97 protein-coding genes are annotated in these 107,638 nt (G+C 54.2%); 48 read left to right on the forward strand and 49 right to left on the reverse strand.

Annotated elements, in window-relative coordinates; genetic code table 11:
- Window positions 1-182: hypothetical protein (locus tag INT33_RS21145; protein WP_226940114.1), on the forward strand; the 182-nt coding region annotated here is incomplete at its 5' end.
- Window positions 183-482: 300 nt separating this feature from the next.
- Here INT33_RS21145 and rluB read toward each other — a convergent pair.
- From rluB to INT33_RS07785, 4 genes are all read right to left on the reverse strand, one after another.
- Window positions 483-1,349, reverse strand: coding sequence for a 23S rRNA pseudouridine(2605) synthase RluB (gene rluB, locus INT33_RS07770; RefSeq protein ID WP_192538538.1), 867 nt, complete (start codon window positions 1,347-1,349; stop codon window positions 483-485).
- Window positions 1,336-2,148 carry an SMC-Scp complex subunit ScpB gene (gene scpB / locus INT33_RS07775; protein ID WP_193091556.1) on the reverse strand — a complete coding sequence of 271 codons (813 nt, stop codon included), beginning with the start codon at window positions 2,146-2,148 and terminating at the stop codon, window positions 1,336-1,338. Before scpB ends, rluB begins: the two co-directional genes overlap by 14 nt.
- Window positions 2,145-3,083: a segregation and condensation protein A gene (locus INT33_RS07780; RefSeq protein ID WP_318782765.1), complete on the reverse strand. Its 939-nt coding sequence runs from the start codon at window positions 3,081-3,083 to the stop codon at window positions 2,145-2,147. The genes scpB and INT33_RS07780 overlap by 4 nt, the downstream gene beginning before the upstream one ends.
- A 104-nt stretch (window positions 3,084-3,187) precedes the next feature.
- Window positions 3,188-4,948, reverse strand: a complete 1,761-nt coding sequence (locus INT33_RS07785; protein WP_192538535.1) for a DEAD/DEAH box helicase — start codon at window positions 4,946-4,948, stop codon at window positions 3,188-3,190.
- Window positions 4,949-5,085: 137 nt separating this feature from the next.
- Between INT33_RS07785 and INT33_RS07790 the strand changes: the two genes are divergently transcribed.
- Window positions 5,086-5,307, forward strand: coding sequence for a hypothetical protein (locus INT33_RS07790; RefSeq protein ID WP_193091557.1), 222 nt, complete (start codon window positions 5,086-5,088; stop codon window positions 5,305-5,307).
- A gap of 132 nt (window positions 5,308-5,439) precedes the next feature.
- Here the strand turns inward: INT33_RS07790 and purL are convergent, their stop codons facing one another.
- A complete protein-coding gene (gene purL, locus INT33_RS07795; RefSeq protein WP_193091558.1) occupies window positions 5,440-9,375 on the reverse strand; it encodes a phosphoribosylformylglycinamidine synthase in 3,936 nt (1,311 codons plus the stop codon).
- Window positions 9,376-9,558: 183 nt separating this feature from the next.
- On the opposite strand from purL, the gene mltF reads away from it, so the two are divergent.
- The 7 genes from mltF (at window position 9,559) to crtB (ending at window position 18,275) form a co-directional block, all read left to right on the forward strand.
- Window positions 9,559-11,025, forward strand: coding sequence for a membrane-bound lytic murein transglycosylase MltF (mltF, locus tag INT33_RS07800; protein WP_193091559.1), 1,467 nt, complete (start codon window positions 9,559-9,561; stop codon window positions 11,023-11,025).
- A 333-nt stretch (window positions 11,026-11,358) separates the two neighbouring features.
- Window positions 11,359-12,264: a polyprenyl synthetase family protein gene (locus INT33_RS07805; protein ID WP_193091560.1), complete on the forward strand. Its 906-nt coding sequence runs from the start codon at window positions 11,359-11,361 to the stop codon at window positions 12,262-12,264.
- 118 nt (window positions 12,265-12,382) lie between these two features.
- Window positions 12,383-13,426 (forward strand): type 2 isopentenyl-diphosphate Delta-isomerase, encoded by a 1,044-nt coding sequence (gene fni, locus INT33_RS07810; RefSeq protein WP_193091561.1) that lies wholly within the window; start codon window positions 12,383-12,385, stop codon window positions 13,424-13,426.
- Complete coding sequence (locus tag INT33_RS07815) at window positions 13,423-14,703, forward strand: glycosyltransferase (RefSeq protein ID WP_193091562.1); 1,281 nt, start codon at window positions 13,423-13,425, stop codon at window positions 14,701-14,703. Before fni ends, INT33_RS07815 begins: the two co-directional genes overlap by 4 nt.
- On the forward strand, window positions 14,667-15,878 hold the full coding sequence (gene crtY / locus INT33_RS07820; RefSeq protein WP_226940115.1) for a lycopene beta-cyclase CrtY: 1,212 nt from the start codon (window positions 14,667-14,669) through the stop codon (window positions 15,876-15,878). The genes INT33_RS07815 and crtY overlap by 37 nt, the downstream gene beginning before the upstream one ends.
- Window positions 15,871-17,352: a phytoene desaturase gene (locus INT33_RS07825; RefSeq protein ID WP_193091563.1), complete on the forward strand. Its 1,482-nt coding sequence runs from the start codon at window positions 15,871-15,873 to the stop codon at window positions 17,350-17,352. The genes crtY and INT33_RS07825 overlap by 8 nt, the downstream gene beginning before the upstream one ends.
- A complete protein-coding gene (gene crtB, locus INT33_RS07830; protein ID WP_193091564.1) occupies window positions 17,349-18,275 on the forward strand; it encodes a 15-cis-phytoene synthase CrtB in 927 nt (308 codons plus the stop codon). The genes INT33_RS07825 and crtB overlap by 4 nt, the downstream gene beginning before the upstream one ends.
- Here crtB and INT33_RS07835 read toward each other — a convergent pair.
- Both INT33_RS07835 and tadA read right to left on the reverse strand, forming a co-directional pair.
- A complete protein-coding gene (locus INT33_RS07835; RefSeq protein WP_192538527.1) occupies window positions 18,214-18,741 on the reverse strand; it encodes a sterol desaturase family protein in 528 nt (175 codons plus the stop codon). The two genes, crtB and INT33_RS07835, sit on opposite strands and share 62 nt — an antisense overlap.
- Window positions 18,742-18,860: 119 nt before the next feature.
- Entirely contained in the window at window positions 18,861-19,313 is a 453-nt protein-coding gene (gene tadA, locus INT33_RS07840; protein WP_318782764.1) for a tRNA adenosine(34) deaminase TadA, read from the reverse strand.
- 107 nt (window positions 19,314-19,420) lie between these two features.
- Between tadA and INT33_RS07845 the strand changes: the two genes are divergently transcribed.
- Window positions 19,421-20,248, forward strand: a complete 828-nt coding sequence (locus tag INT33_RS07845; RefSeq protein ID WP_192538525.1) for an acyl-CoA thioesterase — start codon at window positions 19,421-19,423, stop codon at window positions 20,246-20,248.
- A 105-nt stretch (window positions 20,249-20,353) separates the two neighbouring features.
- On the opposite strand, the gene INT33_RS07850 is transcribed toward INT33_RS07845, so the two are convergent.
- Both INT33_RS07850 and rpmE read right to left on the reverse strand, forming a co-directional pair.
- Window positions 20,354-21,625, reverse strand: a complete 1,272-nt coding sequence (locus INT33_RS07850; RefSeq protein ID WP_018918805.1) for a malic enzyme-like NAD(P)-binding protein — start codon at window positions 21,623-21,625, stop codon at window positions 20,354-20,356.
- 311 nt (window positions 21,626-21,936) lie between these two features.
- Window positions 21,937-22,152 (reverse strand): 50S ribosomal protein L31, encoded by a 216-nt coding sequence (gene rpmE / locus INT33_RS07855; RefSeq protein ID WP_081621251.1) that lies wholly within the window; start codon window positions 22,150-22,152, stop codon window positions 21,937-21,939.
- Window positions 22,153-22,301: 149 nt separating this feature from the next.
- Here rpmE and INT33_RS07860 point away from each other — a divergent pair, with 149 nt between their 5' ends.
- From INT33_RS07860 to tatC, 13 genes are all read left to right on the forward strand, one after another.
- Entirely contained in the window at window positions 22,302-24,521 is a 2,220-nt protein-coding gene (locus INT33_RS07860) for a primosomal protein N' (protein ID WP_193091565.1), read from the forward strand.
- 230 nt (window positions 24,522-24,751) lie between these two features.
- On the forward strand, window positions 24,752-26,437 hold the full coding sequence (gene argS, locus INT33_RS07865; protein WP_192538522.1) for an arginine--tRNA ligase: 1,686 nt from the start codon (window positions 24,752-24,754) through the stop codon (window positions 26,435-26,437).
- A gap of 3 nt (window positions 26,438-26,440) precedes the next feature.
- On the forward strand, window positions 26,441-27,184 hold the full coding sequence (locus tag INT33_RS07870) for an SPOR domain-containing protein (protein ID WP_192538521.1): 744 nt from the start codon (window positions 26,441-26,443) through the stop codon (window positions 27,182-27,184).
- Window positions 27,185-27,333: 149 nt separating this feature from the next.
- Window positions 27,334-27,867 carry an ATP-dependent protease subunit HslV gene (gene hslV, locus INT33_RS07875; RefSeq protein ID WP_018918810.1) on the forward strand — a complete coding sequence of 178 codons (534 nt, stop codon included), beginning with the start codon at window positions 27,334-27,336 and terminating at the stop codon, window positions 27,865-27,867.
- A 10-nt stretch (window positions 27,868-27,877) separates the two neighbouring features.
- Window positions 27,878-29,200, forward strand: a complete 1,323-nt coding sequence (hslU, locus tag INT33_RS07880) for an ATP-dependent protease ATPase subunit HslU (RefSeq protein ID WP_192538520.1) — start codon at window positions 27,878-27,880, stop codon at window positions 29,198-29,200.
- A gap of 121 nt (window positions 29,201-29,321) precedes the next feature.
- Complete coding sequence (locus tag INT33_RS07885) at window positions 29,322-29,705, forward strand: gamma-butyrobetaine hydroxylase-like domain-containing protein (protein WP_193091566.1); 384 nt, start codon at window positions 29,322-29,324, stop codon at window positions 29,703-29,705.
- A 122-nt stretch (window positions 29,706-29,827) separates the two neighbouring features.
- Window positions 29,828-30,583 (forward strand): bifunctional demethylmenaquinone methyltransferase/2-methoxy-6-polyprenyl-1,4-benzoquinol methylase UbiE, encoded by a 756-nt coding sequence (ubiE, locus tag INT33_RS07890; protein WP_018918813.1) that lies wholly within the window; start codon window positions 29,828-29,830, stop codon window positions 30,581-30,583.
- A gap of 40 nt (window positions 30,584-30,623) precedes the next feature.
- On the forward strand, window positions 30,624-31,283 hold the full coding sequence (locus tag INT33_RS07895; RefSeq protein ID WP_192538518.1) for a ubiquinone biosynthesis accessory factor UbiJ: 660 nt from the start codon (window positions 30,624-30,626) through the stop codon (window positions 31,281-31,283).
- The gene (gene ubiB / locus INT33_RS07900) at window positions 31,280-32,902 is read left to right on the forward strand and encodes a ubiquinone biosynthesis regulatory protein kinase UbiB (RefSeq protein WP_193091567.1); all 1,623 of its coding nucleotides are present in this window, start codon (window positions 31,280-31,282) and stop codon (window positions 32,900-32,902) included. Before INT33_RS07895 ends, ubiB begins: the two co-directional genes overlap by 4 nt.
- 79 nt (window positions 32,903-32,981) lie before the next feature.
- Window positions 32,982-33,344, forward strand: coding sequence for a phosphoribosyl-ATP diphosphatase (locus INT33_RS07905; protein ID WP_193091568.1), 363 nt, complete (start codon window positions 32,982-32,984; stop codon window positions 33,342-33,344).
- A 33-nt stretch (window positions 33,345-33,377) separates the two neighbouring features.
- Entirely contained in the window at window positions 33,378-33,644 is a 267-nt protein-coding gene (tatA, locus tag INT33_RS07910) for a Sec-independent protein translocase subunit TatA (protein ID WP_192538515.1), read from the forward strand.
- A 3-nt stretch (window positions 33,645-33,647) separates the two neighbouring features.
- The gene (gene tatB, locus INT33_RS07915) at window positions 33,648-34,097 is read left to right on the forward strand and encodes a Sec-independent protein translocase protein TatB (RefSeq protein WP_192538514.1); all 450 of its coding nucleotides are present in this window, start codon (window positions 33,648-33,650) and stop codon (window positions 34,095-34,097) included.
- The gene (tatC, locus tag INT33_RS07920) at window positions 34,094-34,879 is read left to right on the forward strand and encodes a twin-arginine translocase subunit TatC (RefSeq protein ID WP_192538513.1); all 786 of its coding nucleotides are present in this window, start codon (window positions 34,094-34,096) and stop codon (window positions 34,877-34,879) included. The genes tatB and tatC overlap by 4 nt, the downstream gene beginning before the upstream one ends.
- 96 nt (window positions 34,880-34,975) lie before the next feature.
- Here tatC and elbB read toward each other — a convergent pair whose 3' ends face one another.
- Window positions 34,976-35,635 carry an isoprenoid biosynthesis glyoxalase ElbB gene (gene elbB, locus INT33_RS07925; RefSeq protein WP_193091569.1) on the reverse strand — a complete coding sequence of 220 codons (660 nt, stop codon included), beginning with the start codon at window positions 35,633-35,635 and terminating at the stop codon, window positions 34,976-34,978.
- Between the two features lie 164 nt (window positions 35,636-35,799).
- Between elbB and hemB the strand changes: the two genes are divergently transcribed.
- The 3 genes from hemB to INT33_RS07940 all read left to right on the forward strand — a co-directional run bounded on the left by hemB (window position 35,800) and on the right by INT33_RS07940 (window position 40,437).
- Complete coding sequence (hemB, locus tag INT33_RS07930; protein WP_192538511.1) at window positions 35,800-36,813, forward strand: porphobilinogen synthase; 1,014 nt, start codon at window positions 35,800-35,802, stop codon at window positions 36,811-36,813.
- 120 nt (window positions 36,814-36,933) lie between these two features.
- A complete protein-coding gene (gene ppk1, locus INT33_RS07935) occupies window positions 36,934-39,126 on the forward strand; it encodes a polyphosphate kinase 1 (RefSeq protein ID WP_192538510.1) in 2,193 nt (730 codons plus the stop codon).
- Between the two features lie 372 nt (window positions 39,127-39,498).
- Complete coding sequence (locus tag INT33_RS07940) at window positions 39,499-40,437, forward strand: LysR family transcriptional regulator (protein WP_193091570.1); 939 nt, start codon at window positions 39,499-39,501, stop codon at window positions 40,435-40,437.
- On the opposite strand, the gene INT33_RS07945 is transcribed toward INT33_RS07940, so the two are convergent.
- Both INT33_RS07945 and INT33_RS07950 read right to left on the reverse strand, forming a co-directional pair.
- Entirely contained in the window at window positions 40,400-42,001 is a 1,602-nt protein-coding gene (locus INT33_RS07945) for an ATP-binding protein (RefSeq protein ID WP_192538508.1), read from the reverse strand. The two genes, INT33_RS07940 and INT33_RS07945, sit on opposite strands and share 38 nt — an antisense overlap.
- 17 nt (window positions 42,002-42,018) lie before the next feature.
- Window positions 42,019-42,777 (reverse strand): winged helix-turn-helix domain-containing protein, encoded by a 759-nt coding sequence (locus tag INT33_RS07950; RefSeq protein ID WP_318782763.1) that lies wholly within the window; start codon window positions 42,775-42,777, stop codon window positions 42,019-42,021.
- 226 nt (window positions 42,778-43,003) lie between these two features.
- Here INT33_RS07950 and INT33_RS21340 point away from each other — a divergent pair, with 226 nt between their 5' ends.
- Window positions 43,004-43,132: a hypothetical protein gene (locus INT33_RS21340; protein WP_018918827.1), complete on the forward strand. Its 129-nt coding sequence runs from the start codon at window positions 43,004-43,006 to the stop codon at window positions 43,130-43,132.
- Window positions 43,133-43,218: 86 nt separating this feature from the next.
- Here the strand turns inward: INT33_RS21340 and INT33_RS07955 are convergent, their stop codons facing one another.
- The 6 genes from INT33_RS07955 to INT33_RS07980 all read right to left on the reverse strand — a co-directional run bounded on the left by INT33_RS07955 (window position 43,219) and on the right by INT33_RS07980 (window position 48,582).
- Window positions 43,219-43,398, reverse strand: coding sequence for a PLDc N-terminal domain-containing protein (locus tag INT33_RS07955; RefSeq protein ID WP_192538507.1), 180 nt, complete (start codon window positions 43,396-43,398; stop codon window positions 43,219-43,221).
- A 72-nt stretch (window positions 43,399-43,470) separates the two neighbouring features.
- Window positions 43,471-43,980 carry a retropepsin-like aspartic protease family protein gene (locus tag INT33_RS07960; protein WP_192538506.1) on the reverse strand — a complete coding sequence of 170 codons (510 nt, stop codon included), beginning with the start codon at window positions 43,978-43,980 and terminating at the stop codon, window positions 43,471-43,473.
- Window positions 43,981-44,009: 29 nt separating this feature from the next.
- A complete protein-coding gene (locus INT33_RS07965; RefSeq protein WP_192538505.1) occupies window positions 44,010-45,356 on the reverse strand; it encodes an MFS transporter in 1,347 nt (448 codons plus the stop codon).
- A gap of 93 nt (window positions 45,357-45,449) precedes the next feature.
- The gene (locus INT33_RS07970; RefSeq protein ID WP_192538545.1) at window positions 45,450-45,614 is read right to left on the reverse strand and encodes a hypothetical protein; all 165 of its coding nucleotides are present in this window, start codon (window positions 45,612-45,614) and stop codon (window positions 45,450-45,452) included.
- Window positions 45,615-45,657: 43 nt separating this feature from the next.
- A complete protein-coding gene (locus INT33_RS07975; RefSeq protein WP_193091571.1) occupies window positions 45,658-47,283 on the reverse strand; it encodes a BCCT family transporter in 1,626 nt (541 codons plus the stop codon).
- Between the two features lie 255 nt (window positions 47,284-47,538).
- Window positions 47,539-48,582 carry a PDC sensor domain-containing protein gene (locus tag INT33_RS07980; RefSeq protein ID WP_193091572.1) on the reverse strand — a complete coding sequence of 348 codons (1,044 nt, stop codon included), beginning with the start codon at window positions 48,580-48,582 and terminating at the stop codon, window positions 47,539-47,541.
- 149 nt (window positions 48,583-48,731) lie between these two features.
- On the opposite strand from INT33_RS07980, the gene INT33_RS07985 reads away from it, so the two are divergent.
- On the forward strand, window positions 48,732-49,088 hold the full coding sequence (locus tag INT33_RS07985) for a hypothetical protein (RefSeq protein WP_192538502.1): 357 nt from the start codon (window positions 48,732-48,734) through the stop codon (window positions 49,086-49,088).
- A 76-nt stretch (window positions 49,089-49,164) separates the two neighbouring features.
- On the opposite strand, the gene INT33_RS07990 is transcribed toward INT33_RS07985, so the two are convergent.
- From INT33_RS07990 to trmB, 5 genes are all read right to left on the reverse strand, one after another.
- Window positions 49,165-50,058 (reverse strand): AEC family transporter, encoded by an 894-nt coding sequence (locus tag INT33_RS07990; protein ID WP_193091573.1) that lies wholly within the window; start codon window positions 50,056-50,058, stop codon window positions 49,165-49,167.
- A gap of 122 nt (window positions 50,059-50,180) precedes the next feature.
- Window positions 50,181-53,135 carry a bifunctional [glutamate--ammonia ligase]-adenylyl-L-tyrosine phosphorylase/[glutamate--ammonia-ligase] adenylyltransferase gene (gene glnE, locus INT33_RS07995; RefSeq protein ID WP_193091574.1) on the reverse strand — a complete coding sequence of 985 codons (2,955 nt, stop codon included), beginning with the start codon at window positions 53,133-53,135 and terminating at the stop codon, window positions 50,181-50,183.
- 28 nt (window positions 53,136-53,163) lie between these two features.
- Window positions 53,164-53,535 carry a diacylglycerol kinase gene (locus INT33_RS08000; protein WP_192538499.1) on the reverse strand — a complete coding sequence of 124 codons (372 nt, stop codon included), beginning with the start codon at window positions 53,533-53,535 and terminating at the stop codon, window positions 53,164-53,166.
- 33 nt (window positions 53,536-53,568) lie between these two features.
- A complete protein-coding gene (dacB, locus tag INT33_RS08005; protein WP_193091575.1) occupies window positions 53,569-55,038 on the reverse strand; it encodes a D-alanyl-D-alanine carboxypeptidase/D-alanyl-D-alanine endopeptidase in 1,470 nt (489 codons plus the stop codon).
- Window positions 55,039-55,090: 52 nt separating this feature from the next.
- Window positions 55,091-55,756, reverse strand: coding sequence for a tRNA (guanine(46)-N(7))-methyltransferase TrmB (trmB, locus tag INT33_RS08010; RefSeq protein WP_193091604.1), 666 nt, complete (start codon window positions 55,754-55,756; stop codon window positions 55,091-55,093).
- A gap of 208 nt (window positions 55,757-55,964) precedes the next feature.
- On the opposite strand from trmB, the gene INT33_RS08015 reads away from it, so the two are divergent.
- From INT33_RS08015 to INT33_RS08050, 8 genes are all read left to right on the forward strand, one after another.
- Entirely contained in the window at window positions 55,965-57,848 is a 1,884-nt protein-coding gene (locus INT33_RS08015) for a beta-ketoacyl synthase (protein WP_193091605.1), read from the forward strand.
- A complete protein-coding gene (gene coaD / locus INT33_RS08020) occupies window positions 57,845-58,339 on the forward strand; it encodes a pantetheine-phosphate adenylyltransferase (RefSeq protein WP_193091576.1) in 495 nt (164 codons plus the stop codon). Before INT33_RS08015 ends, coaD begins: the two co-directional genes overlap by 4 nt.
- Window positions 58,340-58,419: 80 nt before the next feature.
- Window positions 58,420-58,668, forward strand: a complete 249-nt coding sequence (locus INT33_RS08025) for a YfhL family 4Fe-4S dicluster ferredoxin (RefSeq protein WP_192538496.1) — start codon at window positions 58,420-58,422, stop codon at window positions 58,666-58,668.
- A gap of 15 nt (window positions 58,669-58,683) precedes the next feature.
- Window positions 58,684-59,973: an MATE family efflux transporter gene (locus INT33_RS08030; RefSeq protein ID WP_193091577.1), complete on the forward strand. Its 1,290-nt coding sequence runs from the start codon at window positions 58,684-58,686 to the stop codon at window positions 59,971-59,973.
- Window positions 59,974-60,106: 133 nt separating this feature from the next.
- A complete protein-coding gene (locus tag INT33_RS08035; RefSeq protein WP_192537710.1) occupies window positions 60,107-61,417 on the forward strand; it encodes a short-chain fatty acid transporter in 1,311 nt (436 codons plus the stop codon).
- Window positions 61,418-61,472: 55 nt separating this feature from the next.
- Window positions 61,473-61,988: an acyl-CoA thioesterase gene (locus INT33_RS08040; RefSeq protein WP_193091578.1), complete on the forward strand. Its 516-nt coding sequence runs from the start codon at window positions 61,473-61,475 to the stop codon at window positions 61,986-61,988.
- 89 nt (window positions 61,989-62,077) lie between these two features.
- Window positions 62,078-63,082, forward strand: a complete 1,005-nt coding sequence (locus INT33_RS08045; protein ID WP_193091579.1) for an ion transporter — start codon at window positions 62,078-62,080, stop codon at window positions 63,080-63,082.
- Complete coding sequence (locus INT33_RS08050) at window positions 63,075-63,680, forward strand: LysE family translocator (RefSeq protein ID WP_193091580.1); 606 nt, start codon at window positions 63,075-63,077, stop codon at window positions 63,678-63,680. The genes INT33_RS08045 and INT33_RS08050 overlap by 8 nt, the downstream gene beginning before the upstream one ends.
- On the opposite strand, the gene INT33_RS08055 is transcribed toward INT33_RS08050, so the two are convergent.
- Both INT33_RS08055 and INT33_RS08060 read right to left on the reverse strand, forming a co-directional pair.
- Window positions 63,677-64,033 (reverse strand): I78 family peptidase inhibitor, encoded by a 357-nt coding sequence (locus INT33_RS08055; RefSeq protein WP_193091581.1) that lies wholly within the window; start codon window positions 64,031-64,033, stop codon window positions 63,677-63,679. The genes INT33_RS08050 and INT33_RS08055 overlap by 4 nt on opposite strands.
- Window positions 64,034-64,147: 114 nt before the next feature.
- Entirely contained in the window at window positions 64,148-64,279 is a 132-nt protein-coding gene (locus tag INT33_RS08060) for an entericidin A/B family lipoprotein (RefSeq protein ID WP_192537715.1), read from the reverse strand.
- Between the two features lie 220 nt (window positions 64,280-64,499).
- On the opposite strand from INT33_RS08060, the gene INT33_RS08065 reads away from it, so the two are divergent.
- Window positions 64,500-64,922 carry an HIT domain-containing protein gene (locus tag INT33_RS08065; RefSeq protein ID WP_192537716.1) on the forward strand — a complete coding sequence of 141 codons (423 nt, stop codon included), beginning with the start codon at window positions 64,500-64,502 and terminating at the stop codon, window positions 64,920-64,922.
- A 7-nt stretch (window positions 64,923-64,929) separates the two neighbouring features.
- Here INT33_RS08065 and INT33_RS08070 read toward each other — a convergent pair whose 3' ends face one another.
- The 4 genes from INT33_RS08070 to INT33_RS08085 all read right to left on the reverse strand — a co-directional run bounded on the left by INT33_RS08070 (window position 64,930) and on the right by INT33_RS08085 (window position 67,662).
- A complete protein-coding gene (locus INT33_RS08070; protein ID WP_193091582.1) occupies window positions 64,930-65,967 on the reverse strand; it encodes a nickel/cobalt transporter in 1,038 nt (345 codons plus the stop codon).
- Window positions 65,968-66,038: 71 nt separating this feature from the next.
- Complete coding sequence (locus INT33_RS08075) at window positions 66,039-66,671, reverse strand: DUF1007 family protein (protein WP_264298933.1); 633 nt, start codon at window positions 66,669-66,671, stop codon at window positions 66,039-66,041.
- Window positions 66,672-66,727: 56 nt separating this feature from the next.
- Window positions 66,728-67,105 carry a hypothetical protein gene (locus INT33_RS08080; protein WP_193091584.1) on the reverse strand — a complete coding sequence of 126 codons (378 nt, stop codon included), beginning with the start codon at window positions 67,103-67,105 and terminating at the stop codon, window positions 66,728-66,730.
- Complete coding sequence (locus tag INT33_RS08085; RefSeq protein ID WP_192537719.1) at window positions 67,102-67,662, reverse strand: hypothetical protein; 561 nt, start codon at window positions 67,660-67,662, stop codon at window positions 67,102-67,104. The genes INT33_RS08080 and INT33_RS08085 overlap by 4 nt, the downstream gene beginning before the upstream one ends.
- Before the next feature lie 124 nt (window positions 67,663-67,786).
- Between INT33_RS08085 and INT33_RS08090 the strand changes: the two genes are divergently transcribed.
- Window positions 67,787-68,941: a glycerate kinase gene (locus INT33_RS08090; protein WP_193091585.1), complete on the forward strand. Its 1,155-nt coding sequence runs from the start codon at window positions 67,787-67,789 to the stop codon at window positions 68,939-68,941.
- 238 nt (window positions 68,942-69,179) lie between these two features.
- Window positions 69,180-69,656: a Dps family protein gene (locus INT33_RS08095; protein WP_018918857.1), complete on the forward strand. Its 477-nt coding sequence runs from the start codon at window positions 69,180-69,182 to the stop codon at window positions 69,654-69,656.
- 61 nt (window positions 69,657-69,717) lie between these two features.
- Here INT33_RS08095 and INT33_RS08100 read toward each other — a convergent pair whose 3' ends face one another.
- The gene (locus INT33_RS08100) at window positions 69,718-71,184 is read right to left on the reverse strand and encodes an aminoacyl-histidine dipeptidase (protein WP_193091586.1); all 1,467 of its coding nucleotides are present in this window, start codon (window positions 71,182-71,184) and stop codon (window positions 69,718-69,720) included.
- A gap of 32 nt (window positions 71,185-71,216) precedes the next feature.
- Window positions 71,217-73,412, reverse strand: coding sequence for a tRNA(Met) cytidine acetyltransferase TmcA (locus tag INT33_RS08105; protein ID WP_193091587.1), 2,196 nt, complete (start codon window positions 73,410-73,412; stop codon window positions 71,217-71,219).
- Between the two features lie 337 nt (window positions 73,413-73,749).
- Between INT33_RS08105 and dctP the strand changes: the two genes are divergently transcribed.
- The 4 genes from dctP to INT33_RS08125 all read left to right on the forward strand — a co-directional run bounded on the left by dctP (window position 73,750) and on the right by INT33_RS08125 (window position 78,637).
- Window positions 73,750-74,853: a TRAP transporter substrate-binding protein DctP gene (dctP, locus tag INT33_RS08110; RefSeq protein ID WP_192537723.1), complete on the forward strand. Its 1,104-nt coding sequence runs from the start codon at window positions 73,750-73,752 to the stop codon at window positions 74,851-74,853.
- A 60-nt stretch (window positions 74,854-74,913) separates the two neighbouring features.
- Entirely contained in the window at window positions 74,914-75,417 is a 504-nt protein-coding gene (locus INT33_RS08115) for a TRAP transporter small permease subunit (RefSeq protein ID WP_192537724.1), read from the forward strand.
- Window positions 75,414-76,748 (forward strand): TRAP transporter large permease, encoded by a 1,335-nt coding sequence (locus INT33_RS08120; RefSeq protein WP_192537725.1) that lies wholly within the window; start codon window positions 75,414-75,416, stop codon window positions 76,746-76,748. The genes INT33_RS08115 and INT33_RS08120 overlap by 4 nt, the downstream gene beginning before the upstream one ends.
- Window positions 76,749-76,936: 188 nt before the next feature.
- Window positions 76,937-78,637 (forward strand): ABC transporter permease, encoded by a 1,701-nt coding sequence (locus tag INT33_RS08125; RefSeq protein WP_193091588.1) that lies wholly within the window; start codon window positions 76,937-76,939, stop codon window positions 78,635-78,637.
- 19 nt (window positions 78,638-78,656) lie between these two features.
- Here INT33_RS08125 and INT33_RS08130 read toward each other — a convergent pair whose 3' ends face one another.
- Window positions 78,657-79,757 carry an ABC transporter ATP-binding protein gene (locus INT33_RS08130; protein WP_192537727.1) on the reverse strand — a complete coding sequence of 367 codons (1,101 nt, stop codon included), beginning with the start codon at window positions 79,755-79,757 and terminating at the stop codon, window positions 78,657-78,659.
- Between the two features lie 257 nt (window positions 79,758-80,014).
- On the opposite strand from INT33_RS08130, the gene INT33_RS08135 reads away from it, so the two are divergent.
- Window positions 80,015-81,040, forward strand: a complete 1,026-nt coding sequence (locus INT33_RS08135; RefSeq protein ID WP_192537728.1) for a Fe(3+) ABC transporter substrate-binding protein — start codon at window positions 80,015-80,017, stop codon at window positions 81,038-81,040.
- 68 nt (window positions 81,041-81,108) lie between these two features.
- Here INT33_RS08135 and polA read toward each other — a convergent pair whose 3' ends face one another.
- Window positions 81,109-83,883, reverse strand: coding sequence for a DNA polymerase I (gene polA, locus INT33_RS08140; RefSeq protein ID WP_193091589.1), 2,775 nt, complete (start codon window positions 83,881-83,883; stop codon window positions 81,109-81,111).
- Between the two features lie 162 nt (window positions 83,884-84,045).
- On the opposite strand from polA, the gene INT33_RS08145 reads away from it, so the two are divergent.
- On the forward strand, window positions 84,046-85,005 hold the full coding sequence (locus INT33_RS08145; RefSeq protein WP_193091590.1) for a homoserine kinase: 960 nt from the start codon (window positions 84,046-84,048) through the stop codon (window positions 85,003-85,005).
- Complete coding sequence (speA, locus tag INT33_RS08150) at window positions 85,002-86,918, forward strand: biosynthetic arginine decarboxylase (RefSeq protein WP_193091591.1); 1,917 nt, start codon at window positions 85,002-85,004, stop codon at window positions 86,916-86,918. Before INT33_RS08145 ends, speA begins: the two co-directional genes overlap by 4 nt.
- A 96-nt stretch (window positions 86,919-87,014) precedes the next feature.
- On the opposite strand, the gene INT33_RS08155 is transcribed toward speA, so the two are convergent.
- From INT33_RS08155 to INT33_RS08165, 3 genes are all read right to left on the reverse strand, one after another.
- Window positions 87,015-87,680, reverse strand: coding sequence for a fumarylacetoacetate hydrolase family protein (locus tag INT33_RS08155; RefSeq protein WP_192537734.1), 666 nt, complete (start codon window positions 87,678-87,680; stop codon window positions 87,015-87,017).
- A gap of 115 nt (window positions 87,681-87,795) precedes the next feature.
- A complete protein-coding gene (gene thpD, locus INT33_RS08160; protein WP_192537735.1) occupies window positions 87,796-88,779 on the reverse strand; it encodes an ectoine hydroxylase in 984 nt (327 codons plus the stop codon).
- A gap of 649 nt (window positions 88,780-89,428) precedes the next feature.
- Window positions 89,429-90,232 carry a Crp/Fnr family transcriptional regulator gene (locus INT33_RS08165; protein WP_193091592.1) on the reverse strand — a complete coding sequence of 268 codons (804 nt, stop codon included), beginning with the start codon at window positions 90,230-90,232 and terminating at the stop codon, window positions 89,429-89,431.
- Window positions 90,233-90,704: 472 nt separating this feature from the next.
- On the opposite strand from INT33_RS08165, the gene INT33_RS08170 reads away from it, so the two are divergent.
- Together INT33_RS08170 and INT33_RS08175 are read left to right on the forward strand one after the other, a co-directional pair.
- Complete coding sequence (locus INT33_RS08170) at window positions 90,705-91,997, forward strand: ATP-grasp domain-containing protein (RefSeq protein WP_192537737.1); 1,293 nt, start codon at window positions 90,705-90,707, stop codon at window positions 91,995-91,997.
- A gap of 10 nt (window positions 91,998-92,007) precedes the next feature.
- Entirely contained in the window at window positions 92,008-94,047 is a 2,040-nt protein-coding gene (locus tag INT33_RS08175) for a CocE/NonD family hydrolase (RefSeq protein ID WP_193091593.1), read from the forward strand.
- A gap of 174 nt (window positions 94,048-94,221) precedes the next feature.
- Here INT33_RS08175 and INT33_RS08180 read toward each other — a convergent pair whose 3' ends face one another.
- The 13 genes from INT33_RS08180 to INT33_RS08240 all read right to left on the reverse strand — a co-directional run.
- The gene (locus INT33_RS08180) at window positions 94,222-94,725 is read right to left on the reverse strand and encodes a ferritin-like domain-containing protein (RefSeq protein ID WP_192537739.1); all 504 of its coding nucleotides are present in this window, start codon (window positions 94,723-94,725) and stop codon (window positions 94,222-94,224) included.
- A gap of 40 nt (window positions 94,726-94,765) precedes the next feature.
- Window positions 94,766-95,602, reverse strand: a complete 837-nt coding sequence (locus INT33_RS08185) for a manganese catalase family protein (RefSeq protein ID WP_193091594.1) — start codon at window positions 95,600-95,602, stop codon at window positions 94,766-94,768.
- Between the two features lie 288 nt (window positions 95,603-95,890).
- Window positions 95,891-96,106: a con-10 family general stress protein gene (locus tag INT33_RS08190; RefSeq protein WP_192537741.1), complete on the reverse strand. Its 216-nt coding sequence runs from the start codon at window positions 96,104-96,106 to the stop codon at window positions 95,891-95,893.
- A gap of 1,618 nt (window positions 96,107-97,724) precedes the next feature.
- Window positions 97,725-98,690 carry a tyrosine-type recombinase/integrase gene (locus tag INT33_RS08195; protein WP_193091595.1) on the reverse strand — a complete coding sequence of 322 codons (966 nt, stop codon included), beginning with the start codon at window positions 98,688-98,690 and terminating at the stop codon, window positions 97,725-97,727.
- Complete coding sequence (mobH, locus tag INT33_RS08200; protein ID WP_193091596.1) at window positions 98,687-100,447, reverse strand: MobH family relaxase; 1,761 nt, start codon at window positions 100,445-100,447, stop codon at window positions 98,687-98,689. Before mobH ends, INT33_RS08195 begins: the two co-directional genes overlap by 4 nt.
- A gap of 269 nt (window positions 100,448-100,716) precedes the next feature.
- Window positions 100,717-103,002 (reverse strand): DEAD/DEAH box helicase, encoded by a 2,286-nt coding sequence (locus INT33_RS08205; RefSeq protein WP_319643921.1) that lies wholly within the window; start codon window positions 103,000-103,002, stop codon window positions 100,717-100,719.
- 103 nt (window positions 103,003-103,105) lie between these two features.
- The gene (locus INT33_RS08210) at window positions 103,106-104,599 is read right to left on the reverse strand and encodes a DUF6094 domain-containing protein (protein ID WP_193091597.1); all 1,494 of its coding nucleotides are present in this window, start codon (window positions 104,597-104,599) and stop codon (window positions 103,106-103,108) included.
- 72 nt (window positions 104,600-104,671) lie between these two features.
- On the reverse strand, window positions 104,672-105,265 hold the full coding sequence (locus INT33_RS08215; RefSeq protein ID WP_193091598.1) for a hypothetical protein: 594 nt from the start codon (window positions 105,263-105,265) through the stop codon (window positions 104,672-104,674).
- Between the two features lie 106 nt (window positions 105,266-105,371).
- The gene (locus INT33_RS08220; protein ID WP_193091599.1) at window positions 105,372-105,998 is read right to left on the reverse strand and encodes a DUF3275 family protein; all 627 of its coding nucleotides are present in this window, start codon (window positions 105,996-105,998) and stop codon (window positions 105,372-105,374) included.
- A 59-nt stretch (window positions 105,999-106,057) separates the two neighbouring features.
- A complete protein-coding gene (radC, locus tag INT33_RS08225; protein ID WP_193091600.1) occupies window positions 106,058-106,582 on the reverse strand; it encodes a RadC family protein in 525 nt (174 codons plus the stop codon).
- Window positions 106,583-106,655: 73 nt separating this feature from the next.
- Entirely contained in the window at window positions 106,656-107,021 is a 366-nt protein-coding gene (locus tag INT33_RS08230; protein ID WP_193091601.1) for a hypothetical protein, read from the reverse strand.
- A 156-nt stretch (window positions 107,022-107,177) separates the two neighbouring features.
- Window positions 107,178-107,447: a hypothetical protein gene (locus tag INT33_RS08235; protein ID WP_004578758.1), complete on the reverse strand. Its 270-nt coding sequence runs from the start codon at window positions 107,445-107,447 to the stop codon at window positions 107,178-107,180.
- Window positions 107,437-107,638, reverse strand: a 202-nt coding sequence (locus tag INT33_RS08240; RefSeq protein WP_193091602.1) for a transposase domain-containing protein, incomplete at its 5' end; no start/stop codon positions are given. The genes INT33_RS08240 and INT33_RS08235, both read right to left, overlap by 11 nt.

Raw genomic sequence — 107,638 nt, forward strand, 5'->3', positions numbered from 1 at the left:
TCCATGGCAGCACTGAATCCTATGCAGTTGACGATAGCCGTATTATCGCTGATGGCAGTGACTTTTTCAGAGCTTCCCTAAGCGATATAAGATATCTATATGTCATCAGAAAGATGACAGCTTTTAGGCATGTCTTATTTAGAAAAATCGAATGGCGTAAGCTTCTACAAAACCGTACTTAGCAAACTGTTGCCTAGCTGACAGCAGGTTGTGAGCTGAGTAATCCAAGCAGCGCAGTTTGTAATGGATGGGGAAGATAAAAGTACGCTGGCAGGGAGCATAATTGAGGCGGTAAGGCTTGGTGCTTGGTGCTTGGTGCTTGGTGCTTGGTGCTTGGTGCTTGGTGCTTGGTGCTTGGTGCTTGGTGCACAAGGAAGAGTATTTATGACAATCCGCTAGCTCGTCATCAATCTGATAGATTGATGACGAGCACTGTTCATTCTGGCGATGTTGACAACGTTAGCTAATAAATAGGCAGGCAATTAACGACGCTTGGGTTTACGCATCGTCTGTACTGGGCGGCGCTTGTTCTTATCGCGGCTCCAGCGGTTCTTTTCATCAGGTGTAAGCTCAGGCACCTTGCGTGCTTCAAGGTTGGCGAGCGTGGCGAGATCATCGACTTCGTCTTGCGAAAGCTCGACCCACTCGCCTGCTTTAGCGCGCTTATCGATAAAGATATTACCGTAGCGAACACGCTTCAGGCGGCTCACGGTAAGCTCTTGAGATTCCCATAAGCGGCGTACTTCCCGGTTACGACCCTCAAGAATGACGACGTGGAACCAGGTGTTGATGCCTTCACCGCCAAATTCCTGCACATCGGTAAAGCGTGCGGGGCCGTCTTCCAGCATAACGCCATCGACCATCGCCACGATGTGCTCGCGCTTCACCTCGCCCATTACGCGAACCGCATATTCGCGTTCAACCTGGGTAGAGGGATGCATTAACCGATTGGCAAGCTCGCCATCCGTTGTGAAAAGCAGCAAGCCACTGGTGTTGATATCAAGCCGGCCGATCGCTATCCAGCGCTCACCCTTCAAGCGAGGCAACCGCTCAAATACCGTACGGCGGCCTTCTGGGTCTTTGCGGGTGCACAACTCACCTTCTGGCTTGTTGTACATAATGACGCGACGCGGTGCTTCGTTCTCGGGTCTCAGCGTGACAGGGCGATCATCAAAACTTACCTTATCGCGGTTTTCAACGCGGTCACCCAGCTTGGCTACCTGACTGTTGACCTTTACTCGGCCATCAGAAATCGCGGTTTCCATTTCACGCCGTGAGCCTAAGCCAGCTCGGGCAAGCACTTTCTGGAGTTTTTCGCTAACCGGGGGAGTGTTGTTACTCTGAGTCATCGTCTGACCTCATCTCATTGGTCTGCGTGCGCGCACTGTCATCACTGGAGCGCTGCGCACGTGCCGCAAGCCGTGCTTCTAAATCAGCAAAACTTAGCGGCTGGTTTAACGCCGTCTCGGCGTGGTCGTCGGCTCTCTCAGCCGTCTTGGGTGGCGCATCCTGCACGCTTTCAGGCGCCTCGTCCAGTTTTTCTTCAGGCTCGGCTGTCTCATCAGCATCAATTTGAGGTAGCGCATTTTGTAGTGTAGGTGAATCAGACTCGTCATTGTCCTCCCAGTTGGCTAATTCATGCATGGGAGGCAGCGCATCGAGAGTTTTCAGGCCGAAATCGTCCAGAAAACTTCGCGTGGTGGCATAGACGGCAGGCCGCCCCGGTACATCCCTGTGTCCAACAACCCGAATCCAGCCGCGCTCCATCAAGGTACGCATGATTGAGCTACTCACACTCACCCCGCGTACTTCTTCTATATCACCACGAGTAACGGGCTGTCGGTAGGCAATCAATGCCAGCGTTTCAAGCAGCGCACGCGAATAGCGCTGGGGACGCTCATCCCATAACCGCGAAACCCAGTGAGACAGGCGCGGCCGGATACGCAGTTGGAACCCAGACGCCGTTTCGACCAGCTCCAACGCGCCTTCTTTGTGTCGATCACCAAGACGCGCTAGTGCGTCACGCAACTCTCGCCTTGCCGGGCATTCGTCATCAAGGAACAGTGTTTCAAGCCGCTCTACTGGCAAAGGCTCGCCAGCCGCGAGCAGTGCGGCTTCAATAATATCGTCTAAGGTGGTATCCCTCATGGCGACTCCTCATCAGGCTCAAAAGCGGGCTCTTCAAAGGAATCGCTGCCGATCTCTCCAGACTCATGACTATCATTCACGGTTTCTTCGAAAGCAGATTCTTCATCCGCCTGCGTGCCGCTGCGTGCACGAACATGAATCGGCGATAAGGGCGCGTTTTGAACAATTTCAATCATTGCTTCTTTTGCCAGTTCTAGAATCGCCATAAAGGTAACCACCACCCCTGCCCGCCCTTCTTCCAAGGCAAACAGCGCTTCAAAAGGGGTGTAATGCTCTTCTGTCAGCTGCTCCATAATTTTAAGCATGCGCTCACGGGTAGACAGCACTTCACGACTGATTTGGTGGGCTTTAACCAGCTCCGCGCGTTTGAGGATATCGGACAGAGCATCCAAAAGTTCATCCAGCTCAACGTCAGGATGAATCATTCGGGTCTCAAGCGGCGGCAGGCCTGCCTGCACGCTAAACCAGTCGCGCCCCATGCGGGGCAGCGTATCCAATGTTTCCGCCGCGGTTTTTAAGCGCTCATACTCCTGCAGCCGTCGAATCAGCTCTGCACGCGGATCTTCTTCGTCGTCACCCTCAGCTTTAGGAGGACGGGGAAGCAACGTGCGGGATTTAATTTCCGCCAGCATAGCGGCCATCAGCAGATACTCACCGGCAAGTTCGATCTCCATGGCTTTCATCAGCTCTACATACTCAATGTACTGGTGCGTAATAGCGGCCACGTTGATAGTTAAGATATCTAAATTTTGCCGACGAATAAGGTAAAGCAAGAGATCCAAAGGCCCTTCGAATGTCTCCAGGAAAACACGCAGGGCCTCTGGGGGAATGTATAAGTCTTCCGGCAGTTGGGTAATAGGCTCGTCAAATAGCCGCCCGAGCGCCTCCACGACGGGTTCTGCCTCGAGGGTAGCCGTATACTCAGGATCAGCGATAGTGTTGTGTATCTCACTCACGCAGTAGACATCTCTTGGTCAGGGGGCGTTGGCAGGCAGTGTAACAAAGTCGGCACTTGACGTTGCGCCTGATGCGCGGTGCGTTAGCCTGCTTCGGTGGCTTTACGATAGCGTCCTTCATAGTCGAAGAGCTTGTCGCGAATCTGAAAATGTCGGCCTACCTTACGTCCGACCACAAAGTCTGGAGGGCGCAAGCGGCGCTGCTCGCTGATAACGTCTTCTGGCTTAATGGGATGCCAGGGCGTACCCGGAGCGCGCAAATGCCGACGCAAAAAAACAGCATAAAAGGCACGCCGTTGGGCGGGGGTTTCCAGGGCAAACCACTCGGAAAGCGTTGTGCCATCTTCATCGTGATAAGTCACTTTTAGGCGTGGTAAACCCCGCCCATTGATGGCTGACTCCAGCTGCATTCCGCTTACCCGTAATACCCGGGCATCTTTTAATCTGAGTGCGTCTTTAAGCTTGTCATCGGCATCCACCAATAGCTGCTCGCAGCCGTGGCAGCGGCGTGCCGCAATATCATTCTCAGCGCCACAGTTATCGCAAACCTTGAAGCGAAAGCGAAAGTCACATTGATGCTGCTTGCCTTTCTCATCCTCCAGCAGCCCCTGGCAGCGGCGACCAAAATGCTCGATAACCAGCTCACCGTCGCGCTTGCCCCAAAACAGATTAGCGTGGCCGCAGGCCGGGCATTCCACCTGCACCGGCTCGTTATCCCCCGCCGGTTTCGGCTCGCCTACTTCCGGCGCGTAAAGATCCCAGGGGTTACCCGCGTAATCCAAAATCAGACAATCCTGTTTACCCGGCGAAAGCCGAAGCCCGCGGCCAGCAATCTGTTGATACAGGCTTACTGATTCCGTCGGCCGGAGCATTGCAATCAAATCCACATGCGGCGCATCAAAGCCGGTGGTCAGCACCGAGACATTGACTAAGTATTTAAGCTCGCGCGCCTTAAAGGCATTAATCAGCTGGGTACGCTCTGCCGACGGCGTAGCCCCGGTAATCAGCGCCGCCTGATCGGCAGGTAAATATCCCATGATTTCTTCAGCGTGAGCGACGGTTGCTGCAAATATCATCACCCCATGCCGCTCAGCGGCACGCTCAACAATCTGGCTGATAATCATGGGCGTGGCGCGATTGCCTGCCACGACTCGATTTAGCTCTGCTTCGCGATAATAGCCATTTTCAGCAGGCGCTAGCATTGAAAAATCATACCCTTCGATCGCCATATCTAGACGTTTGGGTTCGGCAAGATAGCCTTGCTTTACCATCAAGCGCAGCGGCTGTTCGAACACGCAGTCACGAAAAAAGCTCGCGTCACTGCCGCGTACCATGCCGTGGTAATGACGGTGGTAGATAAATCCCTGGCCCAGCCGGTAAGGCGTCGCGGTCAGCCCTAGCACTTTCAGATTAACGTTTTGTGCCCGTAGGTGATCAATCACCTGACGGTAGCTGGCGTCTTTATCAAGCGATACGCGGTGGCACTCGTCAATCACTAGCAGAGTGAAGCCTTCGTCATTGAACGACTCAAGGTTACGCACGACCGATTGCACCGAGCCAAAAACCACCTGGCGCGACGCTTCCTTGCGCTTCAACCCCGCGCTGAAGATATCGGCCTTTAGACCATAGGCCTGATACTTGGCATGATTCTGCTCCACCAGTTCGCGTACATGCGCCAGTACCAATACGCGGCCTCTCGCCAACCGGGCAAGCTCAGCAATGACCAGCGATTTTCCACTTCCCGTGGGCAACACCACCACCGCGGGTTCGCTAGACGCGCGAAAATGCGTAACGACACGTTTAACCGCATCTGTTTGGTATGGGCGTAAAGCAGGTGGCGGCATGCGACTCCAATGGCCAGAAAATTAATTAGCAGGCTACAGAACTATTTGGTTTATTACCCATCAAAGCTGTTAACACACTTATTAATAGCCATCTTTATTGTCACGACGATGGCGTATCCCCTAACGGAGGAATCCTTATGAAAGCGAATGATCATTTCCGTTCTGAATGTCCAGAATGTAACAGCCGCTTAAAACGCCTTCCCGCTACACGTCGCGATAAAAGTCATGTGTACTGCATGGACTGTGGACATGACTTTGGTCGCTACGCGTTCTTGATTGAGCGTTATCGCCATGAGCTTGAAACGCTTGAGCTACGTCTTAACACGCCTACAAATACTCAAACGGCATCTGGCCAATAGTACGCCAGACACTGCCACTATACATTTCAGGAAATGAAGAGCAGTTGAGAACAGTTTAAGAGTAGCGTTAGCCATAACGGCGGCCCAAGGGCCGCCGTTATGCGTTGTTAATGGCTTACACGTTATCGGGGATTAACCGACCCAGACACGCGCATTGCGGAACATACGTAGCCACGCACCATCTTCAGTCCACTCTGCCGGGCGCCAGGAGTTGGTTACCGCGCGGGTAACACGCTCCGGGTGGGGCATCATGATAGTGACGCGACCATCCGGTGTGGTTAGCCCGGTGATGCCCGAAGGCGAGCCGTTGGGGTTAGCCGGGTAACGCGTGGTCACCTGGCCGTAGTTATCGATATAGCGCAGGGCAATCTGACTGCTGGACTGCATGCTGCGCAGATGCGCCGTATCGCGGAACTCAGCGCGGCCTTCACCGTGGGCAACGGCAATAGGCAATTGAGAGCCTTCCATACCGGCCAGCAGAATCGACGGCGTTTTCTCAACGCGCAGCATAGCTACCCGTGCTTCAAACTGCTCTGACTCGTTACGCATGAAGCTTGGCCAGTTTTCGGCACCGGGGATCAGAGATTTCAGCTGCGACAGCATCTGGCAACCATTACACACGCCCAGCGAGAAACTGTCATCGCGAGTAAAGAAAGCCTCAAACTGATCGCGTGCGCGTTCGTTGAACAGCACCGATTTAGCCCAGCCGCCACCAGCACCCAACACATCGCCGTAAGAGAAGCCGCCACACGCCACCAGCCCTTTAAACTCATCCAGGGAAACGCGACCTTCCAGGATGTCACTCATGTGAACATCTACGGCGTCAAAGCCTGCTTTATCAAACGCCCAGCCCATCTCGACCTGACCGTTAACCCCCTGCTCGCGCAGTACCGCCACAGCGGGTTTAGCCATGTTGATAAACGGCGCGCTGATATCTTCATTGATATCGAACGTCGGCGTAGCGAAAAGGCCAGGATCACGCGTATCGAGCAGATTATCGAACTCGTTTTTAGCGCACTCAGGGTTATCGCGCAGCGCCTGCAGACGGTAGCTGGTTTCCGACCAGGTGCGCTGAGTCAGTTGGCGCGTCGTTTCTAACAGCGGCTCTTCAAACAGCGTTACCCGCACCTGATCATCGTAACGCGGACGAGCAATGACACCGCACGTTTCAATGCCGGCAACGGCAAACTGGGTCAACACTTCTTCGGTGTGCTTGCGGTTAACCTGAATCACCGCACCAAGCTCTTCAGAGAACAGCGCGTTAAGCGCCTCAACCGGCTCATCAATCATCCAGTCGAGCTTAATTTCAAGACCAGCGTGCGCGGCAAAAGCCATCTCCAGCAGCGTGACAATCAGACCGCCATCGCTACGGTCATGATACGCCAGCAGCTTGCCGTCACGGTTAAGCCCTTGGATAACCTCAAAGAAGGCTTTGATATCTTCTGGATCGTCCACGTCCGGACAGGTGTTGCCCACCTGGCCGTATACCTGCGCCAGCGCAGCCCCCCCCAAGCGATTCTGGCCGTTGCCCAGATCGATCAGGATCAGGTCTGATTCATCTTGATCAAGGTTGATCTGCGGCGTCAGCGTGCCCAACGCGTCGGTAACCGGGGCAAACCCGGTAATCACCACCGACAGCGGCGACGTGATGCTCTTGTCTTCGCGCTCTCCCTGATCATTCTCATCCTGCCAGGAGGTACGCATCGACATGGAGTCTTTGCCCACCGGCACCGCGATGCCCAGCGCCGGGCAAAGCTCCATCCCTACGGCGTGAACCGCGTCATAAAGCGCTTGGTTCTCACCGGGGTGATCGGCAGCGCTCATCCAGTTGGCGGAAAGCTTGATATCTCCCAGCTTGGCAATCGGCGCGGCCGCAAGGTTGGTAATCGCCTCGGCCACTGCCAGGCGTGCGCTGGCCGCGGGGTTAATCAAGGCAACCGGCGGGCGCTCACCCATGGCCATCGCTTCACCGGCATGCGTGTCATAACTTGCAGTGGTCACCGCTACATCAGCAACCGGCACCTGCCAAGGGCCCACCATCTGGTCACGGGCCACCTGGCCTGTAATCGAGCGGTCGCCAATGGTAATCAAGAAGCTTTTGGATGCCACGGCGGGCAGACGCAAAACGCGGTCCAGCGCTTCGCGAAGGTCCAGGTTATCCAGCATGACGCCGGAAAGCTCGGGCGAGTGACGCTCAAAGCTGCGCTGCATTTTCGGCGCTTTACCGAACAGCACGCTCATCGGCAGATCAATCGGCTTGCTTTGGAAATGGCCATCGCGCACTTCCAAATGGTGATCGGCCTGGGCTTCTCCCACGACGGCATAGGGGCAGCGCTCGCGCTTGCACAGCGCATCAAACGTATCCAGGTCTTCCGGCGCAACGGCCAGTACGTAACGCTCCTGGGCTTCGTTACACCAGATTTCCAGCGGGCTCATGCCCGGCTCGGCGTTGGGCACGGCGCGTAAATCAAAAAGCCCACCGCGGTTACCGTCTTTGACCAGTTCAGGCAGCGCGTTGGAAAGCCCGCCTGCACCGACGTCGTGAATAAAGCGAATCGGATTTTTATCGCCCAGCGACCAGCAGCGGTCGATGACTTCCTGAGCACGCCGCTCGATTTCGGGGTTTTCACGCTGCACCGAGGCAAAATCCAGATCAGCGCTTGAAGTGCCGGAAGACATGCTGGAAGCCGCCCCACCGCCCAGACCGATCAACATCGCCGGCCCGCCCATCACGATCAGCTTGCCGCCCACCGGGATATCGCCCTTTTGAACGTGCTGAGCGCGAATATTGCCGTAACCACCGGCCAGCATGATCGGCTTATGGAAACCGCGCCGCTCAATACCGCCTTCGTTAAGCGTATCCTGCTCATAGGTGCGGAAGTAGCCGTTGAGGTTAGGGCGACCAAATTCATTATTAAACGCGGCGCCGCCAATCGGGCCTTCAAGCATGATGGCAAGGGCTGACTGCATGCGCTCGGGCTTGCCGTAATCAAACGCTTCCCACGGCTGCACGAACTCAGGAATTCGCAGGTTGGAAACGGTAAAGCCCGAAAGCCCCGCTTTCGGTTTGCCGCCGATACCGGTAGCACCCTCATCACGAATTTCACCACCAGAACCAGTCGCGGCACCCGGGAACGGCGCAATCGCGGTGGGGTGATTATGCGTTTCCACCTTCATCAAGATGTGGATCGGCTCTTGATGGGTGCCATATAGCGCGCGCTCACCCTCAGCACCGGTCAGCGGCGTCGCATAAAAGCGCCCTGCCTGACTGCCTTTGATAACCGCCGCATTATCGCTGTACGCCGATAAGACGTTGTCAGGGGAGGTTGCAAAGGTGTTCTTGATCATTTTAAACAGCGAGTGGGACTGCGGCTCGCCGTCAATCACCCAGTCGGCGTTGAAAATTTTATGTCGGCAGTGCTCTGAGTTCGCCTGCGCAAACATCATCAGCTCAACGTCAGTGGGGTTCCGCTGAAGTTCGTTGAAGGCATCTACCAAGTAATCAACTTCATCGTCGGCCAGCGCCAGACCCAACTCGCGGTTAGCGGTCACCAGTGCATCACGGCCACTGTTCAGGATATCCACACTGCCCAGCGGCGCCGGCGCGTGATGGGCAAACAATCTTGCCGCATCAGACGCGTCATCAAGCACCGTCTCCGTCATGCGGTCGTGCAATAACGCCGCCAGGACCGCTAGACTCTCGTCACTGGGCGAAGCGCTAAACCCTACCCGGTAATCAATTCCACGCTCTATACGCCGAATTTCTGACAGCCCGCAGTTATGCGCGATATCGGTCGCTTTCGATGACCAGGGTGACTGAGTACCTAAACGCGGCACCACCAGAAAACGCTCGCTCTGGGTAGGTGCCTCAGTGCTGGTATGCGTACCGTAATCCAACAGCTGTGTCAGACGCTCTTGGGAGGCGTCACTGAGTTCTTCATGGTGATCGATAAAATGAACATAGTGGGCAGACAGTGCCTCCACCTCGGGAACACGTTCACGCAGCATCGTTAACAGCCGTGTATGACGGAAGGCAGAAAGGGCGGGCGCGCCTCGCAGTTCGAGCATATCCTGAAGCCTCTAGAGCAGAGAAAATTCGTGCAGGGAAATAGCAGGCCGCAACGCGGCCCCCTTAAATGACACTAATTAGCCACTATGATACTGGAAAGCGGCGGCCACACGAAATCAACAAGGTGACAGCATGATCCTGGCTGGGTATCGTGGCAGCCTGTTTCATGCCGACAAGACTCCATGCCGACATTGATCTACCAACATTTCATTGCGCGTTTTCGCCTGTATTTTACCTTAAGCATCATCGTCTTACTGATATTGGCACCGACCATACCCAAGGTACCGACAGGTGAACATTTAACGCAGATTCAAGCCAAAGATTTTATTACGGCCCATACGCGCAACACCCCCACGACCTATTATGAAGGCCGTCAGGGGCCAACCGGCTTTGAGTACGAGCTGATGCACCAGTTCGCCGAATATTTAGGCGTGAGCCTCAACCTCAATGCCAAGCATCATGCTGAGAGCGTTTTGTCAGCGGTACGTGATCATGGCGACCTTGGCGCAGCGGCGCTGCCTCTTCTCCCCAATACATCAGAGGTATATTACACGCGTCCGATTATTCAAATGCAGCCGCTGGTTGTCTACCGACGGGGCTTGCACGGTATACAGGAGCCCGGCGACCTGGTGGGCCTTGAGCTGGGTACGTTGAGCCAAGCGGGTACCAGCGAAGCTCTGCGCGAACTCCAACGTGAGTATGCTGATTTAAGCTGGAAGGAGTCTCACGAGCTGGAAGTGGCTGAGCTGCTCGCTCAGGTTGAAAGCGGCATGCTGGATGCAGCGGTTATTTTTGATCATCAGTTTCGGCTTAATCGCCTCTTTTTCCCTAACGTTGAGCGGGGCTTTTTACTCGGCGATCCGCTTTCCATGGTCTGGGCCGTACCTAGGGGTCGTGGCTTAGGGTTGCTGGAGGCCGCCAATGATTTCCTGCAAAAACTGCAGGAAAACGGCACGCTCAACCATCTGGTGAACCGCTACTTTGGCCATGACGACTACCTGGAGTATGTCGGCACGCGTACCTTCCTGGGCCACCTTGACGCGCGCCTACCCCAGTTTACCGACCTGTTTAAGCAGGCCGCCGCCACAACCGGATTTGACTGGAAGCTGCTGGCCGCGGTGGGCTATCAGGAGTCTCATTGGGACGCCGATGCGGTTTCCCCCACCGGTGTACGCGGGCTGATGATGCTGACCCACCCGACCGCGAGCGAAATGGGTGTGGCTAATCGGCGCGACGCGGCGCAAAGCATTGATGGTGGCGCCCGCTACCTGCGTAGTCTTAAAGACCGGCTGCCTGAAAGCATTACCGGTAATGACCGCATGTACATGGCCATGGCGGCCTACAATATTGGCCTTGGCCATCTTTACGATGCGCGCAAACTGACAGAAGTACGCGGAAAAGATCCCAACCTGTGGAACGATGTACGCGAGACGCTGCCGCTATTACAGCATCAGGAGTGGTACAGCCAAACGCGCCATGGTTACGCACGCGGCGGCGAACCGGTCATTTACGTGCGCAATATTCGTCGCTATTACGAAATGATCGAGTACGTAGAGCGCAGCCGTCAGCAGTTTTTTCAATTAGAGCAGGCAGGCATTGAAGATCCCTCCCAGCTGCCTTTTGAACTGATTCCCCCGCTCACCCCCTAATCTTCTTAAAGCGCTTTACGGCTAACGCTGCTGATGATTAACGCTCTAACATTGACAATGGTTATGCAAATAACCATTGTTGTACAATACACAATGGTATCGGCATGCTTGGTGCACGATACTCATATCACTGTTTTCAGATATAAATTGTGGTCTTGGAGGGCATAAAAAAGGAAATTTACGCCGTTTGAATTACGCTTTGCAGACATACAAGTAAAAACGTTCGCCGCCCCAGGCAGCTCGCCGTCAACAGAACAGGTTGGCTTACATCATCGCCATGCGCGCTCAATAGCTGCCATATATTGTCATAATGGGAAACCAGGGATCGCTTTGATGAACGCCAACGTCGATACATTTTCAAGCTATGAGAACGAAGTGCAGGCTCTGCGCGAAGCGCTTCAAAATCGCCTGGCGCAACTGCTGCCTGAAAGCCATGAACACGATCTGGTTTGCGAGGCGATGCGCGAAGGCACCCTGGCACCCGGCAAACGTATTCGCCCTCTTCTACTCATGCTTGCAGCACAGGACCTAGGCTGCGAGCCAGATAAGCCAGGCCTTCTGGATCTGGCATGTGCCGTGGAAATGATCCACGCCGCATCGCTGATCCTTGACGACATTCCCTCAATGGATAACGCGCTTTTGCGCCGAGGTAGGCCCACCATTCACCGCCAGTTCGGCGAAAATGTCGCGATCCTTGCCGCCGTAGCGCTTCTCAGCCGGGCCTTTGGCGTGGTGGCAACGGCAGACGGCTTATCGGATACCTGCAAGACGCAGGCGGTGGCAGAGCTTTCCACTGCTGCCGGTTTACCGGGGCTGGTTCAGGGTCAGTTTCGCGACTTAAGCGAAGGCGGTAGCGCCCGCAGCGCCGAGGCCATACTCACGACCAACACGCTTAAAACCGGCGTGCTGTTTGATGCCACGCTGCAAATGGCCGCCATTGCCGCAGGTACCACGCCCGAGGTACGCCATTCGCTGCGCTGCTTTGCTCAGGACCTGGGGCAGGCTTTTCAACTGCTGGATGACCTTTGCGATGGCCTGAGCGGTACCGGCAAGGACATTAATAAAGACAGCGGTAAATCAACGCTGGTAGCCATGCTAGGCACTCAAGCCGTGCGTCAACGCCTTCAGGAGCACCTGCATAGCGCTGATGAGCATTTGTCATCTGCTTGCGCGCAGGGGGCGGCGACCCGGCGCTTCATGCACACCTGGTTCGATAAGCAGTTGGCCATGTTTAACTGACGCACCGTCAGCCGTTTCTCCGCGCAGGGCTGAAAGTTAAGCAAAATTAGCACTGATTTAGCTAAGCATTCAGGTTCAAAGCCCCCGGGTTTAAGGATTCAGATTCAAGGGAGTGGCAATGAAGGACACCGAGCTCACGCAGCGTAAAAACGATCACTTGGATATTGTGCTCAACCCAGCACTGGCTAGAAAAACCATCCGTACGGGGTTTGCGCGCTGGCGCTTTGAGCACTGCGCCCTGCCCGAGCTTGATCTAGACAGCATTGATCTACGCACCGTACTGTTTGGGCGCACCCTACAGGCCCCTCTGCTGATTAGCTCAATGACCGGCGGCGCCAGCCGGGCCACCAACATCAATCGCTATTTGGCCCAAGCGGCCCAAACCCTGGGCCTTGCCATGGGCGTTGGCTCCCAGCGCGTGGCGCTTGAGAGCGAAGCCAACTGGGGGTTAACCAGCGAACTGCGCCAGATTGCCCCCGATATTCCTCTGCTCGCCAACCTCGGCGCGGCGCAACTACTTGGCAAGCACGGCGTTGACTATGCCCGCCAGGCAGTCGACATGATCGAGGCCGATGCACTGATTGTGCACATCAACCCGTTACAAGAAGCCCTGCAAACCGGAGGGGACCGTGACTGGCGCGGCATTCTGCTGGCGATAGAGCAGGTAGCGAAAACGTTGGCGGTACCGGTGGTGGTGAAAGAAGTCGGTGCGGGGCTCTCAGCATCGGTTGGCCGCCAGCTAGCGGGCGCGGGTGTTGCCATGCTGGATGTTGCCGGTGCCGGTGGCACCAGCTGGGCCGCCGTAGAAGGCGAGCGCGCCAGCACGCCGCAAAAACGCGCCGTGGCCATGGCCTTTGCCGACTGGGGCATTCCAACGGCCCAAGCGCTGTGCGATTTACGTAAAACGCTACCCCATATGCCCTTAATCGCGTCAGGAGGTATTAACGACGGCATTGACGCCGCAAAAGCGCTCTGTCTGGGAGCCCAACTGGTAGGCCAGGCGGCAGCGAGCTTAAACAGCGCCAATACCTCAGCCGAGGCGGTCATCGAACACTTTCAAATCCTGATCGAGCAGCTGCGGGTTGCCTGTTTTTGTACGGGTAGCGCGGATTTAGTCGCGTTAAAGCACGCCACACTGCTGCGTATAGAGAACGACGCATGAGCCACTATGCGGTTGTTGCGCCACCGCTATATAGCCACGTCAAAGCCCTGCAGGCGCTTGCTTTACAGTTGATTGAACGCGGCCATCAGGTAACGTTTGTGCAACAGTTTGAAGCGCGTGGCCTGCTTAGCGACTCACGCATCGGCTTTTACCCGCTGGGCGAGCAGCGCCTTCCTGCGGGTAGCTTGGCCAAGACCTTAACGCGGGCAGCACGTCCATCGGGCCTAGGGCTTTTTTGGTTAATCAGCGATTTGGCCCGCACCACCGATATGCTGTGCAGCGAATTACCTGCGGCCCTTGAAGCGCTTGGCGTGGATGGACTGATTGTGGATCAAATGGAAGCGGCCGGCGGGTTGGTCGCCGACGCGCTGGGCCTGCCTTATGTATCGGTGGCATGTGCCCTGCCGGTCAACCGCGAGCCGGGGCTGCCGCTACCCGTGATGCCGTTTGCCTATTCAAACAGCGCCCAGGCCAGGCACCGTTATGAGGTCAGCGAAACCATTTATGACTGGCTAATGCGCCCCCAGGCGCGCGTTATTGCCCGACATGCCCAGCGCTTTGGATTAACGCCCCGCCACACGCTCCACGACTGTTTATCGCCGTTGGCCCAAATCAGCCAAACGCCCTTAGCGCTCGACTTCCCCCGCACCGTTCTACCCGCCTGCTTTCATGCGGTAGGCCCCTTGCGTGAACCTAAACCGGATACGGCTAAATTGAGCGCACACGCCGATATGCCCACGCAGCCGTTTGTGTTTGCCTCGCTAGGCACGCTCCAGGGCCATCGCTACCGGTTATTTTGCAAAATAGCCCAGGCCTGTCAGCAGCTCAATATGCCGCTTTTGATTGCCCACTGCGGCGGGCTAAATGCTGCCCAGGTTAACCAGCTTAAAACCTACCCGGCCACTTTCGTTACCGATTTTGCCGACCAGCGGGCTGTTTTAGAGCAGGCACGGGCCGTTATTACCCATGGCGGCTTGAATACGGTAATTGATGCAGTCGAAAGCGCTACTCCGATGCTTGCCATTCCTATCGCCTTCGACCAGCCAGGCGTTGCCGCGCGCATCGCCCATCACGGGATCGGCCAACGCGTTTCTCGTTTTTCAAGCGCATCGACGGTGGCCAAACGGTTGGGCCGCCTGCTCAACAACGATGCTTATCAGCAGCGCCTGCACGCCATGCGCGCACCGCTCGCCCAGGCAGGCGGAGCGAAACAGGCCGCCGATATAATCGAGCAGGCGCTATGCGAACAGCGTCCGGTGCTGGCGAGGGCGGCATGATGAATACCCAGTGGGATGTGATTTTAGTAGGCGCAGGCTTGGCCAACGGGTTGATAGCCTGGAGGCTGAAGCAGCGCCAACCTGCACTAAAGGTGCTGGTACTGGAAGCCGGGGAACGGCCGGGCGGCAACCATACCTGGTCGTTTCATGAAGGCGACGTGAGCGCAGCGCAACATGCCTGGCTTGCCCCGTTGGTAGCTCAGCGCTGGCAGGGTTATGAGGTGCGCTTTCCTGAATTTACCCGCAAGCTGCCCAGTGCTTATTTAAGCGTGACCTCTGAGCGCTTTGCGAGCGTCATGGAAGAAGCCCTAGGTGAGCATTTAATAACCCATACTCAAGTGGCTAACTTAACGCCCACCAGCGTCGAGCTACCCGACGGCACCACGCTTAGCGCAGCCGCGGTGATCGATGGCAGGGGTTATCAGCCAAGCCCGCATTTGACCATTGGCGCTCAGGCGTTTATTGGCCAGCAGTGGCAGCTGAGCAAACCTCACGGCCTAACCCAACCACTCTTAATGGATGCCACTGTCGATCAGGCATCAGGCTACCGCTTCGTCTATACGCTGCCGCTTTCCGCCGATGAACTTCTAATCGAAGATACGCATTACATTGATCAAGATACGCTTGATGAACAACAGGCACGCGCCAATATCAAACATTACGCGGCGGCCCAGGACTGGCAGCTAAAAACGCTTAAGCGCGAGGAACGCGGCAACCTGCCGATCACCCTTGCGGGCGATTTCGAGGCGTTCTGGCAGGCGGCGCAGCAGCAACCCATGAGCGGGCTACGCGCCGGGCTTTTTCACTCAACGACCGGGTATTCATTGCCCCACGCGGTCGAACTGGCCGATCTGATCGCTGCACAGCAAATCCTTAACACCAGCACGCTGTTTGAGCTGATAAAACGCTTTGCCGCCCAGCGCTGGCGGCAGCAGCGCTTTTTTCGCATGCTCAACCGCATGCTGTTCCTGGCCGGGCCAGCGGAGAATCGCTGGCGAGTCATGCAGCGCTTTTATGGCTTGAACGACGCGCTTATCGCGCGCTTTTACGCAGGCCATCCGACCCTGGCCGACAAGGCCCGAATCCTGTCAGGCAAGCCGCCAGTCCCGGTGGGCGAAGCCCTTCAGGCCGTGCTTAAACAAACCCCTCGGCTGCGAGCCTTTCATAATGAGTAAAACGATCGTAATTGGATCTGGCTTTGGCGGTCTGGCCCTGGCCATTCGTTTACAGGCGGCGGGCGTACCCACGCTGATTCTGGAGCAGCGCGACAAGCCCGGCGGGCGCGCCTATGTCTACAAGGATCAGGGCTTTACCTTCGACGCAGGTCCCACGGTAATCACCGACCCAAGCGCTATTGAAGAACTATTTACCCTGGCGGGCAAACGCCTGGAAGACTACGTCGAACTAATGCCGGTCACGCCCTTTTATCGCCTGTGCTGGGAATCGGGAAAGGTATTCAATTACGACAACGATCAGGCAAACCTTGAGGCGCAGATAGCCCGCTTTAATCCTCAGGACGTAGAAGGCTACCGGCGTTTTTTAGACTACTCCCAGGCAGTGTTTAAAGAAGGCTATCTAAAGCTTGGCAGCGTTCCTTTCCTGTCGTTTCGCGATATGGTGAAGGCTGGCCCACAGCTGGCGCGTCTTCAGGTCTGGCGCAGCGTTTACAGCATGGTTGCCAAGTTTATTGAAGACGATCACTTGCGCCAGGCGTTCTCGTTTCATTCGCTGCTGGTCGGCGGCAACCCGTTTGCCACCTCCTCCATATACACACTGATTCACGCCCTTGAGCGCGAATGGGGCGTATGGTTTCCGCGCGGCGGCACGGGCGCGCTGGTTCAAGGCATGGTTCAGCTGTTTAAAGACCTCGGCGGCGAAATCGAGCTTAACGCAGAAGTCACGCAGCTTGAGGCTGAGGGCAATACTCTACAGGCGGTACAGCTTGCCGATGGGCGGCGTATCGAGGCGAGTGCTGTAGCATCGAATGCCGATGTGGTGCACACCTATGAAAAGCTTTTAGGCCACCATCCGGTAGGTGCCAAGCGCAGCACCTCGCTCAAGCGCAAGCGCATGAGCAACTCGCTGTTCGTGCTCTACTTCGGGCTTAACCATCATCACGATCAGCTAGCTCATCACACCGTCTGCTTTGGGCCGCGCTACAAGGAACTGATTGACGATATCTTCAACAGCGACGCACTGGCCGAGGATTTTTCGCTCTACCTTCACGCGCCGTGCGTTACCGACCCCTCTTTGGCGCCGCCTGGCTGCGGAAGCTACTACGTGCTGGCCCCAGTACCGCATTTAGGCACCGCTAATCTGGATTGGGAAGTAGAAGGACCCCGCTTGCGCGAGCGCATTTTCGACTACCTTGAACAGCACTATATGCCGGGGCTGCGCGAGCAGCTGGTGACTCACCGCATGTTCACGCCGTTTGATTTTCGCGATCAGCTGGGCGCCTATCAGGGCTCGGCGTTTTCCGTCGAGCCGATTCTTACCCAAAGCGCCTGGTTCCGCCCGCATAACCGGGATAGCCGGATTGCTAACCTTTACCTGGTGGGAGCCGGCACGCATCCCGGTGCAGGCGTGCCTGGGGTGATCGGCTCGGCCAAAGCAACGGCCGGGTTAATGTTGGAGCAACTGGCCCCATGAATCAGCCGCTGCTTGATCACGCCACCCAGACCATGGCCGTCGGCTCGAAAAGCTTCGATACTGCGGCCAAGTTGTTCGATGCCCGTACACGGCGCAGTGCGTTGATGCTCTACGCCTGGTGCAGGCACTGCGATGACGTTATTGATGATCAGACGCTGGGCTTTAACGCCATGGTCGATAGCCCGAGCAGCGCCCAGCAGCGCCTGGCTACCCTGCAAGAGCAGACCCAGCAGGCTTACGCTGGCGAACCCATGCAAACGCCTGCCTTTGCGGCATTTCAGGAGGTTGCTCTTGGGCACTCGATTCCGCCCAAACGCGCGTTCGAGCATCTTGAAGGGTTCGCCATGGACGTGCGTGAGGAGCGCTACATTACTTTCGACGATACGCTGCGCTACTGTTATCACGTCGCGGGTGTAGTGGGGTTGATGATGGCGCAGGTAATGGGTGTACGCGATGACGCCGTTCTGGATCGCGCCTGCGACCTGGGGCTGGCCTTTCAGTTAACCAATATTGCCCGGGATATTGTGGAGGATGCCCGCGTGGGGCGCTGCTATCTGCCCGAGAGCTGGCTTATAGAAGAGGGACTTTCACCGACGGCGCTTGCCGACCCTGCCTACCGCCCTCAGGTGGCGCGGCTTGCCAATCGACTGGTCGAAGAAGCCGAGCCCTACTACACCTCTGCAACCGCCGGGCTTGCCGGGCTACCGTTGCGCTCGGCCTGGGCAATTGCCACCGCCCACGGGGTATATCGTAAAATTGGCTTGAAAGTGCAGCGCGCCGGAGAAAACGCCTGGGACAAGCGTCAGGGCACAAGTACCTATGAAAAAGTGGCCCTGCTGATCAAGGGCGCTACACAGGCACTTAGTTCTCGCGTGGTGACACCGGCGCCGCGCCCTTCGGGTCTTTGGCAGCGTCCGGACTAGCCGATTTGGCCTGACGGTTTCTTAATACCGCCTGGAGCTTTTCCACCGGCGGCGAGTATAAAAAACCAAACGATACGCACTCTTCCCGGCTTTTAACGACATGATGCAGGCGGTGCGCTGTGTACAGGCGCTTGAGATAGCCGCGCCGAGGGATATAACGAAACGGCCAACGCTTATGTACTAGCCCATCGTGCACGATGAAGTAGATCGCGCCATAAGCCGTCATGCCCGCGCCAATCCACTGCAGGGGCCAGAGGCCTGCCGTGCCCAGCGCAATGAGAACAATGGCCAGCACGGCAAACACCACGGCGTATAAATCGTTGAGCTCAAACCACCCCGTGCGCGGCCGATGGTGCGAGCGATGCCAGCCCCATCCCCAGCCGTGCATGATGTACTTATGCGCCAGCGTGGCGATAAGCTCCATGCTTGCCACCGTGACCAAAACAATTAACACATTCCACGCCATAAGCGCCGCTTCTCCCTGACACTGCCTCTATAGCTACCGGCCACGTTGGCCGCTGCATCGAACAACGCCCAACTCCCGCCACCGCGACTTTAGCGCACAAGCGTTAGACATAAGACAATCTAGCGCCTGGCTGCAAAAAACGCTTTCAATAACTTTTTGGCCGACGGCGCCAAAACTCCCGCCGTCACTTCAACATGATGATTAAACCACGGCTGGGCCAGCAGATTGGCCTTGGATTCCACCATACCGGTACGCGGCTCGGCGGCACCATACACCAAGCGCTTTAGCCGGGCATGCACAATGGCACCAGCACACATCATGCAGGGCTCCAGCGTGACATACAGCGTACATCCATCCAAGCGGTAGTTGCCGCTCTGCTTTCCAGCCTCACGCAACGCACGGATTTCCGCATGGCCACTCGGGTCACAGCTGGCGACCGGCGCGTTGTGCGCCGCGGCAAGCACTTCTCCTTGCGCATCGACCACCACGGCCCCCACCGGTACTTCGCCTGCCTCAGCAGCCAGGTGCGCCTGTTCAAGGGCACGGTGCATGTAAAATTCATCGCTGCGTATCAAGGCAAACTCCGCTAAGGTAGCAAAACAATTGTAGCAACGGCTGAGCCGCCGTATGTGATATCCGCCACTATGGATCACACTAGATAGCACCAAGGATACCTAGAATGACCGACGCGCTGAATACGCTAGTAAATTTACTTGAGCTTGAAGCCCTCGAAGAGACGCTGTTTCGTGGTCAAAGCCAGGATTTAGGCTTTCCTCAGCTGTATGGCGGGCAGGTATTGGGTCAAGCACTCGCGGCGGCTTCGCGCACAGTGCCAGAGGAGCGTCGCCCCCACTCCCAGCACGGTTATTTTCTGCGCCCCGGCGATCCGCACCGCCCGGTCGTGTATCAGGTCGATAACGTGCGCGATGGCGGAAGCTTTACTACCCGTCGCGTAACGGCAATTCAAAAAGGCCGGCCGATTTTCTTCTGTAGCGCCTCTTTTCACAGTGCTGAAGACGGGTTTCATCATCAGCGCGCGATGCCTCAGGTCGAGTCGCCAGAAGCCCTGATTGAGAGCGGCGCCGCCAAGCATGCTCGCTTTCCTGGCCACCCAATCGAGTTTTTGCATATTAAAGGCAACCCGGATAATGGCGCTCCGGCAGGGCAGTGCTTGTGGTTTCGTTTTTCAGGCACGCTGCCGGACGACCCGGCACTGCACCGAAATCTGCTGTCTTATGCTTCGGACTTCAACCTGCTGACCACGAGCCTGCTGCCCCACGGCATTCAGTTCACTGACCCTAAACTACGTATCGCAAGCCTTGACCATACGCTGTGGCTGCACGAAGACACGCGACTGGATGAGTGGTTGCTGTACGTGATTGATTCGCCCTGGGCGGGCGGTTCAAGAGGCTTGGCTCGCGGGCATATCTATAGCCGCGATGGCCGCCTAATTGCCTCTACGGCCCAGGAAGGGCTAACGCGCATGCATGATGAGCCGATTCGTTAACCCGATAAAACTGGGCCTTCGGCAGGTAATAAGCACTCAATAAAAACATGTATAAACGACAACGCCCGCAGCCAGTGCGGGCGTTGTAAGAGCCATCAGCAGATTTTAGCCGCCGTAAACGTCATTAATCGTTTTCAGCGGGTAGTGCGCCGGGTAAGGCTTGCGCGCAACGCCTGAGTCTACCGCCGCCTGGGCGACCGCTGATGAGACGCGCTCAAGCAGACGAACATCGACCGGCGTAGGGATAATGTACTCGCGGCCAAAGCTCATTTCCGTGCGCTCATAAGCGCTAAGCACTTCCTCCGGCACCGGCTCACGGGCCAGATCTTTCAGGGCGTGCACAGCGGCAAGCTTCATGGCTTCGTTAATACGCGTGGCACGGACGTCCAGTGCACCCCGGAAAATAAACGGGAAACCCAGTACGTTGTTCACCTGATTGGGGAAGTCTGAGCGACCGGTGGCCATTATAACGTCCGGGCGCGCTTCGCGGGCAACATCCGGATGAATTTCAGGATCTGGGTTGGTGCAGGCAAAAATAACCGGATCTGCGGCCATCTTTTTAACCTGCTCAGCCGACAGCAGGCCCGGGCCGGAAAGACCGATAAACACATCGGCGCCGTCGATAGCGTCATTTAGCGTACGCATCTCGGTATCCAGGGCAAACTCGGCCTTGTACTCATTGATTCCATCACGCCCGGCATGAATAACGCCACGGCGATCCAGCATGACCAGATTTTCTTTTTTGGCACCACAGGAAACCAGCAAACGCATACAGGCAATGGCAGCGGCACCGGCGCCCATGCAAACGATCTTAACGTTCTCGATGGTCTTACCGGCAATGTCCAGCGCATTCAGCATGCCAGCGGCCGTGACGATAGCGGTACCGTGCTGGTCATCGTGAAATACAGGAATGCTGCAGCGTTCAGACAACGCCTTTTCAATTTCAAAACACTCGGGCGCCTTGATATCTTCAAGGTTAATGCCACCCCAGGTATCGGCAATGCGGGCAACGGTATCGATAAATGCCTGTGGGCTTTCGGCGTCCACCTCGATATCCACCGAGTTGATGCCCGCAAAGCACTTGAACAGCACGCCCTTGCCTTCCATGACGGGTTTACTTGCCAGCGGACCAAGATTCCCCAGGCCCAGGATGGCGCTTCCATCGGTAATAACCGCGACTAAATTTCCCTTACCCGTATAACGGTAAGCATTTTCTGGATCGCGGGCGATTTCGCGAACCGGCTCGGCAACGCCTGGGCTATAGGCCATTGCCAAGTCGCGAGCCGTTGCGGTGGGTTTGGTTAATTCTACTGAAAGCTTACCGGGAATCGGTTTTGCATGATAATCCAGCGCTGCCTGCTTATTTGCATCCGTCATAGTCAGGGTCCAATTAGCCTAAAGTAGATATAAGTGCATTCAGAATATAGAAAAATTCAAGTCGCCTCAAGCTAGCGGTCAACTCAAAAAGAAAACGCCAGTTTTAGCGAATATTCCTTCACGTTAAATACTTTTCTCAGCTATTTGCTGAATCTTATACAACCCCACGTTAGCCATAACGGTTTACTTATTGCTGTATTGCAGCATTTTTGAAAATTCATTCCATTTTTAAGAACCAACAAAAAACCCACGCCGAGGCGTGGGTTTTGTGCAGCGTACAATGTACGTGCAGGGTGGTTGATCCGTTAGGATTAACCGCGCTTGACAGCAGCGCCAAAACGCTTGTTGAAGCGCTCTACACGGCCACCAGTGGTCGCTTGCTTCTGCTTACCAGTGTAGAACGGGTGGCAGTTGGAGCATACGTCCAGCGAGAAATCCTGGCCAGAAGTAGTGCCAACCTGGAAGCTAGCACCGCAAGAGCAGTTAGCGGTGACCGTGTTGTAATTCGGGTGGATACCTTGTCTCATCGTGATGACCTCATAAGCTGTATGCCGCCACCTGATCCGTTGCCAGGCACCGCATACGGGTTTGGAATAAACTGCTAACCGGTTACCCGCTTGATCGTTTAGATTCACAGCGGCCGCATATTTTAGCAAAACTTATCGCCGGAGGCCAATTGCCTGACACTGTTTCTTTGCAGGTGCTGAAAGTTGCCCTGCCTTCTCCACTGCGTCGCCTGTTTGATTACTTACCGGCGAGCCACCCTCCTCCCTGTGGCTGGCAGTTGGGGCTTCGTGTGCGCGTGCCGTTTGGCCGGCGCGAAGTGGTAGGCGTGATTGTCGAGCTAGCCGATACCAGTGAGCTACCGCGCAGCCAGCTACGAGCGGTTAGCGAAGCGCTGGATGACGCGCCGCTTCCCGATGACTGGCTGTGGCTGTGCCGATTTGCTGCACGCTACTACCAGCACAGTTTGGGCGATACGCTGCAACACGCAATGCCCGCCAGGCTGCGCCAGGGCCACCCGATGGCCGGGCGCACGCAAACGCTTTGGCTTGCCAATATGCAAACGCAACCGGCGTTAAGTCGTGCCCCCAAACAGGCCGAGCTTTACGCCCTCCTCAGCCAGCATCCCCACGGCTTGCCCACCCGCGCCGTCAGCGCGCATGGTTTTACTCGCGATCAATTGCTAGCACTGACCAAAAAAGGCCTGGCCACCCAGCAGGAAATTGTTCTGACCGCCCCCGAGCCGCCTAGTGGCAATCTGCTTGCGACACCCGCCCTACCGCTTAATCGCGAACAGGCGGCGACGCTGGCTGCCCTGCATGAAAAGCTGGATGGCTATCACCCGTGCCTGCTTGAAGGGGTGACCGGCAGCGGTAAAACCGAAATTTATCTACAGCTCATTGAGTCAGTGGCGGCTAAAGGCAAGCAGTCGCTGGTGTTAGTGCCCGAAATCGGCCTGACGCCGCAAACCCTGGCACGCTTTAGAAGCCGCTTTCGGGTACCGGTAGTTGCCCTGCATTCAGGGCTAACCGACCCGGAACGTTTAGACGTTTGGGAGGCCGCAGCAAGCGGCCGTGCCTTGGTTATTATCGGCACGCGTTCGGCGATTTTCACCCCGCTTGCCAACCCGGGGGCGATTATTGTCGATGAAGAGCACGACGGCTCTTATAAGCAGCACGGCGGGCTGCGCTACCATGCTCGGGATCTTGCCGTGGCACGCGCACACTATCACGGCATCCCGCTGCTCCTGGGCAGCGCCACACCATCGCTTGAAAGCTTGCAGCAGGCGCTTTCCGGTAGCTATCGCCACTTGCGCCTTACTCAGCGCCCCAGCCGCCACCAGCCCGCCAAGCTGGAGCTGATTGACTTACGCCATCAGCGGCGTCAGGGAGGGCTATTACCCAATGCGATCAAAGCGATTAAAAGCACGCTGAGCGCGGGCAAGCAGGTGCTGATCTTTATCAACCGGCGCGGCTTTGCGCCCACGCTTGCCTGTCACGCCTGCGGCTGGATGGCGGAGTGTGGCCAATGCGATTCACGCATGACGCTGCACCGTCAACCGCCGCTACTCGCCTGCCATCATTGCGATAGCCGCCGTGCCTTGCCAGACGCCTGCCCAGAGTGCGGCAGCGGCGACCTGCGCGCCCTGGGAAGCGGCACCGAGCGCACTGAAGAGACGCTCCAAGGGCTTTTCCCCAAGGTGGCCGTTCACCGCATTGACCGCGACAGCACGCGCAAAAAAGACAGCTTCGAGCAGATACTCAAAGAGATTCATCGCGGCGAACCCTGCCTGCTGGTGGGTACCCAAATGCTCGCCAAAGGGCACCATCTGCCTCACGTCACCTTAGTGGTGGTGGTGAATGCCGATGGCGGCCTTTATGCCGCTGATTTTCGAGCGCTGGAGCATAGCGCGCAGCTACTTGAGCAGGTGGCCGGCCGTGCCGGTCGGGCGGCTGACCCGGGCCGGGTGCTGGTACAGACCTTACATCCCGATGATCCGCATCTAGGCCAGCTGGCCGAACACGGCTACGGAGCATTGGCCAGAAACCTTCTGGAAGAACGACGTCTAGCGCAGCTGCCGCCCTTTACCTTTATGGCGTTGTTAAGGGTGGAAAGCCCTCAGGAGGAAGCGGCTCTCACGCTTGCCCAGCAAGCGGGCCAGGCGCTACGTGAATGGCTTAAGACCTCAGGCCTTGCCACTAACTGCCTGGGCCCGGTGCCTGCGCCCATGGAGCGTCGCCAAAACCGTTACCATATCCACCTTATGCTGGCGGCTAACAAGCGTAGCCAGCTGCATACCGCGGCCAGTTGGCTAGTGCAATGGATGGAAGCCAATCGCGAGGCCCGCAAGGTCCGCTGGTCGATTGATATTGACCCGCAAACGCTGGCTTAACTTAAGCTTTTCGCTGCAAAAAAGCCGCCCGCAGGCGCGGGCACTTAAGCATGGATCGCATCAACACCTTTGAAACTGCGCGCCAAATGCTGATAATGACCGCTTTGCTGCTGCACCTAGGCCTGGTTGATACATCTACGTTGATGCACTTATGTTGATGCACTTATGTTGATGCACCTAGTTAAGTGCGCGCCTGCACACGCCGCCACCGACGTTATCCGGATACCCAAATGAAAGACACGATTATTTCTCTGCTCAACGGCGCCGTAGACGCGCTCAAGCTCCAAGGCGTGCTGCCTGATGATCTTCAGCCCACCATCAAAGTCGATCCGACCAAAGATAAGGCCCACGGCGACTACGCCACCAACCTGGCGCTGATGCTGGCCAAACCGGCAGGCAAAAATCCCCGAGAGCTGGCCGAGACACTGATTGCTGCGCTGCCCGAAAGCGACGCTATCCAAAAAACCGAGATCGCCGGGCCTGGATTCATCAACTTTTTTGCCGCCGCCGACGCCGCCGCGCAGATTGTTGCTCAGGTGCTGGATAGCGGCGACGCATTTGGCCGCAGCATGGTTGGTCAGGCGGAAAAAGTGCAGGTCGAGTTTGTATCGGCCAACCCGACGGGCCCTTTGCACGTGGGCCATGGCCGCGGTGCCGCCATTGGCGACTGCCTGTGCCGCCTGCTGGAAGCCACGGGTTATGACGTTACGCGCGAATTTTATTACAACGATGCGGGCGCGCAGATTGCCAACCTGGCCCGCTCGGTACAGGCGCGTGCCAAAAATCTGGGTCCTGATGATGAAAGCTGGCCGGAAGACGGCTATCGCGGCGAATATATTAGCGATGTCGCCAACGACTACCTGGCAGGTAAAACCGTCACCGCTGATGATCGCGAAGTCACCGCCAAGGCGGATGCTGATGACCTGGACGCCATTCAGGAATTTGCCGTTGCCTGGCTACGCCGTGAGCAGGATCTGGACCTCAAAGCCTTTGGCGTCGAGTTTGATGTCTACTTCCTGGAATCCTCGCTCTATCAGGATGGCAAGGTGAACGAAGCGGTTGAAAAGCTTGTCGCTAACGGCCACACCTATGAAGACGACGGCGCCATGTGGCTGCGCACCACCGACTTTGGTGATGACAAAGACCGCGTGATGCGTAAGCGCGAAGGCGGCTATACCTACTTCCTGCCTGACGTGGCCTACCACCTGGATAAATGGCAGCGCGGTTTCACTACCGTGATTAACGAACAGGGGGCCGATCACCACTCGACCGTTACCAGGGTGCGTGCCGGCCTGCAGGCGTTAGAAGTAGGCATTCCCAAGGGCTGGCCCGATTACGTGCTGCACCAGATGGTCATGGTGACGCGCTCAGGCGTTGAGGTAAAACTCTCCAAACGGGCCGGCAGCTACGTCACGGTACGTGATTTGATCGACGAAGTCGGCCGCGATGCCACGCGTTTTTTCCTGGCTGCACGCCGCGCCGACTCGCAGCTCACTTTCGACATTGACCTGGCGCGCTCGCAGTCCAACGACAACCCGGTGTACTACATCCAATACGCCCATGCCCGGGTATGCAGCATGCTGCGCAAAACTGAGGCGGCAGATCAACCGTTTGATCATACGCAGGCCATGGCCAACCTGGCCCTGCTGGATAGCGACCAGGAGAAGGCCGTGCTTAACCGCTTGGCCCGCTACCCAGAGGTTGTTCAAACCGCCGCCCGAAACCGTGAACCGCAGCAAGTGGCTCAGTACCTGCTGGATCTAGCGGGTGATTTCCACACCTGCTACAACGCGGTTAAAGTCATGGTCGAGGACGATACGTTACGCAACGTTCGCCTGGCGCTGGGCCTGGCAACCCGGCAGGTGCTGCGCAATGGTCTGGATCTGATGGGCGTCAGCGCCCCAGAGGAGATGTAAACCATGGCCAGCCCGCGCAAAAAGCCCTCTCGCCGTGGCGCTACGTCACAGCGCAAGGCCGCCCGCACCTCAGGCAGTTCGGGCGGAGGTTTTCGTCTCCCCGGCTGGCTGTGGGGTCTTGCTGGCATGGCGGCAGGCTTCTTTCTGGCTCAACACCAGCACGGCACAGCACCCTGGCAGGACAAGCCCAGCGACCAGCCCCAGGCAACGGTGCTCTCCAAGCCAGAAAGCCCAGAGCGGGCCGCCGCACGCGAGACGGAAACTCAACCGTCGATGCCGACGTTTGAGTTTTATACGCTGCTGCCGGAAACCGAGGTTATTGCCCCAGGCGTTACGCTGCCCTCCAACGTGACCCGGCCTGAAGTCGCCGAACAGCCCGCAGAAAGCACCACGAGCGACACGTCAGCCGCGGGCGACGATCCTATAGCTCAGGTCATTGCCGCCAATACGCGGCCGGATGAGCAGGCAAGTACCGTACAGCAGCAGCCTGCGCCGACCAATACCAGTGCGGCAAAACGCTACGTGCTGCAAGCCGCCTCGTTTCGTGAGTTAAGCGATGCCGAGCAGCTGCGTGGCCGGTTGCGTAACCTGAGTTTGCTTGCCCAAATCAGCGAGGTGCAGGCCGATGGCAATACGTGGCACCGTGTCCAGGTAGGGCCGTATGACGACACGCGCGAATTGAACCGCGCCCAGGATCTAATGACCACGCAAGGCATCGAGCCCCTGCTGATTCAGCTGCAAAACTAACGAAACCCACAGGTGTTATTCCGCGGGCGGTTGATTTTTTATCAGCCGCCCGCATTTTATTGTCCATCGTCTTTGTTAGCGGTCGCTCTATCATCCGTTAAGCGGCCGGTCAGTTATCGGGAGCACGCCTCCCCCAAGGAGTTATCTCCATGACCACTATCGTATCCGTACGTCGCGGTAATCAGGTTGCCCTGGCAGGCGACGGCCAAGTATCGCTTGGCAATACCGTGATGAAAGGCAACGCCAGCAAGGTGCGTCGCCTCTATCGTGGCAAAGTGCTCGCCGGTTTTGCAGGCGGCACGGCCGATGCGTTCACGCTGTTTGAGCGTTTTGAAGCTCAGCTTGAGAAGTATCAAGGTCACCTTACCAAGGCAGCCGTTGAGCTGGCAAAGGACTGGCGTACCGACCGCGCCCTGCGTCGGCTGGAAGCGCTGCTTGCCGTTGCCGACCATAGCGCCTCGCTGATCATCACCGGCAATGGCGATGTGGTCGAGCCTGAGCGCGGCATTATCGCGATTGGTTCGGGCGGTAACTTTGCCCAGGCAAGTGCCCGTGCACTTCTCGAAAACACCGAACTTTCAGCGCGGGAAATCACCGAGAAATCGCTGCAAATCGCTGGTGACATCTGTGTATTCACCAACCATCACGTGACGCTCGAAGAGCTAAATATCAACGAACGTTGAGGCTGCCTTAATGACTCAGATGACACCCCGCGAAATCGTCCACGCGCTTGATCAATACATTATCGGCCAGCAGGATGCTAAGCGTGCCGTGGCCATTGCGCTGCGCAACCGCTGGCGCCGCATGCAGCTTGACGACGACTTGCGCCCCGAAGTTACCCCGAAAAACATTTTGATGATCGGCCCCACGGGCGTGGGTAAAACTGAAATTGCCCGCCGTCTGGCCAAGCTTGCCCGCGCGCCGTTTATTAAAGTCGAAGCCACCAAGTTCACTGAAGTGGGCTATGTCGGCCGCGATGTTGAATCGATCATCCGTGATCTGATGGAAGCGGCCATTAAAATGGTTCGTGAACACGCTAAAGAAGAAGTTGGCCACCGCGCGGAAGACGCCGCCGAAGACCGCGTGCTGGATGCGCTGCTGCCGCCACCGCGTGGCCAGGAAGACAAGCCCCGCGAAGATAGCAGCACGCGCCAGTCGTTCCGTAAAAAGCTGCGCGAAGGCCAGCTGAACGACAAAGAGATCGATATCGAAGTGTCGTCTCAGGGCCAGGGCGTCGACATCATGACCCCGCCGGGCATGGAAGAGATGACCAACCAGCTGCAGAGCCTATTCTCCAGTATGGGCCAGCAGAAGCGCGAACAGCGCCGGGTAACGGTTAAAGAAGCCCTGGTACTACTGCGTGATGAAGAGGCGGGCAAGCTGGTCAACGAAGATGAGATCAAGGCGCGCGCCGTTGAATCCGTCGAGCAGCACGGCATCGTGTTCCTGGATGAGATCGACAAGGTTGCCAAGGGTAGCGGGCAGTCAAGCGGTGGCGAAGTCTCCCGTGAAGGCGTGCAGCGCGACCTGCTGCCACTGATCGAAGGCTCCACCGTGTCGACCAAGTACGGCATGGTGAAAACCGATCATATTCTGTTTATTGCCTCGGGCGCCTTCCACCTGTCGCGCCCCTCCGATTTGATCCCGGAGCTTCAGGGCCGCCTGCCGATCCGCGTTGAGCTTGACGCGCTGACGCCTGGCGACTTTAAGCGCATTCTTACCGAGCCGTCTGCATCGCTCACCCGTCAGTACCAAGCGCTGCTCGCGACCGAAGGCCTGGATATTGAGTTCACCCCTGACGGTATTGCGCGTATTGCTGAGATTTCCTGGCAGGTTAACGAAGGCACCGAAAATATCGGCGCTCGCCGCTTGCATACGGTGATGGAGCGTCTGCTTGAAGAGGCCTCGTTTAGAGGTGGCGATATGGATAGCCCGCTGGTGATTGACGCCGACTACGTTAATGCCCAGTTAGGCGAACTCGCCGTTGACGAAGATCTGTCGCGCTATATTCTGTAAAATTAGTTTTTTTTTAAATTACAGAGAATCTAAGTGCAGCTGAGGCCGCCACTTTGTTTTACGCTAAATACGGCGCTAATCCAGGGTAGGCGGCTTTATTAATACGTGAAGAGGTCAACCGATGAGCGCTCCTGTCCCCAGCAAGGTTCACTACCATAAAAGTGCGCGTGAGCTTGAACTTGGCTACGCCAGTGGCGAAAACTACCGGCTGCCGGTAGAGCTTTTACGGGTCTATTCGCCCTCGGCTGAAGTGCGCGGCCACGGCGGCGATACGGCGGTACTCCAGGTAGGCAAAAAGCACGTCGGGCTACAGAACATTACCCAGGCGGGCCACTACGCCTTAAAGCTTTATTTTGACGATGGCCACAGCAGCGGTCTGTTTAGCTGGGACTATCTATATGAGCTGGCCACGCACCAGCAGGCATACTGGGATAACTATATACAGCGGCTTGAAGAAGCCGGGGCGTCCCGCGAGCCTTCTGGCATTCATTTCAAGGAACTATAACGCTTGGCGCCCGGTCAGGCGCAGACAAATTGGGGTAGACAAGGCTACAATATCGTCATCCTTTTAACACGGCGACCACCTTGGTCGATTGTTACCGCCTCGAACTCGGGAGCTACAGCCCCATGAGCCCCACGGAAAAGCGCACCACCGATTTTGGTTATCAAGAAGTCCCGGTCGACGAGAAAGCATCGCGTGTGGCAGATGTCTTCCACTCTGTCGCCGCCCGTTACGATGTGATGAACGATTTAATGTCGATGGGCATTCACCGCGTCTGGAAGCGTTTCACCATTGAGCGTGCAGGCGTCCGGCCTGGCCATCACGTATTGGATATTGCTGGCGGCACCGGCGATTTAACCCTTAAGTTCTCGCGCATTGTAGGCCCTCGCGGCAAAGTGGTACTCGCGGACATCAATGCTTCCATGTTGAAAGTGGGCCGCGACAAGCTGATGGATAACGGCGTGGGCGGCAATGTCGAGTATGTTCAGGCAAATGCCGAGTGCTTGCCGTTCCCTGATAACAGTTTTGACTGCATTACCATCGCGTTTGGTTTGCGTAACGTCACGGATAAAGACGCTGCGCTGCGCTCCATGGCTCGGGTACTGAAACCAGGCGGCCGCTTGCTGGTGCTGGAATTCTCCAAGCCCAACAACCCGCTGCTCTCCAAAGCCTATGACGAGTACTCCTTCCGCCTGCTGCCCAAAATGGGTGAGCTTGTCGCGGGTGACGGTGAAAGCTACCGTTATCTGGCCGAGTCGATTCGTATGCACCCGGGTCAGGAAACCTTGAAAGCCATGATGGAGGCGGCGGGCCTTGAGCGGGTGGAATACACCAACCTGACGGGCGGTATTGTCGCTTTGCACCGCGGCATTAAGCTATGACATTACCCTACACAATCGCGTCACCAATGATGAGGTCAGCATGCTGGTAACCCCGACCCTGGTGCTGGCCGGATGTGAACGCATGCTGAACGCCCTGCTTGCCCGCGACCCAGCGGCTCCAGCCCGCTTGGCGGCGCTGGCGGGCAGCCGTCTGTTAGTGCGTCTGGAAAAACCCCATCTTCAGTTGGTGCTGCATTACCATTCAGCAGGTATCGACTTGCTGCGTGGCGACGACGTCGAGGAAACCGAGGTGGATGCCGTTGTAGAGCTAACCCCGGAAACATTCTCGGAATGGATCAGCGGCGCGTCGATCGAACGGCTTATGTTTGACGGCAAACTTGCCGTGCGTGGCCGCATTCATCTGCTGGAAGCCACCCGCGAGCTGCTGTTTGACCTGGATATTGATTGGGAAGGCGAGCTTGCCCGCTGGCTGGGCGACATGCCTGCCCACTCTCTGGCCGAGGGCGTACGTCGCCTGTCTCGCTGGGGCCTGCGCGCCAAGGATGAGCTGCTTCAGGATGTGTCGGAGTACGTTTTTGAAGAGGCACGCCTGCTACCCGGACGTCAACAGCGCGACCTGTTACGCGACCATCTTACTGAGCTTGAAGTGGCCACTGATCGCCTCGAAGCCCGCTTTAATCGGCTACACCGCCGCCTGACGCTTGACGCATCGCACGCCTCGCAGGAGCCGCGTTTATGAGTCTGCGTCTGTTCAAAATTCTCATGGTCGTTGCGCGCCAACGCCTCGACACAATGATTCCCATGGAACGGCTGCCGCTTTGGCTACGCACGCTCATGTGGTTTTCACCACTGCGGCTGTTCCCGGTTGGCAAACGCACGCGCGGCGAGCGTTTACGTTTGGCACTGGAAGCACTGGGCCCCATTTTCATTAAATTTGGGCAAATGCTTTCCACACGCCGCGACCTGTTGCCTGAGGATATTGCAGACGAACTCCGTCGCTTGCAGGACCAGGTCCCGCCCTTCCCAGGCGAACTTGCCGCGGCCCGGGTCGAAAAAGAGCTGGAGATGTCGCTGATAGAGGCCTTCGCCGAATTCGAGCAGGCCCCTCTCGCTTCGGCATCGATTGCGCAGGTGCACGCCGCCAAGCTGCATAGCGGCGAAGAGGTCGTAGTTAAGATCATTCGCCCCGGCATTGATCGCATCATGCGCCAGGATATGGCGCTGATGTATCAAGTTGCCAAGCTGTTCGCCAAAGTGCCTGAAGCGCGCAGGCTACGCCCGGTCGAAGTTATCCGCGACTATGAAGCGACGCTGTTCGACGAGCTGGACCTTTATAAGGAAGCGGCCAACACCTCGCAGCTCAAGCGTAACTTTAAAGATTCGCCGCTGCTGTTCGTGCCAACCATCTATTGGCCCTTCACACGCCGCCATGTGATGGTGCAAGAGCGCATCCGTGGTGTTCCCGTTGCTGATCTGGATACCCTGATCAAACGGGGCGTGAATCTGAAAAAGCTTGCCGAACGCGGTGTTGAACTCTTTTTCACCCAGGTGTTTCGCGACAACTTCTTTCATGCCGATATGCACCCGGGTAATATTTTTGTAAATTGCGATAATCCCGAAGATCCGCAATATATTGCGATCGACTGCGGCATCGTGGGCAGTCTGACGCGCGAAGATCAGGATTATCTGGCGCGCAACCTGCTGGCGTTTTTCCATCAGGACTATTACGAAGTGGCGGCGCTGCATATCGAATCGGGCTGGGTAGGCGAAAACACCCGGGCGAATGAGTTCGCCGCCGCTATACGTACCGTGTGCGAGCCGATTCTTGAAAAGCCATTAAAAGATATCTCGTTTGGCCAAGTGCTGCTGGGGCTTTTCCAGACCGCACGGCGCTTTAATATGGAAGTCCAACCGCAGCTAGTACTGCTGCAAAAAACGCTGCTCAATATCGAAGGCCTTGGCCGCCAGCTCTACCCTGAGCTTGATCTGTGGAGCACCGCCAAGCCGTATCTTGAACAGTGGATGAAAGAGCGCGCCGGGATCGGTGGGCTTTGGGAGTCGCTCAAGCGCCAAGCGCCAGAGCTTTCTCATCAGTTGCCTGAGCTGCCCGTGCTGGCACACCAGGCGCTTACGCGAATGGAAATCGAGCACCGTCAGCGCCATCAGCAAGTTGCCGCAATTCATCATATGCAGAGCCACATGGCTCGTCAGGGAAAACGCCATCATCGCTTGCGTATCGGGCTTTTGCTGGTGGCTATTGCACTAGCCTGGCAGCCGCTTAGCAGTTGGGCAGCCACTCAGGATTGGCCGATTCTTGGCGCCGCCGCGCTTGGCTTACTACTACTATTATGGCAATAGCCCGTTATGCCAATAGCAAGGTTAAGGACGGCCAGGCATCCAACCGGTAATGATGCTGTCCACTGCTTTAAGGAGACTCATGAACACCCCCTCAACGCCTAATCACGCCCCCGTCCTCGACGCCCTCGCTGAGGTGTTGAAGCAGCGACGCAGTGCTTCTCCCGAGAATTCTTACGTTGCGTCCTTGCATCACAAGGGTTTGAACAAGATACTCGAAAAAGTGGGTGAAGAAACTACCGAAACGCTGCTGGCAGCCAAAGACGCCGAGCACGGCAGTGAAGCGCAGCGTCAGGCGCTTGTCGCCGAGACTGCGGATCTTTGGTTTCACAGCCTGGTCATGCTGTCGCACCTGGGGCTTGACCATCAGGATGTTTTAAACGAGTTGGCAAGGCGCTTTGACATTTCCGGTCACGATGAAAAAGCCGCCCGCAAGCCATCATAAACAACACGCATTTGAATTAATGAGGATACGCATATGTTAGGTGGCATTAGTATTTGGCAGCTGCTTATTGTTTTAGGCATCATCATCTTAATCTTCGGCACCAAGAAATTGCGTAACGTGGGCACCGACCTGGGCGGCGCCATCAAAGGCTTCAAAAAAGCCGTGCATGAGGAAGATAAAGACGACGAGAAGAAAGATGCCGAGCCTTCCCATGCCAAGGTGGCCCACGAAGAGCCGGGCAACACCTATGACGTTCAGGCCGAAAAAGAGCGTGCGGCACGTAACGAAGAGCGCAAATAAACCATGCTGGATATCGGTTTTCTTGAACTGATGCTTGTCGGTGTCGTTGCCCTGTTAGTGCTTGGTCCTGAGCGCCTCCCTCGGGCGGCGCGCACGACAGGCCTATGGATCGGCAAAATTAAGCGCACGGTATCCGGTATGCAGCGCGAAATCAGCGCGCAGCTTGAAGCGGAAGAGCTTCGCCAAACGCTTAATGAACAGCAAAAAACTATTAACGATAGTTTGAGGAAAGCCAAAAAAGACGTCGAGAGTATTGTCGATAAGCCTTCTTCTGGCGCCTCAAAGCCTATGACGCCATCCCAGCCTGAAACCGAGCGACGCGTCGCACAAGCAAGCTCTCATTTGGATGACGCTCTGCAGGAAGTCAATGAAACAGCACCAGACGCCTCTGCGTCAGATGCTTCTTCAGAGCCCTCAAAGGCGACCACTCAAAAGGACAGCAATCACCCATGAGTACCCCTGGCGACGCTCGGGAGCCCCAGAACGATCAGCACCAAGCCCCTTTGATTGAGCATTTAATCGAGCTTCGCATGCGTCTGGTGCGCGCGGTGGTGGTTATACTGGTGGTCTTTTTAGGCCTCTACGCTTTTGCTAACGATATTTATAGCTTTGTGGCGGAGCCACTTATGGCGTTACTGCCGCCGGGTTCGCAGATGATTGCCACCGAAGTGGCGTCACCATTTCTGGCGCCCTTTAAGCTGACCCTGGTAGTCGCAGTTTTTATCGCGATCCCATTTGTACTTCACCAGGCTTGGGCGTTCATAGCGCCTGGACTTTATGATAACGAAAAGGCCCTGGCCATACCGATTCTGGTATCTAGTATCGGGCTTTTTTATGCGGGCGCGGCCTTTGCCTACTACGTGGTGTTTCCACTGCTGTTTGCGTTTTTTACCCAGACAGGGCCGGAAAACGTTACGGTAATGACCGACATTAATCAGTACCTTAACTTTGTACTGAAACTCTTTTTTGCCTTTGGCGTGGCGTTTGAAATTCCCATTGCGACGTTTTTGTTAATTTTATCCGGCGCGGCAAGCGTGCAAAGCCTTTCTCAAAAACGGCCGTATATCTTTTTAGGCTGCTTTGTTATCGGCATGCTGCTGACTCCACCGGATGTGGTGTCGCAAAGCCTGCTCGCCCTGCCTATGTACCTGCTTTATGAAGTTGGTCTGCTGTTTGGTCGCCTGGTGCGCAAACGGCGCGACGAGCAACAGGCGGCAGAAGAGCAAGAGCTTTAAGTTTTACGCTGCAGAGACAAGCAAAAGGTCATGTAAAAAGCCTCTGCCATCATCGATGGCAGAGGCTTTTGCTTAGATATCCATAACAGATGCTGGTTAATCCATCATTTCATCAATACGATCCACCAGCTTAAAAATACCCGTTGCAGCTTCGCTAATGCGGGTAGCAAGCATATAGGCAGGCGTGGTGACCACGCGGTGTTCAAGGTCTACGACGATATCGTCCACTGCGCAACTGCGGTGCAGGCCGCCCATGGCGCTGATCGCCCCCGATACGCTCGGGTCATGGCCCACGGTTACCGCGATACCGTCGCCCAACAGCCGTGGCACAAGCGCGGGAGCAATACACATCAGGCCAATCGGCTTCGCGTCTTCCCGAAAACCTGCCAGCGCCTCTTTAAAGGCTTCCAGCACCTGCATGTTGTCGCCTTCACTGGCAAAGTCAGATAAGTTTTTTGCGACGCCAAAACCACCCGGTACGATGACAGCATCAAACTCATCGGCCTTTAGCTCAGTCAGAGGCTGAATATCACCTCGCGTTAAACGTGCCGATTCCTGAAGCACATTGCGTTTCTCGCCCGCCACTTCCTCCTGGGTAAGATGATTCACCACATGATGCTGCTCTATATCCGGCGCAAAGCAGCGATAACCAATGCCCAACTGATCCAAGCGCAGCAGCGTTAAGGTGGTTTCATAAATTTCAGAACCATCAAAAACACCGCAGCCCGCCAATACCACCGCTACCTGTTTAGTCATGCCTATCTCCTTATTGCAGGCTTACCTATCGCCATCTGGCAAGCAATCGCTAACTTTAGTCAGTCTTAACCAGGGCCACAAGGCGGCTTTCGCCGTAAGACATGCCTGATATACTCAACCCAAGCCTACGGGTATTGATTTACGATCCTTCACGGAGATAACCTTTGAGCACATTGAGCCCCCGTCAATTTCCTGGCACCCGCCTGCGCCGCATGCGTCGCGACGACTTTTCCCGCCGCTTGATGCAGGAATCCACGTTAACGTCCGCTGATTTAATTTTACCGGTGTTTGTTTTAGAAGGTGAAAATCAGCGCGAGGCAGTGGCCTCGATGCCTGGCGTTGAACGCTTGTCGATTGATTTACTGATTGAGCAAGCCAAGGAAGCATTCGCTCTGGGCATACCTGCGCTGGCGCTATTTCCCGTCGTGGGCACCGAGCAGAAAAGTGAGTTTGCCGAAGAAGCCTATAATGCCAATGGCTTGGTTCAGCGCAGCGTGCGTGCCCTCAAAGAGGCGCTACCTGAGCTGGGCATTATTACCGATGTCGCCCTTGATCCTTATACCATTCATGGCCAGGACGGCATTTTAGACGAACAAGGCTATGTTCTGAATGATCGTACGGTAGAGACACTGCTCAAACAGGCGCTTTCTCATGCCGAAGCCGGGGCTGACGTAGTGGCGCCTTCAGACATGATGGATGGCCGCATTGGCGCTATTCGCCAAGTGCTGGAGCAGGAGCTTCTGCATAATGTTCGCATTATGGCCTATAGCGCTAAGTACGCCTCCAAATACTATGGCCCTTTCCGCGACGCGGTCGGCTCGGCTGCCAATCTGGGTAAGGCTGACAAGCGCACCTATCAGATGGACCCGGCCAATAGTGACGAGGCGTTACACGAAGTGGCCATGGATATCAGCGAAGGTGCCGACATGGTGATGGTCAAACCCGGCATGCCTTATCTGGATATAGTGCAACGGGTTAAAACCGAGCTTAAAGTGCCCACCTTTGCCTATCAGGTAAGCGGCGAATACGCCATGCACCGCGCTGCGTTTGATAACGGCTGGCTGGAGGCCGAGCCGGTTATATTAGAATCGCTCATGTGCTTTAAGCGTGCCGGAGCGGACGGCATTTTGACCTACTTTGCGCTTGAAGCAGCTCGCCTGTTGCAGAACCAGCGTTAGAGATCCATGCTTAAGATGACAGATATATGACATCTATCTGTCATCTTTCTCCCGCATACTGCTTTAAATGATAGGTATCGCGCTATGCTAGCTTGAAGCCATTAATGCAGGGGAGCCATTATGGACGATCACGTTTCACCATCCACGACGCTATTACTCAACGAGTTACCGAACGTCGAAAGTGATGGTTCGCCGCTACGCGTTAATCGTACCCCCAACGGCGTGCATGCCAGAGAAGCCCTGAGTGAAACTGATTTAGACGACCCCCAGCTCTACTTTAATCGTGAATTGTCCCACCTTCAGTTTAATATCCGCGTCTTGGAACAAGCATTAGACGATGCGCACCCACTGCTTAATCGGCTGATGTTCCTGCTTATCTTCTCTTCCAACATGGATGAGTTTTTTGAAATTCGCGTGGCTGGCTTAAAACATCAAATGGCGCTGGGCGACGATACGACGGCGGCTGATGGGCGCCTGCCCAAAGCGGTGCTTGCGGAAATTTCAGAAATTGCCCATAAGCAAATCGCCCGCCAGTATCAGATTCTTAACGACACCCTGCTACCCGCACTTGAAAACCAGGGTCTGCGCTTTCGTCGTCGTGACCAGTGGACCGACGAACAAAAGCACTGGGTGCATGAGATGTTTAATAACGAGATCATGCCGGTCATCAGCCCGATTGGCCTTGACCCTTCGCACCCTTTCCCCCGGCTGGTGAACAAAAGCCTTAACTTTATTGTTGAGCTGGAAGGCAAAGACGCCTTTGGTCGGGCAGGCGGTATGGCCATTCTCCCGGCACCGCGCTCGCTCCCCAGGCTAATGGCCCTACCCAAGGAGCTGTGTGCCGAAGGTTTCTCTGAGTATATTTTCCTGTCATCCATGATTCACGCCCACGCTGAGGAGCTGTTCCCGGGCATGCGCGTACGCGGCTGCTATCAGTTTAGGCTGACCCGCAACGCCGACATGACTGTTGATCCGGAAGAGGTATCTGACTTGGCATCTGCGCTGCGCGGTGAGCTCTTGGCACGCCGCTATGGGCGAGGCGTGCGTTTGGAAGTCGCCGATAACTGCCCCGATGACCTTATCAACTTTTTACTGCGCCAGTTCGAGCTAGACCAAGACGATTTATACCGCGTTCAAGGGCCGGTGAACCTCACCCGCATGATGTCGGTGCTTGGGGATGTCGATCGTCCTGAGCTTGTTTATCGCCCCTATACGGCAAGCGTTCCCAAGACGCTGAAAGCGGGCAGCCTGTTTGAGGCAATCGCTAAAAACGATGTTTTGCTGCATCATCCGTTCCAGTCGTTCTCCCCGATTGAGGAGCTGCTGCGTGAGGCGGCCCGCGACCCCGATGTTCTGGCCATCAAACAGACGCTTTACCGCACCGGTGCTGAATCGTCTATCGTAAGTGCGCTTGTCGATGCGGCCAGTCAAGGCAAGGAAGTTACCGTAGTGATCGAGCTGCGCGCGCGCTTTGACGAAGCCGACAACCTGCAGCTGGCATCACGCCTGCAAGAAGCCGGGGCTATCGTGATTTACGGCATCATGGCGTATAAAACCCACGCCAAAATGCTGCATATCGTGCGTCGCGAAAAGGGTGAACTGCGCCACTACGCGCACCTGGGCACGGGCAACTATCACTCTAAAACCGCCAAACTTTATACTGATTACAGCCTACTGACCGCCAATAAAGCGCTGTGTGCCGACGTGCATAAAGTCTTTCAGCAGCTCTCGGGAATGGGCCGGGCGCGCAAAATTGATACGCTCTTGCATGCTCCCTTTACCCTGCATGAGCGCTTGGTCGAAATGATTGACCGCGAAGCCCAGCTGGCGCTTAAGGGCAAACGTGGACATATCATTATCAAGTGCAACTCACTGACCGAGCCTAAGCTGATCAAGGCGCTTTATCGTGCCTCCCAGGCAGGTGTTGAGTGCGATTTAATCATTCGCGGCATGTGCTGCTTAAAGCCTAATTTGCCAGGCATTTCTGAAAATATCCGCGTTCGCTCGATTATTGGCCGTTTTTTAGAGCACACCCGGGTATTTTACTTCCATAACGAAGGAAAGTCGGAAATCTGGTGTTCAAGCGCTGACTTTATGTCGCGCAATATGTTTCACCGGGTTGAAACCTGCTTCCCGCTGCTGGATAAAAAGCTCGCCACCCGAGTGCGTAAAGACTTGGAAACCTACCTGGTCGATAACTGCCAGAGCTGGCTACTGCAAAGCGATGGCAGCTACCGTTTACAAGATCCTGGCAATGGCGATGCCATTAGCGCCCAGGAAACGCTGCTTTATGCCTACGCATCAAAAAGCTAGCTATTAAGGCTAAATATTAAAGCTAGGCAGCAAAGCTAGCCGCTAAAACTTGTCGTTAAAAATTGTCGTTAACCCTTTTAGGCGCCGCTGCTGATCAAGTAGCGGGGCTTTTTCTCTGCGTTACTTTTTCTCTGAGTTACCTTGATAAATTCAAGATGTTAACCCGTGCGTGCCTACCTCCTCTCCTTCAGGCATCCTTCAAGTAAGTATTCAACGCGTTAACGGTCGGCTGGTCACCGATACGCACATAGCCGAGAATATGAGAAACTGTCATGATGAAACCTTTTAACGTGAATAATTTCACGCAGCCTGACCAAGGCCCAACGATGAATCCAACCGACGTTTTAATAAACAACGTAAAAGTTGACCACCATGATTGAGCTGCGCCATTTACGTACCTTACTCGCCCTACGTGAAACGGGCTCATTGGTTGAGGCGGCTGAACGCGTCCATCTTACTCAGTCAGCCCTTTCGCATCAGTTAAAAGACCTGGAAGGCCGGGTTAATAGCCCCCTATTTGTGCGCAAAACGCGTCCCGTCGAGTTTACCCGTGCGGGTTTACGGCTACTAACCCTAGCCGACCAGATACTACCCGAAGTGCGTAAAGCCGAGCGTGATGTAGCGCGACTGGCGGGAACCGAGCAGGGTCGGCTGCATATGGCAATCGAATGCCATAGCTGCTTTCAGTGGCTGATGCCGACCGTAGATTACTTTCGCGACCACTGGCCGGAAGTCGAAATTGATATTCCCAGCGGCCACCACTTTGACCCGCTGCCGGCTCTGGCCCGCGAGCAGCTGGATTTAGTCATAACTGCCGACCCGCAGCCGCTAGATGGCGTTCACTATGCGCCCTTGTTTCGATACGAAGGGTTACTTGCAGTGGCACGCCAGCACGACTACGCCGACCGAGCCTTTATTGAGCCACAGGCACTGGCCAACCAAACGCTGATTACCTATCCCGTTGAGCAGGCCCGCCTGGATGTATTTAGCCAGTTTCTAGACCCGGCCAATGTGCGTCCTCAGGAGATCCGCACGGCTGAGCTAACCATTATGATGATGCAGCTGGTAGCTAGTGGGCGTGGCGTATGTGCACTGCCTAACTGGGCGCTGACGGAATATCTGGAGCGGGATTACGTCAAGGCCGTCAAGCTGGGGGAGCAAGGTATCTGGAGTACGTTGTACGCCGCCGTTCGCGAAGAGACGCTTGAGGCTCCCTGGATGCAAGATTTTCTGCGTACCGCCCGGGAAACATCGTTTGCCGTGCTTTCAGGCATTAAGCCAGCGACTCACGACGAGGAACCAGCAACGTAAAGCGAGCGCCGCCGAGCGTGGGGCTAGTGTCGACGGTAACGCTGCCCCCATGGCCTGCCATAATTTTCTGCACGATGGAAAGCCCCAAACCGTAGCCCCCCAGGCTTCGCGCACGGCTATCGTCCAAACGAGTAAACGGTTTAAATATATCAGTGCGAGCCTCTGCGGGTATTCCAGGGCCATCATCCTCGACATCAATACGCACTAGCTGTGCTTCGCTCCAGAGCCGAATGGTGATGTGTTTTTTTCCATAGCGACAGGCGTTGCTCACCAGGTTCTGCAGTGCCCGCTGTAAATAGCGCGGTTCGGCCAAAAGCTCAATATCCGCACCGTCGGTCAATTCAATGGTTAGCCCTTCATGTAGCGGCGCCAACGTATCGATCACTCGCTCGGCCATGGCGCGGCAGTCTACCAGCGCCATCTCAAGCTCAGCGCCATTCACCGTTTCGCCCCCTAAACGCGCATAGGTAAGAATTTCATCAACGAGCTCATCAAGCTCTGCAATATCGGCATCAATACCCTGTAACTGACGTCTAATCGCGGGCTGGTCGGTCATATCCTCCACCATCTGCACGGCAAACCGAATACGTGCCACCGGTGTGCGTAATTCGTGGGAAACGGCGCGGATCATCTCTTGCTGGCCACGCAGCAGAGTTTGCACCTGGCTTGCCATACCGTTAAAGGCCATGCCCAAACGACCCAAGGAATCGTCACTTTCCACTTTCACACGGGTCTCAAGCCTGCCGCTAGCAATGCGGGTAGCGGCAAGCTCCAGGCGCGCCATTCTCGTCTCGATACGACGCATAATCAGATAGATAATGAGGCACAACACGGCCATGGCACCGAGTAACAGCGGTAGCTGTAAATTCATCGGTAGCGTATCGCCGCGCGTAATAGGCCCAGCCAACAGCCACGAGCTTGAATTAGGCAATTGATAAAGCAGGCTAATGGAGAGCTTTTCAGAGGATAACAGGGTCAGTACGTTACCCAATGCCAGCTGGCCTTGCTGCTTAGGGGTTAAATTATCTGGCAAGGTCTGCAGCAGAGACAGCGGCCAACTGCCGGAGCGTAGTGCTGCCAGGGCAGCTTCATGTTCTTCATACGGCAATGTTGCTAGCCATTCGCCTAACAGCAACATGCTGCCTTGCCACTGGCGCTCGCTCCAAACGGGCAAGGACGCTTCCAGCAGCCATTCATCACCAGTGCCTGGCACGCGTTGACGCAGACGCCATGGGTCATCGGTCACCAATACGCTACCGCGCTTAATACGCTTACTGGCAAAGTAGCCAAGCTTCACTTCGTCAATACGCCGCAGGGTAAGCTGCATACCGAGGTGCTCGGTAAAACGGCTCAGCAGCAAGCTGCGCTCATCCTCGCTAACCTCGCCAAGCTGGTGGGTCATTAACGACATGGGCAGTGCCACAAGCTGTTCGCGATAATCTTCTCGGCGCACTTGTTCAATAAATGAACGACCGCCCAGTGCGATTAGCAATACGACACATAGCGCCAGGCCCAGCAGTATATAAAATTTAAAAAACGAGCTATGGCTAAACAACTGGCGCATAAAACGTGCCCTTTATATTAGCTATCCTTCACAAAAAGATAGCCTTTGCTGCGTACCGTTTTTATGCGGTGTGGCTGGTTAGGGTCATCGCCCACTTTAGGCCGGATACGCGATACACGCACATCAATAGAACGGTCCTGCCCATCGTATTTAATACCGCGTAAATCGTTAAATATCTCTTCGCGGGTTAATACCCGGCCTGCATTACGCGCTAACAGCCACAGAAGATCAAATTCAGCGCTGGTCAGGTCAATACGCTCACCGCCCAGCCACGCTTCACGCGTCGCATTGTCAATCTCCAGATTATCAAAGCGTAGGCGCATTTCACCATTGGGCGCTGGGCCATCTGCGCGGCGCAGCAACGCGCGCATGCGGGCAAGCAGTACGCGTGGCTGTACGGGCTTGGGCACATAGTCGTCAGCCCCCATTTCTAATCCGAGAATCTGATCAAGGTCATCGGTGCGCGCCGTCAGCATCATGATGGGGCCTGCAAAATTTGGTCGCACACGACGACAAATCGACAAGCCATCCTCACCCGGCAGCATCAGATCCAAAATGACCAAATCGGGCTGTAGGGTAAGAATGCGGTCCATTCCCTTCGCCCCATCGGCCTCTAGAGTAACCTGAAAGCCATTAGCTTCCAGATAATCCCGAGTGAGTTCTGCCAAACGCTTGTCATCTTCAATGATCAGAATATGATCCTGATCAGGATATTCAGGCATTACGGTTTCTTGTGACCCAAGCGCCTGAAATTGCTCTTCTAAGTGGTTTACCATCTTATCCATCACTCCGCTTAGGCAGTTTATAATCCATTCGCTTACCCGCTATCGCATTGGCGACCGTCATCTACTTATAGAATACCTTAAAACCCAGGAAGCACCCGCCCTTAACGTTACATGCTATTAGTTATGCTCAGTCGCTCTTTGCCTCGCTTGATTCTTCCAACACGGAGGACTAATGTAACAAAACAAACTGTCGACAGCCTGACAGGAGGAGTGAGCAATGACCGACGACAAAGCGAAAAGCGTTATCAAGCGTGTTTATGTCCCAACCCAGGTGCGTGACTTGCCCAACGGGGAAAAACTAAAAATCCCCGGTCACTATAAAGCACCCCCAAGTCGGGAAAAATAGCGTTCAAAATTGCATTTTAATAAAAAAGGCAGGCGCAAGGCCTGCCTTTTTTAATGTAAATTACCGTGTAACAAAGCTTAATGCCGCTAACCTTTGGGCCCAAACAATAGCCATACAATCAAGCCTACCAGAGGAAAGACCAGCAGCCCCAAAATCCACAGCAATTTTGCCAATCCACTTGCGGAACTTTTGGCGACTTTGACAATGGCCCAAACCAAAATAATGAGCCAAATTAACCCTAATAATCCACCGACTTCGATACCCATAGCAACTCCTTAGCCTGTTGGCGTCCATGAGCTTTTAGCTAAGCACATCAACGCCATATACACAAGCATCGGTTACGAATCGGGCAGACTCAAGACCATCTCACCGCTACGTATTTCAATATTCAAAAGGTGCAAAAAGCTCATCCCCAACAGCACCGTATCGTGTTCCATCCCCGGGCTAATAGAACCCGGCACATTGCTGATCTTGATCCCACCCAGCATGACTTCATCCAACTGTGTAAGATTCCCCTGTACTCGACCATTGGCGGTATTGAACCAAGCCGTGCGCCCCCGGTTAAGTCCTAACTGCGCCGCCAATTCATCTGAAACGGCTACATAGGTTGCGCCAGTATCGAGTAAAAAGGTCACCGGCTCACCGTTAATCTCGCCAGGCGCTTCAAAATGCCCGGAGCGGTTACGCTTTAAGGTAACGGGGCCACCCTCAGACAAGGTCTGCGCAATATGCGCATTAGGGTTGAGTATTTGCTCCATCCCCCCATCAAGCCACCACGTCCCCAACCCGATTAACAGTACCCAGAAAAGCAGCATCATCACGATGCCGCCACGCTGTCTTGTTTGCATGAGCAGCCCCCTCGCTTTCGTTTCGACGTTTAAGCGTTTTCCCAAGCGATAGCGGCGTCACGCCCTCGGCGCTCGTTAACCTTCGCACAAATCAGCATCGCTATAACAAACAGGCCAACACATAAAAGAATAGACGCCTGCAGGCCAATAATAGTTTGCAGCACCCCCAGCATCACGATCCCCAAAACGCCCGCTAATTTATTAGCCAGCCCCCAGAAACCAAAAAACTCGGCCGATTTTTCAAGTGGTGAAAACACGCCCACCAAGGCCCGGCTCGCCGATTGGCTGGAACCCAGGCTAAGACCCGCCAAACAGCCCACGGCCAGAAACACGTGCTGGGCTTGCCACTGCCAGCCAAAGCGCGCATTTAACCAGGCGGTAATTTCAGGCGTTGCCCAAATAGCAATAATCGCCACCACCCACAGCCCCAGCGTCATTTGATAAGTATGCTTGGCGCCTAAACGATCTTGAAGCCAGCCAAATCCTAATGCCCCTGCGGCTGCCGTTACCTGAACGATGATAAACATGATATTACGTATATTTTCATCCCAACCGATTACCTGGGCACCATAAATAAACGCAAAAGCAATAATGATGTATACCCCCGCCATAGAGAACAGCAGCGAGATCAAAAACACCGTTAAGTCTTTAAAATAGCGCAATTCTCGCATGGTGGAGCGGACGCGTTGGTGTGCAATGCGCCAATACGCAACGCCCGAAGGCTGCGGTGTACCGCGCTCTTTTAGCCATAAAAACGTGGGGATAGCGGTAATCAGAAAAAAGCCTGCGGCAAAGGGGCCGACCCAGCGTATGCGCTCAAAGTTATCTGCCGTTGCCTCACCTAACACCACCAAGGTAAAACCTGCCGCAAACAGCCCGCCAATATACCCAAGCGACCAGCCAAACCCTGAAATTTTACCCAGCTTTTCAGGTGGGCCAAGCTCGGGTAAAAAAGCGGCAATAAAGGATTCACCCATGGAGTAAGCGTAGTTGGAGAGCACTATCAGGATAAGTCCCATCACCACATAGCCCGGCTCCACAAAGTAGAGCATTGCGGTAGTGGCTACCGTAGCCAAATAGCTAAACAGTAAAAAGCGCTTTTTTTCAGCCCGGTAATCCATCACCGCCCCACATAGCGGGGCTGTTACCACTACCATCAGATAGCTGATCGCAAGCGCCAGACTCCATAGAAAATTGGCCAGCCGAAACCCATCGCCCCGGTCACCTACGATCACGGTGGTAAACAGCTCGCCAAACACGACCGTAATAATCAGCAGGGTGTACGCCTGGTTCGCAAAATCAAACATCGCCCAACCGAAAATTTCGCGGCGTGAGGCATAAGAAGCATCGCCCTTAACAGGCTTATTTAGCACCATGAGGAGTTCTCTTAAGAGGTCAAAAAGAGACGACGAAAGCAAACGCCCGGCGTATATAGCCGGGCGCTTTCTTCAGCGTTACAACAGGTTGGCCTACAAAAGCCAATGTGCCAACACGGCAGATAAACCGATCACCAACGCCGTTACCACAGCGACCGTTACTACCCGATCCAGCCAGCGGTCTAACCAACGGTCAACCGAGACCTTCTTGGACTGGCGCCGCGTAGCGCCGTGCCGTCCTTGCCGAGCCATCAGCATCCTCGCTCCATGTGTCTGCTCCTGAAGGCCTAATTACGTTCATCTAACTATTAATGCGCCGATTAATAACGTTAGGAGCACGGCGTAGCCGCTCCTCTTCACCCATCTGCTCAGCCTCAAAGGCATCAGCACCTACGGGCGTTTCGCCGTGACGACGATAAAGCTGCGTCAGCATGGCCTTACGATCAGCACGCAGCTCACGCACCAGCACAATAACCATCATATACAGAATAAAGGTAAACGGTAGTGCCGAAAGTACCGCCGCCGATTGAAGCCCTGAAAGGCCGCCTGCCACAATCAGTGTTAAGCAAATAGCGGCGATCAATACACCCCAGATAATGCGCTTATAAAGCGGAGGATTAATCGAGCCATTATCGGTCATTTGCGCCACGATATACGAGGCCGAGTCCGCCGATGTCACCAGAAAAATGAAGATAAGCATCATGGCAACCACAGACAGCACGCCGGAAAATGGCATCAGGTCAAACATCGCAAATAGCGCTACCGTAATATTGTCCTGAGTAGCAGCCGCCAACCCAATATCATCTCCATTAAGCTCCATGTTAAGCGCCGCGCCACCAAACACTCCAATCCACAGGCAGGCCAGCAGCGGCGGCACTAACAGTACGCCGAACACATACTCTTTAATGGTGCGTCCACGTGATACACGAGCAATGAATGTGCCGACAAACGGTGACCAGGCAATTACCCAGGCCCAATAGAAAATCGTCCAGCTACTCGCCCACTCATTTTCACTGTAGGGCGAAATACGCAGGCTCATACCGATGAAATTCTGCAGATAATCGCCAATGCCTAAAGTAATGGTTTCCAGAATGGCAATCGTAGGGCCGGTCACCAGCACATAGAGCATCAATCCAATACATAGCGCCATGTTTAGATTTGAAAGGCGCTTAATGCCTTTATCAAGCCCTGACCAGGTCGATGCCATATACGCACAGAACATCACAAATAAAATAATAAATTGCCAAAACCCGTTTTCAGGCAGGCCAAAGACGGCATTCAAACCGCCATTCATTTGTAATACCCCAAGACCTAGCGAGGTTGCCACCCCCATGACGGTGGCGACCACGGCGAAGACATCCAGCCACGCGGCATAAGGGCGTAACCGAGGCTTTTTTGCCGTTACTGATGAAAGCACCGACGATACAAGCCCCGCCTGGCCTTTACGAAACTGAAAGTAAGCGATGATTAAGCCAACGACTGAAAACGCGGCCCACTGGTGAATGCCCCAGTTAAAATAGCTGTATTGAATCGCGTAGCGTGCTGCCGCTTGCGTTTCAGCGGTCACATCGCCGTAAGGCGGCTCTATATAGTGCGTCATGGGCTCAGCCATGCCATAAAACACTAGTCCCACGCCAAATCCAGCGGCCAGCAACATGCTGATCCATGAAAAGAAACTATAGTTTGGCGTGCTCTCTTGAGGGCCTAAGCGAACTTTTCCATATTTGCTGAACGCCAAGCCAAATAAAAATACTACAAAGCCAAAAACCGAGAACAGATAAAACCAGCCAAACAGTCGTGTGATCGTACTTAATGCCGCTTCAGCAACACTTGCGAAACCTTCTGGAAAAGTGGCCCCTACCACTACCAAGCCGAAAATGATCACTGTCGATGCAATAAACACCGACTTTCCTCCATGATTTGCCATACCCTCTCCCTTTGAAGCCTTATATCTTAAATTGAACACATACTTGTATAACCCTATCGGCTTAACAACACTTATGTACAGCTTTCGTTTATTTAAGATGCCAATGCTTAATGGCGTTTGGCTATGCAGGTGGCTTAAACCGTGTAGGGCGTAAACCATACCTGCCTAGACATACATGAGAGCGGCCCTGCGCATCCGCTGCACCAAAACGGTGACAGCGTACTCGCGCGCGAGCACTTGCGTACCATTTTAGTGCTAAGCGCTGCGCTGTGCTTGAGCATCCTCAAGGCGATATTCGACAACCCCCAACCAGCCTAATCCGCGATAGGTTTCATACCCTGGCGTTTCAGAAAAGCTGATCAAACGGCCCTCATCCTGATAGTAACCGCGTACTTCATTGTTGCGCTGTAACGGATAGTGGTTGCCCACTGTATCTTGCTGAGTATCCGCGATAATCCGATAATTTGAATCTAAGAGCATGATGCGGCTCAATGCACGCTCTTCTTGCGTCAAGCCCACGCCCTCGACCACTGCTTTTGCCTGGGGCGCCCAGTCGAAGAAAATTCCTAAGACACCGGTCACAGCGCCGTTACTTTGGCCTCCCTTCCTTATGGCCGTGGCATACGTGGCGACCGATGCACCACCCAGTAAAGAGTTTCGTTCTACATCACTCACTACAAAAGCGTCACCGTCAGTAGTTTTTATAGCTCGCTTGAACCAAGCGGTATCTGCCACATTCTTGCCTTTAACACCCGGATAATGATCAGGTCGGCCATTAGTGATGATATTCCCCTCTGCATCGGCGACCCATAAGTCAAGATAGACCGTGTACGAGCGCAAAATAGTGGCCAGACGCACGCTTGCGTAGTCACAGCACACTGTCGTGGGCGTCTCAACGGCTTCAACCACCGCGCTGTCCGTTGCCCACCAGCGCACGTCACATGAACGCTCAAATAAATTACGATCAATAATCTCGACGGCATTCAGCGCGATATCGGTGAATCGCTGTCCACGAAACTCATTCACCATAGTAGTGCCTGCGGTTTCGATACTTTCAGTGTGTTGTTCCACCTGCTGCCGAAAATCGCGGGCGATTTCATTAATGCCCCCGGATACGCGCCCCATTTCCTGCGCCACTACTGAAAATGCGGCACCACTGCTTCCCGCCCGTGCCGCCTCAATACGCGCATTCAAGGCTAGTATTTCGGTTTGCTGCATGATTTTTTCGATCATGCCGATCTTTTCCCGCGTAATGGTGGCGATATCGTAAGCAATTTTTAAGACGTTGTTATCTTGCATGAGCGTTCCTTTTGTTAGGCGTTTCAAGGGCAACCCAACTTCCCCAATAGTTACAAAGCAAGATATGCGCCAGCTCTCAGTGAACTTGACTGGTTAACGACGTTCCAATAACTGTGTTCCAATAGGGACAAACGACGATGGAGGCTTTTATGCCACAGATGAATCGCGACCAACGCAATACCGCCTGGCAGGCTGCCCACCAGTGGCGCGCCCGCGCTGCACAGTCACAACCTACCGGGCTGATGGGCAGCTTGAAGCTACTTTTAACGTGGCTGGCATTTGGTGTATTGATGGTGGTTGGCGTAGTGTTCGGCCTGTTTTTCCTTTTGATTGGCTGGGCCATGATGCCGTTTGTACGCCACAAAATGAAAAAGCGCATGGAGCAGATGCGTGCAGATCAAGCGCAGGATATTGGCGGGGGTTATGCCGAACCTCAATCACGCCAAGGCCCGCAGGATGCCTTAGAAGGTAGTTTTGAAGTAAAAGAGCAAGCACCCCGCGATTAAGGCTGCGTATTTTTAGTGTTTTAGCCTGCTATTTTTACATTACCTGTCTGTTACTTACATGACTGATGCGCCGCTTTTAAAGCGGCGCATACACCCATGTAAACGCAGCCGCTAAAATGAGCGGCATTACGATCAGGCTACCCAAGTTACCAATCAACACCAGCGAGGCGACTTTCTGCGGCGCAAGCTTAAACTGCTCGGCGACCAGGTAATTCAATACCGCCGGCGGTAACGCAGAAAAAACCAGCAGTACCGCAGTTTGTAGAGGATCCAGGGGCAATAACCACATTAATGGCAGGGCAATGATCAATCCTGAAAGCGGGCACAGTGCCGCCCCCAGCAGCCCCGTTCGCCAATCGCTAAAGTCAACTTCAAGTAGCCGCACGCCCAGGGCAAACAGCATTAAAGGAATGCTTACCCCGCCCAGCATATGCATGGCTTCCAGTAGCCACCCCGGCAGCGGCACGCCGCTCATATTGATTAAAAGCCCAGCCAGACTAGCCGCCACAATCGGCATACGCAGAATATGCCACATCGAGGTGCGCGGATTTATCATGTAAAGGCCTACCGAAAAGTGCAGCACCATTTCCACGATAAAGATCACCACCGCCGCAGGTAAAGCCGCCTCACCAAAGGCCAGTACCAGTAACGGCACCCCCATATTGCCCGTGTTATTGAACATCATGGGTGGCAAAAAGGTTTTTATATCCAACTTTAGCCAAGCCGCCAACGGCCAAAGTATCAGCCCCGACCCCAATACAACGGCGGCAGCGGCGAAAGCAAGCCATGCGTAATCGGCAAGCGGCGCCTGGCGGTCTGCCAACACCGCAAACACTAACAGTGGAACGAACAGCTCCATATTCAGAGTATTCAGGCTGCGAATATCGGGTGTCCGAAAGCGCCCGTAAGCTGCCCCACAGCCTGAAATCAAAAACACCGGTAGCAGTGTCGCTAGAATATGCGCTGTCATGCGCGCCACCTTAATCCACGCCTGTGCATTGCCCTGCCTCATTGTTTTTATTGATCATGCTGTTATTACGTACTCCGTATTGATCACGCCGTTATTGATCTCGTTACTGGCTATGCGTAATGCTAAGGCTCCAGAAAGCGCTGCCATAACGCGTTGACTGCCGTGCGATGCTCTTTAAAATCGTCGGCCTTGCCAATCGCTTTTTCACCGGTAAGGGCCGCGCGGTGGGTACGGCTGCGATAGGCCAGATAGGCGTCTTTTAACTGCTCGGCTTCCTGTAAGGGTAAGTGTTCACTTTCAGCCAACGTTTCTAAAATGCGAATATTATCGCTGTAGGTCAGCAGCGCAGGCGTTTGGTTAGCAAGTGCTAACACCGTGTATTGGCAAAGAAACTCAATATCGACCATGCCGCCCGCGTCGTGCTTGAGATTAAAACCGCGGCTTTGGGCTTTACTGCTAAGGTGGTCGCGCATCTTATGGCGCATCTTGACAACATCCTCGCGTAAGGCGTGGATTTCACGTTTACGGCTCAATATATCGCCGCGCACCTGATCAAACCGCTTGGCGAGCAAACTGCTACCGGCAACTACCCGTGCGCGCACCAATGCCTGATGCTCCCAGGTCCAGGCATTCTGCTGCTGATAATCGGCGAAGGCATCAAGCGAAGTCACCAATAACCCCGCATTGCCCGAGGGGCGTAAACGCATATCCACTTCATACAGGCTACCCGCTGGCGTTACGGCGGTTAGCAGATGAATAATTCGCTGGCCCAGCCGGGTGAAAAACAGCGGCGTTTCAATGGGGCGTGGGCCGTCTGTGGAACCTTTACCATCGCTGTCATGGAGAAAAACCAGATCCAGATCAGAGCCATACCCAAGCTCAATCCCACCTAGTTTACCGTACCCGATCACTAAAAAAGCCGGCTCGTTGAGGTCTAATCCCTCCGGTACGCCGTGTTTACGAGTCACGTGCTTCCAGGCCATCACCAACACGGCGTCCAGGATTACTTCTGCGATATAGGTTAAGTAATCGCTTACTTTCATTAGATGACGCGTGCCGGCAACATCTGAGGCGGCAACATGCAGCATTTGGGCATGTTTAAACACACGTAGTGCCTCTAACTGCGCCTCCTCATCGTCTTCGGGCAGCCGATTGAGCGTTTGGCGCAGCTCATCGGCTAAGCGCGTTTTATCGGCGGGGGTATACAGGGTTTCAGGGGTTAAAAGTTCATCGAGCAGAATAGGATAGCGAGCCAGCTGTGTGGCAATCCAGGGGCTTGCCGCGCACAGGTGCATCAAATGCTCAAGCGCGTGGGGGTTTTCACGCAGCAGCGCCAGATAAGCGGTACGTCGTAGTACTGATTCAATCAGTGGCTGCACGCGAGAAAGCGCGGTATCCGGCGTATCGTTTTCAGCCACGGCCGCCAGCAGAAGCGGCATAAGCGCATCAAGGCGCTCAAAACCGATCCGCTGCATACTTTGCACCTGACGCGATTGGTATAAACTCTGCAGACGCTTAAGCACCCTCTCCGGCTCGATAAACCCCGCACCGCTTAAATAGGCAACGGCCTCATCCTGCTCCAGCTCATTGCGCCAGATTAACCGCCATTGCGCTGGTGTCTGGTGGCTATCGTCGTTGGCGTCCTGAGCATTTTCTTCGGGGTCGGCGATCACCGCATCAAAATGCTGGCGCACGCGCTCACGTACCTTATCAATCTGCTCGATCAGTTGCGCCCAGCTGGCATAGCCCATAGCAAAGGCGACACGGGCCTGATCAGACTCATCGGTAGGCAGCATTTGCGTCTGACGATCTTCAAGGGCCTGGATTACATGCTCGATATCACGCAGAAAAGCGTAGTCAGGCAGCAGCTCATCGACTACCGCCTGAGGCAGCAGGCCCAGTTCCGGCAGGCGCGTTAAGGCCGTGTGTAATGAGGTCACCTGTAGTTCGGTATCACGACCGCCACGAATCAGCTGGAATGCCTGAACCACGAACTCCACTTCGCGAATACCGCCAGGGCCGAGTTTGATATTGCTCTGCATGCCCTTGCGCTTCACTTCGCGGTTAATCATGGCTTTTAACTCACGTAGCGACTCAATAGCGCCAAAATCAAGGTAGCGCCGATACACAAACGGGCGCAGGCTTGCCAATAGCCCAAAGCCTGCGTCTATATCGCCGGCTACCGGGCGGGCCTTGAGCATGGCGTAGCGTTCCCACTCGCGCCCCTGATCCTGGTAATAGCTTGAAAGCATGGCAAAGCTGCCCACCAATGGGCCACCATCGCCGAGCGGGCGTAAGCGCATATCCACCCGAAATACGAAGCCATCGGCCGTCATCGCGTCCAGGGCGGCAATCAGCTTTTGCCCCAGCTTGGTGAAATACTCCTGATGCTCTAGCGGCTTACGCCCGCCCTGCGTGTCGCCTTTTTCCGGAAACGCAAAAATCAGGTCGATATCGGACGAGAGATTCAGCTCGCCCGCGCCCAGTTTGCCCATACCCAGCACGACTAAGCGTTGGGGCGCGCCATCGGCACGCGCAGCGGGCAATCCCCAACGAGGGGCGTAAAACGCTTCAAGCCAGCCTAGTGCCGCCTCCAGACAAATTTCGGCGAGCTGGGAAACCGCCTGTGCGGTGTCCCACATGGTGTAACCATCAGGACGGTTCAAGTCCCGCCACACGATTCCCAACATGCGGGCGCGCCTAAAACGGCGTAATGCGCGCTGCAGCGCCGCTTCATCTTCAGCGCTTTCCAGGGCACTTTGCAGCCACTGCTGCTGGTCACCGCGGGTCGGGGCGGCCTCAAGTTCGCCGGTCGCGTCGAGCTCATCTAGCCACTGGGGGTAGCGCGTAAGCGTATCCAGCGCAAAGGTGGATACGCTCAGCACTTTTGCCAGCGCCTCACGACGCGACGGAGATAGCTCCTCCCAACGCGCTGAGGGCAGTGGCTGCTTGGTCATGGAGGCAACATTGTCAGCTTGACTAAGCGCATCATTAAGCCGCTGGCCCGCCCTTTGTGCCACGTGCTGAAGTGTTTCAGGCAGGTTTTCCAAAGGTAAAAACTTATCGTTTAGTTGCATAACCACCTCACTGCCAAGCGCTGAAACGCTAGCCGAAGAATTTTTGCCAGCCCAAGAGCCCCCAGGTAAACCCGGCGATGATCAGCGACAGCATCACGGCTGCCGAACCGATATCCTTTGCGCGTCCGGAAAGCTCATGATGCTCCGTACCGATGCGATCGACGACGTTTTCGATCGCACTATTCAAAAGCTCGACAATCAGTACTAAAAACAGGCTGCCGACCAACAAAAGCCAGCTGATCGAATCATTACTGATCCACCAGGCAAACGGTAGCATCACCGCAGCAATGCCGACCTCCTGGCGAAAGGCGGCTTCGTTTCGAAACGCGGCTTTTAAACCTTTCCACGAGTAACGCGTTGAGTGCACCAAATGGGTTAAACCGGTATGCCCTGGTTTCATGCAGGTTGCCTCACCTTTTAAGCGTAGCGGAAATTAATTAGCCAAAATCATCGTATCTAAATCGACTGATAACGGATCAAGCACTTCAGACCAGCTTATATAAGGTGTATTACTGTTACCGTTCACAAATACGCTAAACACGCCCCACCGCCCCGACGCCGTACGAAAGTAGCCTGCCGCGGCGCGTACCGCAAAGGGCTGGTTCAACGTACCGGTTTTCAGCATCACGTTATTTTGAAACGTGGAGGAGCCGCGGCGAATAAACCGCATCACGCCGTTCGCGGGCGATTGAAACGCAGCCACAAAGCTTGGAAATAGCGAACTTTGCCGATACATATCCTCCAGCATGACGTTAACCCCGTGAGCCGAGGTACGGTTTTCGGTGGTCAACCCGCTGCCGCTATACAGCGTTAACGGCCCGTGCCCCGGCAATTGCTGGGCATAGGCCTCAATGGCTGAACCTGCCTGACGCAGCTGGGCCTGAGGAGTTTCCACCAGGTTTAAAGCCAGCACATCGGCCATGTAGTTATTGGAATAGTTCATGGTGCGCAGCAGAAGCTCTTGTAACGGCTGGCTATCCACGGCGGCTAGGCGTGCCGCGCTGCTCAAAGGCTGTGTTGACGTAACACGCCATGGGTCTCTTACGTGGATACCCGCCTGATTGAGCATGCCTAAAAGTATCTGCGCGGTCTCTTCAGCGGCATCGCCCGCGCCCCGATAAACATCCTGGGCCCTCGCATTGGTCGAAATCTGCCCGGTCAAACGCATTACATCGCCACGCTCATCGGTCACGCGCACGGCGCTGATTTCAGTCCCGCTATTGGCAGGGCGGGTAATCACCTGGTTATCGATATCAATAAGCGGCAGTTGGCTATCGCAAAGCGCCGTGCGTGCCGGCTCCCCTGAAATAGAAGAAGGCGCTACGTTGACGCACCAGCTACCAAAATTAACCCCTGCCGAGGTTAGCGGCGCGCTGTAAGCATTGGTTACCCGGGAAAGCGCATTGCAGCGGTCATTGGTAATGCAGTTAACCGGGCCAAAGCGCCACTGGCTTACTACCAGCGCACCGTCGACTTCATTGACCCCCGCCATCTGTAAGCGCTGTACCAGGCGCCAGAGGTTTTCCGTGGTTAGCCCCGGGTCACCGCCGCCGTCAAATTCCAGATCCCCACGCAGAATGCCGTTATCGATGATGCCGCTGCTGACCAGTTGGCTGGTAAAGCGATGCTGCGGGCCAAAGCGGTTTAACAACGCTGCAGCCATATAAGCTTTAGTGACCGACGCCGGGGACATTTGGCGCTCAGGATTAATGCTGCCCAAAAGGGCGGGCATATTGGTATCCAGCAGACGCGCCTCGGCACTAATTGAAAAGCCTTTTTCCTGTAACTGGCTCAACCGGCTAAAATCGGCCAATGCCGAAGTGCTGACCGCGAAAGTGGCGGCGGCCACGCTGGCGATTAATGAACAACGCCATTGGCGCGCTGCTGCTTTAAAGAAGTACATCACTTTTACCTGCCTCAATGTACATTCATTTTGGAAAACACGTGCAGCATGATTACTTCCGCTCCAGCTCGACCTGCAACCGCCAGAGCGTTTGCCCGCTTTGATCGTACTTGGCTTCAAACGGGGTTAAGTATTCACCGTCAGGCGTCCATACGCCCACCTCGGCCTGTCGTCCGGTAACTTGCGCGACCGCCAAAGCGAACTCCTCGACATAAAGCTGCCAGTTAGAGCGCAGCTCAAGGCACCCGCCTAGCGCCAACAGTGTGGGTAAAACCGGATGCCCATGCCAGCGCATCTTTAAGTGGGCCGCCTTGGGGTAAGGGTTGGGATACAGCAAATAGTGGCGCTCCGGCGCCCAATGCGCCTGCTTTGCCAACCTCCAGAAATCAACCAGATCCGCGCGTACCAGCAGCGCGTTATCCGGCAGTGCGCCGTGATCACGCCCCAGGCGATCTTCACTGCGATCGATTCCTATTACTGCGCAGTCAGGGAACTGCAAGGCAAGCTTTCTTGTCGAAACCCCAACGCCACAGCCTGAATCAAGGATGAGTGGAGCATTACAAGCCTGGTACCAGTGATTAGCCTGCTCAAATGCCTGCTGAGTATGATCAGCAATAGGCTTGCGCAACGGATGAGCCAACGCCCGGTCCACCTGGCGTGCTAAATCATGATGAGGGCCTGGCTGATTAGTGGTAACGGATCGAGAAGTGTACTGCATGCCATCCTCGGCTTGAAAAGAGGCGATTCTATCAGTCTCCGGCGCTTGCAGCATGACGGCGTTAGTCACCCGGTGCTATGATCACGCCCGAGATATTTATTAAGCTCAGTGACAGCGTAAGATTTACCCTGTTATTGACAATAATTGTTATTTAAAACCACCGCACCACGAGGAACCCGGCTTGTCACACTTACCGGTGATTGTCGGCATGGGCGGCATCAATCCCGCCGGCAGAAGCTCGGGCCATCAGGCCTTCCGCCGCACCGTGCTTGATGCCCTTCCCGCTGACCAGCAGCGCCAGACGCTTGAGGGCCTTGCAGCCCTGATGCAGCTTGTCGAGCACTCTGAAAAAGGGTGGCACGACCGTGTAGGACAGCCCATAGACTCGCCTGCCCAGTCGCTGCGCGAACAGGTGTTGAACCACACGCTGATTCGCCGTAACGAGGACCCCAAATTCCTCGCGCCTGGGCTGCCCGCAAATCGTCAAGCCAGTCTTCAGCTAGCCGAGCCGTTGCGCTTTACACTGCGCCGCCGCCAGTTGCCGGAAAACCTACCGGAAACCTGGCAGGTCCGGGATCTGAGTGCCCGTGAAGTAGAAGTCATCGTGCCGGCAGGCGTGCTTGAAACGCTGCTACCTGACGCCCAGACGCCCAAAGTGCACGCTGCAGCTCAGTTGCCTAGCGGCTTTGACCCCGCCAGTCTTTATCGTAGCGTGCACCACCCACGCGGGCTGTCGATGGCCATTTTTGGCGCCAGCGACTGCCTAGGGGCCAGCGGTTTCTCCTGGGAAACGCTGCGCCAAACGCTGAATCCAGACCATATTGCCGTTTATGCAGGCAACTCCATCGGTCAATTGGACGATGCTGGCTGGGGCGGCTTGATGAAGAGTCTGGTGAGCGGTCAGCGTGCCACCTCCAAGCAAATGCCGCTAGGTTACGGGCAGATGCCCGCCGACTTTTTGAATGCCTATGTATTGGGTAGCGTTGGCGGCACCGGCGCCGTACTAGGTGCCTGCGCAAGCTTTCTATACAACCTGCGTTTGGGTATCGAAGATATTCGTGCAGGACGGCGTAAAGTGGTGATGGTGGGCACGGCCGACGCTCCGATTACGCCTGAAATCATTGAAGGCTTCCGCGCCATGGGCGCCTTGGCTGACGATGCGAGTTTAAAAGCTCTGGATGCGCTTGAACTGCTGACCGACGCTGACTATCAGCGCGCCAGTCGACCCTTTGCGCGCAACTGCGGCTTTACCATGGGTGAAGCCAGCCAGTTTGTTCTGTTGATGGATGATGCGCTGGCGCTTGAAGTAGGCGCAGACATTCTCGGAGCAGTGCCGGAAGTATTCGTGAATGCCGATGGCTTCAAGCGCTCTATTTCAGCGCCGGGCATCGGCAACTACATCACGCTGGGCAAGGCCGCAGCACTGGTGCGCAATATGCTGGGCGAAAAAGCGCTGCAAGAGCGCAGTTTCATGCACGCACATGGCACGAGCACCCCTAAAAACCGTACGACTGAATCCCATGTGCTGCATGAAATCGCCCGCGCCAACGGTATTAGCGAGTGGCCGGTAGTAGCGATTAAGTCATTTATCGGCCACTCTCAGGGGTCAGCGGGGGGTGATCAACTGGTGAGCGCGTTGGGCAGCTTCGCCCACGGGTTACTGCCCGGTATTCCCACTCTGGATGAGGTGGCCGACGACGTGTATGCCGAGCGGCTACGCTTCTCCCAAACGCCCATAGCCTTTAAAGCGGATGCCGCCTTTATTAACGCCAAAGGCTTTGGCGGTAATAACGCAACCGGCGTTGTGCTTTCCCCCGGCGTTACCGAGCGCTTGCTGCTTCAGCGTCATGGCGCCGCCGCGATTAGCGCCTGGAAGGAGCGCCGCGAGACCGTGCGCGCCCAAGCGGCCGCGTATCTTGACCAGGCGGATGCCGGCCATTACGCGCCACGTTATCAATTTGGCGAAGCGGTGCTCGAAGGCCCCGAACTGGATATTCACGCGGACCGTATTCACATCCCGGGCTATGCTCAAGCGGTATCGCTGGCAAGCGATAATCCTTTTGGCCGAATTGACGAAGAGGATTCGGAATGAGCGAGCAGCGCTTTAACATTGCCGTTTATCCAGGCACCTTCGACCCGATCACCAACGGTCACTTCGACCTTATCGAACGTGGCGCCAGGATGTTCGATAAGATAATCATTGCCGTGGCGGCAAGCCCTGGCAAACGACCCAGTCTCGATCTTGACACTCGGATTGCTCTGGTCAACGCTACCTGCGCCACGCTTGGCAATGTTGAAGTCGTGGGCTTTTCCAATCTGCTGACCCGCTTTATGCATGAACAGGGCGCAACCATCATGCTGCGTGGCCTGCGTGCGGTGTCCGACTTTGAGTATGAGCTACAGCTTGCCAATATGAACCGGGCGCAAAACCCCGAGCTTGAAAGCGTATTTCTCACTCCGGCGGTGGAAAACTCGTATATCTCTTCCACCATTGTGCGTGAAATCGCCAAGCTGGGCGGCGATATTTCACCGTTAGTTCCTTCCCAGGTCGCAGAAGTATTGCGTAAGCACTACAATACGTAACCACCAACATTGTTGAGTAAAACACTCGGGTATAGCGTTTAGCGACGCCTGGGTGTGCCAGCCATTCGCGAGGTATGCCCATGGCCCTGATGATCACCGATGAATGCATTAATTGCGACGTCTGCGAGCCCGAGTGCCCGAACGATGCGATCTCTCCCGGCGAGGAGATTTACATCATCGACCCAAACTTGTGCACCGAGTGCGTTGGCCACTTTGACGAACCCCAGTGCCAGCAGGTTTGCCCGGTAGACTGTATTCCGCTTGACCCCGCGCGCTCTGAAACGCAGCAGCAGCTTTTGGAAAAGTACCGCATTATTACTGCTGCTTAACGTTTGTCGTCTCGCGTGCGTATATGGGCCATCGCCTGGCCAATTATCCTTTCCAATATTACCGTTCCGCTTCTCGGGCTGGTCGATACTGCTGTGGTCGGGCACCTGCCCGACTCACGCTATCTGGCCGCCGTGACGCTAGGCGCTACCCTATTCAGCTTTCTATATTGGGGCTTTGGCTTTCTACGCATGGGCACTACCGGCCTGGTGGCCCAGGCAATGGGCCGGGAAAGCGATAGCGACGTACGCCATTTGCTGGGCCAATCGCTGATCATCGCTGGAGTGATCGGCGTACTCTTAATTCTGTTCTCCACTCCGCTTGTCTCATTGGGGCTGAAGCTATTGGACGGCAGTGACGCAGCGACGCCCCTGGCCCGTGAATATGCTCAGATAAGACTGTGGTCGGCCCCCGCTGTTCTCGCCAACTATGCGATTTTAGGTTGGTTTTTAGGTCAACAGAACTCTCGCGTGACCTTGATGATCCTGCTGCTGACCAACAGTATCAATATCGTGCTGGATATCTGGTTTGTGGTGGGGCTAGGCATGACCAGCAATGGCGTTGCCTGGGCAAGCGTGATTGCCGACTATAGCGCGCTGGCATTTGGCGGCTATCTGGTGCTGCGCCAGCTTAAAACACTCGAAGGACATTTTTTGCGCGCTCGGCTGCTGGCGCTTTCCGCCTATACGGCCCTTTTCAATATCAACGCCAATCTGTTTGTCCGCACGCTCGGGCTGCTATTCGTCATGGCTTTTTTTACCGCGCAGGGTGCGCGTCAGGGCGATACAGTTCTGGCCGCCAACGCCGTACTGCTTCAGTTTATTATGCTGACAAGCTATGCACTCGATGGCTTCGCCCACGCGGCGGAATCATTGGTCGGCCGCGCCTATGGCCGCCGCGACTGGCAGGAGCTGGCATCTATCGTTCGCCGGGTGGCGCTGTTTTCTTTCTGGACGGCAGGCGGCGCCTCGCTGCTCTTTGCATTTGGCGGTAATCACTTGGTTGCCCTGCTGACAGGTCTTGAGGAAGTGCGGGCAACCGCTGCCGTGTACCTTCCCTGGATGGTGGCAATGCCGTTAATTGCCGTGTGGAGCTATCTTCTAGACGGTATTTTTATCGGCACCAGCGCGGTACGTGAAATGCGCAACAGCATCTTTATCGGCATTCTTTTCTACCTGCCCGCCTGGTGGCTTACTCAAGGCCTTGGCAATCATGGTCTTTGGCTCGCCTTTACGCTGTTTATTACGGTTCGTTCCGGGGTGCTTATTGGGTACTATCAACGCTACCGGCATACCCGTTGGTGTTAAGCGTTTAAATAAATCCGCCGCCGTGCTATCCATTGGCTTATCGTTCTAAAAGCGGACTTTTTTAAACGTGAAAGCCGAACCACACCGCCGTATATTAGCAACGCAATTCCTATAAAAAATAAGAGAGCCACTCATGCTAAAAATGATATCGAAACCGGCCGTCAAGCTGGTCGAGCGCTATCTGCCCGACCCGTATATTTTTGTGCTACTCCTGACCATCGTAGCAGCGGTTGCCGCCATTGCCGTGGAGCGCCAAACGCCACTGGCGGTGATGCGTATGTGGGGGGACGGCTTCTGGGGATTATTAACCTTTTCCATGCAGATGCTGCTGGTGCTGGTGACAGGCTTCATGCTGGCAAGCTCGCCGCCGGTAAAGCGCATGCTACAAAAGCTTGCGGGCACCGCAAAAAGCGCAGGCGGGGCGATTATTCTGGTCACCCTGGTGTCGCTTGCCGCCAGCTGGATCAACTGGGGGTTTGGTTTGGTGGTCGGGGCGCTCTTTGCTAAAGAGCTTGCCCGCCTGGTGCGGGTGGACTATCGCCTGCTAGTTGCCAGCGCCTACTCCGGCTTTATCGTATGGCACGGCGGTTTAGCTGGATCAATCCCCCTGACGATCGCCACCGAAGGTCACTTCACCGTAGATCAGATTGGCGTTATCAGCACCAGCTCCACTATTTTCGCCTTCTTTAACCTGGCAATAGTCGTGTGTCTGTTTATCGCGGTGCCGCTGGTGAATCGCTTAATGCTGCCCGACGAGAAAGACAGTGTTTATATCGATAGCCAGCTGCTGGAAGACGAGCCAGTATCGCAGGGCCGGATTACCCGCCCCGCCGAAAGACTTGAAAACAGCATGGCGCTTTCTCTGCTGGTTGGCGTGCCTGGGCTGCTGTTTTTGCTTGACCACTTCATCCTCAGAAACGGTGGTTTAAACCTTAATATCGTTAACTTCCTGTTTCTGTTTTTAGCCATTGTGCTTCACCGCACCCCACGCAACCTGCTGACCAGCCTTAATGAAGCGGTTAAGGGCGGCGCCGGGATTGTGATCCAGTTCCCGTTTTATGCGGGCATTATGGCGATCATGGTGCAGTCAGGTTTGGCTCAAAGCATGTCGGAATGGTTAATTTCGTTTGCCACGGCTACCTCGTTGCCGTTCTGGTCGTTTCTTAGTGCCGGGATTGTTAACCTGTTTGTACCTTCCGGTGGAGGCCAGTGGGCAGTGCAAGCGCCGGTTATGCTGCCCGCAGCGCAAGCACTAGGGGCTGATATTTCGCGCGTGGCGATGGCCGTTGCCTGGGGCGATGCCTGGACCAATCTGCTGCAGCCCTTCTGGGCATTGCCGGTGCTGGCCATTGCGGGCTTGAAAGCCAAAGATATTATGGGCTTCTGCCTTATTCAGCTGTTGATTACCGGGATTATTATTTCCGTGGGCTTAGTTTGGTTCTAAGCCCTTGAACCCTCTGCCCGCCCACAGGCGGGCAGAGTCAAACCAAGGACACGTTATGTCAGATACAGCGCCAACGGATTTACCCGGGCAGCACGAACTGTCGATGACCGTACTCATGACACCCGACATGGCCAACTTCAGCGGTAAAGTCCACGGGGGAGCCATTCTTAAAAAGCTGGATGAAGTCGCCTATGCCTGCGCTAGCCGTTATTCCGGGCACTATGTAGTGACCCTATCCGTGGATCAGGTACTGTTTAAGCAGCCGATTCACGTGGGCGAATTAGTTACCTTTTTAGCCTGCGTCAATCATGTGGGCCGCTCCTCTATGGAGATCGGTATCAAAGTGGTTGCCGAAGATATCCGTAACAAGCTGATTCGTCATACCAATAGCTGTTATCTAACCATGGTGGCTGTCGATGCTGATGGCAAGCCTGCTGGCGTGCCTCCGTTGATACTAACGACCCCGATTCAAAAGCTGCGCTTTGAAAAAGCGGCTCTGCGCAAAAAACACCGCAAGCAGGCCGAACAGGAAGAGAAATTAACCCAGCAGCACTATCAGTCACAGGCTTAAACTGTCAGGCGCAGGCTTAATTGATTAGATGCAGGCGCTGTGTAGCGCTAGTACGCTGTATTGGTTTTTTCCATCAACAAGGAGGTTGCATGCCTATTAGGCGGCGCTACCCACAACTCCCCAGGCCTGTTGAGTACGCTCATATCGGTTGGGATTTACTGATTCTGATTGCGGTAGTGCTGAACCTGGGACTTTTGCTATTTGATTCTCTGTATTTGATCACGCCGATCAATCAGGCCATCGCTGATCTAACGCCTGCTTTTCACGCGTTTTACGAGCGTGAGATTCACAGTCGTTTTTTCCATATCGATCTATTTTTTGTGGGCTTTTTTGTTGCCGACATACTGCTGGGCTGGACCGTAGCGGTCGCCGAGCGCCGTTATCATCGTTGGTTTTTTTACCCCTTTGTACATTGGTATGACGTACTGGGCTGCATTCCGTTAAGCGGCTTTCGCTTACTGCGTGTATTGCGCGTGGTGTCGCTACTCCACCGCTTGCACCGCTTACGCATCATTAACGTTAAGCACTGGTCCATTTATCAGTTTTTCTTCAAGTACTACGATATCCTTCTCGAAGAACTTTCTGACCGTATTGCTCTACGGCTTTTGGGCAATGTGCAGCAGCAGATTCTGTCCAGCGACTCGCTCACCGAGCGCGTGATTGACCGGGTAATCATGCCGCGCAAAACGCAGCTGATCAGTGAAATCGTCCAGCGTCTGGAAAGCACCGTTGGCGAGGCGTATCAGCTTAATCGCGCCTCGGCGATGACGGCCATTGATGACTTGGTGAGCCGTACGCTGCGCGAAAGCCCCGAGATCCAGCGCCTGCACCGCCTGCCCATGGGGCAAACGGCGGCCAACGCCATGCAGGCATCCATCAGCGGTGTTGCTCAGCGGCTGGTAGATGAACTGGCGTTGGGTATTCATTCGCCGGAATTCAGACAGTTAATCGAGCGAACGGCGGAAAGCGGCTTCGACAGCTGGCTGACGGTCGATGAAAAAAGCAATCGGATCACAGAATTGGTGCTGTACGATATTCTGGAAATGCTCAAAGAGCAGGTTAACCGTCAACGTTGGAAGGATCGTTATGAGTAGCCAGTGGTTAGTACTTGGGCCAGTAGCCCTTTATATCATGTCGATGACACTGACCCCTGGGCCCAACAACGTGATGCTCACTGCGTCAGGTGCCAACTTTGGTTTTAGGCGTACCCTGCCGCATATGGCAGGTATTGTAGGTGGCTGCTTTATTCTATTTTCGAATATAGCGCTGGGCCTCGGGGTGCTGTTTGAGCGATTTCCTGCCATACAGCTGGGGCTTCGCTGGCTGGGTAGCGCCTACCTGCTCTATCTTGCCTGGAAAATCGCCAGCGCTCCGCCGCCTAACCTTAAGGGCAGCTCACATAGCATACCGCTTACCTTCTGGCAGGCAGCGGCGTTTCAGTTTGCCAACCCCAAGGCCTGGATCATGGGGCTTGCCTTGATGGCGGGCTTTCTCCCTGAAAACGGTTCGGCGGTAGTCAATGCCCTCATACTGGCCGGATTTGCGGAACTGGTCGCCATGCCCTGCTTGGCCGTTTGGGCGGGCTTTGGCATGGCGATCGGTCACTGGATCAAAAGTGACGGTGCCTGGAGGGCATTCAATATCATCATGGGTCTACTCACCGCCGCGTGTGTCATCCTGATTTTACGTTAACCGCAGCGCAGCTCTTCGATATCATCGTTATTGTCCAGATGTACATTCAACCGATCGGGACGATGGTCCATCGTGGCCGCGTCCCCTGGTCGCAGTACCCGCACCTGGCGCGACTGGCTCTCGCTTTGTAGCTGGGGCACGTTTGCTTCATCAAATGTCTCACCAATGGCATAGCTCACCGCCTCGGTATCGCAGCTATCCATGGATGTAGGCGGTGCGTCCTGGGCTTCATTGGCAGCCGACGTTTTGGCGGCATCTGACCCGGTGGCGCACGCCGAGAGCAACACAAGCATTCCACCGCTTAATACAATTTTCGAGGAGCGTACCGCATCGGTATATAGCCACGTTTTCATAGGCTTGCCCTGATTTATAGTTAATTAATTGTTTTATAGAGAATAGGTGGCTAATACACAAAGCGGGCTAGGCGTCCGCCTAGCCCACTCGACATCGTCAAGGTTTCACTAACCTTAGCTAGCGGCGTCCTGCACAGCTTGACCGCCTTCTTGCACATCTTGGCCAGCACCAGAAATTGTGTTGCAACCGGCTAACGCGCCTGCCGTCATTAATAGGATAAAAGTCGTCGCTAAAAGCTTTTTCATAGATGTTCTCCTTAACGTGTCAGACAACAGAAATCTCCTCTGGCAATGTCTACCTTTCTGAGGAGTACTTTCAGCGTAACAGCGTTTTGGCAATTTCGCCTGTTTTCCATGGCTTAGTTTCTGCGGCTGTCTTCATTTTCTTATTTCACCTACTATATTCTGCTTTCTTACCTACCTATTTTTTGCTTTTACCAACCCCAACGCGCCCGGAGTGCGCCCATTGAACACGTTTGCTCTTGATCAACGCCTGGAAGCCGATACGTTTCCAATTGCTGACTTGCCGCTTTGCCGGGCGCTATTGATGAACGATGCGCGCTATCCGTGGGTGATCTTAGTCCCCCGCCTGGATAATGTAAGCGAAGTATTCGAGTTATCCGACGTAGATCAGGCCCAGCTATGGCGAGAAGCCACCCAGCTGGGTAGCGTGATGAAAACGCTCTTTGACGGCGACAAGCTCAATATTGCAACGCTGGGCAATGTGGTGCAGCAGTTGCATATTCATGTCGTGGTGCGAAAGCACGCTGATGCGACCTGGCCCGCGCCGGTATGGGGTAACGGCAGCGCCGAGCCTTATGCGCTTGACCAGCTTGCCAGCCTGCGTGATCAGCTTATCGCTCATATTGATCGCCTGGCGGTTGATTGACCTGCTCTCAACGCATCAACGGGTTACCCTGCCTGGCCGGCGGCTCACCAAGCAGCGGCGTACTGGCGGGTTGGGAAACGCTGGCAATCGAAAGCGTCACACCGAGCAAGATAATCGCTAAGCCACCCGCCAGCGCCGCCCAGCCGACCGCCTTGTGAAGGTGTTGGGATACGCGCTGCTGCTTGGCTAAACGCCGCGTGGCCCACCTGCGCGCAAAGACGCTGGCCAGCGCAAGTGCTGATACGGTAATCCCGGTACCCAGCGACATGGCCAATACGGATAGCACGCCAACATAAAACTGGCCCAGCAGGCTGGCCGCACCGAGTAGCAACACCGCGCCGCTGCAGGGGCGCATACCGATCGCGAAAACGGTCATCACGGCAGTGCGCCAGTCTAGTGCCTGCTGCGGCTCAATATGATGCGCGCCACCGCAGCAGTGATGATGCCCGTGGTGGTGACTATGGTGATGGCTATGATTGTGGTTATGAGGACGACTGTGGTCGTGATCCTGGCTTACAGGATGAAACGTCATCGAACTCACCGGACGATAGGCGGCACGCAGCTGTTTGTAAGCCCGAATGCATAGCCACACACCCAGCAGCGTTACCAGTAAAAAGCTTGCCTGCTCGACCCAGACAACGCTCCCCATGGCCTGACGCGTCAGCCACCCCAGCCCATGTACCAGAATGGCGACCATGGCAATCGCGGTAACGCCTTGCAGTATTGAAGCAGCAAAAGAAAGCCCCAGCGCTCGGCGGGTGGCACCACCATGGGAGGCTAAATACGTTGCCAGCACCGCTTTGCCATGGCCTGGCCCTGCGGCATGAAAAACGCCATAGCCAAAGCTTACGCTTAATAACACCCACCAAGTGGCACGCGAGGGCTCACGGGCAAGTTCGGTAATTGCCAGGGTAAGCGCGCGGTGAAGCTCCCGCTGCCAGGCGAGTAGCTGATAGCTCATCCCCTGCAGACCGCCTTGCAACCCCCATATCAACACCACCGCGCCAAGCACCAAAAGAGCGACCAAAGCCCAAGGCCTACGCATTACTAGCGACTGCATAACACACCCTATTTTGATCATTGAAAGCTTTATCGCTTTATGAAAGTCGCACCCGATTAACGGCAGTCGATATGGCCGGTTTCGGCAAAGTGGCGCCCCAGCCCTGGTTCACCTTCTTCGTCTACGTCCAGTAGCGCCGCCTGCATGACTAATTCAGGGTCAGGATCAGCGCCTAGAATGCTTAGCGCACAGGCCGGCTCACCGTGCAGTACCAACGCATTATCAGTTGGCTGGTTGTTCTCTGCTTCATGGACCATTTCAATGTAATACGTCGGGTCAAATATCTGATAATCGAGGGAGTGTCCGGCTAACGGCTGGGGTGTTTCTAGGGGCAGGATAAACGTAAAGACAAGCCGACCATCTTTTTCCATGGCGGTATATTCGCTGACCTCGCCCAGCGCCAGCGGCTCACCATCTCGGCGGATTTCGGTAAAGTAGTGCTGCGAGGCAAGGTTATTGCGTATCTCCAGGCCCAGCTGATCAAGCCCTTCGTCCAGACTCACGCCATCCACCTGGGTGAGCTCTTCAAACACCACCAAACTGTAAAAGGGATCCATTCGCCAGATTTGATGCAAGCCACGCACTACCCCTTCATCATTGGTCATGACCCGGATACTGAAATCAATCCAGCCATGGGGGTGCGCGGCGGCAAGCGGGCTAAGCATAAGGCTGATGGCACCTGCCGCCAGCGCCCAGCGCTTTGCGGTATAACGGGAGCTTTCAATTACCTGATGACTGCATTGCTTCACGGTGCTAATCCCAATTTTGCTTGTAAGCTGACCAGCCAAGGATCCAGCAAATACGGCGGCAGCGATTGATTACCTCGCCAGGCCGCAACACTCACCTGACTGCCGCGACCAGCATCCCTTACCTGAACCTGCAGACGATACTCAGGCCAGCGGGCAAGCGCCCCCTCCGCCCGGCCTAGCGCCAAATCGGCATGGCGTATTACGTAGCCCTGTTCCATCATCAGCTCGACCGCGCTTCGAAACGTGGTGTCTACCGGGGCGGCATACACCAGCTCGCGCGGGGCAGAAGGTGATGTAGTGGCACAGCCTGCCAGTAGTGCCAGCAAAGCACTCACACTCGCCCATTTCATGATTACCCGCCAACGTTGCCTCATTGCACGCTCCTCATCGGCCGGCTGCTTTGTCCGAGTGCACTTTCAAAGCGCTGGCAGAAATCCTGGTTACTCGCGCTGTAGGATTCACGTATATCGCCCAGGTGGTCGAAGCGGCGAATATCACGCGAGATACGCACGGACTCCTCACTGATTAACAGCGACACCCGCTCGACCTCCAGGGGCTGTTGATGAAGCCCGCCGCCAAAGCCCAGCCCCACGCCAACACCGCTGCCGCGCCCGATACCCAACCCACCGAAAAGGCGCATTCCGCTGCCATAGCCATAGGCGCGATCATACGGATCGTAGTAACCATGTAGGGCTTTTTGTCGGCTTGCGCTGACCAGGCCTAATGCTGTATCGGTGGAATCAAGTTCAAAGCCCCACTCAGTCAGCACCTCGACACTTTGGCGCAGCGCGCCGAGTTCACCGCCAGCCACGTGGTTCGGGAAATAACACGCCGCAGAAGGCGCAGGCTCAGCCTGGGGCAAGCGGTCTGGCGTCACTTGACAGCCTGCCAGTGCCAACAGGCAGGTTAGCGTAATTGGTATCGGCTTCATGTTAGATCCTCGAACGTTCATCACGGCTGGTCTGTCACCAAGCGGCGCGTTAAGCTCGCCTACTATCACAATAGATGAAAGATATCACGATAGATGAAAGACAATAATTTGCGGAGGTCGTGCAATGAATATCCTGCTTTGCCCCGATAGTTTTAAAGATGCTTTAAGCGCTGAACAGGCGGCCAAGGCGATGGCTCAGGGCGTCCTTAAAGCCGCGCCCCAAGCGCAAACGCACTGCTGCCCGATGGCTGACGGCGGCGAAGGCAGCCTTGATGCACTGATTGCCGCGACCGGCGCCAAGCGCTGCGTTGTCGATGTTCAGGATGCGCTGGGCCGTCCCCGTAAAGCCGCCTGGGGCTGGCTGGGTGAACAGCGTACCGCGTTTATCGAGCTGGCAGAAGCCAGCGGCCTACAACACTTAACCCCTGAAGAGCGTGACGCGCTGCATACCTCCACCTTTGGCGTGGGCCAGATGCTCTTGGCGGCGCTGGATCAAGGCGCCGAAAAAGCCTTGCTGCTGCTGGGGGGTAGCGCCACCAACGATGGCGGCGCCGGTATGCTGCAAGCGCTGGGCGCAAAACTAACCGCAACCAGTGGCGCACCGCTTGCCCCAGGTGGCGCGGCGTTGGCAACGCTTGAAACGCTGGACCTTTCGGGGCTTGACCCACGCTTAACGTCACTGAACGTGGAAGCCGCCGTGGATGTGGATAACCCACTGTTAGGCGAGCGCGGGGCAAGTGCCGTGTTCGGCCCGCAAAAAGGCGCCTCGCCTGATCAAGTGGCTCAACTTGACCACGCCCTGGGCCGCTTTGCCGATATCAGCGCCCGCGTATTAGGCAAGGATTATCGCGACTTACCAGGTGCCGGTGCCGCTGGCGGTATGGGGTTTGCCGCGCGCGCCTTTCTTGATGCCACGCTGATGCCCGGCATTGAAATGATTATGCAGCAGGCCGATATGCCCGCCCTGCTCAATAACGCCGATCTTGTGATTACCGGAGAAGGCCGACTGGATGGGCAGAGCATGTCGGGCAAGACGCCTATCGGCGTTGCCCGCGCGGCCCAGCGTCTGGGCAAGCCCGTCATCATTCTCGCTGGTAGCCTGGGTGACGGCTGGCAGGCTTGTCTTGATGAAGGCGTAACAGCAGCGTTTGCCTTGGCGGATGGCCCCATGACCCTGGAACAGGCGCTGCCCAGAACCGCTGAACTGCTGGCGACGCGCTGTGAAAGTATTATCCGGGTGTGGATAACCCCCTCGCCCTTTGAAAACCCTGACCTTTGAAAATATTGCCTTTGAAAACATTGCCGTTGAAAACATTGCCCTTGAAAACATCGCCCCTTGAAAAACCCTGCCCGTGCCAGCATTACTCAGTGAGAGCGCAAACGTTATAGCGGTAAACGCAATGCTATAAGGCTATGGGCGCGATACACAAAACCTGGTTTGCAGCGCCCTGGCAACGTTTTATGCTAATCAAACGATTTGATAGCCGTTTTACTCGGCTCCAACATGGAGGTACGACATGACCGATACCAATAGCATTGGCTTACATGAAAGCAGCGCCAGTCAGTTGGCTGAAAAGCTTAATCACCTGCTGGCCAACTATCAGATCTTTTACATGAACGTGCGTGGCTACCACTGGAACGTTAAGGGTAGCGATTTCTTTGAGCTGCACGTCAAATTTGAAGAGTTCTATACCGACCTGCTGACCAAGGTAGACGAAGTCGCCGAGCGTATTCTGACCCTGGGTCACAAGCCAGTACATGCGTATAGCGACTACGCCACGCTTTCCCACATTCAGGAAGATAAAGACGTTCACGACGGCAAGGCGTGCGTGAATGGCGTGCTAAAAGGCTACCAGACGTTGATTGAACTGCAGCGTGAAGTACTGTCATTCGCCTCGGATGCCGATGACGAAGGTACGGCATCACTCGCCAGTGACTATATTCGCGAGCAGGAAAAAACTATCTGGATGCTGAACGCTTACCTCGGTAAGTAACAAGTACTCCTCGCAGATATAGATACACAAACGGCACCTAAGCGGTGCCGTTTAGCGTTGGCTAGCCTTTCTGAGCCAAATCTTCCATCAATGCGCGCAGCATGCGCCAGAACTCATCGACCGAGGCAAGCTCTACGCGCTCGTCCGGTGAGTGAGCGCCGCGGATCAGCGGGCCAAACGAGATCATATCCAGGTGCGGGTATTTGCTGCCTATAATGCCGCACTCAAGCCCCGCATGAATGACCTTAACCGCAGGTTCCTGCTCAAACAGAACGGCATGGCGCTGGTTAAAGATGGCAAGTAACGCACTGCCTGGGTGAGGCACCCAACCGGGGTAGCTGTTCTCCACACGCACGCGCGCGCCAATTAACCCAAACAGCGCCTGAAAGCGGTCAGCCAAGGCGGCGGTTGCCGTATCGTGCAGGGAGCGTACTAGCGCACACAGGTGCAGACGCCCCGCTTTAAGGCTTAATACGCCTAGATTGTTGGAGGTTTCCACAACGCCCGGCACATCGGCACTCATGCGTTCAACTCCGCAAGGCGCGGCATGTAGCGCCGCCACCAACATAGTGCTGGCATCCAGAGTTAGCGGCTCAACGGACTCATGATTTACGCTTCGCGTGGCGCTCAATACCAAACCGCTATCCCCCGTGCTTAGCTCGGCACGCAGGGTATTTTCCAGCGTCTTCAGCGCGTCAAAAGCGGCATCCACGTCGTCAGCGGGCAGGGCAAGCTGAGCAAACGCTTCGCGGGGGATGGCATTACGTAGCGTGCCACCCTGATAGCTCACCAGGCGAGCATCAAACGCTTCTAGGGTACGCAGCGCACGCACCAACAGGCGGTTGGCATTGCCCAGCGGCTTATGAATATCAATCCCCGAATGGCCGCCTTTCAACCCCGTTAGGGCAAGATCAATCAGCTGTTCATCGTCACGCAGCGCGGTACCCGGCAGGAGCGCATCAACCACTACGTCAGCACCACCCGCACAGCCGATATACACTTCGCCGCGGTCTTCACTATCCAGATTGAGCAGCAATGAGCCTTTCAGCCAGTTTTCGGCCAAGTTCAGCGCGCCCCCCATGGAGGTTTCTTCTTCAAGGGTAAATAGCGCTTCAAGCGGGCCATGGGTAAGCTCTGCATCTTCAAGCACGGCGAGAATCGCCGCTACGCCCATTCCGTTATCGGCCCCAAGGGTTGTGCCCTCAGCGTGCAGCCAACCATCGGCTACATAGGTACTGATGGGGTCGCGCGAGAAATCATGGGTGCTGTCGGAATTGGCTTGGGCCACCATATCCAAATGGCCCTGCAGAATAACCCCCGGTGCCTGCTCACAGCCGGGCGAGGCCGGCTTACAAATACGTAAATTGCCAAAGCTATCACGGTCGTGGGCAAGCCCCTGAGCATCGGCCCAGGCTTCGAGTATCGCGACTAGCGCGGCTTCGTGCCCAGACGGGCGCGGGGTGTTACACAGCGTACGAAAGTGGCGCCAAACGATGGACGGCGTCAACGCGTCTAAATGTGCGTTCATAAAAACTCTTCATTATCAGTAATCGCCCCACTTTACTCCTCCGAACGATGCGGGAAAAGTATGTATTGTGAGGCTAATTGTTCAACGACTTGGCGCAGCGCACGCACGCTATCACCGTGTGCTGCCGCTAAAGGGCGATTTTGAAACGCCCACGCCGCTAACTGCTGGTGTGCAGTGGCAGCGCTTATATCCTGCAGGCGACTAGTTTCACGCGCCAGCGCTTGAAGCGCCGCCCGCGCGAATACCGGGTCACGGTGCCCGTGCGCTACATCGTTGATGGTTTGGCACTCTTCAGCAGTGAGCGGCATTGAAGGCAGCGCCCTTAGCAATAACGCCACCACGTCAGGCGGTAACGTCGTTAATTCGAATGCCAGCAACCCCGGTAGTGACGCGCTAAAACTTGCCGTTAAGCTACTTAATACGCTCTCGCCCTCAGCGTTCAGCGCCCTGGCCACCATTACCGCAAATTCCCCTGTGGCCGCTTCACGCGTGATGCCCAAGCGCACGGGCTGAAACCCTTGAGCCAGCCAGAAGCGTAGCAGAGATGCTTCCGCGCCGAACGTGGCGCCATACAGCGCTACTCCTTGGCCCGCGGCCTCGCGACTATCTTCGGCAATTAGCTGTTGGCCCAACCCTTCCCGGCGGCGTTCAGGATGCGTGGCAATCCGCACCACACGCCGCCAACGAGCGGTAAGCGCAGCGCGGCTGCCCATATGCGCGGCAAGCGACTGGGCCATCAGGTGGCCCTGAGGCCGCCGCACCCCCAACGCCACCTGCTCGGCAAGCTCAGGCGTAAAGCCACCCTCCTCCCGGGCCACCAATACGGCCTGCGGTGCGCTTTCCTGGCCTATCAGCCGCAGCGAAGTGCCCGGCCCATCCAACAGCTGACGCAAATCGCTGGGCGACGTGCGGTAATGAGACTGCACCAGAAGGCCAAACATAGCCTCAAGAGCAGTTTCGTCTTGAGCAAGCTCGGCGCGCTCGAGCGTATAAGAGGCTGACGCTTGATCGCGCTGATCAGAGACCGGTAGAGGCGCTTTTAACAACAGCAGCCGGTTGACCGTTGCCTCAAGCGGGTCTCCCCCAGCCCAGCGAATCGGCGTATTCAGCGTTAGCGCTTTCCACTGCGGTGTAAGCCGCGCCAACACATCGCGAAAGCGCAGCGCAAACCCGCGCCCAGAACCTTCATAGCCATCAATAGTGGTCGCAAACGCAATCCGCGGAAATGCCGTAAGCCACTGGCCGAGCAGGGAAGCCGGAACCGCCGCCGCTTCATCAACCATTAAATAACTGCCATCGCCCCCCAGTTTCTTGGTCGCCACCTGTTCGGTGAGCACATCGGGGGGTAAAAAGCACAGCTCGCTTTTATTCGCGAGCTGAAAGCGGCTGGGCGTGATGCGCGCTCCCTCGGGGCAGAGAGCTTCCAAGCGCATAAACAGGCTTTCCACCGCGCTCAAGCGTGGAGCCGTGACGATGATAGACGACGTGCCGCCTGCTAGAAGCCGCGCACAGGCAATTCCCAGGGCGGCGCTTTTGCCCCGCCCTCGATCCGCGGTAATGACCAGCGGGCGGCGGCGCTTTAAGTTCACCAGTTGGGTAACGATAGCGGCCTGATCGAGCGTCGCGCATGCGCTGTCGTTAACGCTCTCTTGGTGCGCTGAGCGTGCGCTCAAGCGGGGAAGCTGCGGCCGATCGGGCACGTGCCAGGTAACGATATCTGTGCGCTCATCAAGCAGGCGAGCCAGACGCGCTAAATAGTGGGCGGTTAACTGCTCCCACTGCCAGGGGTGATCGGCAAACCGGGCATAATCAGGGTCTGGGCGCTCACCCCAAGGGTAAGGCGTTATCAGCACCAGCAAGCCGCCCGCCAGCAGCGTACCCGCCAGCGCCCCCAGCGCTTCAGGGTCAAAGCCTGCGCTGCCGCTGGCATCCATGACCACAAGCTGATGCTCGGCGCCCAAACGCGTACGCGCTTTGCGCGGCGTAATCCAAAGTTCAACCGGCGCACTATCTGTCTGATGGGCAACCCATAAAGGCGCTTGCCAGCAAGCGCTCTGCCATAGTTTGAGAGCTTGATCACGGCACTCAGCGGGCTCTCCCGTAAGCCATACCAGCTGCCGCCATCGGCGCCTATGTAAGCGTTTGGCATGGGCCATTAAAGCTCGCAAGGGTAACTGACCAGGCATACTTAACGTTTTCGTCAATCCTTCTTGTGACAACGCTGGCATTGAGCCTCCTAAGTTCCATTATTTCTTTAAAACTTTTTTAAAACTTTGGTTGAACAAAAAGGCGTTTTTCAACGCTAAGTATCCTAATCAAGCAGGCTAAAAAATCTCGAAAAAAACGTAAGCAACTGATTAAGATAAATATAAAATTTCAAAAAAATAAAAATTTTCGATTTTTACTTATCTTACTCAGGTTGCACCGCAGCAGTAAGACTGTGCTAATTTAGCGGTGCAGTCCGGCGCTTGCTCTACTTTACGTAAACGTTAGCTCCTTTATTGCACTTTCCTGCATTACGGTAACAAACACTAATAATGCCTTAAGCCAACCAGGAAAAATAACATGAAAAAGATCACTCGATTCAGCCTCACCACGCTTGCGGCAAGCATCACGTTCGCAGCGCTCGCCACCACTGCACAAGCCCAAGAACAGTGGACAATGACCTCTACCTGGCCGGATAACCTTGACCTCATCAAAATTGATCAGCACTGGGTAGAACTGGTTAATAAACTCGCCGGCGACGAAGTACAGATCAATTTTCGATCTGGCGGTACGTTAATGCCCGGCACAGAAGTGTTTGATGCCACGGAAACCGGCAGCATCGAAGCCTCCGGTGACTGGCCCGGCTACTGGGCTGGCTTAAACCCCGCGTTCTCTCCACTGGCAACCACCACCAGCCTGTTTAACGGCGTCGACTATCTTAACTGGATTCAGCAGTGGGGTGGCCGTGAACTCTACGAAGAGATTTACGGCCAGTACAACATGATGTACCTGCCCTACGGCATTACTAATAACGAGTCGGGCTTTATGGGACGCACGCCAATCGCGAGCATTGCGGACCTTGAAGGCAAGCGTCTACGTCTCTCAGGCCGTGACCAAGGGCGTGTTCTGGAGCAGCTAGGCGGCTCACAGGTAACACTTGCCGGGGGTGAGGTGTATCAGGCAATCGAGCGTGGCGTGATCGATGCCGGTGAGTTTTCAACCCCAGGCGTGGATTTCAAGGCAGGCTTTGCCGAAGTCGCCGATAACTGGGCAACACCGGGCTGGCACCAATCGGCCAGCGTGTTTGGCGTCATGATCAACATGGATGCCTGGAACGCGCTTTCTGAAGAGACCCAGGAGAAGCTGCGCATTGCCGCTGACGCCACTATGGCTTGGTCGCTGTCCTGGTCTGAGCATGAGTCCAACGCCGCCACCCAGCAATTTATCGATGCAGGGGTAACGATCAACCAGTTTTCTGAAGAGGACTTGGCGCGCATTCAAGACGTCACTAACCAGGTCATCGTACAGGGCGCCTGTGAAAACCCCGATCACGCTAAGGTTTATCACTCTATGATTACGTACCTGCAGGAGTACGCGACGTGGCGTGACGTTTCAGTGCCTTTCAATATGAGCCGCACCATGAACAATCTGCCTTCCCTGGAAGAGATCGAAGCTTGCCTGTAAGGCGCTCATGTTTCGCCCCGGCATTGCCGGGGCGGTTGTTGTGCTGACCGGAGATCTCCCATGAATGCCGTTGCCCAAGCCATTGATGCACTCAATGAAGCGTTTGGACGCCTGATTGCGCCGCTGATTGCCATCATTACTCTGATAGTGCTGTTCGATATTATTTCTCGCTTTGTGTTCGGCCGCCCAAGCGACTGGGCCTTTGATATCACCAAGATGCTGTTTGGCGCGCACTTCATGCTGATGGCGGCCTACGGGCTACGTCACCATGTTCATGTAGAAGTGGATGTTCTTAAGCGTCTGCTATCGCGCAAAAAACAGGCACTGCTTGAGCTAGTGGGCTATGTGGTTTTCTTCGTGCCGTTTATCTGGATGCTGCTCAAGTACGGGTGGCTGTTTTTCGAGCGAGCGTTTAGCCGTGGCGAAACCACCTACGGCATGATGTCGATTCCGGTCTATCCCATTAAGGGCGTGATTGCGCTGGCGGCAGCGCTACTTTTGCTGCAAGCCATCGCCATTGTCCTGCGGACCATAATGCAGTTACGCGAGGAGACGCCGACATGAACCTAAGTCCCGAATTGCTCGCATTAGTCATGTTTGGCGGCCTGCTGGTGGGGCTTTTTATGGGCCACCCGCTTGCGTTTGTGCTGGGCGGGGTAGCGGTCATTGGCGCATTCCTGGGCCCAGGAGAGCGAGTGCTCGGCACGCTGATCAATAATATCTATGGCAATGCCATGGATAACTACGTACTTGTGGCAATACCGCTTTTTGTACTCATGGCCCGCTTTCTCAACGACTCCGGGGTTACCGAGCGAATGTTTGACGCCATGCGTCTACTGCTGGCCAACCTGCGCGGCGGATTAGCCCTAACGGTGGTCATCGTCTCGGTGTTGCTGGCCGCGACGACCGGCATTGTCGGCGCCTCCATTGCCGTGATGGGCATGATCGCGTTAGTGCCGATGCTCAAGTATGGCTATAACAAGGAACTCAGTGCCGGGGTGATCATGGCCAGCGGCTGCCTGGGCATTCTGATTCCGCCGAGCATTATGCTGATCCTGATGGCGAGCTACTCGCCGGTTTCGGTGGGTGCGCTGTTTGCGGGCGCCATGGTGCCTGGATTAATGCTAGGCGTGATGTATGCGCTTTACGTCCTGCTGATCTGCCACTTTAAACCCTCTTACGGCCCGCCCGTGCCTAAAGAGGAGCGCGCTGAAGTTAGCACCAAGCAGCTTTTAATCATGTTGGGCAAATATGTGGTGCCGCCCATGTCGTTGATCCTTGGTGTGCTGGGTGCGCTGTTTACCGGGATTGCCACTGCAACAGAAGCCTCTGCTATTGGTGTTTTCATCGCCTTTATTCTGTTTTTGATCTTTGGCGACAGGCGGCTTTCCACCTGTTTCAGAACGCTGCTTGAAGCGGGAAAAACCACCACCATGGTAATGCTGGTGCTCGTGGGCGCCACCGCGTTTACCGGCGTATTCTCGCGCGGCGGTGGTATGCAGGTGATTCAAGACCTGCTGCTGGCCATGCCCGGCGGCAATACCGGTGCACTTATCATGATGCTGCTATTGGTATTTGTGCTAGGCATGTTCCTCGACTGGACCGGCATCGTACTGCTGAGCTTTCCCATCATGCTGCCGATCATCCAGCAGATGGGTGTCGACCCGCTATGGTTTGTGGTCATGGTAGCCGTGGTGCTGCAGACCTCGTTTCTCACCCCGCCGTTTGGCTATGCGCTTTTCTACCTGAAAGGTGTGGCTCCGCCTGGGGTCGAGATCGTCGATCTGTATAAAGCCGTAGTACCGTTTGTGGCACTTATACTGCTGGCCTGTGTACTGATGTCATTCTTCCCCTGGCTGGTCACGGGCCTGCCCAGCTTGATGATCGGCTACTAACCGGCCAACACGTTCAGCACTCACCTTCTACCGCTACTCCCCCGCTCTTAGGCGGGGGTTTTTATATGGGTTTTTTATATAGATAGAGGGTTAGCTGCAGCCGAAGTGCCCAAGTGATACTATTTGCAGCCGTTACTTTTTCGCATTGACGAGTCAGCGCTGCCAGCCTCGTCCCAGGAGACAACGACGTGCCAATTCCCGCTCGCCGTTCACGATTGGCGCTACTTCCAGACGCTATATCACGCTTTAGGCTGTCGCTCACACCGTGGTCATGTGCGCTGTTCTTGATTGCGCTGACGGTAGCTCTGCCGATTCTGGTCGTCTTGAGCTATATATTCGTGCCCACCGAAGGCGTCTGGCAGCACCTGGCGAGCACCGTGTTGAGCCGCTATCTGTCGAATACCTTTTGGCTCGTGCTCTGGGTAGGGCTGGGTACGTTAATCATTGGCGCCGGTAGCGCCTGGCTGGTGGTGATGTGCCGCTTCCCGGGCAAACGCATCTTTGAGTGGGCGCTTTTATTGCCTTTGGCGGTGCCGACCTATGTCATCGCCTACGCTTACACGGATTTTTTGCAGGTAGCGGGGCCGCTACAGAGTGCGCTGCGCGGGTGGTTTGACTGGCAGTACGGCGATTACTACTTCCCCAACGTGCGCTCGCTAGGCGGCGCCGCGACGCTGATCACGTTTGTGCTGTATCCCTACGTTTATCTGCTTGCCCGCGCCTCTTTTCTTGAGCAATCGGTGTGCGTGCTTGATGTAGGGCGCACGCTAGGCCGTGGGCCCTGGCACCTGTTTGCAAGCGTTGCCCTACCGTTGGCGCGCCCGGCCCTGGTGGGCGGCGTTTCGCTGGTATTGATGGAAACCCTCAACGAGTTTGGCGCGGTGCAGTTTTTTGGCGTGGATACCTTTACTACCGGAATCTATCGCACCTGGTTTGGGCTGGGCGAGCCCGTGGCAGCCGCTCAGCTGGCCGCCTGTTTGCTGACGTTCGTGATTGTGCTGGTGCTGCTGGAGCGCTTCTCGCGGGGTAAGCGGCGCTATTTTCATACCACAAACCGCTACCAGCAGTTGCCTGAGTACCGCCTGCACGGCTGGCGCGCTCTCGGCGCAACGCTTGCCTGCTTGCTGCCTATCGTGATCGGCTTTTTATTGCCGAGCGGTATTTTGCTGAACCTTGCTATTCAGCAGGGCGACGCCCTGCTGGGCACGCGCTTTATCCGCTTTGCTACCAACAGCTTAAGCCTCGCCACGGTAGCGGCGTTGATTGCCGTGGGCCTGGCGGTGCTGTTGAGCTATGGCGTCAGGCTACATAACTCACCCGGTGCCCGGCTATTTACCCGGGTCGCCGCCATGGGCTATGCCATTCCCGGTTCGGTGGTGGCGGTGGGTATCTTGATTCCCTTCGCGTGGCTGGATAGCACGCTGAATACGTGGCTACACGCCCACTACGGAAAAATTATCGGCCTGGTGTTTAGCGGCTCAGCGTTTATTTTAATCTACGCCTACGTCGTGCGCTTTTTGGCCGTGTCGTTTAATGCAGTTGAGGCAAGCCTTGGCAAAGTGACCCCCAATATGGACGCCGCCTCGCGTACCCTGGGCCAAACGGCGGGCGGCACGCTGCGCCGTATTCATACGCCGCTGATGCGCAGCAGCCTGTTGGCCGCCGGAATTCTTGTGTTCGTGGATGTCATGAAGGAGCTACCCGCGACGATTATCTTGCGGCCGTTCAACTTCGATACCTTGGCGGTACGCGCGTATAGCCTGGCGTCCGACGAGCGTCTGGCTGAGGCCTCCACCGCGTCGCTGGCCATTGTGGTGGTCGGCATTTTACCAGTGATTCTGCTTAGCCTGGCCATGCGCCGGGCTCGGCCCGGCAGCCATGCTCAGTAAACCTACTGGGCAGTTCTACCTAAGCTTCATCCTGAAAAACAAACACCTGAGAGTGGTCCAGGTCGATATCAATCGGCTGGCCCTCCTGGGGCAGAAAGACACCGGGCACGCGGGCATGTAGATGCGCTTCCTGGCCATCAGCCCCGTGGGCGCACAAGTGAATCAGGCTGGAACGGCCCAGTAGCTTTGCCATGACGACATGGCTATGTCGGTGGGCATCCGCGGGCAAGTCGCGCTCCTGAAGCCGCAACGCCTCCGGTCGAATCATGATCCGCGCCTTACTGTCTTCGGGCAGCCAGCTGGCATCTATCTCGCCTACCGGGGTCTGCACACGGCCATTATTCACCGTACCGCTGAGTTCATTTACCTCACCAAAAAAGGTCACTACAAACGGGTCGACCGGCGTGCAGTAAAGCTCACGCGGCGTGCCCGTTTGAATAATCCGGCCGTCGCGCATAAGAGCAATTCGGTCAGCCATGAACATGGCTTCTTCCGGGTCGTGGGTCACCAGTAACGTGGCTGACCCAAGCTTCTTCAGCACGTGCAGCGTATCGTCGCGAATGCGGTCACGCAGGCGAGCATCCAGGCTTGAAAAGGGTTCGTCGAGCAGCATCAGCTTGGGTGTTGGCGCCAGCGCCCGGGCCAAGGCAACGCGCTGTTGTTGACCGCCAGACAGCATATGCGGATAGGTATCGATGTAGTCCGCCATTCCCAACTGAGCCAACAGCTCGACCGCGCGTTCACGGCGCTGGCGTGCGGGCATCTGCTTGAGCCCAAAGGTGACGTTTTCAAGCACACTCAAGTGGGGAAAAAGCGCCGAGTCCTGAAACGCCAACCCGACGTTACGCTTTTCCGGCGGCAGGTGGCGCTGACCGGGCGCTGCAATGGCCTGCCCTTCCAGGCTAACGCTTCCTTGCTGAAGAATCTCCAGCCCCGCAGCAATACGTAACAACGTGGTTTTACCGCACCCCGATGGCCCCAGCAGGCAAACGACTTCGCCCGGGGCAATGTCTAACGAGACGCCTTTTACCACCTGGTTTGCCGCAAACGTGTGATGGACTTTGTCTAGCGACAGGGCCATGTGAGTGGTGTTTTCGAGGGATGAAACGGTTACCGCCATAATGTCACCATGCTCTCGTTGAACCAGCGTCTTATTTGACCAGCACATTTGGCGTGCTGCTCGGCAGGCTACGTTGAATATCCTGCCATTGTATTTTTCATTGCCCCGATATGCACGCGGGGTTGCGCGACCACGAACGCCTTGTTCTTATTTTTTATTGATCCTGGCACTTTTTCTTGACCCCGGCATTGCGAAAGGCTTCAATAGCAACAACCTTAATGCAACTTATTATCATAATCATTTAGGATGCTAACCATATGAAAATAACACGCCTTTCAGCGTCTATCGCGGCTATTTTTGCGGGTGCCGCGGTTTCAAGCACGGCACTTGCCGATGCGGTCAACATTTACTCTGCCCGCCACTACGATTCGGATGAAATTCTGTATAAAGCGTTCACCGACGAGACGGGTATTGAAGTGAACGTTCTGGAAGGCGACTCCGACCAGCTGATGGAGCGCATGCAGCGTGAGGGCATTGCCAGCCCTGCGGATGTCATGCTGACTGTGGATGCGGGCCGTTTATGGCGCGCCGAGCAGGATGGCCTGTTCCAAAGCGTTGATTCTGAGGTGCTCAACGAGCGCTTGCCTGAGTCGATGCGCCAGCCTGACGGCTTGTGGTTTGGCTTTAGCCAGCGCGCCAGAGTGATCTTTTATAACCGTGAAAACTTCGACCCCAGCCAGATCGAAAGCTACGAAGATTTAGCGGATTCGCAGTTTGAAGGCAAACTTTGCATTCGCTCCTCTAACAACATCTATAACCAGTCGCTGCTTGCATCAATGATTGAGCACCACGGTGAAGAAGGTGCCGAAGAGTGGGCCCAGGGCGTAGTCAACAACCTGGCGCGCAACCCGGAAGGTGGCGATACCGACCAGATCCTCGGCGTTGCCAGCGGTGAGTGTGACCTGGCCGTTGCCAACCACTACTACTACGTGCGCATGCTGCATTCCGACACCGAATCTGACCGCGAAGCAGCCCGCAAGGTCGGGGTCATTTTCCCCAACCAGGATGATCGTGGCACCCACGTTAACGTTGGCGGCGCGGGCCTGGTTGCCAATGCGCAAAACCCTGAAAACGGCATCAAGTTCCTGGAGTTCTTGTCGTCTGACGGCGCCCAGGAAATTCTCGCCGAGCGTAACTATGAGTTCCCGGTCGTCGACGGCATCAAGAAAGACCCGGTTCTGGAATCATGGGGTGATTTCAAGAAGGATGATTTGAATATCAATGTGCTGGGTGAGAACAACCCCGAAGCCATTCGTATCTTTGACCGCGTGGGCTGGCGCTAAGCCCTCCCCATGCAAACAAAACGGCCCGCCAGTTGGCGGGCCGTTTTCATGTAAGCACTGCTTACTTTTTAGTGCGCTTCATCCCAGTTAACACCGCTTTCGGCTTCGACAATTAACGGCACTCTAAGCTCGGCCGCTCCCTGCATGCGTTTTTGCACCTCGCCAATAAATTTCTCCACTTGGCTCTCTTTCACCTCGAACACCAGTTCATCATGTACCTGCATGACCATCAGCGCATCGAATTCGCCCTCTGCAAGCCAGGCATCCACGTCGATCATGGCCTGCTTGATGATATCCGCTGCTGTGCCCTGCATGGGTGCGTTGATCGCGGTGCGCTCGGCACCCTGGCGGCGGTTGCGATTCTGCGAGTGAATCTCCGGCAGGTACAAACGGCGCCCCAGCACGGTTTCGACGAAGCCATCTTCCGCCGCCTGGCTACGGATTCGGTCCATGTAGCGGGCCACGCCCGGGTAACGGTCAAAGTAGCGTTCGATATAGGTCTGCGCCTGATTGCGCTCGATACGCAGCTGGCGCGCCAAACCCCAGGCGCTCATGCCGTAAATCAGCCCGAAGTTGATCGCCTTGGCGCTGCGCCGCTGATCGCTTGATACTTTATCCAGCGCAGTGCCGAAGACTTCCGCCGCCGTGGCGGTGTGAATGTCGCGGTTCTCGGCAAATGCTTCTAGCAGGCCCTTGTCTTCAGAAAGGTGGGCCATGATACGCAGCTCAATCTGCGAATAGTCGGCGGCGACAATTCGGTAGCCGGGGCGGGCGATAAATGCCTGACGGATCTTGCGCCCCTCTTCGGTACGGATGGGGATGTTCTGAAGGTTGGGGTCAGATGACGACAAGCGCCCTGTCGCCGTGACCGCCTGATGGTAGCTGGTATGTACCCGGCCACTTGCCTTGTTAATCAGGCGCGGCAGCTTGTCGGTGTAGGTGGATTTCAGCTTGGAAAGCCCGCGGTGCTCCATGATGACCTTGGGTAGCGGGTAATCCAGCGCCAGCTCCTCAAGCACCGCCTCCGCCGTTGAGGGCGCGCCTTTCGGGGTTTTCTTGATTACTGGAATCTTCTGCTCATTGAACAGAATTTCGCCTAACTGCTTGGGCGACCCCAGGTTGAACTCGCGCCCGGCCAGCTCGAATGCGTTTTGCTCAAGCTCGCGAATGCGTTTATCAAGCTGCTGGCTCTGCTCGTGCAGGCGCTCGGCATCGATGGCCACGCCGTTGCGCTCGATGCGCGAGATGACCTTGATTAGCGGCAGCTCCAGGCGATCCAGCACCTCTGCAAGACGCCCTTCGCTTTCTACCTGCGGGCGCAGCGTATCGTACAGGCGCAGGGTGATGTCTACGTCTTCACAGGCGTAAGGCACGGCCTGCTCCAGCGCGATCTGGTTGAAGGTCAGCTGCTTGGCGCCTTTACCGGCGATCTCTTCAAACGAGATGGTTTTCTCGCCCAGGTATTTAAGCGCCAGTGAATCCATATCGTGGCGCGTAGCGGTGGAGTTCAGCACGTAAGAGGCCAGCATGGTATCGGCGAGCGGCCCGGCAACGCTAATGTCGTAGTTGGCCAGTACGGAAATATCGTATTTGAGGTTCTGGCCAATCTTGATGATCTTTTGATCTTCGAGCAGCGGCTTGAGTGCTGCCAATACGCTGGTTCTATCCAGCTGAGCGGGCGCATCCAGGTAATCGTGGGCCAGCGGAATATAGGCCGCCTCACCGGCTTCAAGCGCCAGGCCAACCCCCACGATTTCAGCTTCCATGTAATTCAGGCTGGTCGTTTCCAGATCGAAGCAGAACCGCTGGGCGCTTTTTAGCCGCTTAAGCCAGGCGTCAAGATCACTTTGCTCAACGATGACATGGTCCTGACGGCTCTGGCTGCTGGAAGGCATCGCATCGCTGGTTTCCTCGGCGTTGGCTGGCACCGGCTCGCCACCTTTTACGTCATCAACGCCTTCGTCTTTACCCTCCAGGAGTTCGGCCAGCCACTGCTTGAATTCCAGCTCTTGATAAAGCGCCACCAGCTGCTCACGATCCGGATGGGCGATGTCCAGATCATCGAGGCCAACCGGCAAATCACAGTCAACTTTGATCGTGGCTAGCTGATAGGAGAGATAGGCCTGTTCACGATGCTCTTCAAGCTTTTTGGACAGCGTCTTGGCACCGCGAAACGACAGCGTCTTAACCCGGTCAAGATCGCTATAAATGGCGTCCAGCCCGCCGCCCATTCCCTGCAACAGACCAAGCGCGGTTTTTTCGCCCACACCCGGCACGCCGGGGATGTTATCCACCTTGTCACCCATCAGGGCGAGGAAATCGATAATCAGTGAAGGCGGCAAACCAAACTTGCCTTCCACGCCGGCTTCATCCAGCGTTTCATCCTTCATGGTATTCACCAGCGTAATATGCGCGTTAACCAGCTGCGCCATATCTTTATCGCCGGTCGAGATCACCGCATCCCGCCCGGCTTGCGTCGCGTGGTGGGCCAGTGTGCCAATCACATCATCCGCTTCAACGCCCTCGATGCATAAAAGCGGCAAGCCTAGGGCTTTTACGCAGGCATGCAGCGCGCTTACCTGGCTGCGTAAATCGTCAGGCATCGGCGGGCGATGCGACTTGTAGTCTTCAAAGAGCTCATCGCGAAAGGTTTTGCCCGGCGCATCAAACACCACCGCCATGGGGCTTTGCGGATAATCCTTGATCAACCGCTTGAGCATGTTGAGCACGCCCTTCACAGCCCCCGTCGGCTGCCCTTTGGTGTTTGTTAACGGCGGCAACGCGTGGAAGGCACGATACAAGTACGAGGAACCATCGACGAGCACGATCGGAGCACGGGCCATAACCAATATCCATTGCAAAAAAAGTATAGCTTCATGATACGCGCTAAGCGCTGCGGGCTGAAACAAACCGTCCAGACAAATCAGCTTAAGCGTTTAACAACGCTGCCAACTCAGCCAGCAAGCCGCTACAATAATGGGCTTAGCAACCTGGGCGAGACCTTAATGGCTGTATTTACTCCGCTTAGCGACGCACAGGTCGCTGCGTTTTTAGACAAATTCGATGTTGGCAGCTTTGTTTCTCTGCAAGGAGTGGCGGGCGGCACGGAAAACTCGACCTTTTTTGTTACTACTGAACGCCGCGAACTGGTGCTAACCCTGTTTGAACAAGGTGAACACGAGGAGCTTCCGTTCTTCGTGGAGCTACTTGATTATCTGGACGAGCACCGCCTGCCGGTGCCAGGCCCGGTTCATGACCGCGACGGCATCGCACTGCATAGTCTGGCGGGTAAACCGGCTCTACTGTTTCCGCGCATGCCGGGCCGGCATCCCGATGCCCCCAATCTGACCCAGTGCGAGGCATTGGGCGATACACTCGGGCGCATGCACGTGGTATCCCAGCACTTTTCCGGTCATCGCCCGAACCCCCGCGATTTGCACTGGCTCCAGGCCATGCACCACAAGGTGCTGGCCTACTTAAGCCCGGATGACCAGACCTTGATGAAAAACGAAGTCGAGGACTTCGAAAGCGCTTTTAGCCAGTACGACAAGTTGCCCCAAGGCGCGATCCATGGCGACCTGTTTCGCGATAACACCCTGTTCGACGGTGATCACCTGGGCGGCATTATCGATTTTTACAACGGCTGCACGGGGGATTTCCTGTTTGACCTGGCCATTGTGATCAACGACTGGGCCTCTAACGAAGACGGCACGCTCAATGCCGAGCGCTATAACGCCGTGTTGAGCGCCTATCAGGCACGTCGCCCGCTAACACCGGATGAGCGCGACGTATGGCCGATAATGCTGCGCATGACCGCGCTACGCTATTGGCTGTCGCGCTTGTTGGTGGTCTATGTCGACCCACCCGCTCATGACTTGACGCCCCACGACCCTGAGCGTTTTCATACCATTTTAAACGCGCGCATTGCGTATGGCGCCTTACCACTGCCTGAGGCTGATTTATGAGTGCAACGCAGACGAACGGATCGGCACTAAGTGCCCGCCGCACATGGAATATTGATCAGTGGGGCAGCGGCTACTTTGATGTCGACGACCACGGCCAAGCGCTGGTACGTCCCTTAGGCACCGATGCTGAAGGCCCTGCTCTACCCTTGCGTGAGCTGGTGTGCCAATTGCAGGATGCAGGTCTGCGTTTGCCGGTACTCGTGCGTTTTAGCGACATTCTTCATGACCGGGTAGAACAGCTGTGCGGCGCCTTTGACGCGGCCATGAGCGATATTGACTACCAGGGCGGCTATACCGCGGTTTATCCGATCAAGGTCAATCAGCAGCGCCGCGTGGTGGAAGAGATTCTGGCAACCTCCGAGCGTGGCAATGGCCGAGTAGGCCTTGAAGCAGGCAGCAAGCCCGAGCTTTTGGCCGTTCTTGCCCTGTCGGACGGCGGCTCTTCGCTGATTGTGTGTAACGGCTATAAAGATCGCGAGTACGTACGCCTTGCCCTGCTGGGCGAAAAACTCGGCCATCGCGTTTATCTGGTGGTGGAAAAGCTTTCAGAGCTTGAGCTGATCATGGATGAGGCTCGGGAGCTTGATGTTACGCCCCGCATTGGCCTGCGCGCCCGCCTTGCCTCGGTAGGCAAGGGCAAGTGGCAAAACACCGGCGGTGAGAAATCCAAGTTCGGCCTGACCGCCAGCCAGATTCTTGAGGTAGTCGAAACGCTGCGTGCCCAGGACGCGCTGACGAGCCTTCAGTTGGTCCACTTTCACCTGGGCTCGCAGATCGCCAATATTCGCGACATTCAGCGCGGCCTGCGTGAGTGCGCACGCTTTTATGAAAACCTCATCACTCTTGGCGCGCCCATTGATACGGTCGATGTGGGCGGTGGCCTGGGCATCGACTACGAAGGCACTCGCTCGCGTAGCTACTGTTCGGCCAACTACTCCATGCGCGAGTACGCCCGCAATGTAGTCAGTGCCTTCGCCCAGCTGTGCGAAGAAGCCGACCTGCCTCAGCCGCACTTAATCAGCGAGTCAGGGCGGGCCTTAACTGCGCATCACGCGGTGTTGATTACCAACGTGATTGGCGAGGAGCGTATCGACGATACGCCCCCTGAAAAATCGCCGCAAGACGATATACAGGTCGATGCCCTATGGCGCGTATTTGACCAGCTTGCCACGCCTCAGGAACCGCGCATGCTGGTGGAAGCGTGGCACGATTTGCTACAAGCAGTTAGTGAGCTTCAAGATCGTTTTGTTCTGGGGTTAAGCGATATCAACGCCCGTGCTGAAGGCGAGCGGGTTTATCTAGCGGCGTGTGCCCGCCTACGCAGCCTGCTCGATACCCGCAACCGTGCCCATCGTGAAATCATGGACGAACTGGCGGAGAAGCTTGCCGACAAGCTGTTCGTTAATTTCTCACTTTTCCAGTCGGTGCCTGACGTATGGGGCATTGAGCAGATTTTTCCCGTGCTCCCCTTGAGCGGGTTAAACCAGCCACCGACTCGTCGAGCGGTTATTCAGGATATTACCTGCGACTCTGACGGGCGAATTGACAGCTACGTAGATGGCCAGGGCGTGGAAAGCACGCTGCCGCTGCCTGAGTGGCCTTCAGAAGATGAGCGCTGGCTAGGCTTTTTCCTGGTCGGCGCTTATCAGGAAATTCTTGGCGACTTACATAACCTTTTCGGCGATACCGACTCGGTAGATGCCGCCTTGAACGAAAACGGCGAATGGGTGCTTTCCAACCCGCTTGCTGGTGATACCGTGGCGGACGTACTGGCTTACGTTAACTTTGATGCAGAGGTGTTAAAACGCAAGCTGACCGAGCAAATAGCGCAGAGCGGTTTTTCCGATCAGGAGCGTGAAAGCTTTGCGGCCAGCCTGAGCGAAGGGCTGGAAGGCTATACCTATTTAGAGTAGCGCCTTTAGAGTAACGCCTTGAAGTAAATACCTGCGGCATAAAAAAACGCCCCTTGGGATCAACCTTGGGGCGTTTTTTAATAGCAAAACGTTAGCTTACTCAACTACCGACGTATTAATTTCCAAGCCACCAGTCAGGGTCAAGCGTAATGATATACCGCGAGATAGTTCACCAACGCCTGCTGGGGTACCGGTTAAAATCACATCGCCAGGCTCTAGGGTAAAGTGACGACTCATTTCTGCGACCAGTGACGGGATCGCAAAAATCATATCCGAACCTTCGCCGTGCTGGCGCTCTTCGCCATCGATTTCCAGCGTAAAGGTGAGCGCGTTCCAGTTGGGCACACGGCTAAGCGGTAAGAATTGAGATAGCGGACATGAACCATCGAAACCCTTGGCAATTTCCCAAGGATGACCTTTTTCTTTCAACTGCGCTTGTACATCACGCAGGGTTAAATCCAGAGCAAGCCCGATCCCCACAATCGCACGTTCTGCTTCATCAGGCGTTGCATGAGTAATGGTTTCACCCACTAGCAGCGCAAGCTCAGCTTCGTAATGCACATCACCACGCGAAAAAGGCGGGTTAAGCGGCTGCGTAATATCAACAACGCTGGTGGCTGGCTTGATAAATATCAGCGGCTCGCTAGGCACCGGGTTGTTGAGTTCTTTAGCATGGTCAGCGTAGTTGCGGCCAACACACACGACTTTGCCCAACGCATGGGAAAATGCCTGACCATCGGTAAATTGTGGAACAAGACGCATGGGGGGTATTCTCCTTCTCATTATACGTGCCGCGTTCTTAACGACAGACGCAACAGTCTACCCTACCTATGTGCATGTTCCACAACCTAATACGCGATTGTCGCTAGTCGGAAAATCACTTAGCTAATGACTGACTGTCATCAGGCGCATGAGCAAGAAAATCCGGGCGATGCTTGGGTGCCGCATACGGCTCACGGCAACGATTATCCGGGCGGTTAAATACAAAGAATACGTTGCTACGCGGATCTGGCGACAGGTTGGCATTGGACGCATGCAGCGTATTGCAGTCAAACAGCAGCAGTCCGCCCGCTTTTCCCTTGGGCGCTTCAATGCCGTGCTCGGCCACCAGCTCAGTCAGCGCTTCAGGGCTTGGCACACCCACCTCCTGCGCTTTTAACGAACTCTTATGGTTATCCTCAGGCGTTTCCCCCAGGCACGGCACAAACTTCTTGTGTGAGCCGGGAATCAGCATCAGCGGACCATTGAATTCGTGATTGTCGGTCAGAATTAACGAGGCGCTGACTGCGTGCATACCCGGCATACCGTCTTCCGCGTGCCAAGTTTCAAAGTCTGAGTGCCAGTTGAACCCCTTACCGGCAAACCCAGGCTTATAGTTTATGCGTGACTGATGCACGTACGGATCATCACCGATGATCTGCCGCGCTGCACCGGCCACACGCTCGTCGCTTGCCAAGGCACCTAAGCGTTCTGATAACTTATGTACCGCAAACAGCGAGCGGATTTCATTACTTTCAGGCTCGGTAATACTGAAATCCTGATGACGGTATGCATCAGTGCTCATTAACGCCTGCATCTCATCGCATAGCTCATCAAGCTCATCGCCACTAATAAGATGAGGGATAAAAAGAAACCCCTTACGCTCAAACTCTTCCAACTGCGCTTTACTAAGCGGACCGGACAGATGCCGCCCTTTTATTACCGCATCCTGGCGAGGCTGCCACAATGCCTGGGGCGACTCGGCCAAGCGCGAAGGATAAACATCCTGCGCCATTGAAGGATTAGAAGATGGTACATCCGCTAGCTCACTATATTGCTTATGAGCCATTACATTATGGAAAGATAGATTGCTGACTGTCATCTAATCCACTCCTTGTATGATTAAATTTCAGATCAATGTCATGCCATAACTAAGGTAGCCAACCTATACATGACTGCAACCTTTTATCCGGCTTTTATAACGTGCGTTATGAGATTCGTCTTAATTTTTTATGAGTAGAAAGCCACTCTCATTATTTGGGCAACCTTATCAAAATACTGGCCAAGCATTACGCCGCCTGCCGCTTTAAGCGGCAATCCCTGGCAGCCTTTGAACACTAGGCAATAGTCTTATAACGTTTCAGCCTTAATTCTTAGATCACTAGGGGGCACCAACCACTATCTACTAGCCCACGAATCACCCAGCATTTTTAAAAAAACAAACATAGGTTAACTTTTAACAAGAATATTAGAAAAACTGTACGCAAAAAAGCATGAGCTTTACAAAACAGCTCACGCGAAAATCTATCGCATCGGGCAGAGGCATCAATAATTCGACACTTTTAATTCAGCAGGCCTATCACTCACTTTAATTAGTAAAAATAGGTATCCTTCAATTCATGAAAACTATATATATTGCATTTCAAATCATTAAAATTCACAGTTTAAATAATTAACGCAACGAAACATTAAGCTCACTGACAAACCTATTAGCGATCACTTGACAACCATCGACAATGAATTTAAATAATTCAATCAAGACGAATATGTCCATAAATAAAATCGCTATCAAAGCCTGTTATCTTAGCCATCTCATCAGGCTTTAGAAGCTTGATACTGCTTCGCGTCTTACGAATAAACTTCTTCTGTTCTAAAGCAGTCATACATCGGCTTACGTGAACACTGGTTATACCCAACAGTTCACCCACCACATCTTGGGTAACAGGGAATGAGTAAATATTTGTATGCAGCAATCCTTTAAAACAAAATCGCGTATAAATTTCCAATAAAAAATGGGCGACACGCTCCTCAGAACGGTGATGTGTGCAGCTTCTCAGGCGCTCAATGGTGATATTATCGTTGACCATAATATAGGACATAACGGCCTTTCTAATATCCATGTCTGTTTTAAAAAGCTTATGAATACTTTCAACCGGCACTCTTTCTAGCTTGCAATTAGTAAGCGCTAAAATGGTGATTTCATGGCTTTCAAAGAAACTTTCTCTAACCCCAATAATATCACCAGGCATAAACACGTTACATATATCCTGGCCTCGTTTATCATTGAAATGACATAGGCTAGCCCATCCTGCTTTAACAACGAATACGTCCGCACGATCATCACATAAAGAGAACATCTTCTGATTTCTCTTTAGTTCAACTATCTTTCTAGGTATTTCATACAAACTGTTTAATGACTCTTGGCCTAATTCTCCATATAGGCCCAGCACATTTTCCAAAGTTATATCGAAACCTTTAGTTTCGAAGTCATTAAAAAAGTTACTAAAGCTTTTCTTATCCATAAGCTTATAGTTTCCAGCGATTACCTGTTCCATTTCTACACTCCTTTGTAGTTAGACACAAGCTATACATAATAATCTTAAAGTAAAGTCGTAATACAACCAAAAGAGATTAGGGGCGAGAAAAATATAGTCAACGCCGAAAATATAAACAAGGACTATTTGCCTCATCAATCTGATTAAGAGTACAGCTCTAACGTGTTATCGATGGAGAATTTTAACAATTATTAAATTTTAAAATGATTCCTTCTAAAACCTCACTTTACTTACCTGACGGTTTTTTTGTGAAGTATCGCATCTGATAAAAAGCGTTACATTTATAAACACAATGAAAACGCTATGTCCTTTAAAAACCGCATAAACCTCACTTTAAAACCTGTTAAAAATTAAACTCAGCCAGTGCTTAAGGAACTTTTAAAAATTACATATATCAAGGATGTTACTGGATAGTTATCTTACACTTAATCTGAAGCATCAGGAGTAGGCTTTCTAATTCAAGGAGAGAATGATGAAACGTAATATCTTTGTTATTGCTTTAGAAGATAAACAGCGTCGCGCGATGGAAACGCTAAGAGAAGCTAAAGCTTTGGATATTCATGAGCTACTTAGTGTTAATACAGCAGTTGAGGCTGAAAGTCTGTCGTTTAATCAGCTTTTAAATGTGGCGAAGGCTCAATTAGAGAATTTCGCTGGCACTGTCGATGGCATCATCGCTCAGTGGGACTTTCCAACTAGCGTATTAGTCCCCTTACTTTGTCAGCAATATGATATCCCTTCGCCGTCTATTACCAGCGTTTTAACCTGTGAGCATAAACTCTGGAGCCGTATTGAGCAGCAGAAGGTTATTCCTGACGTCGTACCTGACTTCTGCGGCGTAGATCCCTTCAAAGAGAACCCGATTGATCAGGTCACCCTTGATTTTCCTTTCTGGATAAAGCCGGTAAAAGCATTCTCGTCTCATTTGGGCTTCAAAGTAGAGAACCAAGCGCAATTTGATCAGGCTATTGAGGAAATTCGTCAGGGTATTCGCCAGCTTGGCGACCCGTTCAATGAAGCGCTTGAGTACGCCGACTTACCGGAAGAGATCAAAGAACTGGATGGTAATTCCTGCATTGTTGAAGAGATCATAAAAGGGGTACAGGCGGCTCCTGAGGGCACGGTTTTTCAGGGCGAATTCAATGTGCATGGAATTATTTCACAGCCCAGAGCTGATGACTCATTAACCCTTTATGACCGCCTGGAATACCCCAGCAATCTACCCGAGCATGTACACCATAAAATGGTGGAAGCCGCTAAAACGTTTCTTACCCATATTGGCTACGATAATGGCTGCTTTAATGCTGAATTCATGTGGGACGAAGCAACTGACAAACTTTGGCTGATAGAAGTCAATACGCGTATTTCACAGTCACATAGCGAGATATTCGTTCTGGTGGATGGCATGTCCAACCATGAGGTGGCGATCGACATCGCCTTGGGTCAGCGCCCTTCTTTATTAAGCCGCCAGGGCGTGGCACCTGTGGCGGCAAAATGCTTTATCCCTTACGCCCATGAAGATGGCATCGTTACGCGGGTGCCTAGCCAAGAAAACATCCAGGCACTGCAACAGCAACTACCTCATACCGACGTATGCCTGGACGTTTCCCCAGGTCAGCGCCTTAGCGATTTGCTTCATCAGGATAGTTTTTGCTATCGGTTAGGTACGCTGTATATCACCGGTAACAACCATGAGGAGATCGAGGAACGCTATAAATTCTGTTTAGACTTTTTAGATTTTGAAATCGAAAAAGTGGATCTTTGAAGGAGGTAAAATGGAAGTTATCAACGACTTTCCTTATAACGTCCGCGAGATAGAAAACGTCTTTATCCCCATGCGCGATGGCCAACATTTAGCGGCGCGCATTTGGTTGCCTGAAGCTACCCAGGATACCCCTCTGCCCGCCATTATGGAGTATATCCCTTATCGCAAGCGCGATATCACGCGTGGCCGCGATGCTACCAATCATCCTTATCTGGCGGGCCATGGCTACGTATGTGTGCGAGTGGATATGCGTGGCAGCGGTGACTCCGATGGAGTGCTCACTGATGAATATACCCAGCAAGAGCAGTTAGATGCGGTGGATGCCATCGAGTGGATTGCCCGCCAAGCCTGGTGTGACGGTAGCGTCGGCATGATGGGTATTTCGTGGGGTGGTTTTAACAGCCTACAAGTTGCCGCCAAGCAGCCGCCGGCGCTAAAAGCGATTATCAGCTTATGTTCAAGCGACGATCTTTATGCCGACAACATGCACTATATGGGTGGCTGCCTTCTCGGGGATAATTTATCTGAAGCCACCGTCATGCTCGCCTTTAACGCCTTACCGCCCGACCCGCTGATTGTCGGCGACCGCTGGCGAGATATGTGGCACGAACGCATGGAAGAAAGCGGCCTATGGATTGATAAGTGGCTGCGCCATCAGCGGCGCAGTGAATATTGGTCGGCAAGCTCCGTTTGCGAATACTACGACGCTATACGCTGCCCGGTATATGCTGTTGGGGGCTGGGCGGATGGCTTTACCAATACCGTTTTCAGATTAATGGAGCATTTAGAGGTCCCACGCAAAGGGCTTATTGGCCCCTGGGGGCATAAGTATCCTCATCAAGGTATTCCGGGACCTGCCATTGGCTTTCTTCAAGAGGCACTGCGCTGGTGGGACTACTGGCTGAAAGGCAAAGACAACGGCATTATGGATGAACCCATGCTGCGCGCCTGGGAGCAAGACAGCGTCCCTCCAGATAACTCCTACGAAGACAGACCTGGCCGCTGGATTGCAGAGCCTTTATGGCCATCCAATAATATTCAGGAGCAACACTATTTATTGTCCCCTTATCGGTTAACGCCTCTGTCTTCGGCTAGCGAACCTGAACGCAGCACTGAGCCTACCACCATGGGGCTACAGTCACCGTTAAGCGTAGGCTTGGCGGCAGGCAAATGGTGCTCATATGCCGCCACGCCGGATCTACCCGGTGATCAGCGCGAGGAAGACGGCGGCTCGCTTATTTTTAGTACCGATGCTTTAGCTGAGCCGTTACATATTTTTGGTACGCCTTCATTAGAGCTGGAAGTTTCAAGCAATCAGCCACAGGCAATGCTGGCAGTGCGTCTTTCTGATGTAGCGCCAGATGGTAAAGCCACCCGGGTAACGTACGGTTTACTCAACCTTACCCACCGCGATAGCAATGCGGAACCAACGCCGCTTGAGCCGCACCGGACTTATCGGGTCACCATTGATATGAACGGTATTGCGCAACAGTTTCCGGCGGGGCATCAATTACGGGTTTCTGTATCAACCTCCTACTGGCCGCTTGCCTGGTTGCCCCCAAAACCTGCTCAGGTAGATATTTCGTTTAATCATTGCGTGCTCAAGCTACCCGTGCGTTGCGCAGGTCATGAAGAGGATGGCTTAACGCACTTTGACGCTCCGCAGTCTGCCCCTCCTCTTGAGATCACCAATCTTGCACCCAGCAAGCATAATTGGTTATTGCATCAAGACTTGGCGACTAAAAGCTCTACGCTGGAAGTCGTTAACGATCAGGGGTGCTTTCGAATTAACGATATAGGTACCGAAATTCATCGGTGTGCCCGTGAGTATTACACTACGGTAGGTAATGACTTTACCTCTGCACGCGGGGAAACCGTCACAGAAAGCTCATTCAAGCGCGATGATTGGCATACGCAGGTTTACACGCGCACCGTGCTTACCTGCACCGAAACTAATTTTATCATTCATGCCGAGATGGATGCTTATGAAGGGCAGTACCGGGTATTCTCAAAAAATTGGGAGTCAACTATTCCCCGGGATCTTCTGTAAGCCGCGCCTTACAGAGGTTAGCTCGCCTTAAAATCAACAAAGCCGCCCAACGCGTGGGCGGCTTTGTTGTAGAGCGATATACGTTAACGCATAAGGCACAGCTAGCCAGAAAAAAACCTCGGCAAATAATTACCGAGGAAAGGGCCTAATTAGTAGGGTATGCGGCGAAAGCACTTACCGCTTGGCGCGCAGATCGTCATTATCCGCACGGTGCAAAAACTCGGTAGTAGTAGATTCAATATGATCGGCAAGCCAAGCAGCCATATCCTCTTCTTCTTTGAGGATCTCTCTGCATACCTGGGCCACTCCAGTCTGGCCTGCACTTTCAGCCGCCTGGATTAATGCCTTGTAGTTGGCAATTTCAAAATGCTCAAAGGCGTAGCTGGCAATACTACCTTTCATGACTTCGTCGCCTGCCATCATGCCGCCGAGCGCCTGACCGAACGCGGTTAACTTGCCGCCCAGATCTTTTAGCGCGGAAGTATCAATATTTATTCCGGCCATAGCCTGCTCTAATCGCTCAGACTGGTGACGGGTTTCATTTAAATGCTGCTCAATTCGCGCTTTAAGCTCTGGATAATCCTCCAAGCGTTCTGCTTGGGATCTCAGCATTTTCTCAGCTTGCTGCTCCATAGCATGTGCATCACGCAACCAGTTCTCTAGATACTTGGTTTCCATCGTGCATTCTCCTTTAAGAAACTGAGCAATTCATAGCTGTTTACTTAGACGGATCAATCTGGTCCTTCTGAGCGCCTGATTTTTCCTTAGCCATACCAAGCGTCGCTTCCTGACCTTCAGGTGCTGGCTGGTTGCGAACCGAGAACTGGCTACGGCCATCAAAGGAAGGACCTTCACCCCAACGTCCTTTAGGTGCTTCTTTATCAAGCAACGTATTGAGGTAGTAATACGAGTGTTGCATGGCTTCGTGGTCTTCAGGCGTTGAGTTGGGGATGGGAAGATTTGCGCCCAGTCCACCTAGCTCTTCGATCACAGCCAACCACTGCTGCTGATGGTAGGTATCTCGAGCAATCAGGAAAGAAAGAAAATCTTTCATGCCGTGATCGTCAGTCCAGTTATAAAGGCGCGAGGCCAACACCCGACCACTGGCCTCAGCCGTTACGTTCGCCAACATATCGGCAGCCACGTTGCCGGTGGCATAAATGTGGCTCATATCAAACGGCACCCCGTTAGCATTTACAGGCATGGCCGAAAGCCCCGATGACAGTAGATGGCGAGGGTTTGCACCGCCAAGAATGGCATTCATGACGGGATCTTTTGCGGTAGCCTCTTGATAAGAGACCGGCGCCCCTTCCAAATTAAGCGCAACCGCATGGCCGAGCATTTCAATATGGGCAAGTTCTTCGGTCGCCGTCGACATCAGCAGGTCGCGAATGCGATCATCACCACGCGCGCCCATTGCCTGGAAAAAATATTGCATGGCTACCCGAATTTCTCCTTCGATACCACCAATAGCCTGCTGAAGCAGCATGGCAAATTCAGGATTAGGCTTATCGACTTTAACCGGATATTGAAGTTTTGCTGAATGGTGAAACATGGTGACCTCTCCGACAGTAACTGCCAGGGAGAAAACTCCCTGGCAGAAAACTTAAACGCTATGCAGTACGATCTAATTACTCAACCACCTTTTTCCATAAAGGTTTAACAAAAGCTTCCTTGCCCCTTAAAAATACTAACACTTAGTTAATTCTGGTTAAGAAACTCAATCTTCTGCATAACAACCCTTTAAAAATCAGTAACACATATATGCCACTACTACGTTTTATAAAGGGTTACCATTTAAGCGTTTGCGTAAAACCTAATGGCCAATCTCATTCGGCTGTGATCAGGAATTACGGCCTCCTTGGCTGTTTTCTCCGCCTTTCTTACCAGCTTCGGAAGCGCGCTCTGGGTCATTCGCGAAGTTACCACCACTCTTTTGGCCGCCTTTATGGCCGATATCTTCGTAAAATTCTTTATCGTGATTCTTTGAGGTAGCTTCGCCACCTTTCTTGCCTGCTTCTTCGCGACTCATTCCATTGTCGTTGCGATTGTTAGCCATGATTCATCTCCTTTCATGCATTCGGTAAAACCAAATCATTCCGTGGAACTCGATTAGTTAATCGAGTAATTTGAGAGTAGCCAACTCATAAGTTGTTTCAAGCGATATAGTCAATAAGAAAGCTTTTTAATCTTTGTAATTAACAAGCTTTTATTTCATGTCAACAATCCAATTAATTTAAATAAATAGAAACTTTAAATTAATGATAAAGACATCTGTAAAAGTTTAATAACATTAAATTTATAGAGGCTTTATTACCAAACGCTTCAAGAGGGACTTCCAGCCGGTGGCGATTGCTTAAGCAAACCAAAGGGAGCAGCTTGTTTGTTTGACTCTGCCCTCTCATCGCCAGCACATGGATAACAGATAAAACTGGCTTCGCCCGCCAAGGGTCAAAGGCTGATGGGTAGAGCATTGGCAGTCAGGGCATTCGGTAATGTATCTAACCCGTATCGGAGAGTGTTGCAGCGGCTTTGCGGTCACAGATTGGAAACTGGTGATGTATAGAAAAGGAAAAATTAAGCTTAGAAAGGAATGGTATAAATTTTGGTATAATTTTTTCTTACTCATCTATTGTGCACATATTATACATGGTCTAGTATAAAGTTGTCGGCGGCAGGAAGCTACCAACGAAAAGGAATTTCCACTCAGGATGAGTGACCAAATGCCAGGAAGGCATGAGTACACCAAACGCCCCTTCATAGGGGCGTTGTTGTATAGAGGCGTTGCTGTTTTTACCTTCTGTATTACCTGTCTTTACATCTCGCCTTTACCCACCACGTGCTGACCTTGCAAAGGCTCGGATCATCCTAGCTGTATCGCGACCTCCTAACGTGTTGGCACCGTCGCGATGGCAATCGTAAGAAAATTTAATGTGGCATAGCAAAAATCCTTGAAATTTATAAGATTATTGTTTCCATGTAAGAAAATGCTTACAAATATTGTCGTCGATTGACTACATTATTTTCTATCAAAGTAGCTACACTTCTAAGGGCTACTAATCGCAGTAGCCCACTTGAGTCGCGCTAGCCCAGGGAAGGGCAATGGAAGGCAATATGCGAAAGGATCAAGGAAGCGCGATAGGCCAAGGAGGGCCCCACCACTTCTACCCAGGCTAACAAACAGCCCCTATCTATCCGTTAATTTTATCGGGCTATCACTTGTAGCGTTGTATCCACCGCCAGCAGCACAAGCCGATAGCAACCTTCCTGAAGCATACTACCTAGCAACTATTTCGTTGGTTGAGCGCTATCCTCTAGTACGTATAAAAAGCTAACGGCGATTACCTAGGATATAACTCAATTCGTCTTCTGATAGAAAAGTCGGCAGCTTAATTGGCTATGAGCACTTTTCAAACGCGCACAAAAAAGCCGCCCTTTCGGACGGCTTTTTCGGATTCTCTAATATGTTGCTTTTAACCATCTTTTGATGGTGCCGACACCAGGAGTCGAACCCGGGACCTACTGATTACAAGTCAGTTGCTTTAACACCAACAAAAAAAATTTTACCCTATAACAGCGCAACCAAAACCTTCCACTTGTTAGCATTGACATTATCGTCACGCTGTTTGCCGCCTGTCAAGGTGGTAGCTAAGTTTTTGAGTGTAGCTCCTAAAGGCTTATTGCTGCTCAAGATGAGAGTGCCTCTGTTCCAAATACGTTTTTAATGTATTTAGGTCGGGAGAAATATATTCCATTGTTGACCTAATATCGGTATGTCCACACACTTGTTGGGTCAGATATAGATCCCTACCTTTGCTGCGCATGAGGTCCGTGGCCAAGCTATGACGAAACCGGTGGGGCGTGACGCGGCTACCACAATAGCGCGATAAGCGGTTGAAGAATCGCTCCACTTGCCAAATATCCATCGTTTCTCGCCGTGTTCGGACTGAGTAGAGGTTTACATTGAAGAGCTGTTCATTACGCTTCACCCCCTTGGCATGCGCAGCTGTCATTAACTCAACTAGGTATGGATACAGTGCGTCAGTGATTGGGAGCACTGACTCATGGTTGTTTTTGGCTCCTTCTGCTGATGCAACTAAACGACGTCGTTTCAGATGTATATCGTCGGGTGTTATACTCAGCAGCTGATTTAACCGAATACCTGTATGGTAGAATGTTTCTACAACTACTCGCCAAAACCATGCTGGGTGTATGGATGCAGGTTCTTTTTTCACTACTTCGTATCGGCGGCACAACTCTAGTGCTTCTCTTGATAACCCGATATCTATATCTCTTAAAGTTTTTCGACCACGCTTTTTTTCCCGCAGGAAGACATTTTCAAAAGGAGACTTATCTATCGCTATCAAATCGTTCGTTATACCAAAGCGATATAGCGACTTTAAGTGCCTTGCATAGTTATTCCAGCTGCTTTCCTTTATCCCGCTAGGGTTGCGGCTAGATTCAACTATGGCGACCCTCCATGCTAAAACATCATGACGCCTAACATCCCCAGGCATGACGTCCAAGCCGATATAACGTCTAAACAACCTCACAGGCCCCGAATAGCTCAACTGAGTTTTTGGTGAAAGCCAGCGCTCAACAAACATTTCTTCCAATATTTGCTGAAAGTTATAATTGCTCATTCCCCCTCCTCTTGAGCAAGAGTGAGGAAAACGTTATCCATGCAGTCAGTAGGTGTAATATCACTGTCCTGCTTCAACCGATATCCTTTGAGTACGCTACCCCGACGATTCGGGCCACGGACGCTGACCTCCCAAATATTGGTATCGTGTTCAGTTTTAATGTGAAGCCCTAGCTTTTGAAATCGCTGCTGCACTTTGTTCCAGTTTTTATCTGTTCCAAATGTAAGATCACAGAATCGCCTGAAAATACCGGGACTTACCAGGAAGTAGCCTCCCTCAACAACATGTACAAGAGCTTTTGAGTCATTAACTATTAACTTTCGAGAAGCAAGGCTTTGCTGCAGCCATGATATAAATCGCTCACCAATGTCAACCGGATCAGCCTGTGGCGACTTGCTTACATTGCAGAATGCTTCATTTGACTGTTTCTTTGTTGTACTCACCTCGTCAGCTTGAACATCGTCTCCAGCTATTAGTGCCATCATGTCATTGATGCTGAACTCACCAGCTTCACTGGCCGAACTATGAATTTCTGTATCTGCTATAGCTTCGGAACTCTCTGCAAGCTTTGGTTTGGCGGCGGCTGCCGAGTCCAGTGCAGTAGAACTGCTATCTTTTGAAGCTTTTGAGTCAATTACCGTCAATGTGCCATTCAACGTAGAGGGGCGCTCTTCTTCTGCGCCCCAGATAAGTCCTGCAGGCACTTTCAAAAAACTTAGACTAGCTCGCCAGTCTCCTATTTGGACGTCCGCTTTCCAAACAGACTTACCCTCACCTGCCTCTTCGATCAGGCCATGTGCTTGCATCTCGTCGTACATACGCGTTGTGTTCGATGGAACGCCACCGACCCCATGCTCTAGTAGATACGCTTTGAGTTGGTTCGGTACGCTGGGTGAAACGATCCAAAGTGCATCGTCAGTTAAGTACGCAGGCGCTCGCGGTGCATTTAGAGTTAACTGCTCCTTTACGAGGTACCTGAGAGCGTCTGTTAACTTGCGTTGTAGAGACTGAACTGGCGCTTTTAGCGCTTTAGCTGGATCACCTCCTAGCGCATTGGCAACCGAAGCCCTATCAGCCTGAGAAACAATTTCACCGATAATTCCTGCTTCACTACTATACCCAGACATGGAGAACATCAATTGCTTGAATACTTGAGGGTCTTCAGACACCCAGTCCAAAATGGCTCCGTCAAGTACACGATGACAAAGTAAACCATTGGTTGCTTGATGTAGCATGTAATCGCGATCCTTACGATATTTGACTCGGTATGGACTGGGTATGGGACCATTCCATACACACCACTTCCTTCCATCATTCAGATAGATATCAACATCCAATAGCTTTGCGACATCATGTAGTAGAGCGCCGTACGCTATCGCAACAGTCCATCGCTCGCTACACGATGACTGCATTTCTGGGGATGCACCTGGCGGAAGTAAATGCTTCTGCCGGATCCTTAATGCGAAATTAACCACCTCAAGGCCATGATCCAGCATCCCTCCGGCATAGGCATGATGATGAGACTCTGATGCAGGTATTAACTGAACAAGTTCAGCGTAGCGTTCCAATGGGCGCTGTATAAACTCCTGAAAAACGGGTTTTGTCAGTGAGGTCAGATCCCATAGTGCTTTTATCACTTGCTTTCTATATGGCTGATCAAGCAGCTTCGCCCCTGCCAAGGGCACCACCCAGCCCTCCTCTGCACGAGAGCGAGGGATCGGTGCCATTTTTTTCTTTATGAACAGACTCTTTAACATCAGTAGGCTCAATAGTAGTCAATTGGTCTATCTGACGCAGTTCTGAAATTGAAGTGAAGCGGGAATGTTAAGTTCCATCTCAATACTTTCCGTCACTGCAGCTGATCTTTAGCTCTTAATAAGAACAAATCTCTCAAGAGGATGGCTAACCATACCTAATATACAAGAAGCACAAAGGCTAGATTGTTAAACAAAGTTTCTCGCCCAGAGAGACTATCCTGTATATAAACAAAGACCATTAAAAACCCCCTCCGAAGAGGGGGTTGAGTTCAAGCGACCAGTTGCCTAGCTAATGCCATTTCTACGGAGTCACCATCCGTATTAAGGGCATCAAGGCCTGACTCAGGAACATCTCCCGACGTGCTTTGAGCCACGGCAATTTTCTTGGCCATTAGTGCCAGGCACGTGATCTGTGATGTTTGGGCATAACCCAAGTACAACACACGTACCGGCATTTTCTGACCGATTCGCCAGGAACGCCTAGCCGCCTGTAGCAGCGTATAAACGTTCCAGCCGGTCTGCATAAAGACGATGGTTGGAAAATCCAGCAGATCCAATCCTGTTTTCACCAACTCGGGATTGGTTATGACCACGTCGACCCCGCGGTCAACTTGCTCTGCAATCCAATCCTCTCTCCTTGTTGTCTCAACGCTGGAACGAAGTATCGAAGTTTTAAAACCGGCTTGCTCAAGAACCCGTTTAAGACGGCTGCTAGTGTCGCGTTTGCCTGTATAGGACGTATAGACCAACACTTTGCGTCCTTCAGCTTTCTCTCGCTTGCAGATCTCAATGAGCTCCCGTTCCTTGGGCGTGAGATCTTGCTCGCTAAAAATCGTCTTAACGAACGCTAACAGGTTGCCATTGCGTGGATGCTTAACTGTCTCCTGTCGGAAACAGCAATCAGGCCATGCAAGTAACGCGTTAAGCACAACGCCTAGCAGGGTCGTATCCCGCCGTGCTAAAGCCTGCTTTAGTTCGGCGGTCAACTGAGCTTCTAGTCGCCGATAGGCAAAAAACTGCTCTTCACCCATCGGTACCTCTATGAACTCTTCATCGTAGGGCGGTAGTACGTTGCCCCCGATATCTTTGAGTTTGAGGAAGACAGTGAAAGGCAGCACATAACGCATGATGCCCTTAGGGCCGAAGCCTGGGGCTTTTACAGTGCGCACAGACAGCTTTTTGCCTTTAGCTGTTTTGTGCGAATCACCGTCGCGCTCAGTGTAAATGTCCTTCAGCACTCCATGATCACGTAGGAACGACATGGCCGCAGGCCCCATCGATCCCCTGTCATTAGGGCTATAGCCATCTTCAATCATTCTGGACGTCAGAATTCTGAACAGCAGATAGAAGAGATCATCAGCATATCCCCCCATCAGAGTGCCCGTGAGCAACAGTGTTTTTCGCGCCTTAGCCGCCAGTACACCCATTGCCTGCCCCTGTGCTGAGCCCGCATTTTTGTACTCGTGACCTTCGTCTACGATTAGCAGATCGAATGTCTGGTTGGGCAGATAACGCTTAACGAACTCAGTAGCCTGGTAGCCACCTTCACCAAAGCCAAATTCCATCGTGGCCATGGTTCGTTCCATCCGTGCTGCCTGACGATCCGAGAACACCAGATCACCGTTTTCATCCATCAAGTTCAGGAACTCATGGATGTTGTCACCTAGCATGGAGGCCAGAAACTCTTCGCCGAATTGGCCAACGAGTCGCTCAGATGTCACTTTGCCGATCGTTGGCAGTTTACGCAGAGCTTTTAACACCATATCGCGCTGCACATTGCCGGTAGCCCGCTGCGGGCGCATCAGCGTCCATAGTGTGTTACCACAATGCTGGCATTTTTGTCGCCGCTCCTCACGCAAGAACTGCACCATGCTGACGTGCTCGCCATCACTATCGAGTATCCAGCCGCCACAGTCTGGGCATGAGGCCAACTCTCCACCACAAACACGCTTAGCTGCTGCAACAGGGCGCCAGTGGAACCCCATTCTCATCCTCACTCGACCGAGAATGAAAAACTCGGGACGCCCATCATCAGGCGTGCCAAGTACAGAACGAAGCTTCAATAGCTTGGCTAGCGTATCTGGGCCATTGAGTACCCATACTCGTGCATTTGGAATGGTCTCCAATATCTCGCGCCGCCACTTATAAACTAGGTGGGGTGGTGCGATTACTTTAAAGCGGCGATAGCCCTCCGCATGGCATACAGCAGCCATGGCGATGGCCATCATGGTTTTACCCGTTCCCATCTCAGCATTAATGATGCCAGCAGGTTCATTGCGGTCGAGCATTAACGCTGCGATCGCCTGTACCACTTCTGCTTGGGCAGTAAACGGTTTGCGTGCCAAACCATCCATAATGACTTGTCGCGCTGGGTTGCCCGCTCCGTCATAGACGGGCGGGTGAGATCGGCTCAACGACTCAAGCAGTCCATCCCCAAACTCTTCAATGAAGTCATTCAGGTCTACCGTAGGCCCGAAGCTATTTGCATCAAATGCCGCTGGTAGATTTTCGCTTACAGTGCCGGCCGATGCCGGTGATTTGATCATTGGGTACATGATCGTCTCTCCTATGAGTATCAAGAAATGACGGGCATGCACCTCCCCAGACGGGTTAGGTACAGCCCGTCTGGGGGTGAGGTAGAGCGAACTTCGCCCTTAGTTAATAGTCTTCTGGCAGTAGCAGCGTTGTCGAGCTGCGGTCCGCCTCTGTAATAATCCAAATGGTGAGCGTTGAGCTCACGTTGTAAACGGACATCAAGCGATCACCGTCTTGGAGGCTCTGTTCGTTTCGCTGAGCATCGCCCCCTGATACGTCTCCCCAATCACAAAATGCATGACGTTTGAGAAGCGTTAAGGGGTTGAATACCCCATCAGCAATCAGATCGTTCACAGCACGAGTCATCACGATTCGACCGAGACCGAATCTCAGCTTCTTCGTAGTTACGTTTGATACCGCCGCCTGTCGAGTAGGAGCCGATTCCGCTTCATCAATCTCACCGCCTTCTGAAGCATTTGCATCGCTATCATTGGCTGGTGGTACAGACGTTATCGTTAGCAGTTGACCCAGCTGTGTAGACCCTGCTGTCATTTCCCACGCTCGGATCACGGGTACAAACCGATCAGTTAGAACCCGGGTTTCTTTCACTGAACCATCTTCGTTCTCAGTGAATTCGGTTTTAGATATCTTATCCTTGTGAGTATTGCCTTTAACTACCAGGCAACGCCCACCAGGTGATGTGACTACTCCAGTGATGGCACCGGCAGCTAACGAAAGCGCCAAATGCCAGTTCGATAAACGCCTGACAGGAGGTCTTGTTTTGAGACCTGTTCGGCCGAAAATGGCACCGACGTCAGACCATAATCCGCCCAGTTGAGTAACCTCTTCTTCCAATTGCCTAGGCTCAACAGTCACTCGGTAGAAGTGCCCCATCTCACCCTTCGCAGAAGGAACCACGTAGGGGTCGAAAGGCCATTCGTCTGGTAGAACATCAGGCGTCTCCTCTTTCATACCAACGCGAAGCAGCTGACTACGGTGTCGCTTAGTCTCTGCCTTGCCTTCCACCTCGTAGCGACGGGCTCTATTGCCAAAAATCACTACTTGCTGAAATTCATCGACGGCCGCCCGAAATACCCTCAGGTTGTTGATATGATTGGCTAACCATCCCGCTAACTCCTTGTCGAGCGAATAAGCCGGGATAATCAATACCAATACGCCCCCGTACTGGAGAGTATTAATCGTGCGCTGGTAGAAAAGCTTTTCAAGTCGCTGTCGACCTTTGCCCTCGTAATGCACGTTTTGGGCACTGTCGGCGACAAGATCACCATAGGGGGGGTTGAGCCAAAGCAGCCCCATGGTTCTCTGTGAGACAACGGTGTCCATGAGGTCACCTTGTAGCGATGTATCCACTAAAGATGCCATTGTGGTCGCTCGCTCAGGGTCGTACTCGACGCCGAAGGCATGGACATATTCACGGCCCAGGTAGTGTGCTACTTCTGCGATCGCTTCGCCCTCACCCGCACATGGGTCAAAGATTCGCATTTCACCAACAGATGGCTGCAAAGCTTTTAAAACCCGTTCAGTTGAACGTGTATCTGTTGGGTAATAGCCGTTCTTTACATAATTGTGCGCCAGGCGCGGAAACATGAGTGCCATGAGGCACCTCCTGAATGAAATTAAGGATGGGAATAAGAAGGCGCGGACAAGCCACGCCAGAAGGAAGTAAATTCAAGGCTCGGTGGTGAGATGGCCAGTTCGGATCATCTCGCTAATGCACATCGCCATTGCGTTCTGATCCAGCTTGATTTCCCAGGCGTTGAGCCGTCCCAGCGAGTTTTGAGCAGGAACAATGGCATTCTGCTGATGCAGCCATGCCATAACCTGTTCTTGCCAGTGATCGAGGAGCGGTAGAGGACATAAGTCATTAATCCGCTGCCACAGCCTGTTTTCAATCGACTCTGAAGTCTCGCGCTCAATGAGCATGACTGCTTCAAGATTGGCTCGATCAGGGCTAACGCAGCGCTGGTCAAACAGCCATACCTGCACCAGGCTACCGAAGCGGGTCTTTTGAAAGGCCCGAGTCGTGCGTTTTTCGTAGTTATCCATGTCGCGGAAGCGAACACGGTGTTGGGTCCCACCCTCCATAATATGGAGGGCATCCAGGCCGTTCTGGGCTGGTGGTAGCGTAAGCCTTGCAAGCAGCTCCTGGATAGCTGTATCCCTCCCCCAAAGAGAGAGGAACAAGCAATCGCCGTCACTGCTGACACAGCACGCGTCTGCATATAAATCGGAGTATTCCCCGATAGCGAATAGGTCGGCCATCACTGCCTCCATCGATCAGTGTTGAGAGATTGATGGAGCGACCGAGCCCCAAGGGCGTCGATGCGCCCCATAGGGGTTAATTACTACCTAGCTGTAGATAACGGGGCTATTTGAACCACGTTTGGGTTTTACTTTGGAATTGGTAACCCATTTCTTTCAGTCGGCTAACTTGGCTCCTAAATACGGCACGCTCAATAGTTGGATCGAGCTTGACAGTATTGCCTAGTGGCCAGAGCAGACCGAAGAGTTTCATATCAGGGTTATCCGATTCATTTTGTACCGGTGGTACGTTTTGAGGTGTTGCGGCAGGAGACGCAGCTTGGGGTGTTTCCTTAGCTCTCACCGGCTGAAATTGCCGCTGCTGCATAGGCTGCGGTTGGGATTGTACCGGTGGAGTTTGCGTTTGAGGGGTTGCCTCTTCTTCAAGTGGATCTATTTCTGACGAATCGAAGTGAGGCTTATCAGATTGCGACACGAGCACACCGTTATCGGAGAGCAGCATCTCGCCAACTCTGGCACGTACCTCGACTACCAATCGCCCACCTGCAAAATAGCTAGCCGGCCGAATCTCAAGTACCAAGAACTCACCTGAGAATTGACCCTCACTAAATTGCTCCAGTTGGGGATCCTTGATGACGAACTCACCGATGGAGGTCGCCAGGCGTCCGACGTTGAAAGGGCCGTGACGACCATGGATCGTCTTGACGAACAATCGGCCAGGAATCTTTATCATGGAATTAGACCATTGGAATAAATGAGTAAGACTCGCTCGAATGAGCGAGTCAAAAGGAGTTAAAGGAGCCTTTCCTCAGCGAAAGAGAGTACATCGGATCCAGCGACAATCATGTGGTCGATTACACGAAGGTCGATTAAACCCAAAGCATCTACGAGTCGCTTTGTGATCTGTTTATCGGCATCACTTGGAGCGCTCGCACCGCTGGGATGGTTATGAACAAAGATGACAGCCGCAGCATTGTGTTGAAGTGCTGCTTTCACGACTTCACGGGTATACACCGCAGCAGAGTCAATCGTTCCTCGAAACAACTCCTCATAAGCGATAACTCTATGCTGACAATCTAGCCAGATCGTTGCGAAAACCTCGTGCTCAAGGAAGGCTAATTTAAGCTGTAAATATTCTTTAGCATTAGATGGGGAAGTAAGTGAGAGACCTGGCCGAAATTGCCTCTCTAACACCTTACGAGCTGCTTCAACAACGTAGTCATCATCTGCAACACGGTAAGCCCCAGTAGCATCCTGAACGAGTAAGTGCTGAAGTTTCGCTTGCGAAGAAGCGATGTGGTAATTGCAGGTAGCCATGACAGGAGTCTCGTACATGACCAAGACCACACCCACCGGGAGTGTGATCCCGGTCTGGGGTGGATAATTATGCTTACGCGGCGATTAGCTCACTGAGTTCTATTTCATCAGCTTTGGCCAGAAGAAGGTGCTTTCCTTCTTCACCACTAACGACAACTGCCTCTATATCAAGACCTAACGGCTCCTCAGAATTACCACTTGGCGGAATTCTGAAGTGGGTAAAGCGCGCCGCCTGGGTACCTGATGGGTACTTTGCTAGCTGAGACGCAGTGTCTTGAAGCATCAGCGATAACCGATCCGAAGCTAATATGCCAAATCTGTTCACCGTGGCCTCAGCACAATGCATGCTGTCAGCTATTAAGCCGAGACTTACATGAACTGGACCAGTGAACCCTAACTCATTAGCTACTTCAGATAGGTTAATGGATTGAAGTTGCATGGTGCTTCTCCTTGCTGGATTGAAGTGCGAATCCATAGGAAACACCATCCCCATGGGAAAGTGTTTTCCCATGGTAGGTAGACGGCCATGTGGCCAATTACAGACTGCCTCAAACCGCTTGCGGCACGTAAGCGTTCATTCCACGACGTAGTTGACCTACTTCACGTCACGGAGAGGCCTTAATAACTCCGGCGAGACCTTGTACTGTTTCCTGCCATCCTCACCCAGCACGATCACACTCTTGCGATTGATTTTGGTGACGATCCCCAACACCGGTCCTTCCCGGCCTTCGAAGGTCACTTTCAGGCCAACCCGCAATTGACTCAAGGCATGCAGGGTTTCTTGTTCTTGCAGTTCATCAATTCGCTGGCAGATGGTCTGGTTCAGTTCCAGCAACTGGTCGATGGTCATGTCCTCAATGCGCACGGACGTTGGCCTCCGGCTGTTTGTTCTGTCGGTCAGGGTGGCGTGGGTCGATCAGCGCCCGTAGCGGATTGTCGGCGAACCGGGTTTTCCAGAGTCGGGGCGTCAGGTCGCTGACTTCACGGGCCGGGTGCTGGCTGATACGTTGCAGCACGTCCACCAGATACGTGTACGGGGTAATATCGTGCAGCTTG

The organism is Halomonas colorata (assembly GCF_014897985.1).
Classification (GTDB): domain Bacteria; phylum Pseudomonadota; class Gammaproteobacteria; order Pseudomonadales; family Halomonadaceae; genus Vreelandella; species Vreelandella colorata.

Bases quoted from the DNA above. Each gene is read 5' to 3' on its own strand.
- INT33_RS07960 (WP_192538506.1), bottom strand. From the start codon at position 43,980: ATGCAAACAAGACAGCGTGGCGGCATCGTGATGATGCTGCTTTTCTGG.
- INT33_RS07825 (WP_193091563.1), top strand. From the start codon at position 15,871: ATGAGTAAAACGATCGTAATTGGATCTGGCTTTGGCGGTCTGGCCCTG.
- tatC (WP_192538513.1), top strand. From the start codon at position 34,094: ATGAGTACCCCTGGCGACGCTCGGGAGCCCCAGAACGATCAGCACCAA.
- INT33_RS07965 (WP_192538505.1), bottom strand. From the start codon at position 45,356: ATGGTGCTAAATAAGCCTGTTAAGGGCGATGCTTCTTATGCCTCACGC.
- INT33_RS07790 (WP_193091557.1), top strand. From the start codon at position 5,086: ATGAAAGCGAATGATCATTTCCGTTCTGAATGTCCAGAATGTAACAGC.
- glnE (WP_193091574.1), bottom strand. From the start codon at position 53,135: ATGCAACTAAACGATAAGTTTTTACCTTTGGAAAACCTGCCTGAAACA.
- INT33_RS08095 (WP_018918857.1), top strand. From the start codon at position 69,180: ATGACCGATACCAATAGCATTGGCTTACATGAAAGCAGCGCCAGTCAG.
- INT33_RS07955 (WP_192538507.1), bottom strand. From the start codon at position 43,398: ATGGGTATCGAAGTCGGTGGATTATTAGGGTTAATTTGGCTCATTATT.
- INT33_RS08190 (WP_192537741.1), bottom strand. From the start codon at position 96,106: ATGGCTAACAATCGCAACGACAATGGAATGAGTCGCGAAGAAGCAGGC.
- INT33_RS08210 (WP_193091597.1), bottom strand. From the start codon at position 104,599: ATGGCACTCATGTTTCCGCGCCTGGCGCACAATTATGTAAAGAACGGC.
- coaD (WP_193091576.1), top strand. From the start codon at position 57,845: ATGAGCGAGCAGCGCTTTAACATTGCCGTTTATCCAGGCACCTTCGAC.
- INT33_RS08015 (WP_193091605.1), top strand. From the start codon at position 55,965: ATGGGCGGCATCAATCCCGCCGGCAGAAGCTCGGGCCATCAGGCCTTC.
- speA (WP_193091591.1), top strand. From the start codon at position 85,002: ATGAGTGCAACGCAGACGAACGGATCGGCACTAAGTGCCCGCCGCACA.
- ppk1 (WP_192538510.1), top strand. From the start codon at position 36,934: ATGGACGATCACGTTTCACCATCCACGACGCTATTACTCAACGAGTTA.
- INT33_RS08085 (WP_192537719.1), bottom strand. From the start codon at position 67,662: ATGAAGCCGATACCAATTACGCTAACCTGCCTGTTGGCACTGGCAGGC.
- INT33_RS07815 (WP_193091562.1), top strand. From the start codon at position 13,423: ATGAGCCACTATGCGGTTGTTGCGCCACCGCTATATAGCCACGTCAAA.
- INT33_RS08135 (WP_192537728.1), top strand. From the start codon at position 80,015: ATGAAAATAACACGCCTTTCAGCGTCTATCGCGGCTATTTTTGCGGGT.
- INT33_RS07845 (WP_192538525.1), top strand. From the start codon at position 19,421: ATGACCGACGCGCTGAATACGCTAGTAAATTTACTTGAGCTTGAAGCC.
- INT33_RS21340 (WP_018918827.1), top strand. From the start codon at position 43,004: ATGACCGACGACAAAGCGAAAAGCGTTATCAAGCGTGTTTATGTCCCA.
- INT33_RS07945 (WP_192538508.1), bottom strand. From the start codon at position 42,001: ATGCGCCAGTTGTTTAGCCATAGCTCGTTTTTTAAATTTTATATACTG.
- INT33_RS07870 (WP_192538521.1), top strand. From the start codon at position 26,441: ATGGCCAGCCCGCGCAAAAAGCCCTCTCGCCGTGGCGCTACGTCACAG.
- polA (WP_193091589.1), bottom strand. From the start codon at position 83,883: ATGGCCCGTGCTCCGATCGTGCTCGTCGATGGTTCCTCGTACTTGTAT.
- INT33_RS08055 (WP_193091581.1), bottom strand. From the start codon at position 64,033: ATGAAAACGTGGCTATATACCGATGCGGTACGCTCCTCGAAAATTGTA.
- INT33_RS08115 (WP_192537724.1), top strand. From the start codon at position 74,914: ATGAATGCCGTTGCCCAAGCCATTGATGCACTCAATGAAGCGTTTGGA.
- INT33_RS08035 (WP_192537710.1), top strand. From the start codon at position 60,107: ATGCTAAAAATGATATCGAAACCGGCCGTCAAGCTGGTCGAGCGCTAT.
- INT33_RS07985 (WP_192538502.1), top strand. From the start codon at position 48,732: ATGCCACAGATGAATCGCGACCAACGCAATACCGCCTGGCAGGCTGCC.
- INT33_RS08045 (WP_193091579.1), top strand. From the start codon at position 62,078: ATGCCTATTAGGCGGCGCTACCCACAACTCCCCAGGCCTGTTGAGTAC.
- INT33_RS07785 (WP_192538535.1), bottom strand. From the start codon at position 4,948: ATGCCGCCACCTGCTTTACGCCCATACCAAACAGATGCGGTTAAACGT.
- INT33_RS08080 (WP_193091584.1), bottom strand. From the start codon at position 67,105: ATGAGGCAACGTTGGCGGGTAATCATGAAATGGGCGAGTGTGAGTGCT.
- INT33_RS08175 (WP_193091593.1), top strand. From the start codon at position 92,008: ATGGAAGTTATCAACGACTTTCCTTATAACGTCCGCGAGATAGAAAAC.
- INT33_RS08050 (WP_193091580.1), top strand. From the start codon at position 63,075: ATGAGTAGCCAGTGGTTAGTACTTGGGCCAGTAGCCCTTTATATCATG.
- mltF (WP_193091559.1), top strand. From the start codon at position 9,559: ATGCCGACATTGATCTACCAACATTTCATTGCGCGTTTTCGCCTGTAT.
- INT33_RS08025 (WP_192538496.1), top strand. From the start codon at position 58,420: ATGGCCCTGATGATCACCGATGAATGCATTAATTGCGACGTCTGCGAG.
- trmB (WP_193091604.1), bottom strand. From the start codon at position 55,756: ATGCAGTACACTTCTCGATCCGTTACCACTAATCAGCCAGGCCCTCAT.
- INT33_RS08230 (WP_193091601.1), bottom strand. From the start codon at position 107,021: ATGCAACTTCAATCCATTAACCTATCTGAAGTAGCTAATGAGTTAGGG.
- ubiE (WP_018918813.1), top strand. From the start codon at position 29,828: ATGAGCCCCACGGAAAAGCGCACCACCGATTTTGGTTATCAAGAAGTC.
- INT33_RS08205 (WP_319643921.1), bottom strand. From the start codon at position 103,002: ATGTACCCAATGATCAAATCACCGGCATCGGCCGGCACTGTAAGCGAA.
- hslU (WP_192538520.1), top strand. From the start codon at position 27,878: ATGACTCAGATGACACCCCGCGAAATCGTCCACGCGCTTGATCAATAC.
- INT33_RS08165 (WP_193091592.1), bottom strand. From the start codon at position 90,232: ATGGAACAGGTAATCGCTGGAAACTATAAGCTTATGGATAAGAAAAGC.
- INT33_RS08090 (WP_193091585.1), top strand. From the start codon at position 67,787: ATGAATATCCTGCTTTGCCCCGATAGTTTTAAAGATGCTTTAAGCGCT.
- elbB (WP_193091569.1), bottom strand. From the start codon at position 35,635: ATGACTAAACAGGTAGCGGTGGTATTGGCGGGCTGCGGTGTTTTTGAT.
- INT33_RS07805 (WP_193091560.1), top strand. From the start codon at position 11,359: ATGAACGCCAACGTCGATACATTTTCAAGCTATGAGAACGAAGTGCAG.
- radC (WP_193091600.1), bottom strand. From the start codon at position 106,582: ATGGCTACCTGCAATTACCACATCGCTTCTTCGCAAGCGAAACTTCAG.
- INT33_RS08040 (WP_193091578.1), top strand. From the start codon at position 61,473: ATGTCAGATACAGCGCCAACGGATTTACCCGGGCAGCACGAACTGTCG.
- crtY (WP_226940115.1), top strand. From the start codon at position 14,667: ATGCGAACAGCGTCCGGTGCTGGCGAGGGCGGCATGATGAATACCCAG.
- INT33_RS07835 (WP_192538527.1), bottom strand. From the start codon at position 18,741: ATGGCGTGGAATGTGTTAATTGTTTTGGTCACGGTGGCAAGCATGGAG.
- INT33_RS08185 (WP_193091594.1), bottom strand. From the start codon at position 95,602: ATGTTTCACCATTCAGCAAAACTTCAATATCCGGTTAAAGTCGATAAG.
- INT33_RS08145 (WP_193091590.1), top strand. From the start codon at position 84,046: ATGGCTGTATTTACTCCGCTTAGCGACGCACAGGTCGCTGCGTTTTTA.
- fni (WP_193091561.1), top strand. From the start codon at position 12,383: ATGAAGGACACCGAGCTCACGCAGCGTAAAAACGATCACTTGGATATT.
- INT33_RS07940 (WP_193091570.1), top strand. From the start codon at position 39,499: ATGATTGAGCTGCGCCATTTACGTACCTTACTCGCCCTACGTGAAACG.
- tatA (WP_192538515.1), top strand. From the start codon at position 33,378: ATGTTAGGTGGCATTAGTATTTGGCAGCTGCTTATTGTTTTAGGCATC.
- INT33_RS08060 (WP_192537715.1), bottom strand. From the start codon at position 64,279: ATGAAAAAGCTTTTAGCGACGACTTTTATCCTATTAATGACGGCAGGC.
- purL (WP_193091558.1), bottom strand. From the start codon at position 9,375: ATGCTCGAACTGCGAGGCGCGCCCGCCCTTTCTGCCTTCCGTCATACA.
- INT33_RS07975 (WP_193091571.1), bottom strand. From the start codon at position 47,283: ATGGCAAATCATGGAGGAAAGTCGGTGTTTATTGCATCGACAGTGATC.
- argS (WP_192538522.1), top strand. From the start codon at position 24,752: ATGAAAGACACGATTATTTCTCTGCTCAACGGCGCCGTAGACGCGCTC.
- rluB (WP_192538538.1), bottom strand. From the start codon at position 1,349: ATGACTCAGAGTAACAACACTCCCCCGGTTAGCGAAAAACTCCAGAAA.
- dctP (WP_192537723.1), top strand. From the start codon at position 73,750: ATGAAAAAGATCACTCGATTCAGCCTCACCACGCTTGCGGCAAGCATC.
- mobH (WP_193091596.1), bottom strand. From the start codon at position 100,447: ATGTTAAAGAGTCTGTTCATAAAGAAAAAAATGGCACCGATCCCTCGC.
- INT33_RS07905 (WP_193091568.1), top strand. From the start codon at position 32,982: ATGAACACCCCCTCAACGCCTAATCACGCCCCCGTCCTCGACGCCCTC.
- tatB (WP_192538514.1), top strand. From the start codon at position 33,648: ATGCTGGATATCGGTTTTCTTGAACTGATGCTTGTCGGTGTCGTTGCC.
- INT33_RS08195 (WP_193091595.1), bottom strand. From the start codon at position 98,690: ATGAGCAATTATAACTTTCAGCAAATATTGGAAGAAATGTTTGTTGAG.
- INT33_RS08155 (WP_192537734.1), bottom strand. From the start codon at position 87,680: ATGCGTCTTGTTCCACAATTTACCGATGGTCAGGCATTTTCCCATGCG.
- scpB (WP_193091556.1), bottom strand. From the start codon at position 2,148: ATGAGGGATACCACCTTAGACGATATTATTGAAGCCGCACTGCTCGCG.
- INT33_RS08100 (WP_193091586.1), bottom strand. From the start codon at position 71,184: ATGAACGCACATTTAGACGCGTTGACGCCGTCCATCGTTTGGCGCCAC.
- crtB (WP_193091564.1), top strand. From the start codon at position 17,349: ATGAATCAGCCGCTGCTTGATCACGCCACCCAGACCATGGCCGTCGGC.
- INT33_RS07970 (WP_192538545.1), bottom strand. From the start codon at position 45,614: ATGCTGATGGCTCGGCAAGGACGGCACGGCGCTACGCGGCGCCAGTCC.
- INT33_RS07990 (WP_193091573.1), bottom strand. From the start codon at position 50,058: ATGACAGCGCATATTCTAGCGACACTGCTACCGGTGTTTTTGATTTCA.
- INT33_RS08130 (WP_192537727.1), bottom strand. From the start codon at position 79,757: ATGGCGGTAACCGTTTCATCCCTCGAAAACACCACTCACATGGCCCTG.
- INT33_RS08070 (WP_193091582.1), bottom strand. From the start codon at position 65,967: ATGCGTAGGCCTTGGGCTTTGGTCGCTCTTTTGGTGCTTGGCGCGGTG.
- INT33_RS07895 (WP_192538518.1), top strand. From the start codon at position 30,624: ATGCTGGTAACCCCGACCCTGGTGCTGGCCGGATGTGAACGCATGCTG.
- INT33_RS07950 (WP_318782763.1), bottom strand. From the start codon at position 42,777: ATGGTAAACCACTTAGAAGAGCAATTTCAGGCGCTTGGGTCACAAGAA.
- INT33_RS08220 (WP_193091599.1), bottom strand. From the start codon at position 105,998: ATGATAAAGATTCCTGGCCGATTGTTCGTCAAGACGATCCATGGTCGT.
- INT33_RS07980 (WP_193091572.1), bottom strand. From the start codon at position 48,582: ATGCAAGATAACAACGTCTTAAAAATTGCTTACGATATCGCCACCATT.
- dacB (WP_193091575.1), bottom strand. From the start codon at position 55,038: ATGTACTTCTTTAAAGCAGCAGCGCGCCAATGGCGTTGTTCATTAATC.
- INT33_RS08120 (WP_192537725.1), top strand. From the start codon at position 75,414: ATGAACCTAAGTCCCGAATTGCTCGCATTAGTCATGTTTGGCGGCCTG.
- INT33_RS07850 (WP_018918805.1), bottom strand. From the start codon at position 21,625: ATGACGGATGCAAATAAGCAGGCAGCGCTGGATTATCATGCAAAACCG.
- rpmE (WP_081621251.1), bottom strand. From the start codon at position 22,152: ATGAGACAAGGTATCCACCCGAATTACAACACGGTCACCGCTAACTGC.
- INT33_RS08000 (WP_192538499.1), bottom strand. From the start codon at position 53,535: ATGAAACCAGGGCATACCGGTTTAACCCATTTGGTGCACTCAACGCGT.
- ubiB (WP_193091567.1), top strand. From the start codon at position 31,280: ATGAGTCTGCGTCTGTTCAAAATTCTCATGGTCGTTGCGCGCCAACGC.
- INT33_RS08215 (WP_193091598.1), bottom strand. From the start codon at position 105,265: ATGGCCGACCTATTCGCTATCGGGGAATACTCCGATTTATATGCAGAC.
- INT33_RS08180 (WP_192537739.1), bottom strand. From the start codon at position 94,725: ATGGAAACCAAGTATCTAGAGAACTGGTTGCGTGATGCACATGCTATG.
- INT33_RS07885 (WP_193091566.1), top strand. From the start codon at position 29,322: ATGAGCGCTCCTGTCCCCAGCAAGGTTCACTACCATAAAAGTGCGCGT.
- INT33_RS08170 (WP_192537737.1), top strand. From the start codon at position 90,705: ATGAAACGTAATATCTTTGTTATTGCTTTAGAAGATAAACAGCGTCGC.
- hslV (WP_018918810.1), top strand. From the start codon at position 27,334: ATGACCACTATCGTATCCGTACGTCGCGGTAATCAGGTTGCCCTGGCA.
- INT33_RS08105 (WP_193091587.1), bottom strand. From the start codon at position 73,412: ATGCCAGCGTTGTCACAAGAAGGATTGACGAAAACGTTAAGTATGCCT.
- thpD (WP_192537735.1), bottom strand. From the start codon at position 88,779: ATGACAGTCAGCAATCTATCTTTCCATAATGTAATGGCTCATAAGCAA.